This is a genomic window from Micromonospora sp. NPDC005553 (genome assembly GCF_042871765.1).
GTDB lineage: Bacteria > Actinomycetota > Actinomycetes > Mycobacteriales > Micromonosporaceae > Micromonospora.
Map to the genome: position 1 here is coordinate 532,721 of NZ_JBIAJD010000004.1, position 111,106 is coordinate 643,826.

General features: G+C 72.0%; 108 protein-coding genes (2 of these 108 cut by a window edge). 56 read left to right on the forward strand and 52 right to left on the reverse strand.

Going from position 1 to position 111,106, the window contains the following annotated elements; all coding sequences use genetic code 11:
* From ACFYPG_RS19515 to ACFYPG_RS19525, 3 genes are all read left to right on the forward strand, one after another.
* Nucleotides 1-109 carry the 3' portion of a glycoside hydrolase family 15 protein gene (locus tag ACFYPG_RS19515; RefSeq protein ID WP_387353218.1) on the forward strand. 1,721 nt of this gene lie to the left of the window's left edge, so the window shows 109 of its 1,830 coding nt (coding positions 1,722-1,830); its start codon lies off the left edge, out of view; its stop codon occupies nt 107-109.
* Between the two features lie 152 nt (nt 110-261).
* Complete coding sequence (locus tag ACFYPG_RS19520) at nt 262-3,138, forward strand: ricin-type beta-trefoil lectin domain protein (protein ID WP_387353220.1); 2,877 nt, start codon at nt 262-264, stop codon at nt 3,136-3,138.
* 131 nt (nt 3,139-3,269) lie between these two features.
* The gene (locus ACFYPG_RS19525; protein ID WP_387353222.1) at nt 3,270-3,770 is read left to right on the forward strand and encodes a metallophosphoesterase family protein; all 501 of its coding nucleotides are present in this window, start codon (nt 3,270-3,272) and stop codon (nt 3,768-3,770) included.
* 306 nt (nt 3,771-4,076) lie between these two features.
* Here ACFYPG_RS19525 and ACFYPG_RS19530 read toward each other — a convergent pair whose 3' ends face one another.
* Nucleotides 4,077-4,295, reverse strand: a complete 219-nt coding sequence (locus ACFYPG_RS19530) for a DUF3072 domain-containing protein (protein ID WP_357840949.1) — start codon at nt 4,293-4,295, stop codon at nt 4,077-4,079.
* A gap of 104 nt (nt 4,296-4,399) precedes the next feature.
* Between ACFYPG_RS19530 and ACFYPG_RS19535 the strand changes: the two genes are divergently transcribed.
* The gene (locus tag ACFYPG_RS19535) at nt 4,400-5,338 is read left to right on the forward strand and encodes an NAD(P)/FAD-dependent oxidoreductase (RefSeq protein ID WP_387353457.1); all 939 of its coding nucleotides are present in this window, start codon (nt 4,400-4,402) and stop codon (nt 5,336-5,338) included.
* A gap of 105 nt (nt 5,339-5,443) precedes the next feature.
* On the opposite strand, the gene ACFYPG_RS19540 is transcribed toward ACFYPG_RS19535, so the two are convergent.
* From ACFYPG_RS19540 to ACFYPG_RS19550, 3 genes are all read right to left on the reverse strand, one after another.
* Nucleotides 5,444-6,739, reverse strand: coding sequence for a cation:proton antiporter (locus ACFYPG_RS19540; protein WP_387353223.1), 1,296 nt, complete (start codon nt 6,737-6,739; stop codon nt 5,444-5,446).
* A 107-nt stretch (nt 6,740-6,846) separates the two neighbouring features.
* A complete protein-coding gene (locus tag ACFYPG_RS19545) occupies nt 6,847-7,524 on the reverse strand; it encodes an HAD family hydrolase (protein ID WP_387353225.1) in 678 nt (225 codons plus the stop codon).
* A 25-nt stretch (nt 7,525-7,549) separates the two neighbouring features.
* Complete coding sequence (locus ACFYPG_RS19550; protein WP_387353227.1) at nt 7,550-9,688, reverse strand: SpoIIE family protein phosphatase; 2,139 nt, start codon at nt 9,686-9,688, stop codon at nt 7,550-7,552.
* Between the two features lie 198 nt (nt 9,689-9,886).
* Here ACFYPG_RS19550 and ACFYPG_RS19555 point away from each other — a divergent pair, with 198 nt between their 5' ends.
* Nucleotides 9,887-10,696, forward strand: coding sequence for a hypothetical protein (locus ACFYPG_RS19555; protein ID WP_387353229.1), 810 nt, complete (start codon nt 9,887-9,889; stop codon nt 10,694-10,696).
* Between the two features lie 66 nt (nt 10,697-10,762).
* Here ACFYPG_RS19555 and ACFYPG_RS19560 read toward each other — a convergent pair whose 3' ends face one another.
* Nucleotides 10,763-11,116 (reverse strand): DUF6401 family natural product biosynthesis protein, encoded by a 354-nt coding sequence (locus ACFYPG_RS19560; RefSeq protein ID WP_387353231.1) that lies wholly within the window; start codon nt 11,114-11,116, stop codon nt 10,763-10,765.
* A gap of 162 nt (nt 11,117-11,278) precedes the next feature.
* Between ACFYPG_RS19560 and ACFYPG_RS19565 the strand changes: the two genes are divergently transcribed.
* Nucleotides 11,279-11,728 (forward strand): hypothetical protein, encoded by a 450-nt coding sequence (locus tag ACFYPG_RS19565; protein ID WP_355007218.1) that lies wholly within the window; start codon nt 11,279-11,281, stop codon nt 11,726-11,728.
* Here ACFYPG_RS19565 and ACFYPG_RS19570 read toward each other — a convergent pair.
* Nucleotides 11,725-11,934, reverse strand: coding sequence for a hypothetical protein (locus tag ACFYPG_RS19570; protein WP_387353233.1), 210 nt, complete (start codon nt 11,932-11,934; stop codon nt 11,725-11,727). The two genes, ACFYPG_RS19565 and ACFYPG_RS19570, sit on opposite strands and share 4 nt — an antisense overlap.
* 158 nt (nt 11,935-12,092) lie before the next feature.
* Here ACFYPG_RS19570 and ACFYPG_RS19575 point away from each other — a divergent pair, with 158 nt between their 5' ends.
* The gene (locus ACFYPG_RS19575) at nt 12,093-13,400 is read left to right on the forward strand and encodes an MFS transporter (RefSeq protein WP_355007220.1); all 1,308 of its coding nucleotides are present in this window, start codon (nt 12,093-12,095) and stop codon (nt 13,398-13,400) included.
* Here the strand turns inward: ACFYPG_RS19575 and ACFYPG_RS19580 are convergent.
* The 4 genes from ACFYPG_RS19580 to ACFYPG_RS19595 all read right to left on the reverse strand — a co-directional run bounded on the left by ACFYPG_RS19580 (nt 13,358) and on the right by ACFYPG_RS19595 (nt 15,748).
* Complete coding sequence (locus tag ACFYPG_RS19580; protein WP_355007221.1) at nt 13,358-13,618, reverse strand: hypothetical protein; 261 nt, start codon at nt 13,616-13,618, stop codon at nt 13,358-13,360. The two genes, ACFYPG_RS19575 and ACFYPG_RS19580, sit on opposite strands and share 43 nt — an antisense overlap.
* A gap of 113 nt (nt 13,619-13,731) precedes the next feature.
* Nucleotides 13,732-14,193, reverse strand: coding sequence for an SRPBCC family protein (locus ACFYPG_RS19585; RefSeq protein ID WP_091401658.1), 462 nt, complete (start codon nt 14,191-14,193; stop codon nt 13,732-13,734).
* Nucleotides 14,194-14,245: 52 nt separating this feature from the next.
* Nucleotides 14,246-14,662 carry a DUF2795 domain-containing protein gene (locus ACFYPG_RS19590; protein WP_088947320.1) on the reverse strand — a complete coding sequence of 139 codons (417 nt, stop codon included), beginning with the start codon at nt 14,660-14,662 and terminating at the stop codon, nt 14,246-14,248.
* A gap of 99 nt (nt 14,663-14,761) precedes the next feature.
* The gene (locus tag ACFYPG_RS19595) at nt 14,762-15,748 is read right to left on the reverse strand and encodes a YihY/virulence factor BrkB family protein (RefSeq protein WP_387353236.1); all 987 of its coding nucleotides are present in this window, start codon (nt 15,746-15,748) and stop codon (nt 14,762-14,764) included.
* Between the two features lie 176 nt (nt 15,749-15,924).
* On the opposite strand from ACFYPG_RS19595, the gene ACFYPG_RS19600 reads away from it, so the two are divergent.
* Nucleotides 15,925-16,326, forward strand: a complete 402-nt coding sequence (locus ACFYPG_RS19600; RefSeq protein ID WP_210785235.1) for a ChaB family protein — start codon at nt 15,925-15,927, stop codon at nt 16,324-16,326.
* Nucleotides 16,327-16,400: 74 nt separating this feature from the next.
* Here the strand turns inward: ACFYPG_RS19600 and ACFYPG_RS19605 are convergent, their stop codons facing one another.
* Nucleotides 16,401-17,834 carry an aldehyde dehydrogenase family protein gene (locus tag ACFYPG_RS19605; protein ID WP_387353238.1) on the reverse strand — a complete coding sequence of 478 codons (1,434 nt, stop codon included), beginning with the start codon at nt 17,832-17,834 and terminating at the stop codon, nt 16,401-16,403.
* 72 nt (nt 17,835-17,906) lie between these two features.
* Here ACFYPG_RS19605 and ACFYPG_RS19610 point away from each other — a divergent pair, with 72 nt between their 5' ends.
* Nucleotides 17,907-19,514, forward strand: coding sequence for an NAD(P)/FAD-dependent oxidoreductase (locus ACFYPG_RS19610; protein WP_355007224.1), 1,608 nt, complete (start codon nt 17,907-17,909; stop codon nt 19,512-19,514).
* Nucleotides 19,515-19,687: 173 nt separating this feature from the next.
* On the opposite strand, the gene ACFYPG_RS19615 is transcribed toward ACFYPG_RS19610, so the two are convergent.
* From ACFYPG_RS19615 to ACFYPG_RS19625, 3 genes are all read right to left on the reverse strand, one after another.
* Complete coding sequence (locus ACFYPG_RS19615; RefSeq protein ID WP_355007225.1) at nt 19,688-20,455, reverse strand: polyprenol monophosphomannose synthase; 768 nt, start codon at nt 20,453-20,455, stop codon at nt 19,688-19,690.
* 149 nt (nt 20,456-20,604) lie between these two features.
* Nucleotides 20,605-21,606 carry an SDR family oxidoreductase gene (locus tag ACFYPG_RS19620; protein ID WP_387353240.1) on the reverse strand — a complete coding sequence of 334 codons (1,002 nt, stop codon included), beginning with the start codon at nt 21,604-21,606 and terminating at the stop codon, nt 20,605-20,607.
* 2 nt (nt 21,607-21,608) lie between these two features.
* Entirely contained in the window at nt 21,609-22,049 is a 441-nt protein-coding gene (locus ACFYPG_RS19625) for an SRPBCC family protein (RefSeq protein ID WP_355007227.1), read from the reverse strand.
* 155 nt (nt 22,050-22,204) lie between these two features.
* Here ACFYPG_RS19625 and ACFYPG_RS19630 point away from each other — a divergent pair, with 155 nt between their 5' ends.
* The 8 genes from ACFYPG_RS19630 to ACFYPG_RS19665 are packed head-to-tail and all read left to right on the forward strand — an operon-like array spanning nt 22,205 to nt 30,883.
* Nucleotides 22,205-23,881, forward strand: coding sequence for an HAD-IIIA family hydrolase (locus tag ACFYPG_RS19630; protein WP_387353242.1), 1,677 nt, complete (start codon nt 22,205-22,207; stop codon nt 23,879-23,881).
* Nucleotides 23,878-24,852, forward strand: coding sequence for a glycosyltransferase (locus ACFYPG_RS19635; protein WP_355007229.1), 975 nt, complete (start codon nt 23,878-23,880; stop codon nt 24,850-24,852). The genes ACFYPG_RS19630 and ACFYPG_RS19635 overlap by 4 nt, the downstream gene beginning before the upstream one ends.
* The gene (locus tag ACFYPG_RS19640; protein ID WP_355007230.1) at nt 24,837-26,054 is read left to right on the forward strand and encodes a glycosyltransferase; all 1,218 of its coding nucleotides are present in this window, start codon (nt 24,837-24,839) and stop codon (nt 26,052-26,054) included. Before ACFYPG_RS19635 ends, ACFYPG_RS19640 begins: the two co-directional genes overlap by 16 nt.
* Entirely contained in the window at nt 26,051-26,767 is a 717-nt protein-coding gene (locus ACFYPG_RS19645) for an SIS domain-containing protein (protein ID WP_387353459.1), read from the forward strand. Before ACFYPG_RS19640 ends, ACFYPG_RS19645 begins: the two co-directional genes overlap by 4 nt.
* A 40-nt stretch (nt 26,768-26,807) precedes the next feature.
* Entirely contained in the window at nt 26,808-28,268 is a 1,461-nt protein-coding gene (locus ACFYPG_RS19650; RefSeq protein WP_387353244.1) for a PfkB family carbohydrate kinase, read from the forward strand.
* Nucleotides 28,265-28,966, forward strand: a complete 702-nt coding sequence (locus ACFYPG_RS19655; RefSeq protein ID WP_387353246.1) for an SDR family oxidoreductase — start codon at nt 28,265-28,267, stop codon at nt 28,964-28,966. Before ACFYPG_RS19650 ends, ACFYPG_RS19655 begins: the two co-directional genes overlap by 4 nt.
* Nucleotides 28,963-29,916 carry a glycosyltransferase family 9 protein gene (locus ACFYPG_RS19660; RefSeq protein WP_387353248.1) on the forward strand — a complete coding sequence of 318 codons (954 nt, stop codon included), beginning with the start codon at nt 28,963-28,965 and terminating at the stop codon, nt 29,914-29,916. The genes ACFYPG_RS19655 and ACFYPG_RS19660 overlap by 4 nt, the downstream gene beginning before the upstream one ends.
* Entirely contained in the window at nt 29,900-30,883 is a 984-nt protein-coding gene (locus tag ACFYPG_RS19665) for a DNA topoisomerase IB (RefSeq protein WP_355007234.1), read from the forward strand. The genes ACFYPG_RS19660 and ACFYPG_RS19665 overlap by 17 nt, the downstream gene beginning before the upstream one ends.
* A 155-nt stretch (nt 30,884-31,038) precedes the next feature.
* Here ACFYPG_RS19665 and ACFYPG_RS19670 read toward each other — a convergent pair whose 3' ends face one another.
* Both ACFYPG_RS19670 and ACFYPG_RS19675 read right to left on the reverse strand, forming a co-directional pair.
* Nucleotides 31,039-32,073 (reverse strand): helix-turn-helix domain-containing protein, encoded by a 1,035-nt coding sequence (locus tag ACFYPG_RS19670; RefSeq protein ID WP_387353249.1) that lies wholly within the window; start codon nt 32,071-32,073, stop codon nt 31,039-31,041.
* Nucleotides 32,074-32,082: 9 nt separating this feature from the next.
* Nucleotides 32,083-32,844 carry a TetR/AcrR family transcriptional regulator gene (locus ACFYPG_RS19675; RefSeq protein WP_355007236.1) on the reverse strand — a complete coding sequence of 254 codons (762 nt, stop codon included), beginning with the start codon at nt 32,842-32,844 and terminating at the stop codon, nt 32,083-32,085.
* An 82-nt stretch (nt 32,845-32,926) separates the two neighbouring features.
* On the opposite strand from ACFYPG_RS19675, the gene ACFYPG_RS19680 reads away from it, so the two are divergent.
* Nucleotides 32,927-34,516 (forward strand): MFS transporter, encoded by a 1,590-nt coding sequence (locus ACFYPG_RS19680; RefSeq protein WP_387353250.1) that lies wholly within the window; start codon nt 32,927-32,929, stop codon nt 34,514-34,516.
* Here the strand turns inward: ACFYPG_RS19680 and ACFYPG_RS19685 are convergent.
* The 4 genes from ACFYPG_RS19685 to ACFYPG_RS19700 form a co-directional block, all read right to left on the reverse strand.
* Entirely contained in the window at nt 34,506-35,009 is a 504-nt protein-coding gene (locus ACFYPG_RS19685) for a hypothetical protein (RefSeq protein WP_355007238.1), read from the reverse strand. The genes ACFYPG_RS19680 and ACFYPG_RS19685 overlap by 11 nt on opposite strands.
* Before the next feature lie 88 nt (nt 35,010-35,097).
* Complete coding sequence (locus tag ACFYPG_RS19690) at nt 35,098-36,729, reverse strand: RecQ family ATP-dependent DNA helicase (protein WP_355007239.1); 1,632 nt, start codon at nt 36,727-36,729, stop codon at nt 35,098-35,100.
* A 73-nt stretch (nt 36,730-36,802) separates the two neighbouring features.
* A complete protein-coding gene (locus ACFYPG_RS19695; RefSeq protein ID WP_355007240.1) occupies nt 36,803-37,753 on the reverse strand; it encodes a TIGR03557 family F420-dependent LLM class oxidoreductase in 951 nt (316 codons plus the stop codon).
* 87 nt (nt 37,754-37,840) lie between these two features.
* The gene (locus tag ACFYPG_RS19700; protein WP_255750123.1) at nt 37,841-37,966 is read right to left on the reverse strand and encodes a hypothetical protein; all 126 of its coding nucleotides are present in this window, start codon (nt 37,964-37,966) and stop codon (nt 37,841-37,843) included.
* Nucleotides 37,967-38,183: 217 nt separating this feature from the next.
* On the opposite strand from ACFYPG_RS19700, the gene ACFYPG_RS19705 reads away from it, so the two are divergent.
* Nucleotides 38,184-39,674, forward strand: a complete 1,491-nt coding sequence (locus ACFYPG_RS19705; RefSeq protein WP_387353252.1) for a glycoside hydrolase family 3 protein — start codon at nt 38,184-38,186, stop codon at nt 39,672-39,674.
* Nucleotides 39,675-39,683: 9 nt separating this feature from the next.
* On the opposite strand, the gene ACFYPG_RS19710 is transcribed toward ACFYPG_RS19705, so the two are convergent.
* Complete coding sequence (locus ACFYPG_RS19710; protein ID WP_210785216.1) at nt 39,684-39,971, reverse strand: GNAT family N-acetyltransferase; 288 nt, start codon at nt 39,969-39,971, stop codon at nt 39,684-39,686.
* Nucleotides 39,968-41,194, reverse strand: a complete 1,227-nt coding sequence (locus ACFYPG_RS19715; protein ID WP_355007242.1) for a cysteine desulfurase-like protein — start codon at nt 41,192-41,194, stop codon at nt 39,968-39,970. Before ACFYPG_RS19715 ends, ACFYPG_RS19710 begins: the two co-directional genes overlap by 4 nt.
* A 96-nt stretch (nt 41,195-41,290) precedes the next feature.
* Between ACFYPG_RS19715 and ACFYPG_RS19720 the strand changes: the two genes are divergently transcribed.
* The 7 genes from ACFYPG_RS19720 to ACFYPG_RS19750 all read left to right on the forward strand — a co-directional run bounded on the left by ACFYPG_RS19720 (nt 41,291) and on the right by ACFYPG_RS19750 (nt 45,823).
* Complete coding sequence (locus ACFYPG_RS19720; protein WP_355007243.1) at nt 41,291-41,656, forward strand: hypothetical protein; 366 nt, start codon at nt 41,291-41,293, stop codon at nt 41,654-41,656.
* A gap of 59 nt (nt 41,657-41,715) precedes the next feature.
* Entirely contained in the window at nt 41,716-42,537 is an 822-nt protein-coding gene (locus tag ACFYPG_RS19725; RefSeq protein ID WP_355007244.1) for a DUF1206 domain-containing protein, read from the forward strand.
* Nucleotides 42,538-42,621: 84 nt separating this feature from the next.
* A complete protein-coding gene (locus tag ACFYPG_RS19730) occupies nt 42,622-43,809 on the forward strand; it encodes a mechanosensitive ion channel family protein (protein WP_387353254.1) in 1,188 nt (395 codons plus the stop codon).
* 448 nt (nt 43,810-44,257) lie between these two features.
* Nucleotides 44,258-44,692 carry a phage holin family protein gene (locus ACFYPG_RS19735; RefSeq protein WP_355007246.1) on the forward strand — a complete coding sequence of 145 codons (435 nt, stop codon included), beginning with the start codon at nt 44,258-44,260 and terminating at the stop codon, nt 44,690-44,692.
* A complete protein-coding gene (locus tag ACFYPG_RS19740) occupies nt 44,689-45,063 on the forward strand; it encodes a DUF3618 domain-containing protein (RefSeq protein WP_355007247.1) in 375 nt (124 codons plus the stop codon). Before ACFYPG_RS19735 ends, ACFYPG_RS19740 begins: the two co-directional genes overlap by 4 nt.
* Nucleotides 45,060-45,332: a DUF4235 domain-containing protein gene (locus tag ACFYPG_RS19745; protein ID WP_387353257.1), complete on the forward strand. Its 273-nt coding sequence runs from the start codon at nt 45,060-45,062 to the stop codon at nt 45,330-45,332. Before ACFYPG_RS19740 ends, ACFYPG_RS19745 begins: the two co-directional genes overlap by 4 nt.
* Before the next feature lie 287 nt (nt 45,333-45,619).
* Nucleotides 45,620-45,823 (forward strand): cold-shock protein, encoded by a 204-nt coding sequence (locus ACFYPG_RS19750; protein ID WP_030338233.1) that lies wholly within the window; start codon nt 45,620-45,622, stop codon nt 45,821-45,823.
* Between the two features lie 121 nt (nt 45,824-45,944).
* On the opposite strand, the gene ACFYPG_RS19755 is transcribed toward ACFYPG_RS19750, so the two are convergent.
* Nucleotides 45,945-46,136 carry a hypothetical protein gene (locus tag ACFYPG_RS19755; protein ID WP_355007249.1) on the reverse strand — a complete coding sequence of 64 codons (192 nt, stop codon included), beginning with the start codon at nt 46,134-46,136 and terminating at the stop codon, nt 45,945-45,947.
* Nucleotides 46,137-46,224: 88 nt separating this feature from the next.
* Nucleotides 46,225-47,208 carry an aldo/keto reductase gene (locus ACFYPG_RS19760; RefSeq protein ID WP_355007250.1) on the reverse strand — a complete coding sequence of 328 codons (984 nt, stop codon included), beginning with the start codon at nt 47,206-47,208 and terminating at the stop codon, nt 46,225-46,227.
* 83 nt (nt 47,209-47,291) lie between these two features.
* On the opposite strand from ACFYPG_RS19760, the gene ACFYPG_RS19765 reads away from it, so the two are divergent.
* Entirely contained in the window at nt 47,292-48,086 is a 795-nt protein-coding gene (locus tag ACFYPG_RS19765; RefSeq protein ID WP_387353260.1) for a trans-aconitate 2-methyltransferase, read from the forward strand.
* Complete coding sequence (locus tag ACFYPG_RS19770; RefSeq protein ID WP_387353261.1) at nt 48,083-49,105, forward strand: adenosine deaminase; 1,023 nt, start codon at nt 48,083-48,085, stop codon at nt 49,103-49,105. The genes ACFYPG_RS19765 and ACFYPG_RS19770 overlap by 4 nt, the downstream gene beginning before the upstream one ends.
* Before the next feature lie 251 nt (nt 49,106-49,356).
* Here ACFYPG_RS19770 and ACFYPG_RS19775 read toward each other — a convergent pair whose 3' ends face one another.
* Complete coding sequence (locus tag ACFYPG_RS19775) at nt 49,357-50,760, reverse strand: ATP-binding protein (protein ID WP_387353263.1); 1,404 nt, start codon at nt 50,758-50,760, stop codon at nt 49,357-49,359.
* A 29-nt stretch (nt 50,761-50,789) separates the two neighbouring features.
* Nucleotides 50,790-51,479 carry a response regulator transcription factor gene (locus ACFYPG_RS19780; protein WP_091401712.1) on the reverse strand — a complete coding sequence of 230 codons (690 nt, stop codon included), beginning with the start codon at nt 51,477-51,479 and terminating at the stop codon, nt 50,790-50,792.
* A 73-nt stretch (nt 51,480-51,552) separates the two neighbouring features.
* Here ACFYPG_RS19780 and ACFYPG_RS19785 point away from each other — a divergent pair, with 73 nt between their 5' ends.
* Nucleotides 51,553-52,473, forward strand: coding sequence for an ADP-ribosylglycohydrolase family protein (locus ACFYPG_RS19785; RefSeq protein WP_387353265.1), 921 nt, complete (start codon nt 51,553-51,555; stop codon nt 52,471-52,473).
* 159 nt (nt 52,474-52,632) lie between these two features.
* On the opposite strand, the gene ACFYPG_RS19790 is transcribed toward ACFYPG_RS19785, so the two are convergent.
* Complete coding sequence (locus tag ACFYPG_RS19790) at nt 52,633-53,667, reverse strand: DUF1775 domain-containing protein (RefSeq protein WP_387353267.1); 1,035 nt, start codon at nt 53,665-53,667, stop codon at nt 52,633-52,635.
* Between the two features lie 188 nt (nt 53,668-53,855).
* On the opposite strand from ACFYPG_RS19790, the gene thrS reads away from it, so the two are divergent.
* A complete protein-coding gene (gene thrS, locus ACFYPG_RS19795; protein WP_355007256.1) occupies nt 53,856-55,865 on the forward strand; it encodes a threonine--tRNA ligase in 2,010 nt (669 codons plus the stop codon).
* Nucleotides 55,866-56,197: 332 nt separating this feature from the next.
* Here the strand turns inward: thrS and ACFYPG_RS19800 are convergent, their stop codons facing one another.
* On the reverse strand, nt 56,198-56,938 hold the full coding sequence (locus ACFYPG_RS19800) for a D-Ala-D-Ala carboxypeptidase family metallohydrolase (protein WP_355007257.1): 741 nt from the start codon (nt 56,936-56,938) through the stop codon (nt 56,198-56,200).
* Between the two features lie 164 nt (nt 56,939-57,102).
* Between ACFYPG_RS19800 and ACFYPG_RS19805 the strand changes: the two genes are divergently transcribed.
* A complete protein-coding gene (locus ACFYPG_RS19805; protein ID WP_357260432.1) occupies nt 57,103-57,615 on the forward strand; it encodes an HIT domain-containing protein in 513 nt (170 codons plus the stop codon).
* Between the two features lie 329 nt (nt 57,616-57,944).
* A complete protein-coding gene (locus ACFYPG_RS19810) occupies nt 57,945-59,003 on the forward strand; it encodes an aldo/keto reductase (RefSeq protein ID WP_355007258.1) in 1,059 nt (352 codons plus the stop codon).
* Nucleotides 59,004-59,404: 401 nt separating this feature from the next.
* On the opposite strand, the gene ACFYPG_RS19815 is transcribed toward ACFYPG_RS19810, so the two are convergent.
* Complete coding sequence (locus ACFYPG_RS19815; RefSeq protein ID WP_387353270.1) at nt 59,405-61,561, reverse strand: elongation factor G-like protein EF-G2; 2,157 nt, start codon at nt 61,559-61,561, stop codon at nt 59,405-59,407.
* 249 nt (nt 61,562-61,810) lie between these two features.
* Between ACFYPG_RS19815 and pgsA the strand changes: the two genes are divergently transcribed.
* From pgsA to pdxT, 6 genes are all read left to right on the forward strand, one after another.
* A complete protein-coding gene (gene pgsA / locus ACFYPG_RS19820; protein ID WP_355007260.1) occupies nt 61,811-62,440 on the forward strand; it encodes a phosphatidylinositol phosphate synthase in 630 nt (209 codons plus the stop codon).
* Between the two features lie 46 nt (nt 62,441-62,486).
* Nucleotides 62,487-63,419, forward strand: coding sequence for a phosphatidylinositol mannoside acyltransferase (locus tag ACFYPG_RS19825; protein ID WP_355007261.1), 933 nt, complete (start codon nt 62,487-62,489; stop codon nt 63,417-63,419).
* A 16-nt stretch (nt 63,420-63,435) separates the two neighbouring features.
* Complete coding sequence (locus tag ACFYPG_RS19830) at nt 63,436-64,596, forward strand: glycosyltransferase family 4 protein (RefSeq protein ID WP_355007262.1); 1,161 nt, start codon at nt 63,436-63,438, stop codon at nt 64,594-64,596.
* 81 nt (nt 64,597-64,677) lie between these two features.
* The gene (locus tag ACFYPG_RS19835; RefSeq protein ID WP_355007263.1) at nt 64,678-65,181 is read left to right on the forward strand and encodes a hypothetical protein; all 504 of its coding nucleotides are present in this window, start codon (nt 64,678-64,680) and stop codon (nt 65,179-65,181) included.
* A gap of 126 nt (nt 65,182-65,307) precedes the next feature.
* Nucleotides 65,308-66,246: a pyridoxal 5'-phosphate synthase lyase subunit PdxS gene (gene pdxS, locus ACFYPG_RS19840; protein WP_387353273.1), complete on the forward strand. Its 939-nt coding sequence runs from the start codon at nt 65,308-65,310 to the stop codon at nt 66,244-66,246.
* A 2-nt stretch (nt 66,247-66,248) separates the two neighbouring features.
* Nucleotides 66,249-66,854 (forward strand): pyridoxal 5'-phosphate synthase glutaminase subunit PdxT, encoded by a 606-nt coding sequence (gene pdxT, locus ACFYPG_RS19845; protein WP_357204354.1) that lies wholly within the window; start codon nt 66,249-66,251, stop codon nt 66,852-66,854.
* Between the two features lie 15 nt (nt 66,855-66,869).
* Here the strand turns inward: pdxT and ACFYPG_RS19850 are convergent, their stop codons facing one another.
* Nucleotides 66,870-67,721: a helix-turn-helix transcriptional regulator gene (locus ACFYPG_RS19850; RefSeq protein WP_387353461.1), complete on the reverse strand. Its 852-nt coding sequence runs from the start codon at nt 67,719-67,721 to the stop codon at nt 66,870-66,872.
* Nucleotides 67,722-67,825: 104 nt separating this feature from the next.
* Here ACFYPG_RS19850 and ACFYPG_RS19855 point away from each other — a divergent pair, with 104 nt between their 5' ends.
* From ACFYPG_RS19855 to ACFYPG_RS19865, 3 genes are all read left to right on the forward strand, one after another.
* Nucleotides 67,826-68,485 (forward strand): NADPH-dependent FMN reductase, encoded by a 660-nt coding sequence (locus tag ACFYPG_RS19855; protein WP_387353275.1) that lies wholly within the window; start codon nt 67,826-67,828, stop codon nt 68,483-68,485.
* A gap of 250 nt (nt 68,486-68,735) precedes the next feature.
* Complete coding sequence (locus ACFYPG_RS19860) at nt 68,736-69,488, forward strand: YebC/PmpR family DNA-binding transcriptional regulator (protein ID WP_091401738.1); 753 nt, start codon at nt 68,736-68,738, stop codon at nt 69,486-69,488.
* A gap of 137 nt (nt 69,489-69,625) precedes the next feature.
* A complete protein-coding gene (locus tag ACFYPG_RS19865; RefSeq protein WP_387353277.1) occupies nt 69,626-70,243 on the forward strand; it encodes a DUF402 domain-containing protein in 618 nt (205 codons plus the stop codon).
* A gap of 12 nt (nt 70,244-70,255) precedes the next feature.
* Here ACFYPG_RS19865 and ACFYPG_RS19870 read toward each other — a convergent pair whose 3' ends face one another.
* Entirely contained in the window at nt 70,256-71,248 is a 993-nt protein-coding gene (locus tag ACFYPG_RS19870; RefSeq protein ID WP_387353279.1) for a helix-turn-helix domain-containing protein, read from the reverse strand.
* A 252-nt stretch (nt 71,249-71,500) separates the two neighbouring features.
* On the opposite strand from ACFYPG_RS19870, the gene ACFYPG_RS19875 reads away from it, so the two are divergent.
* Nucleotides 71,501-72,529 carry a peptidoglycan-binding protein gene (locus tag ACFYPG_RS19875; protein WP_355007274.1) on the forward strand — a complete coding sequence of 343 codons (1,029 nt, stop codon included), beginning with the start codon at nt 71,501-71,503 and terminating at the stop codon, nt 72,527-72,529.
* 55 nt (nt 72,530-72,584) lie between these two features.
* Here the strand turns inward: ACFYPG_RS19875 and ACFYPG_RS19880 are convergent, their stop codons facing one another.
* From ACFYPG_RS19880 to ACFYPG_RS19915, 8 genes are all read right to left on the reverse strand, one after another.
* Nucleotides 72,585-74,378, reverse strand: coding sequence for a carbohydrate binding domain-containing protein (locus tag ACFYPG_RS19880; RefSeq protein ID WP_355007275.1), 1,794 nt, complete (start codon nt 74,376-74,378; stop codon nt 72,585-72,587).
* 178 nt (nt 74,379-74,556) lie between these two features.
* Nucleotides 74,557-75,618, reverse strand: coding sequence for an ABC transporter permease (locus tag ACFYPG_RS19885; protein WP_355007276.1), 1,062 nt, complete (start codon nt 75,616-75,618; stop codon nt 74,557-74,559).
* A complete protein-coding gene (locus ACFYPG_RS19890; RefSeq protein WP_355007277.1) occupies nt 75,615-76,508 on the reverse strand; it encodes an ATP-binding cassette domain-containing protein in 894 nt (297 codons plus the stop codon). Before ACFYPG_RS19890 ends, ACFYPG_RS19885 begins: the two co-directional genes overlap by 4 nt.
* 80 nt (nt 76,509-76,588) lie before the next feature.
* Nucleotides 76,589-77,305 carry a response regulator transcription factor gene (locus ACFYPG_RS19895; RefSeq protein ID WP_355007278.1) on the reverse strand — a complete coding sequence of 239 codons (717 nt, stop codon included), beginning with the start codon at nt 77,303-77,305 and terminating at the stop codon, nt 76,589-76,591.
* On the reverse strand, nt 77,302-78,639 hold the full coding sequence (locus tag ACFYPG_RS19900; protein WP_355007279.1) for a sensor histidine kinase: 1,338 nt from the start codon (nt 78,637-78,639) through the stop codon (nt 77,302-77,304). The genes ACFYPG_RS19895 and ACFYPG_RS19900 overlap by 4 nt, the downstream gene beginning before the upstream one ends.
* A gap of 122 nt (nt 78,640-78,761) precedes the next feature.
* Nucleotides 78,762-79,712: an HAAS signaling domain-containing protein gene (locus tag ACFYPG_RS19905; RefSeq protein WP_355007280.1), complete on the reverse strand. Its 951-nt coding sequence runs from the start codon at nt 79,710-79,712 to the stop codon at nt 78,762-78,764.
* Entirely contained in the window at nt 79,709-80,050 is a 342-nt protein-coding gene (locus ACFYPG_RS19910) for a PadR family transcriptional regulator (RefSeq protein ID WP_124862757.1), read from the reverse strand. The genes ACFYPG_RS19905 and ACFYPG_RS19910 overlap by 4 nt, the downstream gene beginning before the upstream one ends.
* 131 nt (nt 80,051-80,181) lie before the next feature.
* Complete coding sequence (locus tag ACFYPG_RS19915) at nt 80,182-80,784, reverse strand: hypothetical protein (RefSeq protein WP_355007281.1); 603 nt, start codon at nt 80,782-80,784, stop codon at nt 80,182-80,184.
* A gap of 120 nt (nt 80,785-80,904) precedes the next feature.
* Here ACFYPG_RS19915 and ACFYPG_RS19920 point away from each other — a divergent pair, with 120 nt between their 5' ends.
* Both ACFYPG_RS19920 and ACFYPG_RS19925 read left to right on the forward strand, forming a co-directional pair.
* On the forward strand, nt 80,905-82,347 hold the full coding sequence (locus tag ACFYPG_RS19920) for a serine/threonine-protein kinase (protein ID WP_387353284.1): 1,443 nt from the start codon (nt 80,905-80,907) through the stop codon (nt 82,345-82,347).
* Between the two features lie 56 nt (nt 82,348-82,403).
* Nucleotides 82,404-83,579, forward strand: a complete 1,176-nt coding sequence (locus ACFYPG_RS19925; RefSeq protein ID WP_387353286.1) for a low temperature requirement protein A — start codon at nt 82,404-82,406, stop codon at nt 83,577-83,579.
* 25 nt (nt 83,580-83,604) lie between these two features.
* On the opposite strand, the gene ACFYPG_RS19930 is transcribed toward ACFYPG_RS19925, so the two are convergent.
* The 3 genes from ACFYPG_RS19930 to ACFYPG_RS19940 all read right to left on the reverse strand — a co-directional run bounded on the left by ACFYPG_RS19930 (nt 83,605) and on the right by ACFYPG_RS19940 (nt 85,470).
* A complete protein-coding gene (locus ACFYPG_RS19930; RefSeq protein WP_355007284.1) occupies nt 83,605-84,168 on the reverse strand; it encodes a hypothetical protein in 564 nt (187 codons plus the stop codon).
* A 37-nt stretch (nt 84,169-84,205) separates the two neighbouring features.
* Entirely contained in the window at nt 84,206-84,751 is a 546-nt protein-coding gene (locus ACFYPG_RS19935; protein ID WP_387353288.1) for an RNA polymerase sigma factor, read from the reverse strand.
* 98 nt (nt 84,752-84,849) lie between these two features.
* The gene (locus ACFYPG_RS19940) at nt 84,850-85,470 is read right to left on the reverse strand and encodes an L-threonylcarbamoyladenylate synthase (RefSeq protein WP_355007286.1); all 621 of its coding nucleotides are present in this window, start codon (nt 85,468-85,470) and stop codon (nt 84,850-84,852) included.
* Nucleotides 85,471-85,614: 144 nt separating this feature from the next.
* Between ACFYPG_RS19940 and dnaE the strand changes: the two genes are divergently transcribed.
* A complete protein-coding gene (dnaE, locus tag ACFYPG_RS19945; protein ID WP_355007287.1) occupies nt 85,615-89,145 on the forward strand; it encodes a DNA polymerase III subunit alpha in 3,531 nt (1,176 codons plus the stop codon).
* A 44-nt stretch (nt 89,146-89,189) separates the two neighbouring features.
* On the opposite strand, the gene abc-f is transcribed toward dnaE, so the two are convergent.
* From abc-f to ACFYPG_RS19970, 5 genes are all read right to left on the reverse strand, one after another.
* Nucleotides 89,190-90,827, reverse strand: coding sequence for a ribosomal protection-like ABC-F family protein (gene abc-f / locus ACFYPG_RS19950; RefSeq protein WP_387353290.1), 1,638 nt, complete (start codon nt 90,825-90,827; stop codon nt 89,190-89,192).
* A gap of 289 nt (nt 90,828-91,116) precedes the next feature.
* On the reverse strand, nt 91,117-91,308 hold the full coding sequence (locus ACFYPG_RS19955; RefSeq protein ID WP_387353292.1) for a hypothetical protein: 192 nt from the start codon (nt 91,306-91,308) through the stop codon (nt 91,117-91,119).
* On the reverse strand, nt 91,305-91,505 hold the full coding sequence (locus tag ACFYPG_RS19960) for a hypothetical protein (protein WP_355007290.1): 201 nt from the start codon (nt 91,503-91,505) through the stop codon (nt 91,305-91,307). The genes ACFYPG_RS19955 and ACFYPG_RS19960 overlap by 4 nt, the downstream gene beginning before the upstream one ends.
* 95 nt (nt 91,506-91,600) lie before the next feature.
* Nucleotides 91,601-92,296 carry a response regulator gene (locus ACFYPG_RS19965; RefSeq protein ID WP_387353293.1) on the reverse strand — a complete coding sequence of 232 codons (696 nt, stop codon included), beginning with the start codon at nt 92,294-92,296 and terminating at the stop codon, nt 91,601-91,603.
* Nucleotides 92,293-93,885, reverse strand: a complete 1,593-nt coding sequence (locus ACFYPG_RS19970) for an ATP-binding protein (protein WP_387353295.1) — start codon at nt 93,883-93,885, stop codon at nt 92,293-92,295. The genes ACFYPG_RS19965 and ACFYPG_RS19970 overlap by 4 nt, the downstream gene beginning before the upstream one ends.
* A gap of 93 nt (nt 93,886-93,978) precedes the next feature.
* Between ACFYPG_RS19970 and ACFYPG_RS19975 the strand changes: the two genes are divergently transcribed.
* A complete protein-coding gene (locus ACFYPG_RS19975; RefSeq protein ID WP_387353297.1) occupies nt 93,979-95,361 on the forward strand; it encodes a cation:dicarboxylate symporter family transporter in 1,383 nt (460 codons plus the stop codon).
* Nucleotides 95,362-95,514: 153 nt separating this feature from the next.
* Here the strand turns inward: ACFYPG_RS19975 and ACFYPG_RS19980 are convergent, their stop codons facing one another.
* Nucleotides 95,515-96,156: a hypothetical protein gene (locus ACFYPG_RS19980; RefSeq protein ID WP_387353298.1), complete on the reverse strand. Its 642-nt coding sequence runs from the start codon at nt 96,154-96,156 to the stop codon at nt 95,515-95,517.
* Nucleotides 96,157-96,338: 182 nt separating this feature from the next.
* Here ACFYPG_RS19980 and ACFYPG_RS19985 point away from each other — a divergent pair, with 182 nt between their 5' ends.
* The 3 genes from ACFYPG_RS19985 (at nt 96,339) to ACFYPG_RS19995 (ending at nt 101,124) form a co-directional block, all read left to right on the forward strand.
* Nucleotides 96,339-97,751, forward strand: coding sequence for an FAD-dependent oxidoreductase (locus ACFYPG_RS19985; RefSeq protein WP_387353300.1), 1,413 nt, complete (start codon nt 96,339-96,341; stop codon nt 97,749-97,751).
* Between the two features lie 87 nt (nt 97,752-97,838).
* On the forward strand, nt 97,839-100,001 hold the full coding sequence (locus tag ACFYPG_RS19990) for an FUSC family protein (RefSeq protein WP_387353301.1): 2,163 nt from the start codon (nt 97,839-97,841) through the stop codon (nt 99,999-100,001).
* Between the two features lie 85 nt (nt 100,002-100,086).
* Nucleotides 100,087-101,124: an aminotransferase class V-fold PLP-dependent enzyme gene (locus ACFYPG_RS19995; RefSeq protein WP_387353303.1), complete on the forward strand. Its 1,038-nt coding sequence runs from the start codon at nt 100,087-100,089 to the stop codon at nt 101,122-101,124.
* Nucleotides 101,125-101,173: 49 nt separating this feature from the next.
* Here ACFYPG_RS19995 and ACFYPG_RS20000 read toward each other — a convergent pair whose 3' ends face one another.
* Nucleotides 101,174-101,695 carry a peptidoglycan-binding protein gene (locus tag ACFYPG_RS20000; protein ID WP_387353305.1) on the reverse strand — a complete coding sequence of 174 codons (522 nt, stop codon included), beginning with the start codon at nt 101,693-101,695 and terminating at the stop codon, nt 101,174-101,176.
* A gap of 88 nt (nt 101,696-101,783) precedes the next feature.
* Entirely contained in the window at nt 101,784-102,956 is a 1,173-nt protein-coding gene (locus ACFYPG_RS20005) for an acyl-CoA dehydrogenase family protein (protein WP_238670770.1), read from the reverse strand.
* Nucleotides 102,957-103,152: 196 nt separating this feature from the next.
* On the opposite strand from ACFYPG_RS20005, the gene ACFYPG_RS20010 reads away from it, so the two are divergent.
* The 3 genes from ACFYPG_RS20010 to ACFYPG_RS20020 all read left to right on the forward strand — a co-directional run bounded on the left by ACFYPG_RS20010 (nt 103,153) and on the right by ACFYPG_RS20020 (nt 106,505).
* On the forward strand, nt 103,153-103,809 hold the full coding sequence (locus tag ACFYPG_RS20010; protein ID WP_355007300.1) for a TetR family transcriptional regulator: 657 nt from the start codon (nt 103,153-103,155) through the stop codon (nt 103,807-103,809).
* Nucleotides 103,810-103,878: 69 nt separating this feature from the next.
* Nucleotides 103,879-105,333: an aldehyde dehydrogenase family protein gene (locus ACFYPG_RS20015; protein WP_355007301.1), complete on the forward strand. Its 1,455-nt coding sequence runs from the start codon at nt 103,879-103,881 to the stop codon at nt 105,331-105,333.
* Nucleotides 105,330-106,505 carry an alcohol dehydrogenase catalytic domain-containing protein gene (locus ACFYPG_RS20020; protein ID WP_387353308.1) on the forward strand — a complete coding sequence of 392 codons (1,176 nt, stop codon included), beginning with the start codon at nt 105,330-105,332 and terminating at the stop codon, nt 106,503-106,505. The genes ACFYPG_RS20015 and ACFYPG_RS20020 overlap by 4 nt, the downstream gene beginning before the upstream one ends.
* A gap of 187 nt (nt 106,506-106,692) precedes the next feature.
* Here the strand turns inward: ACFYPG_RS20020 and ACFYPG_RS20025 are convergent, their stop codons facing one another.
* On the reverse strand, nt 106,693-106,980 hold the full coding sequence (locus tag ACFYPG_RS20025; protein ID WP_030488337.1) for a hypothetical protein: 288 nt from the start codon (nt 106,978-106,980) through the stop codon (nt 106,693-106,695).
* 106 nt (nt 106,981-107,086) lie between these two features.
* Nucleotides 107,087-107,944 (reverse strand): SPFH domain-containing protein, encoded by an 858-nt coding sequence (locus tag ACFYPG_RS20030; protein ID WP_355007303.1) that lies wholly within the window; start codon nt 107,942-107,944, stop codon nt 107,087-107,089.
* 223 nt (nt 107,945-108,167) lie between these two features.
* Here ACFYPG_RS20030 and ACFYPG_RS20035 point away from each other — a divergent pair, with 223 nt between their 5' ends.
* The 4 genes in view from ACFYPG_RS20035 to ACFYPG_RS20050 are tightly spaced (at most 51 nt apart) and all read left to right on the forward strand, a layout consistent with a single transcriptional unit that may run on beyond the window.
* Nucleotides 108,168-108,929, forward strand: coding sequence for an ABC transporter ATP-binding protein (locus tag ACFYPG_RS20035; RefSeq protein ID WP_355502683.1), 762 nt, complete (start codon nt 108,168-108,170; stop codon nt 108,927-108,929).
* Nucleotides 108,916-109,608, forward strand: a complete 693-nt coding sequence (locus ACFYPG_RS20040) for an ABC transporter ATP-binding protein (protein ID WP_355007304.1) — start codon at nt 108,916-108,918, stop codon at nt 109,606-109,608. Before ACFYPG_RS20035 ends, ACFYPG_RS20040 begins: the two co-directional genes overlap by 14 nt.
* A 51-nt stretch (nt 109,609-109,659) precedes the next feature.
* The gene (locus ACFYPG_RS20045) at nt 109,660-110,910 is read left to right on the forward strand and encodes an ABC transporter substrate-binding protein (protein ID WP_387353311.1); all 1,251 of its coding nucleotides are present in this window, start codon (nt 109,660-109,662) and stop codon (nt 110,908-110,910) included.
* Nucleotides 110,907-111,106, forward strand: partial view of a branched-chain amino acid ABC transporter permease gene (locus ACFYPG_RS20050; RefSeq protein WP_387353313.1) — the beginning only. It continues 682 nt past the right edge of the window; 200 of the gene's 882 nt are visible here — the first part of the coding sequence; the start codon lies at nt 110,907-110,909; its stop codon lies beyond the right edge, outside the window. Before ACFYPG_RS20045 ends, ACFYPG_RS20050 begins: the two co-directional genes overlap by 4 nt.

A 111,106-nucleotide genomic window follows, 5' to 3' on the forward strand; every position in this document is an offset into this window, starting at 1 on the left:
CCACATCGGCCTGATCAACGCCGCCGGTGTGCTGACCGACGTCGAGCGGGACCCGACGCTGCGTCAGTGCGGCATGCCCCCGGCGTACTTCTCTCCGGTGGACCGCTGAGCCGGACTTTCGCGGAGATCGTGACAACTTTCTATCTGGCGACGCGAAGTTCTATCGCTTTCCAGTGAAAGACGTTAATGTCCGGGACACCCTGCGGTGCTCCTCCAGTCGGCGGGAGCGGCACCGAGATCCCCCGGACAGCTGGAGGTCTCGTGTCCCGCACACCGCGCCGACGTCTCGTCAGCGCCACCACACTGCTCACCGTCCTGGTCACCCTCTGTCTCGTCCCGCAGGCAAGCGTTCTGCCGGCCGCCGCGTCCCCGGCCCAGGCCGCCGCCCTCGCTCCGCCCGCCACCGCCGGTTTCGAGAAGGTCGCCCTGGATGGCGGCCTGTCCATGGGCGAACCGATCGAACTGGCCGTGGCACCCGACGGCAAGGTCTTCTACATCAACCGGGGCACCAGCAGCGCCGGTGGTCAGGTCCGCCTCTACAACCCGGCGACCAGGTCCACCACAGTGGCCCTCACCCTGGCGCTGGACGCCCGCTTCGAGGACGGCCTGATCGGCATCACCCTGCACCCGAGCTTCGCGAGCAACCGCTGGGTCTACCTCTTCTACTCGCCGAAGGTCACCCCACTGGTCAACCGGATCAGCCGGTTCACCTTCAACCCGTCCACGCTGCTGCTCGATCCGAGCAGCGAGGACATGCTGATCGAGTGGCCCACCGAACGCGATCTCTGCTGCCACTCGGCCGGCTCGATGAGCTGGGACACCGCCGGCAACCTGTACTTCGCCGTCGGAGACAACACCAACTCCGGCGGCGACTCGGCCGGGATGGCCCCGATCGACGAGCGGACGAACCGCAACGCCCAGTACGACGCCCAGCGCACCTCCGGCAACACGAACGACCTGCGCGGCAAGATCAACCGGATCCACCCGGAGAACGACGGCAGCTACACCATTCCCGCCGGCAACCTCTTCGCCGCCGGCACCGCCCTGACGCGCCCCGAGATCTACGTGATGGGTGTGCGCAACCCGTACCGGATCTGGGTGGACCGCAAGGCGAACAACACCCTCTACTGGGGTGAGGTCGGCCCCGACGCCGGCACCGACCTCGCCAACCGCGGCCCGGCGGCCTACGACGAGTTCAACCGGGCCAGCGGGCCCGGCAACTACGGCTGGCCGTACTGTGGCGGCCCCAACGTCGCCTACAACGACTGGGACTTCGCCACCGCCACACCGCGTGGTTGGTTCCCCTGCGGCGGCTCGACCGGACCGGTGAACAACTCACCCCGCAACACGGGCGTCCAGCAGCTACCGCCGACGAGACCGGCACTCGTCTGGGAGCAGCACGGCGGCAGTGAGGACTGGCCGGCGCTGGACAACCCGGGCGGATGCGGATCGCCCAACCACGTCGAGGTCTACCACTACGACCCGAACCTCGTCTCGGACGTCAAGTGGCCGGCCTACTACGACAACAAGTGGCTGATCTCCGAGTACTGCCGCAACTGGATCAAGGAGGTCCAGTTCGACAACGGCAACCCGTCCACCGGGGCACCGACAGTCATCGAGCCAGTGCTCGCCGGCATGCAACTCGTCCACCCCATCGACTGGCAGTTCGGCCCGGACGGCTCGCTCTACCTGCTGGAATACGGCAGCGGCTACTTCTCCGGCGCGGTCGACGCCGGTCTCTACAAAATCAACTACGTCCAGGGTGGCCGGTCGCCGGTGGCCAAGGCCACCGTCAACCGGGACAACGGCCTGGCACCCCTCGCGGTGACCTTCTCCAGCGCCGGCAGCTCGGACCCGGACGGCGACCCGCTGAGGTACGCGTGGGACTTCACGAACAACGGCAGCACCGACTCGACCGCGGCGAACCCGTCCTTCACGTACTCCGCGAACGGCAGCTACAGCGCCCGGCTCACCGTCAACGACGGCACCGGCCGCAGCGCCACGACAGTGGTGTCGGTGGTGGTCGGCAACAACCGGCCTGTTGTCACGTTGACCGGACTGCCCGCCGGCGGACTCTTCGACTGGGAGCAGGACCTGACGGTGGGCGCCACAGCCAGTGACCCGCAGGACGGCACGCCGGCCTGCTCGGCGGTGGTCGTCCGGGCGGCGCTGGGCCACCAGGAGCACGCCCACGAGGAGGGGGAGGGGACCGGCTGCGGCGCGACCTTCAACACCGGCCCGGTGCACGCCGGCCCCGACTCCGTGCTGTTCTTCGTCCTGCGGGGCAGCTACACCGATCGCGGCGCGACCGGTTCGGTCGCACTCACCGGTGAGCAGGAGATCAGCCTCTACCCGAAACAGTGGCAGGCCGAGCACTTCGTCCAGCTCAACGGACCCAAGGTGATCGACCAGGCGGCGGCCGAGGGTGGCAAGCGGCTGGGTGACGTCCAGAGCGGCGAGAGCGTCCGGCACCACGCGGTGAGCCTCAAGGGGATCACCGGCGTCCGGGCCCGGGTCTCCTCCGGCGGCCCCGGCGGCACCCTCTCCTTCCGGTACGACTCACCGACCGGCACCGAGGTCGCCCGGATCGCGGTGCCGAACACCGGCGGCTGGGACAACTACACCGAACTGAGCGCCACCGTGACCAAACCGGACGACGGCACCCACGACCTGTACCTGGTCGTCACCGGCGGCAGCGGGGCGTTGCTGGACGTGGACAGCTACACCTTCACCGGCCCGGGCGTCGGCACCGGCGGGGCGCGCACCGGTGAGGTCAAGGCCCTCGGCAAGTGCGCGGACATCGCCTCCAGCCAGACCGCGAACGGCACCAAGGTGCAGACCTGGACCTGCAACGGCACCGCCGCCCAGCGCTGGACCCTGCCCGGCGACGGCACGGTGCGGGGCCTCGCCAAGTGCCTGGACGTGAAGGCAAGCGGCACTACCGACGGCACCCTCGTGCAGCTCTACGACTGCAACGGCACCGGGGCCCAGCAGTGGGCCACCCAGTCGGACGGCAGCCTGCGCAACCCCCAGTCCGGGCGTTGCCTGGACATCCCCAACTCGGATCTCACCGACGGACGGCAACTGCGGATCTGGACCTGCAACGGCACCGGGGCGCAACGCTGGACCCTGCCCTGACCGCCCCCTGACCGGCTCGGTACCCGTACCCGAGCGTCGATGACGCACGGGGCCGAGCGGCGGAGGCGGAGCCCGGCCGTCCACCCACGTCCCGCGGGTGGGCGGCCGGGACTCGGGGGACAATGCCGGGTATGCGGCTGGTGCTCACGGCGGACACCCACCTACCCAAGCGGGCCCGGGACCTACCCGGACCCCTCTGGGCGGCCATCGACGCGGCCGACGTGGTGGTGCACGCCGGCGACTGGGTGGACGAGGCCCTGCTCGACGCCATGACGGCGCGATCGCGCCGACTGATCGGGGTGTACGGCAACAACGACGGCCCGGCGCTGCGCGCCCGGCTGCCGGAGGTGGCCCGGGTCGAACTCGACGGCCTGCGGGTCGCGGTGGTGCACGAGACGGGCCCCCGGACCGGCCGGGAGAAGCGGTGCGCGGCTCGCTTTCCCGACGTCGACCTGCTGGTGTTCGGGCATTCGCACATCCCCTGGGACACCGAGGCGCCCGGTGGGCTACGCCTGCTCAACCCCGGCTCACCCACCGACCGCCGCTCCCAACCCCACGCCACGTACCTCACCGCCGAGGTGCGCGAGGGCAGCCTGACCGAGGTGAAGCTGCACCCCCTGCCCCGCCCCTGACCGCCACCCCACCCTCGCGCCCGTCTCCCGCGCCTGCCCCGCCCCTGCTCCCTGCTCCCTGCTCCCTGCTCCCGCGATCTTGCACTTGTCGTCGTTGTTCTGCGCCTTGCGCGCCTTTTGTCGCGACAGCAAGTGCAAGATCGCGTGGCGGGGTGCGAGCAACGCCGTTGCGGTTGGCGGGACGGGCAGTCCGGTCCGCCGATCATGGAGTTGTGGTGCCTGACTTAGGCCTTTTGCGGGCGGTTTGTCACCCACCACAACTCCATGATCGGCGAGGCAGTGCCGGCTGACGGGCGAGGTGCGGGGTTACTGGCCTCGGCCAGTTTTGGCCTGGAGTTCGTCGATTCGCTTGGACGCCTCGGCCTTGGTCAGGTCGTCCGGGAGGTCGGCGTGGGCCTCCCGGGCCAGCGTGCTCAGGTAGGACTCCTGGGCGGCGGTCGGCGGCTCGTCCCCGGTGACCCACTCGTCCGGGTCCTTGATCGCGGCGTTCTGGTCGGCCTGCTCGGTGCGGCGGTCCGTCATCATCATCACCCTTCCTTTCGAACAGGTGTGCCAGTACCCCGATCGTCGGTGGTTCATGCCCGAACGCCGCCACCTACGATCATCGGATGACGAAGGACCGGTCGAGCGTGGTGGTGGTCGGGGCGGGCATAGCCGGGGTGGCCTGTGCGGTCGAGCTGACCCGGGCCGGGGTGCCGGTGCAGGTCCGGGAGCGGGGGCACGTCTGCGGTGGCCGGATGGCCAGCAAACGCTTCCAGGGCCGCCCCGCGGACATCGGCGCCGCCTACTTCACCGCCACCGACCCGGACTTCGCCGCGCTGGTCGAGCAGTGGCGCGCCGCCGGGCTGGTCCACGAATGGACCGACACCTTCCAGGCGTACGACCGCAGTGGAAACCACGAGGTGGCCGGGCCGATGCGTTACGCCGCTCCCCGTGGGCTTCGCTCGTTGGTCGAGCACCTGGCCGGCGCGGTACCGGTGACCGTCGACCGGCTGGTGCTCACAGTGGAACCCGGCCCGGTCGTCGACGGGCAGTCGTGCGCGGCGGTCGCCCTGGCCATGCCGGGTCCGCAGGCCGCCCTGCTGCTCGACCCGGCCCTGACCGAGGCCACCCGGGTCGTACAGGAGCAACGCTGGTCGCCGTCGCTGGCCGCGGTGCTGCGCTTCCCGACCCGGCGGTGGCCGGACTTCCGGGGCGCGTTCGTCAACGAGCACCCGGTGCTCAACCTCGTCTGCGACGACGGCGACCGGCGCGGTGACGGCGCGCCGGTGCTGGTCGCGCACACCGTGCCGGAGTTCGCGGCCGGGCACCTGGCTCAACCCACCGGGGCCGGCCCGGCGATCGAACAGGCCGTCCGGGACCTGCTCGGGCTGCCTGAGCCGGCCGTCGACGTGCACGTGCACCGTTGGACGTACGCGAAGCCGACCAGCGACGCCGGCGGCGCCACCCACCACCTCGACGCCGACGGGATCGGCCTGGCCGGCGACGCGTTCGGCAAGCCCCGGGTGCAGAGCGCCTGGCGCTCCGGCCGGGACCTGGGCCGTGCGCTGGCCGCCCGCCTCGCCTGAGTCACCCCCTCAGGCGTGCCCGCTCGGCCTGAGTCACACCCTCGGGCGTGTCCGCTCGGCCTGAGTCACCCCCTCAGGCGTGCCCGCTCGGCCCGGGTCGCCCGCTCAGGCGTGCCCGGCTGCCGCGACGGGGCGAGCGTCGGCGTCCCGCTCGGCCGGGTCGGAGGTTCGCTCTCCCTCCCGGTCCAGCAGTTGCATGACCGGGGTCGCCGTGATGCCGTGCACCACGACGGAGACGAGCACCACCAGCCCGACGGTCGCCCAGAGCAGTTCGGCCTGCGGGAAGTCGGCCTTGGTGGTGGCGTACGCGAGGTAGTAGAACGAGCCGACGCCGCGGATGCCGAACAACGAGATGACCCAGTGCTCGGCCGGGCGTCCGGGAGCGTCGCGCAACGACAGCCAGCCGATCAGCGGCCGCACCAGGAACACCAGCGCCAGCCCGACGGCGGCTGCCGGCCAGGTCAGCGGGCTCAGCAGACCACCCACTATCGCGCCGCCGAGCAGCAGCAACAGCACCAGGGTGAGCAGCCGTTCGACCTGCTCGGCGAAGTCGTGCAGCACCGAGTGGAACTCGTGGGTCCGTTCGGCGGCCCGAATGGCCCGGGCGGCCACGAACACCGCCAGGAAGCCGTACCCGCCGACCACCTCCACCAGCCCGTACGCCAGGAACGTGGCGGCCAGCGCCAGGAAGCCCTCGGCGTGCCGGGCCAGCCGCAGCTCGCTGGGTGCGCGGAAGAACAGCTTGCCGAGCAACCAGCCGATGAGCAGGCCACCGCCGACGCCGACGCTGATCTTCCACAGCACGTCCACTGTGAACCACTCGGCCAACCAGTCGCTCGGGGCGAGGCTGGTCGAGGCGATGGCGATGGCCGCGTAGACGAACGGGAACGCCAGCCCGTCGTTCAGGCCGGCTTCGGAGGTCAACGCGAAGCGGACCTCGTCCTCGGAATCCTCCACGTCGGTCGGCTCGCCGACCTGCACGTCGGCGGCGAGCACCGGGTCGGTGGGCGCCAGCGCGGCGCCCAACAGCAGCGCGGCGGCCGGCACCAGCCCCGCCCACCACCAGCCGAGCAGGGCCACCGCCGCGATGCACAGGGGCATCGCGATCGCCAGCAGCCGCCAGGTGGACGACCACCGCCGCCAACTCAACGGCCGGTCGATCTTCAGCCCGGCGCCCATCAGCGCGACGATCACCCCGATCTCGGTGAGGTGGGTGGCCAGCTCCGGGTGGGCCAGGGGGTCCGGCGACGGCAGCCCGACCGGCAGCAGGAACACCAGCATGCCGAGGGCGAGGAAGGCGATCGGCATGGACAGCGGGCGGCGATCCAGCACCCTCGGCAGGATGCCCGCGAGCAGGGCTCCCAGGCCCACCAGTGCGAACGCCACATCTACCGGCTCCACGGCACCACCTTTCCGCCCGCACCCGCAAGGTGCGGGCAGGTGGTGACAGTCCTTGCCCCGCAAGGGCTCCGGCTATGCGCGTCGGTGCCGGTGGACCCGAGTGATCCTCACCGGGGTCGGGTGAGCGGCGAGTCAGCCAACTCGTGCAGCAGCGCGGCCGGGTCGTCGTACACCGCCACGGCACCCGCGCCGGCGAGCTCGCCGCGGCTGGTGCCACCGCAGGTCAGGCCCACACACGGAATGCTCAACTTGCCGGCCGCGACGACGTCCCACACCGAGTCGCCGACGAAGACCACCCGCTCGGCGGTCAACCCGGACTGCTCCAACGCGGCGACCAGGATGTCCGGTGCCGGCTTGCTCTGCTCGGCGTCCGCGGAGGAGGTGATCGTGTCGATCACGTCTTCGGCGCCCAGCGCTCGACGAAGCGCGCCCACCTCGGGTTCCGAGGCGGAGGTGGCCAGCACGACACGCAAACCCCGCTCGGCGCAGGCGCGCAACAGGTCGGCCGCCCGGGGTAGCGGCGTTAGTCGTTCCCAGTACTCGGCGTAGAGGGTGTCGTGCGCGTCGCGCAGCTTGGAGTCGGCGTCGCGGTCCCGCTCCGGGCCGAGGAGATGGTCCAGGAGTTTGTCCGATCCCATCCCGATCGAGCGGTGCACCACCGCCATCGGCACCGGCTGATCGGTCTGGCGTAACGCCTCCCACCAGCTCACCGTGTGCAGGTAGGTGGTGTCGACCAGGGTGCCGTCGACATCGAAGAGGACCCCGGCGGGCCGGTTGGTGGCCATTGGCGTCCTCCTGCCATCGGGCGGCTCAGGGCTGCGCGGCCGGCGGCGTGAGGATCTCGAACCAGACCGTGGAGCCCCGGACCGACGGGTCGGTGCCCCAGGCGTCGCTGAGCTCCTCGATCAGGCCGAGGCCGCGCCCGCGACTGCTCAACGTGTCGGTACGGGCCCGGGTCACGGTCCCCCGGGTGCCGGAATCCGCTACCGAGACGAGCAGCCGCTCGGCGCTGAGGTCGATCTCCACCCGGGCAGCCGTGCCGGCGTGCAGCAACGCGTTGGTGGTCAGCTCGCTGGTGCAGAGCACCGCCGCTCCGATCACCGACTCGGGCACCTGCCACTCGGTGAGCTGGCCGGTCAGCCAGTGTCGGACCCGGCTGGGCGCGGTCGGCTCGGCGGGCACCTCCATGCTCGCCGAACGACTCGGCCTGAGCGCGTGCTCGACCGCCAGCACGGCCACGTCGTCCTCCGTGCCGCCCGGGACCGCCGCGGTGGCCACCGCGCAGAGCGCGCGGGGGTCGCCGCTGCCGGCCTTGGCAATGGCGTCGCTCAGGGTGGCCAGCCCGGCGCTCAGGCTCTGCCGGCGACGCTCCACCACCCCGTCGCTGAACAGCAGCACTGTGTCACCGGGGCGGAACGGAACGGTCGTGGTGCCCGGCCGGCCGCCCAACCCCAGCGGCGGCCCGGCCGGGACGTCGACGTACTCGGCGTGGAACCGACCATCCGGGTCACCGCGGCGGATCAACGGCGCGGGGTGACCGGCGCTGGCCAGGGTCAGCTCCCGCCGCTCCGCGTCGATCACCCCGAACGCGACGGTGACGAACAGCTCGTGGGTGCTGGCCTCCGCGCCGAGGCTGGTCACCAGCCGATCCAGGCCGGCCAGAACAGCGTCGGGCGCCGGGTCGGCCAGGGCCAGAGCGCGCAGCGCGGCCCGGACCTGCCCCATCCGCGCGGCGGCCTGCACGTCGTGCCCGGCGACGTCGCCCAGCACCACGCCGAGCGAGCCGTCGGGCAGCAGGAACGCATCGTAGAAGTCACCGCCGGCCGCGTTGCCGTCCACGCCCGGGTCGTAGCGGGCCGCGATCCGCAACCGGGGAAGATCCGGCAGGTGCTCCGGCAACATGCTGCGCTGCAACAGTTGGGCAGTGCCGTGCTGGGTCTCGAAACGGCGGGCCCGCTCGGCGGCCTGGCCGATCAGCTCGGCGGAGGCGGCCAGCAGCGCTCGTTCGGCGGGGGACCAGGTGTGCGGAACCTGGTAGCCGACCGCCAGCCCGCCGCGGACCACCGAGGTGCCCAGCGGCAGGGCCGCCATCGCGCGGATCTTCTGGTCGTGGCGGTCCACGGCGGTGTCCCGCAGCGGCTGCCCGTCGCGCGTGAACGACGGGGCGCCGGAGCGGGCCGCCTGCACCACCGGGGCCGACCAGTCTGCCGGCGCGCGCCTCCAGAGCGGGGGGAGCCGCTCGTCGGCCTCGTCCAACAACTCGCCACGGACCCGACGCACCATGCGCCAGCCGCCGCCGCCCTCGTCGACGGCGAACGAGGCCTGGTCGGGGTCGAACGTGGTGATCGCGTACCGCAGCGCCACCCGGGCCACGTCGTCGAGGGTGAGGGTGCCGGCGAGCGCCGCGGCCACGGCGCTGAGGCTCTGCAACTGCTCGGTGACGTGGGTGGTCTCGGCCGCGACAGCCAACACGCCGACGATCTGCCCGGCGCTGTCGCGCACCGGTGAGTAGCCCCGGGTGAAGACCGCCTGCTCCACCGTCGCGGAGTGCCCACGGACCAGCGGGAGGGTGGACTCCTTCTCCAGGAAGGGTTCGCCCTGCCGGTAGCAGCGTTCGATCACCGCACCGACGCCGGGCAGCGCCCAGATCTCCGCGAACACCTCGGCGGCCGGACGACCGAGGGCGCTCGGGTGTTTGGTGCCCAGCAGTTCGGCGTAGCCGGCGTTGTAGAGCAGGACGAGGTCGTCGCCGTACGCCAGGGCCATCGGCATCGGCGAGGCGAGGACCAGCTCCACCACCGCCTGCAGGGCGACGTCCCAGTCGTCGGCCGGGCCCAGCGGGGTGTTGGCCCAGTCGTGGGCGAGCACGCCGACGGCCGGGCCGGACCCGGTGCGTCCGCCCGGACCCGGAGTTGCTGGCGTGGGGACCCGCCCGACCGTTCCTGGCATGGTCGCAGCCTAGTCGGCCGACCGGGAAAGGCGTCCGACCACGGCGGCGGGCCGTCGCCGAGTCCGTCGCGGTGGCCATTTGGGCAGTTCAGGGCCCCTGCCCGGAGGTCTGTCGGAAAAAACGCCGCGCGCTGCGCGGAGTGCCGGACCGGTTGCCGGGTATGCGCCCGGCGCAGTCCATGCGACAGGAGGGACATCATGCTGAAAACCCTCGCGGTCCGGCAGGCCGACATCGGCGATGCCATCGCCGACACCTGGAGGTCGGTGCTGCTCTTCATCCCGAAGGCAGTGGCCTTCATCGTCATCCTCGTGGTCGGCTGGCTCATCGCCAGAGCCGTCCTCAAGATCGTGGATACGGTGCTGGAACGGGTGCGCTTCGACCAGGCGGTCGAACGCGGTGGCATCAAACGGGCCCTGGAGAGAACGAAGTACGACGCCAGCGACATTCTGGCCCGACTGGCGTACTACGCCGTACTGCTGTTCACGCTGCAGTTCGCCTTCGGAGTCTGGGGGCCCAACGCGATCAGTGACCTGATCAGCGGCGTGGTGGCCTGGCTGCCGCGCGCGTTCATCGCGATCGTCATCGTGGTGGTGGCGGCCGCGATCGCCAACGCCGTCCGGGATCTGGTCACCGGGGCGTTGGGAGGGCTTTCGTACGGCAAGGTGCTGGCCGACCTGACGGCGATCTTCATCATCGCGCTGGGTGTGATCGCCGCCCTGAACCAGGTGGGTATCGCCACCACGGTGACCACTCCGGTGCTGATCGCGGTGCTCGCCACGGTGGCCGGCATCCTGATCGTCGGCGTCGGTGGTGGTCTCGTGAAGCCGATGCAGAACCGCTGGGACGGCTGGCTGGACCGGGCGGCCCGGGAGGCCCGGGCGGTGCAGCAGCAACGTCAGGCCGCGTCGGCCGGGCGTAGCGACGTGGAGCGGCAGATGGCCGACCGCGGGGGTGACCGCACCCAGGCAATGCCTCGGGTGGACGAAGCCCAGCAGTACCGCTCGTAGCGGGCGGAACGGCACGACGGGTGGGAGGGTGTTCCGCGTACGCGCGGGGTGCCCTCTCCTCGCGTGTCAGTGCTGGTCGAGTGCGCGAGCCAGCGCGCAGACCGCGACCAGCCGGGTGAGCAGCCACTCCGGCTCGCTCCAGTCCACCGCCCCGCTGGGCGGCGTCCACCCGTGCTCCAGCGCGGCGGCGCGCACCCCCTCGGCGTAGCCGGCGAGCGCCGCGGAGGTCAGCGGCGTGCGGTCGCCGTCGAGGCTGTCCCGGACGGCCGCCGCATGCTGGTCGACGAGGGCCAGCAGCCCCGGGCGCGCGGCGGCGGCGGCGAGCCCGACAGTGCCCACGGAGACGGTGAGGGCGGCCAGGGTGGACCGCGCCGAGTCGACGGCGGTACGGGAGGCGACCCGGTTGAACGGCACACGCATGGTGACCGAGGCTAACCGACCAGTGACCGCGTCGACCTCGTCCGCTCGGCGGATGTCGGCTGCACCACTGGGGCGCTCGCCGCTGACCTGGGGGATTGATCCGGCACAGACGGGGCAGCAGGAGAACGCCCAGCTTTGACCGCACCCCCCACGGAGGCACGGATGGGACAGCAGGCGGACGGACCCGACGAGCGGCACCGGCGGCCGGACGGCGTCAGCGACGCGACGGTGGCCGCGCTCGGCAAGCTCAGCGAGGCGCTGGAGTGTGTGGAGCGGGCCCGGGGGCATCTCTACTCGATGCACCAGTTGATCGGTCATGCCGACCTGATGCTCGACGACGCTGTGGAACAGTTCCAGGCCGCCGGGCATCCGCGCCTCGCCGACCGGATCGCCACCGAGTTGCGCGGCCGCAACGTCATCGCCGGACGGTGGACGTTTCAGATCGTCGAGGACTTCGACGACGGCTACCACGCGCTGTTCCGGGAGTTGGACCAGCAGGCCCGCGACGAGTTGGTGGGTGGGCGGCGCCATCTCTACGAGGCGGAGATGAAGGAACACCGCAGTAGCCGGGGCCGGCCAGGCCACGAGGCCCGGCCGGATGGCGGAGGCTAGTCGCTTGTCGCGTTGGCCGGGCGACGCCGTGCCGCGTCGTCGGCGATGATCACGGTGGCCACCATCAGCGCGACGCACAGGCTGAACAGCCACGACTCGTCGGCGACGACCCAGGCGGAAACGGGTGCCTGAAGCGCGGCCAGCAGGAAGCCGAGCCAGGCGAGTTTGCGCTGACGCGTGGAGAGGATTCCGGAGCCTTGATGCATTCCGAAATTCTTACGCGAACCGGCCGCCTTGCCGTCCTCCGATCGGCCGATTCTGGATGAGCTGTCCATTTTCTCGACCGTACGGGCACGACTTCTTTGCGCCGCGAGCGATCGGGTGCCGGCGGCGCTAGGGTGCCCCTGCGGCAGGATGGTTTCTCGTGTCCACCACGCCCGCGCGTCCCCGCGCCGCACTGCTCCTGCTGTCCTACCTGGCGTTCGTCAGTCTCGGCCTGCCCGACGGCCTGCTCGGCGTCGCCTGGCCCTCGATCCGAGGCGACTTCGACGTGCCGACCGAGGCCGTCGGGTGGGTGCTCACTGCCGGCACCGTCGGCTATCTCACCTCCAGCGTGCTGGCCGGCTTCACGCTGGCCCGGGTCGGCGTGGGCGCCCTGCTCGCCGGTAGCACCCTGCTGGCCAGCCTGGCGTTGACCGGCTACTCGGTGAGCCCCGGGCTGGCGGCGCTGGTGGGCTGTGCGCTGCTGCTGGGGCTGGGCTCCGGCGCTGTCGACTCGGGGCTCAACGCGTACGCCGCCGGGGCCTTCGGGCCCCGCCACATGAACTGGTTGCACGCCTTCTTCGGTCTCGGCGTGGCCATCGGTCCACTGATCATGACCGCGGTGCTGAGCGCCGGGCTCGCCTGGCGCTGGGGGTACGGCATCGTGGCCGCCGCCCAACTCGTCCTCGCCGCCGCGTTCGCGTTCACCGTGCGGGCCTGGCGGCGTGGCGGTCCAGCCAGCGCCGAGGCGGGTGACGCCATCCAGGGCGTGCCCGCCGCCGCGGATTCCGGGCCGGCGTCCACCGTCCAGGTCCCGGTGAGGGACACGCTGCGGCTGCCGGCGGTCTGGTCGGGGACGCTCGCCTTCGTGCTGTACGTGGCGATCGAGGTGTCCGCGGGGCTGTGGGCGTTCCTGCTGCTGACCGAGGGGCGTGGGCTCAGCGCGGCGGTGGCCGGCGGCTGCGTCTCCGCGTACTGGGGCAGTCTCTTCGTGGGCCGGGTCGTGCAGGGTCTGGTGGCCGAGCGCCTGGGGGCGGGGCTGGTGTTGCGCGTCAGCCTGGCCGGGATGGCCGTCGGCACGGCGCTGATCGCCGTTCCCGGGCCGGCGGTCCTTGCGGTGCTCGGCCTGGTCGTCGTCGGTTTCGCCGCCGCACCGGTGTTTCCGCTGCTCACCCTCACCACCGCCGAACGGGTCGGCGCGGCGCACGCGGACCGCGCCATCGGCCTCCAGATCGGCGCCGCTGGCATTGGTGCGGCGCTCGTCCCGGCCGGGCTGGGCGTGCTGATCGGCAAAACCTCGGTGGAGGTGCTGGGATCGGCCCTGCTGGTGCTCGCGTTGGCGCTGATCGCGCTCTACGAGTGGGGCGCGCGCCGGCCGGCTGCGGGACGTCCCGTGCCGGTGGTGCCCGCCCAGCCCGGAAGCGATCCTCAGACGTCGGGCCCGGTACGGCCGGTCGTGGACGGGCGGTAGGCGCGCTGCGGGTCGGTGGCCTCGCGGCTGTTGCCCTGGGCCTGTCCGTCGTGGTCCGACGCGGCCGGCCCGTGCCCGAACGCGGCCTCCTCGCCGGCGTCGTTTCCCGTCACGTCGTCGGCCTGCCCGTCGAGGCTGGAGCCCGACACGGCGCGCTCCAACTCCTCCAACGGAAGCCGCTCCTCGTCCCGCCACACCCTGATGTTGTCGTCGGTCATACCTTCAGCCGTACCCGGGCACGATGATCGCAAACGGTGCCCGCCGAGCAGGCTCGGACACGGCGATGGCCGCCGGGATACCGGCGGCCACCTCAGGTCACTGCTGCCCGGGGTCACGGCTGCGGACGGTCCACCTGCCCGCGCCACGCGCCGGTCTCCTGACCACGCCGCTCGATGTAGGTCTTGAACCGCTCCAGGTCGCCCTTGGCCCGTCGGTCGACGATGCCGAGCTTGTCGCCGGCCTGCTCGACCACGCCGTGCGGCTCGAACTCGAGCTGCAGGGTGACCCTGGTCTTGTCCTGGTCCAGTCGGTGGAAGGTCACCACGCCGGCCTGCTGCGTGCCGTCGGTCGAGCGCCAGGCGACCCGCTCGTCGGGGAGCTGTTCGGTGATCTCCGCGTCGAACTCGCGCTTCACCCCGGCGATGTCCACGGTCCAGTGGGTCATCGTGTCGGAGAGCTGCCGGACCTCCTGCACACCCTCCATGAACTGGGGGAACTCCTCGAACTGCGTCCACTGGTCGTACGCGGTGCGTACGGGTACGGACACGTCCACGTGTTCGGTAACGCCACTCATCGGGGAACCTCCTTCAGTCGCCGGTGGATTGCCGGATCGGGGGCGATCCTGGTCACCAGCGAGTTGTCTCGTTCTTGTTGCCCAGCGCCGCCCACACCTCGGAGACCGTCTGGTAGACGGTGCCCTCGGGCAGCCGTTCCAGGGCCGCCACGATGTCGTCCGGCGCCTCGTTCTCACGGGCGCTGGCAATGAGCACCAGACGGTCGCCCGGCAGCGCGCTCATCGAGATGAACCGGCCGAGCCGGCTGCGCTGCTCGACGTCCGTAGAGCTCATGCCCTGCGGGGTGCCGGTGCGCAGGTCGCCGGCCGGGGCGGTGGTCGTCTCCGGCTGGTCCTCGCCAGCCGGTTCCGGCACCCGCGACTCGTCGACTCGAGAGCCACCGGTCCCCGGCCCCTGTACGAGGCCGCTGACCTCCTGACTCATCTGTTCGTCGATCCTCGGTCCGTGCTTGCTGTTGCCACGCTCCATGCCTTCTGCGCTACCCGGCACCCCACCCGATAAACCGGCACCGGGCCACGAACCGGCCCTCGGCCCGACGGCGAAACGGACACCGGGCCGGACGGGGGCTCACTCGTCGGCGGGTTTGCGGGGCGGCAGCACCGGCTCGTCCGGGTTCGGGTCGCCGCCCTGCAACTGCCGCCCGCGCTGCACCTCGGAGTTGATCTGCACGCCCAGCATCAGTGCCGAGTTGGACAGGTAGAGCCAGACCAGGAACGCGATGGCCGCCCCGAGGCTGCCGTAGGTGGTGTTGTACGAGCCGAAGTTGGCCACGTAGAGGCCGAAGCCAAAGGAGGCCGCCGCCCAGGAGATCAGGGCCACCGCGCCACCCGGGGTGAGCCAGCGGAACCGGGGCTGGCGCACGTTCGGCGCGATCCAGAACAGCAGGGACAGCAGCGCCATCATGATCATGGCGAGGACCGGCCACTTCGCCACGCTCCACGTCGTGCGGGCCAGGCCGCCGGCGTTGACCAGGTCGCCGACCGCATCGGTGACCGGCCCACTGACGATCAGGGCGAGGGCGACCACAGCGAGCAGCACCAACGTGATCGCCGCCAGGCCGATCTGCAGCGGCCGGAGCTTCCAGACCGGGCGGCCCTCGGTCACCCCGTAGACGGCATTGGAGGCGCGGGTGAACGCGCCGATGAAGCCCGACGCGGACCACAGCGCGCCGAGCAGACCGAAGCTGAGCAGAAGCTTCGGGTTGCTCTGCTCCAGCACCACGGAACGGATCACCTTCAGCACGCCGCCCTCGTCGTCGCTGAGCACCGCTCCGGCACCGACCTGGTTGGCCAGGTCGACCACGGTGTCCAGGGTCCGCTCGCCGTCGGAGACCAGGCCGACCAGCGCCACCACCACGATGGCGGACGGGAAGAGCGCCAGGACGCCGTAGTAGGTCAGCGCGGCGGCCCAGTCGGAGCAGTTGTCGTTGACGAAGTTCTGCACGCTGCGGACCAGCACTCCGCGCCAGGTACGCCAGCTCAGCTGCCGCATCCGTCGGGGCACCCGGGTGTGCTGTGTGCCGTCGAGCGTCGTACCCGGCTCCGTGGTCGTCATGCCCGCTCCCTGCGCCCCGGCCGCCGGATGACCGGTCGTCCGGTCTGGCCTGGCCCGCCGGTACCCGGTTGGTGAAATCGACAAACCCGCCCGGTGCCCGACCGCCGCCGCTATGGTTTGCCGCCCGGTCACCGGGGAACGGTCACAGTGACCCTGTCGACACGGAGGAGGACGAGATGCCCGGGCGCGAAGACCTGCCCAGCACGCTGCGACGCTCCCCGGAGAAGGCGCAGCGCACCTGGGAGAAGACGCACGACTCGGCGGTGGAGACCTACGGCGAGGGGGAGCGGTCGCACCGCACCGCCTTCGCCGCGGTGAAGCATCAGTTCGAGAAGGTGGGCGACCACTGGGAGCCGAAGGGCCGCAAGGGCCCCAGCGACCAGCAGGCCGCCGGTGGCGGGCCGGAACGACGGGCCCCCACCGCCGGTGGCGTCGACGCCAACGCCACCAAGGACCACCTGATGTCGGTGGCCCGCAAACTCGACGTGCCCGGGCGGTCCAGCATGACCAAACCGGAGCTGGTCACGGCCATCGAGAAGGCCAACGACCGCGCCACCCGCAAGGCCCGCGGCGACTGATCGCCGCCGCACCCGAGCACACAACCGACGCGGTACGGGCGGACGCTCCACCCCTGCGTCCGCCCGTGCTGTTCTCACCAGTGCCCGCCCCCCGGCGCCTCGATGTGCACCGCCTTCGTCGCGGTGAACTCGTCCAGCAGTTCCGGGCCGTACCCGAAGCCCTGCCCGCTGGCGCGGCGCGGATGCGCGGCACCCCCCGGCGCACCCCCGAACACCGCGTTGACCTTGACCGTGCCCACCGGCAGCTCCCGCCACGCCCGCTGCGCGTGACTCATCGACGGGGTCAACACAGTGGCGGCCAGCCCGTACGGGGAGTCCGCGGCGCAGCGCAGCGCCTCGTCGAACGAGTCGACCACCACCACCGGTGCGACCGGCCCGAAGGTCTCCTCCCGGACCAGCGGCATGTCGTGGCGACAGTCGGTGACGACGGTGGCCGGGTAGAACGCCCCCGGTCCGTCCGGCACCTCGCCGCCCACCCGCACGCGTGCGCCGTCCGCCAGCGCGGCAGCCACCTGGCCGTGCACGTGGTCCCGGTGCCGTCGGTCGACCAGCGGCCCCAGCTCGGTGCCCGGGTCCCGGCCCGGCCCGGCCCGCAGCGCTGCGGCGAGTCGGACCAGCGCGGCCACGAAATCGTCGGCCACCTCCCGGTGCACGTAGAGCCGCTCCACCGCCACGCAGATCTGCCCGGCGTTGGCGAACGCGCCGAGCGCGGCCTGCTCCGCCGCCCACTCGGGGTCGACGCCCGCGTCCACGATCAGCGGGTCACTGCCGCCGTTCTCCAGGAGCACCTTCGCCCCGGTACGGGCCGCCGCGGCGGCGATCGCCCGCCCGGTCGCTGTGGAACCCACGTGGGCCACCACGTCGACGTCCTGCGCCGCCAGCGCCGCACCCACCTCCGGGCCGCCGGTGAGCAGCGACAACACCCCGGCCGGCAGTGCCGCGTCCAGTGCTCGGGCCAGCAACCAACCCGTCGCCGGTGTGCGTTCGCTCGGCTTGTAGAGCACCACGTTCCCGGTCACCAGGGCCGCTCCGAGCAGTCCACAGGAGACCGCCACCGGGTCGTTCCAGGGGGTGATCGCCGCGACCACCCCGCGTGGCTGCGGGGTCAGGAAGTCCAGCGCGGCCGTCTCGCCGTTCAGCGTGCGCCCCCCGCGCAGCGGCGCCAGTTCCGCATACTGTCGCAGGGTGCCGATCCCCGCCTCGACGCCGCCGCGGGCGTCCGCCAACGGCTTGCCCATCTCCGCGGTGACCGCCGCCGCCAACTCATCGATGACCGCCTCCACCGCGTCCGCGGCCCGGTGCAGCGCCGCCGCCCGTTCCGCCGGGGCGGTCGCCGCCCACTGGGCCGCCGCGTTGCGGGCCGCCTGGCTCGCCTTGCCCACCTCGTCGGCGGTGGCCACCGGCACCGTGCTCACCGGCGTGTCGTCCGCCGGATCACGCACCACCAGTTCGCCGCCGTCGCCGCCCGCACCCCACACCCCGCCCACCAGCTGCGCAACCGTGTACATGCGGCGCTGGATGCCCCGGCCTCGACGAGGCAAACGCGTTTCGCCCGGTTGCGCGCCGGGTAGGCGGATCCGATGACAACCACCACCGCGCCGAGCGCGGACGCCGTCATCGTCGGGGCCGGGCACAACGGCCTGGTGGCGGCCAACCTGCTGGCCGACGCCGGCTGGGACGTGGTGGTGCTGGAGGCGACCGCGGTGCCCGGCGGCGCGGTCCGCTCCGCCGAGGTCACCGCGCCCGGCTACCTGAGCGACCTCTACAGCTCGTTCTACCCCCTCGGGTACGCCTCGCCGGTGCTGGGCGGCCTGGACCTGGGTCGACACGGGCTGTCCTGGCGGCACTCGCCGGACGTGCTGGCGCACCTGCTGCCCGACGGTCGAGCCGCGGTGATCAATCGGGATCCGGACGTCACCGCCGCGTCGCTGGAGCAGTTCGCCCCCGGGGACGGTAAGCGCTGGCTCAACGCGTACACCGACTGGCTCGACGTGGCCGAGCCGATGCTGGAGGCGATCACCTCGCCGTTCCCGCCGGTACGCGGCGGGCTGGGCCTCCTTCGTCGGCTGCGCGTCGCCGGCGCGCTGCGACTCGCGCGCCGGCTCGTCGTACCGGTCCGCAAACTTGGCGACGAACTCTTCGACGGTCCCGGCGGGCCGGCCCTGCTGGCCGGCTGTGCCCTGCACACCGACCTGTCCCCGGAGGAGGCCGGCTCCGGGGTGTACGGCTGGCTGCTGGCCATGCTCGGCCAGCAGATCGGCTGGCCGGTGCCCGACGGCGGCGCGCAGCAGATCACCAACGCACTGGTGGATCGGCTACAGGCGCGCGGCGGGACGATCCTCTACGGCGCTCCGGTCGACCGGGTGCTCACCGCCCGAGGCCGGGCGATGGGGGTCCGCACCGTCGGCGGCGCGCTGTGGCGGGCCCGGCGGGCAGTGCTCGCCGACGTGCCGGCGCCGGCGCTCTACCTCGACCTGGTCGGCGCCGCGGCACTGCCGTCCCGGCTGGTGGAGGACCTGGCGCACTTCCGGTGGGACGGCTCCACGCTGAAGGTGGACTGGGCGCTCTCCGCGCCGGTGCCCTGGACGAACCAGCAGGTGGCCGGCGCCGGCACCGTTCACCTCGGCGCGGACCTGAACGGGCTCACCCACTACGCCAGCGAGTTGGCCCGTGGCGAGCTGCCCCGCGACCCGTTCCTGCTGGTCGGGCAGATGTCGGTGGCGGACCCGAGCCACTCCCCGCCGGGCACCGAGTCGCTGTGGTCGTACACCCACCTGCCGTTCCGGCGGAACTGGCGGGCCGAGGAGGTCGCCGGGCACGTGCAGCGGATGGAGGACGTGCTGGAGGCGGCGGCCCCGGGTTTCCGCAGCCTGATCGTGGGCCGACACGTGGCCGGGCCGGCCGATCTGGAGAAGGGCAACCCGAGCCTGGTCGGTGGCACGCTCGGCGGCGGGACCGCCGCCGCGTACCAGCAGCTCTTCCTGCGCCCGATCCCTGGCCTGGGCCGGGCGGACACCCCGGTGGACCGGCTCTTCCTGGCCAGCGCGTCGGCGCACCCCGGCGGCGGTGTGCACGGCGCGCCCGGCGCGAACGCCGCCCGGGCGGCCCTGGCCCGCGACCGAGCGCTCACCGGCCGCGCGTACGCCGCAGCCATCACCACCGCCCACCGCGCCATCTACCCCACCTAAACCACCGCCACCCGGAACCCCCGGAACCGCCCGCCGCCGTCGATCATGGAGTTGTGGTGGGTGACAAAGCACCTGCCCGGGTTCTAAACGGGCACCACAACTCCATGATCGATCGGGGCTGGGGCTGGGGCTGGGGCTGGGGCTGGGACCGCGCCGGTGGGTGGGGCGGGCTTTCAGCGGGTTATGTTGCGGTGTTTGCTGCGGAGGCGGAAGGGCATCAGGGCGCTCTCCACCTTGGTCGCGGTGGTCATCTTGGAGACGCCGTCGCGCCGCTCCTCGAAGCGGATCGGCACCTCCAGGATGGTGTGCCCCAGCTTGGTGGCGAGGTAGTGCATCTCCACCTGGAAGCTGTAGCCGTTGGACTGCACCCGCTCCAGGTCGATGTCGCGCAGGGCTTCGGCCCGCCAGATCTTGAACCCGGCCGTGAGGTCCCGGATGCGTACCCGCAGCAGGGTGTGCACGTAGAGGTTGGCCCAGCCGCTGAGCGCCCTGCGGTAGAGCGGCCAGTTCTCGTCCAGCTCGCCGCCGGGCACGTAGCGGGAACCGATCACCACGCTGGCCTGGGTGGAGAGCAGCGCGCCGAGCATCCCTGGCAGCGCCTCGGGCGGGTGCGAGAGGTCGGCGTCCATCTGCGCCACGTACTCGGCGCCGCCCTCGATCGCGCGGGTCATCCCGTCCACGTACGCCCGGCCGAGGCCCTCCTTGCCGGCGCGGTGCACGACCTCGATCCGGTCGGGGTTCTCGATGGCCAACTTGTCGGCCACCTCCCCGGTGCCGTCGGGGGAGTTGTCGTCGGCGACGAGGATGCGCAGCCCTGGCAGCGGCAGCGCGAGCAGTCGCTCGACCAGCGTCGGAAGGTTGCCCGCCTCGTTGTATGTGGGCACGACGACGGTCAGGCGTGCGTCCCGCCACGGCGACGGCAACTGCACCGGCTTGATCATGTCGGTCATCCTCGGTTTGCGGACAAGGGTCATGGAAAGGGTATCTAGTTCCCGCATTCGGTCGGAGGGAGGCACCCCTTCCGGGTGTTGCGGGCCCTCGCCACCCACTCTGCGTGGGCGTCTAACCCCTGGTCAGAGGCTTGTGGTGGTCAGCGCCGACGGCGAGCGACAGCGCTGAGTGCGAGCGCCGCGACGGCGAGCGCCACACCGGAGAGCGCCGGTTTGTGCGTGCCGACCCAGAGCGCCGCGGAGCGGTCTCGCGCCTGTTCGCGGAAAACGCCCGCCGTGCCCCGGTCCGTGTCCGCATCGCCCGGGTGATCCAGATTGTCCGGCCAGGTCGTCGGATCGACCTTCTCACCGGTCTGCTGGCTGTCGTAGCCGTCGCGGGCCAGCTTCCGGTCCAGCAGGCCGGGGAACAGTGCGTCGGCCACCCGCGCCTGCCAGGTCGGGCCACCCACGTTCAGCTCCCTGGTGCCGCGGTCGGCGGCCCAGACGATGGCCCGGGCGGCCAGCTCCGGAGTGAAGATCGGCGGCACCGGCTGCGGATGGCGGGGCAGCCGGGTGCGGACCCAGGAGAACTGCGGGGTGTTGACAGCGGGCAGCTGCACCATCGACAACTTCACCCCCGGGCAGTCGTGCAGCAGCTCGGCGCGCAGCGAGTCGTTGAACCCCTGGACGGCGTGCTTGCTGGCGCAGTACGCCGACTGCAGCGGGATCCCCCGGTAGGCCAACGCCGATCCCACCTGGACGATGGTGCCCCGCCCGTGCGCCCGCATGTGCCGCAGCGCGGCGAGGGTGCCGTGCACGGTGCCCAGGTAGGTGACCTCGGTGACCCGACGGAACTCGCGCGCCGGAATCTCCCAGGCCGGCGCGAACACCGACGCCATCGCGTTGTTGATCCACACGTCGATTCCGCCCCAGTGGTGCACCACGTCGTCGGCGGCCTGCTGCACCGCGCCCGCGTCGGCCACGTCGACCCGGTACACGCGCACGTCTGTCGCGCCGCGCAGTCGGCACTCCCGCTCGGCGGCGACCAGACCCGCCTCGCCCCGAGCCAGCAGCGCCAGCCGGGCGCCGCGTGCCGCGTACGCGTGGGCCACGGCCCGGCCGACGCCGGCGCTCGCGCCGGTCACCACCACGGTCCGTGTCACTGTCACCCCTTCTGTCGGGTGGCGATGTCGGAGAGTCGGGCCAGGGTCTCCCGGTTACGCCGGTGCAGGACGAGATCGTTGATCTTGTTGTGGACCCAGCGGAGCGGTCCGGCCGCGAAATCCTCCCCGAGACGCACCCGGGTGGCGCCGTCGCCGACCGGTTCCAGGGTGAAGGCCACGATCGCCTCGCCCGCCGGCCAGAGACCGGCCTTGAGCACGAGCCGGTGCGGCGGTTCGCAGACCAGCACCGTCGACGCGTCCTGCAACGAGACCGGCCATGGTCCGGCCCGGTGATGCAGTTGGCTGCCCACCCGAGGCCAGGCGTCGTCCACGTCCCGCATGTGTGCGGTGCCCACCACCCAGTCGCTGTACGTCCACCCGTCGGCGAGCACGTCGAACACCTGCTGCGGGGGAGCGTCGATCACTTTCTCCACAATCGCCACTGGGCTTTCATACCCACGCCACGTGCTGGCTAACGACCGGCGGGGTTAGCTTCTCGGGGGCGGCGGGTAAGGCCTTCCCGGGGCATCGCCGGCGGCGCTGGCCCACCCCCTCGACGGCGACGTTTACTCCTCGGGGCGCAGGGAACCCGCCGGCTGTGCGACAGGACCAGGGGGATCCGTATCAGCGCAGGTCAGCACAGGTGTATGCCGCCGCTGACCGCGCCGGTTCCGGATCTGTCGCAAGCCCCCGAGCGGTGCTCTACGACGCGGTGCTGCTGGACCGCGACGGCACCCTGATCGAGGACGTGCCGTACAACGGCGACCCGGAGAAGGTACGGCCGGTGCCGGGCGCGCGGGCGGCGCTGGACCGGCTGCGCGCGTCCGGGCTGCGGCTGGCGGTCGTCACCAACCAGTCGGGCCTGGCCCGGGGCTACTTCACCGCCGAGCAGATGCGGGCGGTGCACGCCCGCGTCGAGGAGCTGCTGGGCCGGTTCGACGCGTGGTTGGTCTGCCCACACGACGACGCCGACGGCTGTGACTGCCGCAAGCCGGCGCCGGGCCTGGTGTACGCCGCCGCCCGCGAGCTGGGCACGACGCCGTCCCGCTGCGTACTCGTGGGCGACATCGGCCGGGACGTCGGCGCCGCCATGGCCGCCGGGGCGGCTGGGGTGCTGGTGCCGACCCCGGTGACCCGGCCGGAGGAGGTCGCCGCCGCCGGGTGGGTGGCCAACGACCTGCCTGCTGCGGTGGCGGAGATCCTGCGCCGCCAACAGGCCGTGCAGCCCGCGACTCCGCCCACCGAACCGGTACGGACGGCGCTGGTGGTCCGCTCGGACTCGGCTGGTGACGTGCTGGTCACCGGCCCGGCGATCCGCGCCGTCGCGGCCGGAGCGCAGCGGGTGGTGCTGCTGTGCGGTCCGCGCGGTCGGGCCGCCGCCAACCTTCTGCCCGGCGTCGACGAGATCATCGAACATCCGCTGCCGTGGATCGACCCCACGCCGGGGCATGTCGACCCGGAGGCCATGCGGAGCCTGACCGCGCGGCTGGGCGCGGTCGGCGCGGACCAGGCGGTGGTGTTCACCTCGTTCCACCAGTCCGCCCTGCCGCTGGCGCTGCTGTTGCGGATGGCGGGGATCAACCGGATCGCGGCGATCAGCGACGACTATCCGGGCTCGCTGCTGGACATCCGGCACCGGGTGCCGGTGGGCGTCCCCGAACCCGAACGTGCCCTTTCCCTGGCGGCCGCCGCCGGCCATCGGCTGCCTGACGGCGACGAACCGGTCCTGCGGCTGCGCCGGGACGCCGTTCCACCACGCCCGGCCGACCTGGGCGATCCGGGGTACGTGGTGCTGCACCCCGGATCGGCCGCGTCGAGCCGGGCCTGCCCGCCCGACGTGGCCACCAGGATCGCCGGGGCGCTGGTCGACGCCGGGCACCGGGTGCTGGTCACCGGCGGCCCGGACGAGCGGGCGGTCACCGCCCAGGTCGCCGCGGCCGGCGGGACCGACCTGGGCGGCCGCACCGACCTGGCCGGGTTGGCAGCGATCGTCGCGGACGCCAGCGCGGTCGTGGTCGGAAACACCGGGCCCGCGCACCTGGCGGCGGCCGCCGGTGTGCCGGTGGTGAGTCTCTTCGCGCCGACCGTCCCGTTCGGTCAGTGGGGGCCCTACCGGGTGCCCACCGTCCGGCTCGGCGACGCCGCCGCGCCCTGCCGGGACACCCGGGCGGCCAGTTGCCCGGTCCCCGGGCACCCCTGCCTCAGCGGCGTCGACCCGGGCGACGTGGTCGACGCGCTCCGGACCCTCACCGCCAGCGGTGGTGGCGGCCGATGAACATCCTGCTCTGGCACGTGCACGGCTCCTGGACCACGTCGTTCGTGCACGGCAGCCACCGCTACCTGATTCCCACCACACCCGACCGCGGCCCGTACGGCCTCGGCCGGGCCCGCACCTACCCGTGGCCGGACAGCGCGGTCGAGGTCAGCCCGGAGGAGCTGCCGAGCGCTGACGTCGACCTGGTCATCCTGCAACGCCCCGAGGAGATCGACCGGGCCGAGCAGTGGCTCCGTCGCCGCCCCGGCCGCGACCTTCCGGCGATCTACGTCGAGCACAACACCCCCAAGGGCGACGTGCCGAACACCCGTCACCCGATGGCCGACCGCGACGACCTGCTCATCGCCCACGTCACCGGGTTCAACCAGATCTTCTGGGACACCGGCGCCACCCGCACCACAGTGGTCGACCACGGCATCGTCGCCCCCTCCGCGTCCTACACCGGGGAGCTGGACCGGCTCGCCGTGGTGATCAACGAGCCGGTGCGGCGAGGTCGGGTCACCGGCACCGACCTGCTGCCCCAGTTCGCGGAGATCGCGCCGTTGGACGTGTTCGGCATGGGCGTCGCCGGCCTGGCCGACCACCTCGGGCTGCCCGCGGACCGGCTGACCAGCCACGACGACGTGCCCCAGGAGCGGATGCACACCGAACTGGCCCGGCGGCGGGCGTACCTGCACCTGTGCCGGTGGACCTCCCTCGGGCTCAGCCTCATCGAGGCGATGTCGATCGGCATGCCGGTCGTCGCGCTCGCCACCACCGAGGCGGTGATGGCGGTGCCCCCGGAGGCGGGGGCGCTCGCCACCCGGACCGACGCCCTGCTCGACGCCGCCCGCCGGTTCATCGCCGAACCGGACACCGCGCGGCAGGCCGGAGCGGCGGCGCGAACCGCCGCGCGCGACAGATACGGCCTCGACCGTTTCCTCGCTGACTGGGACCGGCTGCTGGAGGAGGAAGTATGCGGATCGCGATGATCTCGGAGCACGCCAGCCCGCTCGCCGTCCTCGGAGGGGAGGATGCCGGCGGCCAGAACACGCACGTCGCGGAGCTGTCCGCCGCGCTCGCCGCCGCCGGGCACGAGGTGCGGGTCTACACCCGCCGCGACGCACCTGACCTGCCGGTGACCGTCCGCAGCCCGGACGGGTACGACGTGGTGCACGTGCCGGCCGGCCCGGCCGAGCCGGTGGCCAAGGACGCGCTGCTGCCGCACATGCGGGAGTTCAGCCGCTGGCTGATCGAGCGGTGGCGCGGAGGCGACTGGGTGCCCGAGGTGATCCACGCGCACTTCTGGATGAGTGGCCTGGCGGCGCTGACCGCCGGCCGGCAGACCGGGGTGCCGGTGGTGCAGACGTACCACGCGTTGGGCACCGTGAAGCGCCGCTACCAGGGAGTGCAGGACACCAGCCCGGCCCGCCGGATCTCCTACGAGCGGGAGCTGGGCCGCTCGGTGGACCGGATCGTCGCGCAGTGCCGCGACGAGGTGGGTGAGCTGGTCCGGATGGGTGTGCCCCGGTCCCGGATGACGGTGGTGCCCTCCGGGGTCAACCTCGCCACCTTCGCCCCACTCGGGCCGGCCGCCGACCGGGAACCGGGACGGGCCCGCATCCTCACAGTGGGTCGGTTGGTCGAGCGCAAGGGCTTCCAGACCGTGGTCCGCGCGATGGAGCTGGTGCCGGACGCCGAGTGCGTGGTCGTCGGCGGCCCACCCGAGGGGCTGTTGGAGACCGACCCGTACGCCCGCCGGCTGCGGGCACTCGCGGAGTCGTGCGGGGTGGCCGACCGGGTGCACCTGGTCGGCGCGGTGCCCCGCGAGGAGATGGGCCGCTGGTACCGCTCGGCGGACCTGCTGGTCGCTGCGCCCTGGTACGAGCCGTTCGGGTTGACCCCGCTGGAGGCGATGGCCTGTGGGGTGCCGGTCGTCGGCACGGCAGTGGGCGGCATCCGGGACACCGTTGTCGACGGGACGACGGGTGACCTCGTGCCGGCCCGGGACCCGCACGCGCTGGCTGCCGCGATACAGGGATTGCTCGACGACCGGATCAGGCGCTTCGCGTACGCGACGGCGGCGCGTGAGCGGGCCCGGGAACGGTACTCGTGGGCGGCCACCGCCGAGCGGCTGGTCGAGGTCTACAGCGAGGTGGCCGCCGTTCGTCGGCCGACCCGGGTGGTGGCCTGATGCCGACGGGCAGCCTGCTCGACACGCATCTGACGAACCTCGCCGCGGCACTGGTGCCGTACCGACGGTGTGAGCGACAGTTGGCGCGCTGGGGCGCGGACCTGGCCCACCGGCTGGTCGCCGGAGGTCGTCTGCTGGTGGCCGGCAACGGCGGCAGTGCCGCCGAAGCCCAGCACCTCACCGCCGAGTTGGTCGGCAAGCTGCACGACGACCGTCAGCCGCTGTCCGCGATCGCGCTGCACGCCGAGACGAGCGCGCTCACCGCCATCGCCAACGACTACGGCTACACCGAGGTGTACGCCCGCCAGGTGCGCGCCCACGGCCGCCCGGGGGACATCCTGCTGTTGCTGAGCACCAGCGGGACCAGCCCCAACCTGGTCGCCGCAGCGCGGGCGGCCCGCGAGGTCGGGGTGACCACCTGGGCGCTCACCGGCGCCGCCCCCAATCCGCTCGCCGAGGCCTGCGACGACGTGCTGGCCGTCGCGTCCCCGGACACCCAGATCGTCCAGGAGCTGCACCTGGTGACCAGTCATCTGCTCTGCGAGTACCTCGAACAGGAGTTGCCCGCCGCGCTGGCGGCAGCCGCCGATCCGGCGTTCGTCCACCCCGTGCCCGGGGAGCCCGCACCGGCCGGTCGGCTGCCTGCCGCGCCGGTAAGCACCGGGGTCGAGGTGGTGCTCGACGGCGGGCCCGGACGGCAGGTCGACGCGTGAGCCGGACAGCGGGTCGACGCGCGAGGATGAGGAGGCAAGCGTGAGGGGACCGGTGGTGGTGCTCGGGGACACCCTGCTCGACCGGGACGTGGAAGGTGTGGTGAACCGGCTCTGCCCGGACTCCCCGGTGCCGGTGCTCGACGAGACGGTGGCCACCGACCGACCGGGGGGCGCCGGGTTGGCGGCGGTGTTCGCCGCCGCGCAGGGCGCCGAGGTGGTGCTGGTGACGGCGCTCGCCGACGACGCCGGCGGGGCCCGACTGAGCGCGCTGCTCGCCGCCGCCGGCGTGCAGGTGTACCCACTGGCCCTCTCCGGCGCGACGCCGGAGAAGATCCGGCTGCGGGCCCGGGGGCGGGTGCTGCTGCGCCACGACCGGGGCGGCGTGTCCGGGGAGCCGGGTCAGCCCTCCGACGAGGTGCTCCGGGTGATCGCCGAGGCGTCTGCGGTGCTGGTCAGCGACTACGGCCGGGGGGTGGCGCGGGGGCCCGCGCTGCGTGCCGCGTTGGCCGCCACCCGCGCGCCGGTGGTGTGGGACCCGCATCCACGCGGCCCGGCAGCCGTGCCCGGCGTACACCTGGCCACGCCGAACGAGTCCGAGGTGCGTGAGCTGGTCCCCGCGCTGCCCGGCGCGTCCCGACTGGCCACCGCGTCGCGGGGTGCCCAGGGACTACGGCGGCGGTGGCGGGCCGGCGCGGTAGCGGTGACGCTGGGCGGCGACGGCGCGCTGCTCTGCCACGCCGGGTCGACGCCGCTGGTGGTGCCGACGCCCGGTAGCGCGGAGGGGGACACCTGCGGTGCCGGCGACCGGTTCGCGGCGGCGGCCAGCGTCGCACTGGCCCAGGGCGCGCTGGTCTCCGAGGCGGTGCAGGTGGCGGTCGCCGAGGCGTCCGCGTACGTGGCCGGTGGGGGAGTGGCCACGGCGCTGCCTCCGTCGACGCCCGCGGTGCGGGGCCGGAGCGCGCCGGAGCCGCGCGCCTTCCAGCCGGGACCACGGGGTGGTGCGATGGCCGACCGGGTGGGAGTGGCCGCTGTCGCCAGGCTCCTGGGTGAGGTACGCGCCGCGGGTGGCACTGTGGTGGCGACCGGCGGTTGCTTCGACCTGCTGCACGCCGGGCACGTGGCCACCCTGGAGGCGGCCCGGCAGCTCGGCGACTGTCTGATCGTCTGCCTGAACTCCGACGCCAGCGTGGCCGGGTTGAAGGGGCCGGACCGGCCGGTGCAGTCCGAAGACGACCGCAGCCGACTGCTGGCCGCGTTGAGCTGCGTCGACGCGGTCCTCGTCTTCGACGAGCCGACCCCGCAGGCGGCGCTGTCCTGGGTACGCCCCGACGTCTGGGTCAAGGGCGGCGACTACGCCACCGGCGGTGGGGACTCCAGCGCCGCACTGCCGGAGGCGGAGGTCCTGCGCCGCTGGGGTGGGAACACAGTGGTGGTGCCCTATCTGGACGGTCGTTCCACCACCGACCTGATCGTCCGCACGCTCGCGGAGCGGACCCGATGACCGCCACGCGGGCCGGTGCCGGGCCCACCGTCCTGATCACCGGGGGCGCCAGCGGCCTCGGCGCCGCTGTGGTCGCCGCCGTGGCCGCCTCCGGTGGCCGTCCGGTCGTGCTGGACCGGCAGCCGCCGGCAGACGGGGTGTCCTGGACCGAGTGCGACCTGGCCGACACGCGAGCCGCCGAGGTGGCCACCCGGCACCTCGCCGAGCAGGCCGGTGGCCTGGACGCCGTGGTGACCGCCGCCGGCACCGACGTGCCGGGCCGACTCGCCGACCTGCCGGGGGAGACGTGGGACCGGATCGTCGCGGTCGACCTGCTGGCCACCGCGGCGGTGATCCGGGCCGCGCTGCCGTTCCTGCTGACCTCCCGGGGCCGCATCGTCACCGTCGCCTCGACCCTGGGCGTCAAGGCGGTCAGCGACGCCACCGCGTACTGCGCGGCGAAGTTCGGCGTGGTGGGGTTCACCCGAGCCCTCGCCGCCGAGCTGGCCGGTCAGGTCGGCGTCACCCTGCTCATCCCGGGTGGGATGCGCACCGCGTTCTTCGACGAACGTGACCCGCAGTACAAGCCGGGGCCGGACGCGAACCTCAACGAGCCCGCCGACACCGCCGCCGCGATCATGTTCGCGCTCAATCAGCCGCCCGGTTGCGCGGTGCGCGAGATGGTGATCTGCGCCGAGCAGGAGACGTCGTACCCGTGATCCTCGTGCTGCGCGCCCTCGGCGTCGGCGACCTGGTGACCGCGGTGCCCGCGCTGCGGGCGCTGCGGGCCGCGTACCCGTCGCGGGAGCTGGCGCTCGCCGCGCCCGGCTGGCTTGCCCCGCTGGTCGACCTGGTCGGTGGCGTCGACCGGCTGGTGGACACCGCGGGGCTGGATCGCCCTCTCCGGGCGGGGTCGGCCCCGTGGATCGCTGTCAATCTGCACGGGCGCGGCCCGCAGTCGCACCGGCTGCTCGCGGCGACCCGACCTGGTCGGATGTTCGCCTACGCCAGCCCGGACGCCGGCTTCGCCGACGGCCCGCGCTGGGCCGCCGACGAGCACGAGGTGGACCGGTGGTGCCGGCTGCTCTCCTGGTACGACATTCCGGCCGACCGCGCCGACCTGACCCTGCGTCGGCCCGCTGCGGCGGGGATGCCCAGCGGTGTCACGGTGCTGCACCCGGGCAGCAAGATCCCGGCCAAGCGGTGGCCCGCCGAGCGGTTCGCCGGTCTGGCCCGGGCACTGACCGACCAGGGGCACCGGGTGCTGCTCACCGGCTCGGCCGACGAACGGGCGCTGGCGGCCCGGGTGGCCGAGGCGGCGGGCCTGAGCTCGGACGCCGTGCTGGCCGGCCGGACCGACCTCGGCGTGCTCGCCGCGCTGGTGGCCGACGCCCGGCTGGTCGTCAGCGGGGACACCGGCGTCGCTCACCTGGCCACCGGGTACGGCACCCCGTCGGTCGTCCTCTTCGGGCCGGTGCCACCGGCGCACTGGGGGCCTCCACCGGACCGGCCACGGCACCGGGTGCTCTGGGCCGGCGAAGGAGACTGGCCCAGGTGGGATGGGGTAGGAAGCCACCCGACGATGGCGGCTCTGCGCCTCGACGAGGTGCTGGCCGCCGTGGCCGAGGTGGAGAGGGTGGTGCGGGTCTCCGGTGCGGTTGCGGCGTAGCGACCCGGGTCGACCGGGGTACGGACGGCGTCGGCGCGGTCGGGGCTGGCTCTTCGTCGACCCGTCCGGTGCGCCGGTGCGGGATCCGGACGTCCTGGCCCGGCTGCGGGAGTTGGTCATCCCGCCGGCCTGGCAGGACGTGTGGATCGCGCCGCACCCGAACGGGCACATCCAGGCGATCGGGATCGACGCAGCCGGACGCAAGCAGTACATCTACCACCCGCGGTGGCGGGAGAAGCAGGACGAGGCGAAGTTCGACCGCGTGCTGGAGGTGGCCCGGCGGCTGCCGGCGCTGCGTGAGCGGGTGGGGCGCGACCTGGACGGGCCCGGACTGGGCCGGGACCGGGTGCTGGCCACCGTGGCCCGACTGTTGGACATGGGGATGTTCCGGGTCGGCAGCGATCAGTACGCCGCCGGCGACGACCCGACCTACGGGGTCGCCACCCTGCGTCCCGAGCATGCCCGGTCCCGAGGCGGCTGCGTGGTGCTCGTGTTTCCCGCGAAGGGGGGAATCGAGCAGGTACGCCGGATCGAGGACCCGGAGCTGTGCCAGGTGCTGTCCAATCTGCGCCGTCGTCGACGACGGGCGGAGCGGCTGTTCGGCTACTGGGACGGCAGGGAGTGGCGCGACGTGCGCAGCGACGAGGTCAACGGCTACCTGCGCGACGCCAGCGGTGGGGAGATGACCGCGAAGGACTTCCGCACCTGGCACGCCACTGTGCTCGCGGCCACCGAGTTGGCCACCGCCGGTCCGGCCCGCTCGGTGACCGCCCGGCGCAAGGCGGTGGTCGCTGTGATGCGTGCGGTGGCGGAGCTGCTGGGCAACACGCCGACGGTGGCTCGTGCGTCCTACGTGGATCCCCGGGTGGTCGACCTCTACCACGACGGAGTGGTGGCGTCGGTGGATCCGCAGGCGCCTCGCGAAGAGGCTGAACAGGTGGTCCTGAAGCTGCTGGACGAGGCCTGACCGGCCCCGTCGGCGATTCTGGGGGGAAGCGCGACGGAGCCGGAGCCTCGGGCCTCAGCGGGGTGCCACCGGGCGGCCGCCCGCCGCTCGCGCGGCGGGCGCCTCGCCACGGCCCCCGTTGGCGGCCCACCAGGTGATGGCCGGCCGCGTTGGTGTCAGTCTGCCGGCAGCGAGTTGACCGTGGATGCCCGACGGTTGACGATCCGCGCCAGATCCGAGCCGCTGTCGCGGTGTTCCTGCGGGGTGGTGCCGTACGCGGCGCGGAAGGCCCGGCTGAAGTGGGCCTTGTCGGAAAAGCCCCACCGGGCCGCGACGGTCTGCACCGGCTGGTTGCGCAGCGCCGGGTCGGCCAGGTCGCGCCGGCACCGGGCCAGCCGCAGTTCCCGGATGTACGACGCCACTGTGGTGTCCTCGGCCTCGAACAACCGGTGCAGGGACCGCACCGAGATGTGGTGGGCGTCGGCGACCACCTGCGGGCCGAGGGTCGCGTCGCCGAGGTGGCGGTGGATGTACGACTGCACCTGGGTGAGCAGCGCCCGGCGGCGGACCTCGGTCGGCACGGCGTCCTCGGCGACGAGGTGCCGGCCGAGCATGGTGGTGGCCAGGTCGAGCCCCACCGCGCCGAGCCGGCTGGCGTCGGCGGCATGGTACTGCTCGGGACGCCCGGTCACCTGGATCAGGAACTGCGCCAGCAACGCCCCGATCCCCTCGCTGCCGGACATCCGGCCGCCGTAGAGCGCTGCCATCCGCTGCGGCGGTAGGGGTAGCGCGGCGTGCGGGATCAGCGTGATGATCGAGGTGGCCTGGTCCCGTTCGGGCTCGATGGCGTGATGGCAGACGTCGTGTGGCCGGGACCCGTCGTAGAAGGTGAACTCGCCGGCCAGGATCTCGCTGCGGCGACCGTCCTGGCTGGACGTGCCGACGCCGCCGGTGGTGAGGGCGAGGATGTACAGCTCCGGGTCGGACTGACGGACCAGTTTCCGGCTCCGGGTGGCGTCCAGGGACGGGTATGCGTACTGCACCAGCTGGATCGGGCCGAGCTCGACGAAGTCGGCGCGGGCGGCGAAGTCGTCGCTGTGCGCGGACCGGATGCGCAGCGGCGCCGAGGTGCGCGCCACCAGGTCCAGCCACATACCGAACCGTTCGCTCGGCGGCAGGACCGTGGTGTCGATGGTGTTTCTCGGCAGCATGGGGCTCCCTCAGCCCGCTCGGCGCTGGATCAGGGCCTCGACGCCGTCGAGGATCCGGTCCAGGCCGAAGACGAACTCGTCGTCGGGGTCGTCGTCCTGGTTGAGCACACCGGCGCTGAGCACCCGGTGCAGCGCGGGGAAACGGGCCGGGTCGATGAGTCGGGCCACCAGTCGACCGTACGCCGGCATCATCTCGCTGGGCTCGACGCCTGCCGCCCGGCTGCCCTCGGCGATTTGCGAGGCGAGGGTGGCCTCGTTGCGGACGTACCCGGTGATCAGCAGGAGCACCGACATCTTCTCGGCCTCGCCGAGCGTGGTGCCGTCGAGGCAGCGCAGCCCGTCCTCCAGCCAGCCGAGCTGCTGGGGGGTGATGGGTGGGCCACTGATCGGCACGTGCAGCAGCCAGGACCGTTGCCGCAGCACCTCGTGCTCGGCCCAGGCCCACCGGGTGAGGCCGGCGCGCCAGTCGTCTTCCGGTGCGGGTGGGCCGGGGGACGGGCCGTACCCGGTGTCCACCATGAGCATGAGCAGCTCGTCCTTCGAGCCGACGTACCGGTAGAGGGCCATGGTCGCGGCGCCCAACTCCTTGGCCACCCGGCTCATCGAGACGGCCGCCAGGCCGTCGGCGTCGGCCACGCGTACGGCGGCGTCCACGATGGTGGGCACGCTCATTCCCGGCCGGGGGCCCTTGGGTGGCCGCTCCCGTAGCCCCCACGCGCTCTCGATGGCCGGCGGGAGTACGGGCCCGCCGTCGTCTGTCTTCGCCGCCACATTTCCTCCTTGCCCCGCCATCCTAGTTCTGCGTATGGTCTACGCATAATAGCGTACGTCATACGCAGAAGGAGAACTGATCATGGCGATCACCACCACACCGGCACCGCGAGCGGGCCGACGGGAGTGGATCGGGCTCACCGTGCTGATGCTGCCGCTGCTCCTGGTCTCGATGGACGTGTCGGTGCTCTACTTCGCCGTCCCGTTCATCAGCGCGGAGTTGCGTCCCACCGCCACCGAGCAGCTCTGGATCTTCGACATCTACGGCTTCGTGCTGGCCGGGCTGCTCATCACCATGGGCGCTCTGGGGGACCGGATCGGCCGACGCCGGCTCCTGTTGATCGGCGCGGCCGCGTTTGGCGCGGCGTCGCTGCTGGCCGCGTACGCCGACAGCACCGCGACGCTCATCGCCGCGCGTGCCGTGCTCGGCGTCGGTGGGGCCACCCTGATGCCCTCGACGCTCGCGCTGGTGCGCAACATGTTTGACGACGCCAAGCAGCGCGGCACCGCCATCGCCGTCTGGACCGCCACTCTCACCGGCGGCATCGCGATCGGGCCGGTGCTCAGCGGCATCCTGCTGGAGCACTTCTGGTGGGGCTCGATCTTTTTGATCAACATCCCGGCGATGCTGATGTTGCTACTGCTCGTGCCGCTCCTGGTGCCCGAGTCTCGCAACCCGGCGACCGGGCGGTTCGACCTGGTCAGCGCGGCACTGTCGCTCGGGGCGCTGCTGCCGGTGATCTACGGCATCAAGGAGATGGCCCGGGACGGCCTCAGCCCGGCGCGCGTCCTCGCCATCGTCGGCGGTCTGCTGGTGGGGGCGCTCTTCCTGCACCGGCAGCGGACCCAGGCGTACCCGATGGTCGACCTCGCCCTGTTCCGCCGCCGCGGCTTCGCCGGATCGCTCGCTGTCAACCTGCTGGCGATGTTCGCCATCGTCGGCTTCGCCATCTTCACCACCCAGCACCTTCAGCTGGTGCTCGGCCTGAGCCCGCTGCGGGCGGCACTGTGGAGCCTCGTGCCGTCCCTCGCCGTGGGCGGAGTCGCGCCGGCCGCCGCCGCCCTCGCCCAGCGCGTCGAACGGGCGTACCTGATCGGTACGGGGTTCGGAATCGCCGTGGTCGGTTTCGTGGTGTTGACCCGGGTCACCCCGGAGACGCCGCTGTGGCTGCTGCTCGCCGGCGCCAGTGTCTACGCCGCCGGCCTGGTGATGGTGATGTCTCTCGTCACCGAGCTGGTCATCGGCGCGGCGCCGCCCGAGCAGGCAGGTGTCGCCTCGGCGCTGACCGAGTCCAGCAGCGAGCTGGGCGGTGCGCTGGGGATGGCGATCCTGGGCAGCGTGGGCGCGGCGGTCTACCGCCGCGAGATCGTCGACGGCCTTCCGGCCGGGCTGCCCGCCGACGCCGGAGCGGCGGCCCAGGAGACCCTGGGTGGTGCGCTCGCGGTCGCCCAGGGGTTGCCCGCGGAGCTGGCCGACGCGGTGCGGCACGCCGCCGGTGTGGCGTTCACCGACGGGCTGCACCTGGCCGCGTACGCCGCCATGGCGGTGATGCTGCTGGGCGCGCTCACCGCGCTCGTCGCGCTGCGTGGCGTCCGGCCGGCCGACCCTGCGGCGCTGGCCGCCGAGCCGACCGGTCCGGCCGACACGTCGTTGTCGTCGGTCAGTCGATGAGCACGTGCGCGAGCCGGTCGCGGAAACGCCGCTCGGAGTCGCTGACCGACTCGCCGCCGATGCCCAGCAGCCCACCGCTGGAAGCGGCGCCCACCACCTGCTCGGCGATCTTCACGAGCCAGTGCTTGTACGCGCCGGCCTCACCCTCGTCGACCCGCGCGGCCAGCAACGTGCCGGCCTCGCCGGCCCGCAGCAGCACGTCGTCGATGTACGCCCCCGGGTCGGCGGGCGCGATGACCGGCAGCTCCTCGCCGGCCTCCGGGTCACCGACCCGGGTGACGATCTCGCCGGCCACGGCGACCACCAGCGGGCTGGCGGACTCCCGGCCGGCGGCGATGGTCTCCAGTCCGGCCGCGTTCTCCGCCATGGTCCGGCGGGTGCCGTCGGACTCGGCGGCGCTCGCCGCGGTCAACACCGACTGTGGCAGGCCGACCAGCAGCCCCCACTCCTCGTCGGAGAAACCGAACCCGGTGTACGCCGGCTGCTCGATCACGACAACGCCCCTTCCGCCCTGCTCTTCTTGGTCAATCGGTGCTCTGCTTTGTCGATCCACCGGGGCCGCAACCGGCGCCCGGGTCAGGCTAGTCCAGTGTCAGCAGGCCCTGTTCGGACACCACGCGCACCGACAACGTCTTGTACCCGACCTCCTCGAAGAGGACGGTCATCTTGTCCTCCTCGTACGAGAGCACCATGCCCGGCCCCCACTCCGGGTGACGCACCTGACTGTGCACCGGGAACGGCCCGACCGCACCCTGGTCGGCCACGCTGGTGCCGTTGTGGCAGTTGTCGCAGTGCCCGCAGACGTCGCTCATCTGCTCGCCGAAGTAGGCCAGCAGGGTCTGCCCCCGGCAGGCCCTGGTCTCGGCGAAGGCCCGCATCATGTCGGTCCGGGACCGGGTCACCGTCTGCTGACGTTCCGCCTCGGCGAGGGCCGCCGCGGCGGCGTCCACCGCGGCGGGGGAGTAGCGCGGGGCGCCGATGCGCTGCCGGGCGCGCGGCTCGGCCGCGCCGACCTGCTCCAGCAGGGACAGGTACTGGCCCAGCTTGCGTGGCCCCAGGCCGGTGGTCTCGCGCAGTTCGGTCTTGGTGGCTGCCTTCTTGCGCAGCAGAGCGGCCAGGTCGCGCAGCTCGTTCTCGTCGGGCAGGCCGCCGCTGAAGAACCGCTGCAGGCCCACGTCCTCAGCCCGCCACAGCAGCAGGACCCGGGCGGGTTGCCCGTCGCGCCCGGCCCGGCCGATCTCCTGGAAGTAGCTGTCCGGCGAGTCGGGCAGCGCCATGTGCACCACCCAGGCGATGTTCGGCTTGTCGATGCCCATGCCGAACGCCGAGGTCGCCACCATGATCGGGACCTGGTCGGCGAGGAACGCCTCGTGCAGCTCCGCGCGGGCACCCATCGGCATCCCACCGTGGTAGAACTGCGCCGGGAAGTCGGCGTCGGTCAACCGGGTGGCCAGCTCCTCGGCGGCGCGGCGGGTCGGCACGTAGATGATCCCCGGCCGGCCCTCGTCGCGCAGCAGCGTCATCAGCCGTCGCCAGCGGTAGTCCTCGTCCGGGCAGTGGGCCACCTCGAGGAAGAGGTTGGGCCGGTCCAGCCCGGAGACCACCACGTCCGGATCGCGCAGCCGCAGCCGGGCGATGATGTCGTCGCGTACCGGCGGGGAGGCGGTGGCGGTGAGCGCCACCACCGGCGGCCTTCCGATGCCCTCGATGAGGTGCCCGAGCGCCAGGTAGTCGGGGCGGAAGTCGTGCCCCCAGGCCGAGATGCAGTGCGCCTCGTCGATCGCCACCAGCGCCGGCTTCAGCGCGGCGACCTCGGCCATCCGGTCCGGGTTGCTGAGCTGCTCCGGGGTGATGAAGAGGAACTCCGCCCGGCCCTCGCGGACGTCGGCGAGGGCCTCGGCCTGCTGGCTGGCGGACTCGTTCGAGCTGATCCGCACCGCCCGCAGCTCCGGGCGTTGCCGCTCGTTGAGGGAGGCGATCTGGTCCTGCTGAAGGGCGAGGAGCGGAGAGATCACCACGGTGGGACCGGGGATCAGACTGGCCGGGATCTGGTAGATCGCCGACTTGCCGGCACCGGTGGGCAGCACCACCAGGGCGTCGCGTCGCTTCATGACCGCGCGCATGGCGGCCAACTGGTTGGGCCGCAGCGCGTTCCAGCCGAACAGGCTGCGGGCGGCGCGGCGCAACGTCATCGAATGCGTGGACAGTTTCATCGAGGGCCGGAGGTACCCGAGCCCGGGACAACCGAAACGCATTCGGAAGATCATGGGCTCGGGTGCCAGGGGCTCAGCGCAGGCCGGGCAGGACCTCGCGCTGGTACAGGTCGAACAGACCCTGGTGGTGCGGGCCGGTGTTGGCCACGTAGACCTCGTCGAAGCCGGCCTTGGCGTACTTGTCGATCATCTCCAGGTGCGCGTCGGCGCTGTTGCCACAGACGAACGCCTTCTTGAGCATCTCCGGCTCGACCAGCTCGGAGGCCTGCTCGAAGTGCCGTGGCGAGGGGAGCACCTGGGACAGCTCACCCGGCACCCCCGCGTTGGGCCAGCGCTCGTACGCGATCCGCAACCCCTCGTCCTCGCTGTCCGCGTACGCCGCCTTGAATCCGGCCTGGCACGGCTTGTCGCCGCCGCCGTTCTCGCGGAAGCGGCGGACCATCTCGCCGTCGGGCATGGTGCTCACGTAGCCGTCGCCGATCCGGGCGGCCAGGTCGATGGCCTTCGGTCCGAAGCCGGAGACGTAGATCGGCGGGGGAGTGTCGGGCAGCGTGTAGATCCGGGCGTGCTCCACCGTGTAGTGCTTTCCGTGGTGGTTGACGAAACCGCCCTTCCACAGCTCCCGCAGCACCTCGACGGCCTCCTCCAGCATCTCCAGCCGGACGTCCGCCTGCGGCCACGCGTCGCCGAAGATGTGCTCGTTGAGGGCCTCGCCGGTGCCGACGCCGAGCACGAACCGTCCACCGTGCAGCACCGCGCTGGTCGCCGCCGCCTGGGCGATGACGGCCGGGTGGATCCGTACTGTCGGGCAGGTCACCGCCGTGGTGACAGGCAGCGAGCAGACCTGGCTGAGCGCGCCGATCATCGACCAGACGAACGGGCTCTGGCCCTGGGCGTCCACCCACGGGTGGTAGTGGTCGGAGATCCACAGAGCTTCGAAGCCGGCCTCTTCGGCACCGCGCGCCTGCGCCAGCAACTCGGCGGGCGTGTACTCCTCACTGGACAGAAAATATCCGATCTTCATGGCTTACCCCTTCGGCACGCGGACCTGCTGATGGGGAGAGCCCTACCCCGGCGGCGCCCGGTCACACCGGTTCTCGCCGCGGGCGGGTCAGCGTCGCCCGAACATCGCCCGGATCGCGGCGAGGAGCAGCAGGGCACCGACCACCAGGCCGAGCAGGCGTACGCCGGGGATGTCGGCCGGGCTCGTCGCGTCGGCCAGCAGGACGGGATCCATCCCCGCACTCTCCCCGGGGAACGGGCCGCCAGGCAACTGTAAGGTTTATTGACTATTGAATCGCTCAGTGTGACCATGGCAGAACCGCCTGCCGGTGGCGGTGCGCCGAGGGCGCGCGAGAGATGGGGTACGGGGGCCGCATGAGCGAGCGCAACCAGCGGATCGACGGGGGCGCACCGTCGCCGGTGATCGATCTCGATCACTGCGAGGGAGTGGCGTGACCACTTCCAACGGGCACCTCGCGGCGCTCGCCGCCTCCGTCCTGCAACCCGGCTTCGTCGGCACCACCCCACCGCACTGGGTGTGCCGCTGGCTCGGCGAGGGTCTCGGCTCGGTGGTGCTCTTCGCCCGCAACGTCGTCGACACCGAGCAGGTGACCGCCCTCACCGCGACGCTGCGCGCGGAACGGCCGGACGTCATCGTGGCGATCGACGAGGAGGCCGGCGACGTCACCCGGCTGGAGTCGGTGCACGGCAGCTCCCGGCCCGGCAACTTCGCCCTCGGGGCGGTCGACGACCCGGGGCTGACCGAGGCCGTCGCCCGGGACCTCGGCGCCGAGCTGGCCGCGGCGGGGATCACCCTCAACTACGCCCCGGACGCCGACGTCAACTCCAACCCGGCGAACCCGGTGATCGGCGTCCGTTCCTTCGGCGCCGACCCGGTGCTCGTCGCGCGGCACACCGCCGCCTGGGTCCGCGGGCTCCAGGCCGGCGGCGTCGCGGCCTGCGCCAAACACTTCCCCGGCCACGGCGACACCCGGGTCGACTCACACCACGACCTGCCCCGGATCACCGCCGACCGGGACCGGCTGGACGCCTGCGAACTGGCCCCGTTCCGCGCCGCTGTGGCCGCCGGGGTGCAGGCGGTGATGACCGGTCACCTGCTGGTGCCCGCCCTCGACCCGCACCTGCCGGCGACGTTGAGTCAGCGCATCCTGGGTGGGTTGCTCCGCGACGAACTGGGCTTCTCCGGTGTGGTGGTCACCGACGCGATGGAGATGCGCGCGGTCGCCGACCGGTACGGCTTCGCCGGGGCCACGGTCCGCGCCCTCGCCGCCGGGGCCGACGCCATCTGCATCGGCGGTGAACGGGCTGACGAGCAGGCCGCCCGCGAGCTGCGCGACGCCATCGTGGCCGCCGTCGTCTCCGGTGAGCTGCCCGAGGAGCGTCTTGCCGAGGCCGCCAAGCGCGTCGGTCAACTCGCCGCCTGGACGGTGGCCGCCCGCAACTCCGGCTTGGCCGGAGCGCGCGCCGCCGCCGACGTCGGGCTGGTCGCCGCCCGCCGGGCCGTCCGGGTCACCACCGCCCCGGGTACGACGGTCGCGCTGCCCCTCACCCGCGCGGCACACGTCGTCGAGTTCGAGCCGCCGCGCAACATCGCCATCGGCGCCGAAACCCCGTGGGGCATCGGCGGACCACTGACCGAGCTGCTGCCCGGCACCAGCACGGTCCGTTACGCCGAACCCGACGTGCCGGCGGACCCGGGCGCCGGGGCAGGCAGCCGCCCCCTGGTCCTGGTCGTCCGTGACCAGCACCGGCACGACTGGATGCGCGCCGCCGTGCACCGCGCGTTGGCCGCCCGCCCGGACGCCGTCGTGGTCGAGTTGGGCGTGCCCGAGCTGGTCACCGGGGCGGTGCACCTGGCCACCCACGGCGCCACCCGGGCCAGTGGACGGGCCGCCGCCGAGGTGCTCACCGGCGCCCTCTGACCGCCCGCGCTACGGGAGGTCGGCGACCAGGTCGGCGTACTCGGGGTGCTTGTCGATGAACGCGGCCATGAAGGGGCACTGCGGCACCACTGTCGTGCCGCGTGCCCGGAGCTGGTCCAGGGTGCCGCGGATCAGCGTGCCGCCCACCCCCTTGCCCTGAAAGCCCCGGTCCACCTCGGTGTGGGTGAAGACCAGCACCTCCCCGCGCGGCAGGTACGCGGTGAAGCCGGCCAGCGCGTCGTCGACAAGGATCTCGAAGCGGTGCTTCGCCGGGTTGTCCTCGACCAGGGTGCTCATCCGGCCATTCTCCCCGCCTGGTCGGCCAGCGCGTCGAGTTCGCCGAGCAAACGGTCCACCTCCTCGGCGGTGTTGTAGTGGTAGATGCTGGCCCGCACCGCGCCGCCGCTGTCGCGCAGACCCATCAGCTGGAAGTACTCGTAGGCGTAGTAGTCGCCGACGGAGAGGCAGAACCCGGCGGCACCCAACGCCTCCTGGGTGGCGGCCGGGGACATCCCGGCGACCCGGAACGAGATCGTCGGGCAGCGCCGCGCCGGCGAGCCGTAGACGGTGATCGCCGGCCGCTGCGCCAGCCCGGCGAGCAGCCGGTCCAGTAGCGCCTCCTCGTGCGCCTGGGCGGCAGCCAGCCCGGCCCGCAGCCGGTCCCGCCGGTCCCCGACCGCGTCCGGGTCCAGCCCCGCCAGGTGATCCACCGCCGCGGCCACGCCGGCCAGCAGCGGGAAGCTCGGCGTGCCGTACTCGAACCGGTCCGGCACCGCGTCGGAGGACGGCACCAGCTTCGCCGGGCGCAACGCCTCCCACCGGGCCGGGTCCGCCACCATCGCCGCCAGGTGCGGGCCGGACCACTTGTACGCGCTGGTGACCAGCACGTCGGCGCCGAGCGAGGCCAGGTCGGTCGGCCCGTGCGGCACCGAGTGCACCCCGTCGACGTGGACCAGCGCGCCGACCGCGTGCGCGGTCTTGGCGATCGCCGACACGTCCGGCATGGTGCCGATGGCGTTGCTGCCGGCGGTCACCGCGACCAACCGGGTCCGCTCACCCACCAGGTCCGCGTACTGGGCCGCGGGCAGCTCACCGGTGTGCCGGTCGACCTCGGCCCAGCGCACCGTCGCGCCGGCCGCCTCGGCGGCCTGCACCCACGGCCGCACGTTCGCGTCGTGGTCGAGCCGGGACACCACCACCTCGTCGCCCGGGCGCCAGGTCGCTCCGAGCGTGCGGGCCAGGGTGTACGTCAGCGCGGTCGCGCTCGGGCCGAGCACCACCCCGGCCGGGTCGGCGCCGAGCAGATCGGCCACCGCCGAGCGGGCTTCGGCCACCAGCTCCAACGACCGGCGGCCCGGGACGAAGGCGGCGCTGCGGTTGCCGACCGCCGACCTCATGGCATCGGTGACCGCGTCGATCACACCGGCTGCGGTCTGGGTGCCGCCGGCACCATCGAAGTGGACGAAGCCCTCGGTCAGGGCGGGGTACGCGGCCCGGGTGCGGGCGATGTCGAACGGCATGTCCCGGACCCTAGCCGGTGCTCCTCGTACGCTGGTCGGCCGCCAGGTGATCACCGTTGGGCGGTGTCGTCGCGGATGTCTCGTACTCTTGGCGGGGTGACGAACCGACCCGCCACCATGCCCATTCCCGCCGTCCGCCGCGCCGCCGGTCTCTTCGCCGGTCTGGCGCTCGGCCTCGCCGTGCTCGCCGGGTGCAGCTCCCAGGGCGCCTCCACCGACTGTGCGCTGGACGCCTGCACGGTCACCTTCGAGCGGGGTGTCGACGCGAGGACCACCATCCTGGGCGTCGAGGCCAAGCTGGTCGGCGCCGAGGGTGACCAGGTGACCGTCGAGGTCGCTGGTGAGCAGCTCACCCTCACCACCGGCCAGCAGGCCGCCGAGGCCGGGGGCTTCGCTGTCACCCTGGACAGCGTGACCGACCAGCAGGTCAAGATCCGCGTAGCGCGCAACCCGGGCAGCTGATCCGGGCGGGCGGCGGTGGCCGACGTTTGGGAATCTTCAGAATCGGAGATTGTGACGCCATGTCACTCACCCGTAGCGCCGAAGCCACCGCCTCCCGAACGGCGGACAGCCGGTGGCTGGAACTCCTCGCCCGGGCCGGCTTCATCGGCTACGGCATCGTCCATCTCCTCTTCGCCTGGTTGGCGTTGCAGATCGCGTTCGGTACGTCGTCCGACGACGGCGACCAGTCCGGCGCGCTGCGTACCCTCTCCGCTCAGCCCCTCGGCAAGTTCCTGGTCATCGCCGTCGCGGTCGGCCTGCTCGCGATGGCGATCTGGCAGGCGCTGGAGGCGGCGGTCGGGCACCGCGCCGAGCGCGGCAAGGAGCGGGTCATGGAGCGGGTCGCCTCGGCCGGCCGGACCATCGTCTACCTCTACTTCGCCTGGACCGCCTTCAAGGTCTTCTCCGACGCCTCGTCGAACAGCGCCGACCAGCAGGAGGCGTTGACCGGCAAGCTGATGACCTCCAGCGGTGGCCGCTGGCTTGTCGGCCTGGCCGGGCTGGTCGTCGCCGCGATCGGCATCGGCCTGGCGATCTACGGCGCCCGGAAGAAGTTCGAGAAGCACCTCAAGACCGGCGAGATGAGCCCGAAGACCCGCCAGCTCGCCCGCCGGCTGGGCATGGCCGGATACATCGCCAAGGGCGTCGCCTACGGCATCGCCGGTCTGCTGGTCATCGTGGCGGCGGTGAACTACGACCCGGAGAAGGCCCGTGGTCTGGACGCCGCGCTGCACACCCTGCAAGAGCAGTCGTACGGCACGTTCCTGCTGGCCCTGGTCGCCCTCGGCATCGCCGCCTTCGGCGTCTACTGCTTCCTCCAGTCCCGGTACCGCAAGGTCTGAGCTGGTCGATTCTGAGGATGACGGGCACTCTTGGGCTTTTGCCCGGAGTGCCCGTCGTTTGATCGAAGGGAAGCAACCGAAGCCGTGCAGAACTATCTCGAAACGGCCGTCGCCGCGCTCGTCGCGGCGGCGGTCGCCCTGTTCCTGGTCGAGGTCGTCCACCGGTTGACCCGGCGGTTCGGCCGCCGGTCACTGCTGTTGACCGAGTTGACCGACCACGCGCACCGCCCGTTCCAGGTCGCCGCGACGGTCCTGGCCGTGCAGTTCGCCGTCCGCTTCAGCACCGGGTACGCGGTCGGCGAGAGCTGGCGACGGCTCCTGCTGCACCTGCTCATCCTCGGCGTCATCGCCACAGTGGCCTGGCTGGTCGCCTGCCTGCTGGTCGTCGTGGAGGACACCGCGCTGGCCCGGTTCCGGGTCGACGTACCGGACAACCGGCACGCCCGACGGGTACGGACCCAGGTGGTGATGCTGCGCCGACTGACCATCGCGGTGATCGTCATCCTGGCCGTCGGCGTGATGCTGATGACGTTCCCCAGCGTGCGGGGCATCGGCGCCGGTGTGCTGACCTCGGCCGGTGTGGTCGGTGTGGTGGCCGCGCTCGCCGCACAGAGCCTGCTCGGCAACGTCTTCGCCGGCGTCCAGCTCGCCTTCAGCGATGCCGTCCGGCTCGACGACGTCGTCGTTGTCGAGGGGGAGTGGGGCCGCATCGAGGAGTTGACCCTCAGCTACGTCGTCGTGCAGATCTGGGACGACCGTCGGTTGATCCTGCCCACCTCGTACTTCACCAGCAAGCCGTTCCAGAACTGGACCCGGACGGAGGCGGCAGTGCTCGGCACCGCCGAGTTCGACGTCGACTGGGCGGTGCCCGTGCAGACCATGCGCGAGGAGCTGCGCCGCCTCGTCGAGGGCACCGAACTGTGGGACGGACGGGTCTGCGTCCTGCAGGTCACCGACGCCACCGGCGGGACGGTCCGGCTGCGCGCGCTGGTCAGCGCCGCCGACGCCGGCAGCCTGTGGGACCTGCGCTGTCTCGTCCGGGAACACCTGGTCGCCTGGATCCGGGACAACCGCCCGACGGCGATGCCGCGGCTCCGCACCGAGCTGGGCGACTCCAACAGCAACCTGTCCTGGCAGTGGGTGCAGCCGAGGCGGCCGGCCCGCCGCCTGTCCGACACCGAGGCGCCCGACGACGCCCGTGTCTTCGGTGGCAGCGACGACGGCGACGCCCGAAGCGAAGCCTTCGTAGGCCCCGAAGAAACCCGCCCCTGACACCTCGCCCACCCCGCCCTGCTCTGCCCTGCCCCGCCCTGCCCCGCCCTGCCCTGCCCCGCAAGATCGTGCAACTTCCTGGTTGTAGTGGCCTCCATCCCCGTCGAGGCCACTACAACCAGGATCGAGCGCGATCTTGCGCGACAGACCTCGACGATCATGGAGTTGACGGGTGGGTACGCCTGGTTTGTCCCCGCCAACCTCATGATCACCGCTGCGAGAGGGGTGGGGTGGGGCGGGGAGCGGGGGTGGGTGGTTGGTTTCGGAGGTTTGGTTGGGCTTGGGTGGGGGATGTGCTGCCTGACGTCTCTGGTGTGATCGTGGCGACTGGCGGCGGATCAGCGGCGCGGCGTCCGGACAAGCGGGACGGTGAGCTGGCTGGCGCGCTTTAGGATTGACGAGCGACGACTTCGGGCATACAGCGCGGTGATGAGGAAAGGAGGACAGCATGGCTGACGTGGCGAAAGCCCGCACATCCCAGAATGGGAGCGAGCCCTCCACCGCCGAGTTGGTGCAGCGGGCCACCGAGCAGATTTCCCGCCTCGTACGGGACGAACTGACGCTGGCCCGAGCGGAGTTGACCCAGAAGGGTAAGCACGCGGGCATCGGGATCGGCCTGTTCGGCGGCGGTGGCGCGCTCGCCTTCTTCGGTCTGGGTGCGCTGGTCGCCACGGCGATCCTGTTGCTCGACCTGGTGTTGCCCGCCTGGGCGGCGGCGCTGATCGTGGCGGTGGCGTGTTTCCTGGTGGCCGGCGTCCTCGCCCTGGTGGGCAAGAAGCAGGTCAGCCGTGCTGTCCCGCCGGTGCCGGCGGCCACGGTCCGTAGCCTCCGGGCAGACATGGACACCGTCACTGCCGCGGTGAAGGACAGGGGGCGGCAATGACCGGTAACGGGACCGGCGACACGGAGGCCCTCCGCGAGGAGATCCGTCGCACCCGGGTCGAGTTGGGCGAGACGATGGAGGCGTTGGCCGCCAAGGCCGACGTCAAGGCGCGTCTCAAGGAGTCCGCCGAGCAGGCCAAGGAGCGGATGCGGGAGCAGGCGGCGCAGACCGTCGCTCGGGTCCGCGGACAGGCCGCGCGTGGCGCCGGAATGGCGCGGGCGCAGGCATACGAAAAGGGCGAGTTGGTACGCGCACAGGCGTACGACAAGAGCGAGTTGGTGCGCCGCAACCCGGTGCCGTGGGCGGCCATCGCGGCCGGCGCGGTGGCCACCGTGGTGGTGCTGATGATCGTGCGGGGGAGGCGTAGGTGAGCAGGAGCATCGGCAAGGTCGCGTACCGGCCGGTCGGCGTGTTGTTGGGTATCGCCGCGGGCACGGTGGCCGGGGCGATCTTCCGGCAGGTCTGGAAGGCCACCGCGGGCGACGGTGAGGCGCCCAACGCGACCGACGAGGATCGCGGCTGGGGCGAGATCCTGGCCGCCGCGGCGTTGCAGGGGGCCATCTTCGCTGTCGTCCGGGCCGCCGTGGACCGGGGTGGCGCGGTCGGCGTACGCCGGATGACCGGCAGTTGGCCGGACTGACCAGCAGCGACTTCAGCCCCCTTCCCGCATCGATGGGAAGGGGGCTTTCGCATGGCATCGCACGCCGCCCAGCGCGCCTGAGGCATCCGTCAGGTCACATGTCGGAGAAATTCGTCGGAGAGGTCGTGACAGACTTTTTACCTCCGTGATTTGCTGGTCCCCGCTGTTGCGAGATGGCGTGGGTTGAGAGAAGTCTCCGTCGTGGGGCTGCCTCAGGCACCGCTGCTCAAAAACGGCCAATCGGCCGGACGGCGTGCACGGCCGCCAGTTTTTCGAGGGAGATACACATGGCTCAGGGAACCGTGAAGTGGTTCAACGCTGACAAGGGCTTCGGCTTCATCACCGTCGATGGTGGGGGTGCTGACGTGTTCGTCCACTTCTCGGCCATCCAGACCAGCGGCTACCGCTCGCTGGAGGAGAACCAGCGGGTGGAGTTCGAGATTGCTCAGGGTCAGAAGGGCCCGCAGGCTGAGCAGGTCCGTCCCATCTGAGTAGGACGGCCGGCCCCCGCCGGCCAGTGGGACGATCCGGCTCACGGGTCACGGTAAAGCCCCGCATCCCGGTTGGGATGCGGGGCTTTCGCCTGTTCAGGCTCGCCGCTGCGGCGAGCGGTCAGCGTCGACGCGAGCGCAGGCCGAGCCAGAGCACGATCAGCCCGACCACCGTCACGATCGGGCCGATCACGGCCCAGATCTTCTCGTCGGTCATCACGCTGCCACTGACGTAGCCGAGGCCCTGGACCGTCCACACCGCACCGATCACCACGGCCAGCAGGCCGAGGGTGAGCGGAAGCCAACCTCTCATCGCGTCCCCTCTCTGCCACCCGGGGCGGCGCGCCGCCGTCCAGCATCGCCGGCCGGGTGGCGTGACGCGAGCACCCCGGGCGCGCGGGTCACCACCGGTCGTGCACCTGCGGGCGGATCAGCTCGTCGTAGGTGTCGCGGACGGCTGCCAACTGCTCGTCGGTGAGCGGGGACAGGTCCGCCGCGGCGGCGTTGCGTCGGGCCTGGTCGGCGTCGCGGGCACCGGGGATGACCACTGTGACGCCCGCCTGGTCCAGCACCCAGCGCAGGGCGAACTGCGCCATCGTGCGGTCCGCGTCGACGAGCGGGGCCAGCCGGCGTACGGCGGCCAGACCTCGATCGAAGTCGACCCCGGAGAACGTCTCGCCGACGTCGAAGGCGGCGCCCTGCCGGTTGAAGTTGCGGTGGTCGTCGGCGGGGAACTCGGTGTGCTCGTCGTAGCGGCCGGAGAGCAGGCCACTGGCGAGCGGCACGCGGGCGATGATGCCGACGCCGGCTGCCGCCGCGGCCGGCAGCACCTGCTCCAGGGGCTTGTGGCGGACCGCGTTGAGGATGATCTGGACGCTCGCCACCCCCGGTCGGGCGATCGCGGTGAGGGCCTGGTCGCAGGTCTCGACGCTGACTCCGTACCCGGCGACGGCCTTCTCGGCGACGAGGGTGTCCAGACCGTCGAAGACCTCGTCTGAGGCGAAGACCTCGGTGGGCGGGCAGTGCAACTGGACCAGGTCCAGGGTGTCCATGCCCAGGTTGGCCCGGGAGCGGTCGGTCCACTGCCGGAAGTTGGCCAGGGTGTACGCCTCCGGCCGCTGCTCGACGCGGCGGCCCATCTTGGTGGCGACGGTCAGCCCGGCGTCGGGTCGGGTGCGCAGGAAGCGGCCGATCAGCTGCTCGCTGCGGCCGTCGCCGTACACGTCGGCGGTGTCGAGGAAGGTGACCCCGGCGTCCACGGCGGCGGCGAGCACCGCCATCGCGTCGTCCTCGCTGACGGTGCCCCAGTCGGCGCCGAGTTGCCACGCGCCCAGGCCGACCGCGCCAACGGTCCGGCCGAGCCGGTTGAAGCTGCGCTGTTCCATGCCCCGAGCCTAGTGACCGGGTTGCGACCCTGCCACGCGAGCCGTACGGTCAGCAGTACGGACGTACGGTTTGGGAGGCGATCATGTGGAACCCGACGACCTACCTGCGCTTCGGCGACGAGCGATCCCGGCCGTTTCACGACCTTCTCGCCCGGATCCCGGCCGAGCGCCCCCGGGCGGTGGTCGACCTCGGCTGCGGCCCCGGCCAGCTCACCGCCATCCTCGCCGAGCGCTGGCCGACCAGCCGGGTGCGCGGCCTCGACTCCTCAGCCGAGATGATCGAGCGGGCCGAGACCCTCGGCGCGCCTGTCGACTTCGCGGTCGCCGACCTGCGCGACTGGCGTCCGACCGGCGACGACGACGTGGTGGTCAGCAACGCAGCCCTGCAGTGGGTTCCCGGCCACCAGGAGCTGCTGCGCCGCTGGGCCACCGATCTGCCCGCCGGCGCCTGGCTCGCCATGCAGGTCCCCGGCAACTTCGCCGCCGACTCACACCGCGCCCTGCGCGAGGTGGCCGACCGGCCGACCTGGCGCGCCGAGGTCGCCCCGCTGCTGCGCGCGGACCCGGTCGACGACCCGGCCGACTACGCGGCGCTACTGACCGCCGTCGGCTGCGCGGTGGACGCCTGGGAGACTACCTACGTGCACCTGCTGCCGGCTCGACCCGCCGCCGAGCACCCGGTGCTGGCCTGGATGGAGGGCACCGCGCTGCGCCCGGTCCGGGCCGCACTGGACGCAGCCGGCTGGTCCGCCTTCCGGGCCGAGCTGGGGGTACGGCTCACCGCGGCGTACCCGGTGCGGCAGGGTCAGGTGTACTTCCCGTTCCGCCGCGTCTTCGTCGTCGCCCGCACCGGCGACCATGCCCAGGAGAATCCGTGACCGACCTGTCCACCTTCATCGCCGGCCTGCCCAAGGTGGAGCTGCACGTGCACCACGTCGGCTCCGCCCTGCCCCGGACCGTCGCCGAGTTGGCGGCGCGCCACGAGGGGCGCACTCCCGTGCCGGCCGACCCGGACGCGCTCGCCAGCTACTTCGAGTTCCGCGACTTCGCGCACTTCGTCGAGGTCTACCTGAGCGTCGTGGATCTCATCCGCGACCCGGAGGACGTCTGGATCCTCACCCACGAGGTGGCCCGCGAACTGGCCCGCCAACAGGTCCGGTATGCGGAGCTGACCATCACCCCGTACTCGCACGTCCGACGGGGCATTCCCGCGCCAGCGTTCTGCGAGGCCATCGAGGACGCCCGCAGGCGCGCCCTGACCGACTTCGGCATCGAGCTGCGCTGGTGCTTCGACATCCCCGGCGAGGCCGGGCTGCCGGCAGCCGAGGAGACGCTGCGCATCGCGCTGGACGAGCGTCCGGACGGGCTGGTCAGTTTCGGTCTGGGCGGCCCGGAGATCGGCGTGCCCCGACCGCAGTTCCGGCCCTACTTCGACCAGGCCCGCGCCGCCGGGCTGCGCTCGGTGCCGCACGCCGGGGAGACCACCGGGCCGCAGACCGTCTGGGACGCGCTGAACGAGTTGGGTGCCGAGCGGATCGGGCACGGCATCTCCGCCGCGCAGGACCCGCAGCTGCTCGCGTACCTGGCCGAGCGGCAGATCGGGATGGAGGTCTGCCCGACGTCCAACGTGCGGACCCGGGCGGTCGCCACCCTCGACGAGCACCCGCTGCGTCAGCTCGTCGACGCCGGGCTGCTGGTCACCATCAACTCCGACGACCCGCCGATGTTCGGCACCACCCTCAACGACGAGTACGCGGTGGCCGCCCGCCTGCTCGGTGTCGGTGCCGAGGGACTGGCCGGGCTGGCCCGCAACGCGGTGACCGCGTCCTTCCTGGACGCCGCCGGCCAGCAGCGGATCCTCGCCGAGATCGACGCGTACCTCGCCACCGCCGGCTGAGCTGGACTGCCGCTCGGGTGCCGGCCGGGCCGGTTGGTTGAGCAGGGCGCGCGGCGGGAGCGTGGGTGTGGGGGGACCTGTGACTCCCGCCGCGCGCGCGGCTCCACCGGCCGTGGGTGCGTGGTGCGCTCGGCCGGTGGAACTGGTGGGTTCGTGCCCTGAATCCTGTCAGCCCACGGCCGATCCGACGCGGTCGTTAACCGCGATCTAAGGAAGACTTGCGCCGGCGCACAGCCCCGGGCCTGGCCGGGTCAGTCGTCGGTGGGGCGCTGGCGGGGCCAGCGACGTGCGGTGGCCTTCGTGTCCCGGGCGTCGCGGGCCATCCGACCGACCAGACCGAAGCGGCTGACCTGCCGGGGTGTTGCCTCCGGGTCGGCGAGCAGCATCACCACACTGGCCCCGCCCAGCCGGGCGCGGTCGATGCTCACCGAGCCGTTGGCCTGCAACGCGACCCGCTTGGCGATGTCCAGCCCGAGCCCGGTCGAGCCCTGGTCACTGGCGCCGCGGCGCAGCGCGCGGTCCGGGTTGGCGATGCCGGGGCCGGCGTCGTCGATCCGGATCGCCACGTAACCGTCGCGCCGGGACACCGCCACCTCGAACGCGGTGCCCTGCGGCGTGTAGCGGAAGACGTTGCCGATGACCGCGTCCAGCGCGGCGGCCAGTTCGGCCCGCGGCACCGGCGCCGGGATGCGCAGCTGGGCGCCGTTGACCCGGTGCGGCCGGTTCTGGTCGCCGGCCAACGCCGCCCAGAACACCATCCGGTCCCGGACCACCTCGCTGACGTCGCACATCGCCGGCCCGGCCTCGAGCGCCACCGTCTTGCGGGTGGTCTTGATCAGCACGTCGATCTCACCCTCCAGGGTGACGATCGCCTGCCGGATCCGCCGGATCCCCCGCAGCCGGTCCAACTCAGCCGGGCTGAACGAACCCACGCTGGTGTCGTCGGACTCCAACGCCTCCGCGTCCAACCGCAGCACCGTCAACGGGGTACGCAGACGATGCGACAGGTCGGCCACCAACTCCCGCTCGTCGGTGCGGGCGGCGTCCAGGCGGTCCGCCATCCGGTTGAAGGCGTACCCGGCCTCGGCCAGCTCGCGCGGACCGGTCGGCTCGACGCGTACGCCGAGGTCGCCGTCGCCGATGGAGAGCGCGGCCTTGACCAGACCGCGGGTGGAGTCCACCGCACGGGCAGCGACCCGGTCGACCACCAGCACCGCCGCGCCGGCCATCGCCGCCCCGACAGCGAACAGCAGCAACCAGGTGCCGCCGGCGCCCTCGCCCAGCGTCGACTCCGGAAGGAACACCTCGACCACGGCCGTCCGGTCACCGAGCACCACCGGGTCGAGCCGGGCCACACCCCCGTCGACGTCGACGACGAGCGACTGGCGCTCGGAGCGGGCCCGGTCCAGGTCGCTGCCGCTGGCCCGACCAGCGGATTCGTCCAACCCCAACCCGTGCACCACGGGCCGGGTGGGTGCGCCCTCGGCGCTGGCCACCATGGCACGCTCGACGACCGCCGGGTCGGTGCTGACCGCCAGCGCGCCGGTCACCAGCGCGCTGCGCCGGGCCGCGTCGGCGATCGCCTCGTCCCGGTTCTGCTCCCGCAGGCTGAGCCCGAGCGGGATCAGGAACGCGAGCGCGACGAGACTGCACATGCCGGCCGTGAGCAGGGCCAGCGCCGTCCTCAGTCCGGTGCCACCAGCCGGAATCCGACCCCCCGCACGGTGCGCAGGTAGCGCGGCTTCGCCGCGGACTCGCCCATCTTTCTGCGGAGCCAGTACAGGTGAACGTCGATTGTCTGATCCTCGCCGACCGATGGCTGCCGCCATACCTCCTCCAAGAGTTCCCGGCGGGACACTACCCGCCCAGGTCGTGCGGCGAGATACGCCAACAGGTCGAATTCCTTGCGGGTCAGCGCCAGCGGCTCCCCGTCGAGCTGGGCGCTGCGCTCGCCCACGTCCACCCGCAGCCCGCCAACACTGTGCACGGCGGGCTGCACGGACCGACTGGCCCGGCCGGCCCGGCGCAGCACTGTGGTGATCCGGGCATCCAGGTGTGCGCCGGTGAACGGCTTGACCATGTAGTCGTCGGCGCCGGCCCGCAGCAGCTTGACCACCGACTGCTCGTCGTCGCGGGCGGTGGCGATGATGATCGGAACGTCGGTGATGCCGCGCAACATCCGCAGCGCGTCCGAGCCGTCCAGGTCGGGTAGGCCGAGGTCGAGCACCACCAGGTCGGGTGTCTCCGCGGCCACCCGACGCAGGGCGTCCAACGCCGTACCCACGGCGTGCACGGCATGCCCCCGGTCGGTGAGGGACCGCAGCATCGCGCCGCGTACGACGTGATCGTCTTCGACCAGGAGCACGGAGGCCACGACAAGACCGTACTTGGCCTGGCAAGTTGATCGCGTTGCGGCGTGCCCGGCGACCGGGCAAGCTGGTACGACGATGCCGTTCACCCTGTTCGCCGATGCCCGCCTGGCGCTCGCCCGGGACAGCCTCGCCGGTCTCTCCACCGGCGACGCGCTCGGCGCGCAGTACTTCCTACCGGTGTCGGCGCCGGTGGATCTCGCCGCCGACGCGCTGCCGCTGTCGCCCTGGGAATGGACCGACGACACCGAGATGGCCTGTTCGGTCTTCGCCCAGTTGGCCGACTCCGCCGGCATCGACCGGGACCGGCTGGCCCTCTCCTTCGCGCAGCGGTGCACCGAGCGACGGGGCTACGGTTCGGGCGCGATGCTCATCCTGGGGCTGATCCGGGCCGGCACCCCGTGGCCGCTGGCCGCCGCCTCCGCCTTCGACGGGCAGGGCTCCTGCGGCAACGGTGCGGCGATGCGGGTCGGCCCGCTGGGCGCGTACTTCGCCGACTCGACAGCGCGCGCCGCAGCGCAGGCGCGCGCGTCCGCCGAGGTGACGCACGCGCACCCGGAGGGGATCGCCGGGGCGGTCGCTGTCGCCGTCGCCGCCGCGCTGGCCGCCCGGGCCCGCCTCGACGGACACCGGCCGGCCCCGGAGCGGCTCCTCGCCGGGATCGCCGCCGCGCTCGACCCGGGCACCGAGGTGCATCGGGGCGTACACCGGGCGGCCGGGCTGCTCGGCCGGCCGTTGCCCCGGGTGGTGGCGGAGCTCGGCAACGGCTCCCGGGTGACCGCCCAGGACACCGTCGGGTTCACCCTCTGGGTGGCCGCCACCCACCTCGACGACTATCCGGCGGCCATCGAGACGTGCGTACGGGCCGGTGGTGACGTGGACACCACGGCGGCCATCGCCGGAGCGGTGGTGGCGGCGCACACCGGCGTCGGCACCCCCGGCGGGGTGCCCGCGCAGTGGCTGGCCGCCCGCGAACCGTTACCTACCTGGCTGCCCTGAGCACCCGGGGCTGCCCTGGCCGGCCGGAGGTTGCCCCTGTGCGGGCTGCCCTGCGCTGGCGCCCGCCCTGGGCCTGAGCGGCCCGCGATCAACTCGCTTTCCTGCAAATTGGCCTGTCCGGGCGGCGGGGATGCCGCGGTTTCCTGGAAGCCGAGTGGATCACCGCGATGTCGCGGAGACAGCGGGCTGCGGGTCGGCGGGCTGCGGGTCGGTCGGCGTCCGGTCGGCGGACTGTGCGGTCTCGTCCGCGTGGCCAGTTGTCTCGGTGAGCGTCGTGGCGTCGCTCGCGCGGCCACCCGCCGTGGAGGGCTGTGCGGTCTTGTCCGCGCGGCCGGTTATCTCGGCCAGGGTCGCGGCCGTGTCGGGCGTCGCGGCCTCGTCCGGGTCGCCGGTCACCTCGGCGAGCGCGGTGGCCTCTCCCGGGTCGCGTCGGCGCCACCGGCTGAGCAACCAGCCGATCGCCGCGCCGCCGCCCAGGCCGGCGAGCAGGCCGGCGGCCAGCAACCCGTCGGCACTGCCCTCGTCCGCACCGCCCGATCGGGCCGGCGGTGCCGCGTCCGCACCGTTGTCCAGAGCATCAGGCACACCGGCAGCATCGGGCACGCCGGCCGCCGGGCCGCCGTGGCCGCCGCCGTGCGCGCCCGGACCCGCCGCGCCGGGCGCCGCCGGCAGCAGGGTCAGCGCCGGGGCCCGGTGCGGACCGGTGGCGTCCGCCCACCGGACCACAGTGCCATCGGCGTACGTCTGGACGACCTCGAAGGTGAGCCGCTCGGCCTGCGGCATCGGCCCCATGGAGAGCGCCAACCGAGCCGGCCCCGGGTCGCTCGCACCGACCCGGACCCAGGTCACCGCGGTCGTCACAGTGCTCACCCCGGAGGAGTGGATGCCGGGCAGCGGCTTGTCCAGGGTGCGGGAGCTGAGCCGGGGCGCCCAGCCGTCCACCGACATGGGGTAGACCTCGGCGATCGGCGCGTCGGCCGGCAGCCGTACCTCGATCTGCTTGGTCTTCGTGCCGGCCCGCTCCTCCGGGACGCTGAACTCCAGCCGTACCGCCTCGCCCTGCCGGGCCTCGGTCGGGGTGGTCGTCACGTCTGCCGCGTACGCCGTGCCAGGCCAGAGCAGCAGCCCAGCGGCGGTCACCGCGGTCGCCGCCACGATCCGCCGCCGACGGCCACCGCCGTACGTGCTCGCCATGTCGTGCCCCCATCCGTGTCGGCGTGGCCGGTACCGGTTTCCGGCCACACCTTCTAGTTCGGCTGCGAGGCGCGAAAGGTTCAACGTCGGCGGTAAGCAGGTGCCCTTCCCGGTCGGGGGCGGGGCGACCGATAGCATCGGCAGGAGCCGAGGATCGGCACCGTTTCGTACCACTTGGAGGAGTCACCGTGTCCGCACCCCGTACCCCCGCAGTGGCCGACCCCGTCGTCGTCGCCGCCGGGACCACGGCGGCCGACGCGGTGGCCGCGGCCGGACTGCCCGCGAACGGTCCCAAGGCGATCGTCGTGGTCCGCGACCCGCAGGGCCAGCTGCGCGACCTGGACTGGGCGCCGGCCGAGGAGACCGTCGTCGAGCCGGTCACCCTGGATTCGCCCGACGGGCTCAACGTGCTGCGCCACTCCACCGCGCACGTCCTCGCCCAGGCCGTGCAGGACATCTTCCCCGAGGCCAAGCTCGGCATCGGCCCGCCCATCGAGAACGGCTTCTACTACGACTTCGACGTCGACAAGCCGTTCCAGCCCGACGACCTCAGCAAGCTCGAGAAGCGCATGCAGGAGATCATCAAGTCCGGGCAGCGGTTCCGTCGCCGCCGCTTCGGCAGCCTGGACGAGGCGCGCTCCGAGCTGGCCGACGAGCCGTTCAAGCTGGAGTTGATCGAGGTCAAGGGCGAGGGCCTGGACACCGACGAGGTGATGGAGGTGGGCGGCGGCGAGCTGACCATCTACGACAACCTCGACGCCAAGGAGGACAAGGTCTGCTGGTCGGACCTGTGCCGGGGCCCGCACCTGCCGACCACCCGACTGATCGGCGCGTTCAAGCTGATGCGCTCCGCCGCCGCGTACTGGCGGGGGTCGGAGAAGAACCCCCAACTGCAGCGGGTGTACGGCACCGCGTGGCCGACCCGCGACGAGCTGAAGGCGTACCTGAAGCTGTTGGAGGAGGCCGCCCGGCGCGACCACCGCAAGCTCGGCGCGGACCTCGACCTGTTCAGCTTCCCCGACGAGATCGGCTCCGGCCTGGCGGTCTTCCACCCCAAGGGCGGCATCATCCGTCGCGAGATGGAGCACTACTCGCGGCGGCGGCACGAGGAGGCGGGGTACGAGTTCGTCAACACCCCGCACATCACCAAGGCGCAGCTGTTCCAGACCTCCGGTCACCTGCCGTACTACGCGGACACCATGTTCCCGCCCATGCAGCTGGAGGGCGCGGACTACTACCTCAAGGCGATGAACTGCCCGATGCACAACCTGATCTTCAGGTCGCGCGGGCGGTCATACCGGGAGCTGCCGCTGCGGATGTTCGAGTTCGGCACCGTCTACCGGTACGAGAAGTCCGGTGTCGTGCACGGCCTCACCCGGGTCCGCGGCCTGACCCAGGACGACTCGCACATCTACTGCACCCGTGAGCAGATGGCCGGCGAGCTGTCCACGCTGCTCAGCTTCGTGCTCGACCTGCTACGCGACTACGGCCTGGACGACTTCTACCTGGAGCTGTCGACCCGGGACGACTCGCCCAAGTTCATCGGGGCCGACGAGGACTGGGCCGAGGCCACCGAGGCGCTGCGGACCGCCGCCGCGACCTCCGGCCTGGACCTGGTTCCCGACCCGGGCGGCGCGGCGTTCTACGGGCCGAAGATCTCCGTGCAGGCCCGTGACGCCATCGGCCGGACCTGGCAGATGTCCACCATCCAGGTCGACTTCAACCAGCCGGAGCGGTTCGCGTTGGAGTACCAGGCCGCCGACGGTAGCCGGCAGCGGCCCGTGATGATCCACCGTGCGCTGTTCGGGTCGATCGAGCGGTTCTTCGGGGTGCTCACCGAGCACTACGCTGGCGCGTTCCCGGCCTGGCTCGCGCCGGTGCAGGTGGTGGGCATTCCGATCCGCGAGGACCACACCGACTACCTGCACGGCTTTGTCGCGGCGCTGCGTGCCGAGGGCATCCGGGCCCAGGTGGACGCGGGTGACGACCGGATGCAGAAGAAGATCCGGACGGCGCAGCAGCAGAAGATCCCGTTCATGGTGATCGCCGGTGACGACGACGTGGCCGCCGGCACGGTCTCCTTCCGCTACCGCGACGGCTCCCAGCGCAACGGGGTGCCGGTCGCTGAGGCGGTGACCCACGTGCTGGACGTTGTCAGCTCACGGACCAACATCGGCCCGTCCGCCGCGGCGGAGTAACGGGACCACCGCACGGCGCGGTCCGTCCGCACGGTGCGGTCCGTTCGCGCGGTGCGGTCCGTTCGCGCGGTGCGGTCCGTCCGCGTGGTGCGGTCCGTTCGCGCGGTCTGCGTGGTGCGGTCCGTCCGCGCGGTCTGCGTGGTGCGGCCCGCCCGCCCGCCGCATGATCGTGCTCGATCCAGGAAGTAGTGGCCTCCCTGGTATGGGAGGCCACTACTTCCATGTTCGGGCGGGATCTTCGCCGGGAGGTCGGCGCGGGAGGTCGGCGCGGGTGGGACCGACGCCGGGAGGTTGGCGCGGGGGGCCCGACGCCGGGAGGCCGGCGTGGGGTGTCAGATGCCGCAGTTCGGCGCTGACCAGCCTCCGACCGCCGCCACGTGCGTGTGGTCGTTGTGATCGGGGTAGCCGGGGCCGAGGATCTGCCCGAAGCCGTGGTTGCGGGCCTGCTGCGCCAATCGGCAGAACGACGGGGAGCCGACCAGGTCCACCCCGTCGCCGTACAGGTGTCGGCTGTTCGAGGCTCCGCCGACGGCGCTGTTGCAGGCGTAGCTGCGGAAGCTGCTGCTGATCGCGATGCCCACGTCGCCGAGGGCGTGTCGCATGGCCTGGAGCTTCCACATCGAGACGAGCGCGTTGAACCGGGCGGTGCTCGCCGAGACCGCACCGCCGGACCAGTCGCTGTTGCACTTGTTCAGCTCGGCGTAGCTGAAGTTGGCCGGGGTGCAGTCGTCGTCCTGGAGGGCGTAGAGCCGGTTGAACGTCTGGGGGCCGGCGATGCCGTCGGCGGGCAGCCCGTACGCCTGCTGGAAGCGGATCACCGCCGATCGGGTGGCCGGGCCGTACGCGCCGTCGAGGGTGAGCACCGCGCCGTAGCCGGGGTAGCCGGCGACCCGGATCTGGAGTTGCCGGACATCCTCGCCGGACGCCCCCTGGGACAGGGTGCGTCCCCAGGTGTAGCAGCCGTCCGCCTGGGCCGCGCCGGCAGTGAGGGTGACGCCGGCCACTGTGGTGGCGGCGGTCATCGCCAGTGCCGCGAGGAACCTGCCGAGCCGTCGGTACATGTAGCCCTCCATTAATGCATGGAAGTACGTGGATGGATGGAAGTTTCATGCCTCTGCCTTGATCCGTCAAGAACTTGCAATGCCGGGTTTCCCGACGGCGGGTGTCGCGGCATGCCCGCGGGGCTCCGTAGGATCGGCTCGTGACAGGGGTGGAACGGCACACGGACAGTGACGGCATGGCGGACGGTCTGGAGCGGCTCTGGACGCCGCACCGCATGACCTACATCTCTGGCGAGGACCGCCCGGCCGAGGGCTACGAGAAGCCCACCGGCTGTCCCTTCTGTCGGGGGCCGAAGCTGCCTCCGGAGGAGAGCCTGGTCGTGGCCCGGGGTGAGCACGTGTTCGTGGTGCTCAACCTCTACCCGTACAACCCGGGGCACCTGCTGGTCTGCCCCTACCGTCACGTCGCCGACTACACGGACCTGGACGTTCCGGAGACCACGGAGCTGGCGTCGTACACCCAGACCGCGATGCGGGTGATCCGCAAAGTCAGCAACGCCCACGGCTTCAACCTGGGCATGAACCAGGGCGGGGTGGCCGGCGCCGGCATCGCCGCTCACCTCCACCAGCACGTGGTGCCGCGCTGGGGCGGCGACGCGAACTTCATGCCGGTGATCGGCCGCACCAAGGTCCTGCCGCAGCTGCTCGGCGACACCCGGGACCTGTTCGCCCGCGCCTGGCCGTCCTGACCGCCGCCGGCCACGCCGCGCCGGCCGCGCGACCTCTGCGCCGGTCCGGCTAGTCGGCGCGCAGCAGCGGGGTCGGCTCCGACCAGCTCTCCACCCGGTGTCGAACGCCGGGCCGAACGCTCCGACGACGGCCGGGGTACGCAGGCGGTGCGCGCCGAAGAACGAGGTGTCCGCATCGTCGGCGGCCGGCTCGATGACCGTTCCGCCGATGTCGACCCCGAGCCGTCGTACAGCGTTGATCATGCCGCACCGTGACCGTCCCCGTGCGCCCGCGTGTCCGCCCGCCGGTCTGCTACGCCGCGGCCCGCCGAAGGTGGCACGATCGGCCGATGGCAGTCACGACACGGGTGTTGGGGCGCAGCGGCATCGAGGTCAGCGCCCTCGGCATGGGGTGCTGGGCGATCGGCGGGCCCTGGGCGGAGGGCACCCAGCCACTGGGCTGGGGCGCTGTCGACGACGACGAGTCGGTGCGGGCGGTACGCCGGGCACTCGATCTGGGCATCACCCTCTTCGACACCGCCGACACGTACGGGGCCGGGCACGGTGAGCGGGTGCTCGGCCGTGCGCTCGCCGGTCGCCGCGACGACGCCGTGATCGCCACCAAGTGGGGTTACACCTTCGACGAGGCCGGTCGGCAGGCCACCGGCGAGGACGCGTCGCCCGGATACCTGCGCAGTGCCGTGACCGCCTCACTGCGCCGGTTGGGCACCGACCGGATCGACCTCTATCAGCTGCACCTGGCCGATCTGTCGGTGCCGAGGGCGCAGGCGCTGATCGGGACCTGCGAGGACCTGGTGGCCGAGGGCCTGATCCGCGCGTACGGGTGGAGCACCGACCGCACCGACCGGGCTGCCGCGTTCGGGCACGCCGCCGCCGGTGCCACCGCGGTGCAACACGCCCTGTCGGTGCTGCGCGACGCTCCCGAGCTGCTCGCCGTCTGCGACAAGTACGACCTGGCCAGCGTCAACCGGGGCCCGCTCGGGATGGGGCTGCTCACCGGCAAGTACACGGCCGCGTCGACGCTGCCCCGCGACGACGTACGCGGACTGGCTCCGAGCTGGTTGGAGTGGTTCCGGGGTGGCCGGCCGGCACCGGAGTGGCTGCGGCGGGTCGGCGCGGTCCGTGCCGCGCTCACCGCCGACGGACGCACCCTCGCCCAGGGCGCGTTGGGCTGGATCTGGGCGCGCAGCGGCCGCACCATCCCGATCCCGGGCTGCCGTACGGTCGCCCAGGTCGAGGAGAACGCCGCCGCGCTGCACCGGGGCCCACTGCCGGCGGACCAGTTCGTCGAGGTGGAGCGTCAGCTTGCCGCCGTCCGCACCGCAGCCCTGCGCGACGCCGACCGCCCCCACTGGCCCCGCCCGACCCACCCCACAGTCCACCCGTAACCAGGTCACCAAAAGCCCACCCACGGCGCAGGGCGTACTGCCTAGCGCCGTGCCGCCTAGCGCCGTGCCGCCTAGCGCCGTGCGGCCCCGCCCCGCCGCGCCTCCGCTCAGTCCCGCCCCGCGCCGCCTGCCCGCGTCGATCAAGGAGTTGTGGTGCCTCACAAAACGTGCACCAAGCAACCTTTCGCCCACCACAACTGCATGATCGACCCGGTAGCCGTTGCACCTTCCGCCGATCTTGCACTTACTGCGGGTACTTATGCCGCAGTAGCGACATATCGGCAACCGGAAGTGCAAGATCGCTGGGGCAGGGCAGGGCAGGGCAGGGCAGGGCAGGGCAGGGCGGGGCAGGGCGGGGCAGGGCAGGGCAGGGCAGGGCAGGGCAGGGCAGGGCGGCGGGGTTAGGGGAGTTGTTCCTTGCGGGTCTGGTCGGCCAGGTGGGCGGGCATGGGGTCGTGGCGGACGAAGTGGCGGCGGAAGGTGCCGGTGCCGGCCGTCATGGAGCGCAGCTCGACGGCGTACCGAAGCAGCTCGGTGGCTGGCACTTCGGCGCGGACGAGGGTGCGGCCCTCGGTGTCCGGGTCCGGTTCGGTGCCGAGCACACGGCCGCGTCGGCCGGACAGGTCGCCCATCACACTGCCCACCGAGCCGTCCGGAACCCGGATGGTGACCTCGTCGATCGGCTCCAGCAGGGCCGGCTGGCCACGCTCGGCGGCGTCGCGCAGCGCGAGCGCGCCGGCGGTCTGGAAGGCCGCGTCGGAGGAGTCGACGCTGTGCGACTTGCCGTCGACCAGTGTCACCCGCAGGTCCACCACGGGGTGGCCGGCGACCAGCCCGCGCTCCAGTTGGGCGCGGACGCCCTTCTCCACGGATGGGATGTAGTTGTGCGGCACCGCCCCGCCGACCACCCGGTCGACGAACTCGAAGCCACTGCCGCGGGGCAGCGGCTCGACCTCGATGTCGCAGACCGCGTACTGGCCGTGGCCGCCGGACTGCTTGACGTGGCGACCGTGCCCCGTCGTGGGCACTGTCAGCGTCTCGCGCAGCGACACCTTGACCGGCTCGGTGTCCAGCTCGACGCCACCGGCGCGCAGCCGGTCGAGCACCACGTCCGCGTGTGCCTCGCCCATGCACCAGAGCACCAGTTGGTGGGTCTCCGGGTTGCGCTCCAGCCGCAGCGTGGGGTCGCCGGCGACCAGGCGGGCGAGGTTGCGGGCCAGGGCGTCCTCGTCGGCACGGCTGCGGGCGGCGATCGCCACTGGCAGCAGCGGCTCTGGCATCTCCCACGGGGCGATCAGTAGCGGGTTGTCCCTGGTCGAGATGGTGTCGCCGGTCTCGGCGCTGCCCGACTTGGTGATCGCGCAGATGTCACCGGCCACGCAGAGCGACACCTCCCGCACTGTGGCGCCCAGCGGGGTGTAGATGTGCCCGACCCGCTCGTCGGCGTCGTGGTCGGGGTGCCCGCGTTCGGCCATGCCGTGCCCGGAGACGTGCACGGTCTGGTCGGGGCGCAGGGTGCCGGAGAAGACCCGGACCAGCGAGACCCGACCGACGTGGCGGTCGATGGTGGTCTTGACGACCTCGGCGACCAGCGGCCCGGCCGGGTCGCAGCTCAGCGGCGGACGCGGCGAGCCGTCCACGCCGGTCACCGCTGGCAGTTCGTGCTCCAGCGGCGACGGGAACGCGGCGGTCAGCACCTCCAGCAGCACGTCGAGCCCGACGCCGGTGTGGGCGCAGACCGGCACCACCGGGTAGAAGTGACCCCGGGCGACGGCCTTCTCCAGGTCGGCGATGAGCACCTCGTCGCCGATCTCCTCGCCGTCGAGGTAGCGGTCCATCAGGGTCTCGTCCTCGCTCTCGGCGATGATCCCCTCGATCAGCTCGTCACGGGACTCGTCGATGGCCCGCTGGTGCTCCGGGTCCGGGTCGCGGACGTCGGCGGGCAGCCCGGCGCTGTAGTCGAAGACCCGACGGGTGATCAGGCCGAGCAGGCCTTCGGTGGACACCCCGTCGTCGCCGAGCATCGGCAGGTAGAGCGGCATCACGTTGTCACCGAAGAGGCGCTGGCAGAGCGCCACCGTCTCGTCGACGTCGGCTCGGGGTTGGTCCAGTCGGGCCACCGCGACAGCGCGGGGCATGTCGACGGCGGCGCACTCCTCCCACAGGGCGACGGTGGCCGCGTCCATGCCGCCCGCGGCGGAGACCACGAAGAGCGCGGCGTCGGCGGCCCGCAGCCCGGCGCGCAGCTCACCGACGAAGTCGGCGTACCCGGGGGTGTCCAGCAGGTTGACCTTGATGCCGTTGTGCAGCAGCGGCGCGCAGGACAGGCTGACCGAGCGCTGCTGGCGTACGGCGGCGGGGTCGTGGTCGCCGACGGTGGTGCCGTCGACCACGGTGCCGGCGCGGCCGATCGTGCCGGTCGCCGCGAGCAGGGCCTCGACCAGTGTGGTCTTGCCCGCCCCGGAGTGCCCGACGAGCACCACGTTGCGAACCCGCTCGGGCTCGGTAACCACCGGCGTGCCGCCGGTGGGACCTTTGTCGTGACTCTTCTGCGCCATGGGGCGCACCTCCCTCAGCCGGTGGTGGTGGCGACCGCCGCGCGACGGGTAGCGGCCCGGGGCGAGTGCGCGGCGTCATCCTCCGGTGGTCTGCTGCACAGCGGGAACGGGACGGGCGGACGGGTGAGCTGGCTCACCTCCCGGCTCGATCTCACACCCGTTGCCGGATAGGCACAAGCCTCCCCCGGGCGGGTCGGCGGTACCGTCCGTATCGCCGGAGCTGGGCGGACCGTTATCGTGGGGACCGCCATGGCGAAGATCTTCCAAGTGTCGGCCCGCGCGGGGATGACCCGCGTCGTAGAGCCGATTGCCCGCGCCCTGCTGCGCGCGGGCGTCACCCCCAATGCCGTCACCGTCGCGGGCACCGTTGGTGTGCTCGTCGGCGCGCTCGGCTTCGGTGCTCGCGGCCACCTGGTCGCGGGCGCGTTGATCGTCACCCTGTTCGCGCTCACCGACCTGCTCGACGGGACGATGGCCCGGATGAGCGGCGGCTCCACCAGGTTCGGCGCCTTCCTCGACTCAAGCATGGACCGGGTCGCCGACAGCGCCGTCTTCGGCGCTGTCGCGTACTGGCTGGCCACGCAGGGCAACTACTCCGGGGTCGCCGCCGCGCTGGTCTGCCTGGCCGCCGGCAGCCTCGTCTCCTACGTGAAGGCTCGCGCCGAAGGGCTCGGCATGACCTGCAACGTGGGCATCGCCGAGCGCACCGAGCGGCTGCTGATCGTCGGGGTCGGCGGGATCCTCACCGGTGTCGGTGTCGATCCGGCCCTGGAGATCGCGCTCTGGCTGCTCGCCGCCGTGTCGATCTTCACGGTGGGGCAGCGGATGACGCACGTCTACCGCCAGGCCCAGCAGCTCCAGCCGGACGGCCAGGCGTGAGTGGCGTGCCGACGACCGGGCGTCGGACGACCGGCGGCAGAGCCGCGTGAACCTCACCGAGCTGGGCTACATCGCCGGGTGGCGGGTGGTTCGCGCGCTACCCCGGCCGTTGGTGGCGGCGGCGTTCCAGGCGGGCGCGGACCGCGCCCACCGCGCCGGCGGCGGGGGTACGGCCCGACTGCGCGCGAACCTGCGCCGGGTGGTCGGCCCGGAGCTGCCCGACGCCGAGTTGGACGATCTCGTCAAGCGCGGTTTGCGCTCGTACGCCAGGTACTGGATGGAGGCGTTCCGGCTGCCCGGGTTGAGCCGGTCGCAGATCCTGTCCAATTTCCGGCTCGACGGCGCCGAGCTGCTCGCCGCTGACGTGGCCGCCGGCCGGGGCGCGGTGGTGGCCCTGCCGCACGCCGGCAACTGGGACGCCGCGGGCGCCTGGGTGGCGGCCACCGGTTGGCCGATCACCACTGTCATGGAACGGCTCAAGCCGGAGGGCGTGTACCGGCGTTTCATGGCCTTCCGCGCTGAGCTGGGCATGGAGATCCTGCCGACCCACGGTGGGCCGCGTCCGGCGTTCGACGTGCTGCTGGACCGGCTCCGGGCCGGCGCGGTGGTGCCGTTGCTGGCCGACCGTGATCTCTCCGCCCGGGGGGTGGAGGTGGACTTCTTCGGCGCGAAGACCCGGATGCCCGCCGGGCCGGCGCTGCTCGCGTTGCACACCGGCGCGCCGCTCTACGTGGCCTCGATGTGGTACGAACCGGACGCCGCCTGTGCGTCGCTGGCTGGCCCGCTGCCGGTGCCCGGCCCCGAGGCGGGGCCACTGGACCAGCGGGTCCGGTCGCTGACCCAGCTGATCGCCGACGGTCTGGCGGCGGGTATCGCCCGGCATCCGGAAGACTGGCACATGTTGCAGCGGATGTGGCTGGACCAGTCGAGGTCGGGGGAGGGCGCGGCGCTGCCCTCGTCGGCCTCCGGCCCGGCCTGAGGAGGTGGGCTGACGGATGCGGATCGGCATCGTGTGCCCGTACTCCTTCGATGTGCCCGGTGGGGTGCAGAACCACGTCATGGACCTGGCCGAGGCGCTGATCGCGCTGGGCCACGAGGTCAGCGTGCTCGCACCGGCCGACGAGGATTCGCCGCTGCCGGAGTACGTGGTGTCGGCCGGGCGGGCCGTTCCGCTGCCGTACAACGGTTCGGTGGCTCGGATCGCGTTCGGCCCGGTGTCGACCGCCCGGGTGCGGCGGTGGATCACCAACGGTGACTTCGACGTGCTGCACGTGCACGAGCCGCTCACGCTGAGTTTGTCGCTGCTGGCCGTGCTCTCCGCCCGTGGCCCGGTGGTGGCCACGTTCCACACCGCGATGACCCGTTCGCGGGTCCTCGCCGCCGCGCAGGGTGTGCTCCAGATCGTGTTGGAGCGGATCACGGCCCGCATCGCGGTGAGCGCGCTGGCCCGCAAGGTGCAGGTCGAGCACATGGACGGCGGGGCGGTGGAGATCCCCAACGGGGTGGCGGTGGCCAAGTTCGCCGACGCCGAGCCGTTGCCGGGTTGGCCGGGGGAGTGCGCGGCCGGCACCGGCGGCACGCTCGGCTTCCTGGGCCGGTTCACCGAGGCGCGCAAGGGCTTCCCGGTGCTGCGCGACGCGTTCGTGGCGCTGGCCGCCACCCGGCCCGGTCTGCGGTTGCTGGTCGCCGGCCCGGGTGACCCCGACGACCTGTACGACCAGTTCCCGGCCGAACTGCACGAGCAGATCACGTTCCTCGGCCTGGTCAGCGAAGCGGACAAGGCGCGCATGTTGCGCAGTGTGCACCTCTACGTCGCACCGAACACCGGCGGTGAGTCGTTCGGCATGATCCTCACCGAGGCGCTGGCGGCGGGTACGACGGTCATCGCCAGCGATCTGGACGCGTTCCGGCGGGTGCTCGACGGTGGGCGGGCCGGCCGGCTCTTCCCCACCGGAGACTCGGTGGGGCTGCGTGGCGTGCTGACCGAGCTGCTGGACGACCCGGGCGCGCGGGCCACGCTGACTGCCTGTGGCGATCAGGTGGTCGCGAATTTCGACTGGCCGGTGGTTGCTCGCCGCGTTCTGGAGGTATACGCAGCGGCGATCGAGGCAACCGACGGGCGGGTCATCGACCAGGAGTGGGTGGGGCTGAGCTGAGCCGGTGTGACGGATGGTGCGGTGGTGACCGGCGGGACCGGTCCGGACGCGCCCAATCGGACGAAACGGAGCAGCACTACGATGCCGCACATGTGGTGGGTGGTGGCCGCGAGCGTGGTCGTGGGGCTGGTCGCGGCGTACCTCATCTGGACCGCCGGCCGGGTGGAGCGGCTACAGGGCCGCGCGGAGCTGGCGGCCCGGGCTCTCGACGCCCACCTGCTGCGCCGCGCGGCGGCAGCCGCGGTCCTGGCTGAGCGGCGTTTCGGCGTCGAGCTGTACGCGGCGGCCCGCATCGCCCTGGACGCCGGTCCGGACGAGCGGGAGGCGGCGGAGAACGACCTGACCCGGCAGTTGCGCGGCGTCCAGTTGGACCCGGGCGACCCGGACTGCGCTGCGGTCGTCGCCGCTAGTCGTCGGCTCGCGTTGTCCCGGCAGGTGCACACCGACCTGGTCCGGGACGCCCGTTCGGCGCGCAGCCGGCCGCTGGTGCGCCTGTTGCGGATGGGGCGGGGCCGGGAGTGGCCGCGTTACTTCGACATCGACGACCCGACCCTCGTCGTGCCGGCGGACGTCCCCGCCGCCTGACCCCCTGCTCCCAGATGGGCGCGGGCGGGCCGGTGACCACTGCCACAGTGCAGGCCACCGGGGGTCTGATTGGCTGTCGGTGCGGCGTTGCACCGCGCGTAGCATTTCCGGCGCCACCCCCGGAGCATGTCCAAGGAGCGATCACCCGTGCCCGAAAACACCGCCTCGAACACCGGTAACGCCCCCGTCGTCGGCACCGCCCGCGTGAAGCGTGGCATGGCCGAGATGCTCAAGGGCGGCGTGATCATGGATGTCGTCAACGCCGAACAGGCCAAGATCGCCGAGGACGCCGGCGCCGTCGCGGTGATGGCCCTGGAGCGGGTGCCCGCCGACATCCGCGCGCAGGGTGGGGTGTCCCGGATGAGCGACCCCGACATGATCGACGGAATCATCGAGGCGGTCTCCATCCCGGTGATGGCCAAGGCCCGCATCGGCCACTTCGTGGAGGCGCAGATCCTCCAGTCGCTCGGCGTGGACTACGTCGACGAGTCCGAGGTGCTGACCCCGGCCGACTACGCCAACCACATCGACAAGTGGGCGTTCACGGTGCCCTTCGTCTGTGGCGCCACCAACCTGGGCGAGGCGTTGCGCCGGATCACCGAGGGCGCGGCGATGATCCGCTCCAAGGGCGAGGCCGGCACCGGTGACGTCTCCAACGCCACCACCCACATGCGGAAGATCCGCCAGGAGATCGCCCGGCTGGCCTCGCTGCCGACCGACGAGCTGTACGTCGCGGCCAAGGAGTTGCAGGCCCCGTACGAGCTGGTCAAGGAGGTCGCCGAGAGCGGCAAGCTGCCGGTGGTGCTGTTCACCGCCGGTGGGATCGCCACCCCGGCCGACGCGGCGATGATGATGCAGCTCGGCGCGGAGGGCGTCTTCGTCGGCTCCGGCATCTTCAAGGCGGGCAACCCGGCTCAGCGGGCCGCCGCGATCGTCAAGGCGACCACCTTCCATGACGACCCCGACGTGCTGGCCAAGGTCTCCCGGGGCCTCGGCGAGGCCATGGTCGGCATCAACGTCGACGAGATCCCGCAGCCGCACCGTCTGGCCGAGCGGGGTTGGTAGGCATGGGCGCGCCCACCATCGGTGTGCTCGCGCTCCAGGGTGATGTCCGCGAGCACGTGGCGGCGCTGGCCGCGGCGGGCGCGGACGCCCGCCCGGTCCGCCGTCCGGCGGAGCTGGACGCGGTCGACGGCCTGGTCATCCCGGGCGGCGAGTCCACCACAATGAGCAAGCTCGCCGACATCTTCGAGATGCGCGAGCCGATCGACAAGCGGATCGCCGACGGCATGCCGGTCTACGGCTCCTGCGCCGGGATGATCATGTTGGCGACCGAGGTGCTCGACGGTCGACCCGATCAGCGGGGCTTCGCCGGCATCGACATGACCGTCCGGCGCAACGCTTTCGGCCGGCAGGTCGACTCGTTCGAGGCGCCGGTGACCGTCGCCGGGGTGCCGGGCGAGCCGTTCCACGCGGTGTTCATCCGCGCGCCGTGGGTCGAGCGGGTCGGTGCCGGCGTCGAGGTCATCGGGGTGGTGTCCGACGGCCCGGCCGCCGACCGGATCGTCGCGGTGCGACAGGGCAACCTGTTGGCCACCTCGTTCCACCCGGAGCTCACCGGTGACCTGCGCGTGCACGCGTACTTCGTGGACCTGGTCCGCGCTGCCGGGTGACGGGGTGCCCGTCGCTCAGCCGGCGACCGCACGCAGGCGCCCCGGGCGGCGGCCCGCCAACTCGTCGAGCGCGGTCGCTGTGGCGGCGTCGGCGGGCAACTGCACCACCAGCCGCTGCGGGTCTGCCTCGGCCAGTTCCAGCGTCTCGACGTTGAGGCGGAGCAGCCCTGCCTCGGGATGCCGCACCGTCAGCAGGCCGGCCCGTGCGGCGGTCACCGGTCGCCGCCGCCAACGGTCGGTGAACGGCGCTCCCGCCGTCCGGGCCAGCCGCTCGGCGAAGGCGTCGCTGGCCGGGTCGCCTCGCCGCAGCAGGTGCAGCTCCGCAACCTGCTGGTCGGCCACCGCCGACCACTGCGGGTAGTGCCCGCGGGCCCGCTCGTCGGTCAGCACGAACCAGACCAGGTTCGGTCGCGACCCGTCCAGCAGGCCGAGCGGGCGGGCCAGCCGCTCGAACGGGTCGTTCCAGGCCAGCACGTCACCGAGCCGGTTGAGCACGTACGCCGGGGTGTCGCGCAGCGCGTCGAGCATGGCGCGGACCGTTGGCCGGACGGTACGGGAAACCGTAGGCCGGTCGCCCGAGCAGAGCTGTCGGGCGTGCTGGGCCGAGGCGAGCTGCCGCAGGTGTTCCCGGTCGGGGCTGTCCAGGCGCAGCGCGTCGGCGAGCGCGGCGAGGATCTCCGGCGACGGCCGGGTGTCGCGGCCCTGCTCCAGCCGGGTCAGGTATTCGACGCTGACCTGCGCCAACGTCGCCAGTTCGGCTCGGCGCAGCCCGGGGGTGCGGCGGCGCGGCCCCTCGGCGAGGCCGACCTCGGCCGGTTGCCGCGCCTCGCGACGACTGCGGAGGAACGCGCCCAGCTCTCCGTCCATCACCGGCCCAGTCTGGCAGCCGGCATCGGTTGGTGGGTGGCCCTGACAGGGCCATCCTCGCGGCGGTCTCCCCGGCCCGTGCCGTCGCGCACAGGATCGTGGTCATGACAAACGCACAGAGCATGGGCCCGCTGCGGATCGGCCTGATCGTGGGCAGCACCCGTCCCGGTCGACGTGGCACGGCGATCGCCCGTTGGGCCATGGAGGTGGCCGAGCGGCACGAGGCGGTACGTGTCGGGGACGCCGTCTGCACGCTCGTGGACCTGGCGGAGCAGGAATTGCCACTGCTCGACGAGCCGGTGCCGGCACTGTTCGGCGATTACCGACGCCCGCACACCCTGCGGTGGGCGGCCGTGGTGGACGCCTGCGACGCCTTCGTGTTCGTCACCCCGGACTACAACCGCTCGATCCCGGCCGCGCTCAAGAACGGCATCGACTACCTGTATGCGGAGTGGACCGACAAGGTGGCCGGGGTGCTGAGCTACGGCGTACGGGGTGGCACTCGGGCAGCCGACCACCTGCGGGCGATCCTGACCGAGGTGCGGACCGTGGTGGTGCCGACGGAGGTGGCACTGTCGATCTTCACCGATTTCGACTTCACCGGGGCCGACAGTGGTGACCCGACCGCCGGCCGCTTCGTGCCGGCCGACGGCCGGGAGGCGGAGTTGTCGGCGATGCTCACCGAGATCGTGACCTGGTCGCGAGCAGGCCGTCCGGTCGACCAGGCACGGGTGGCGGCCGACCAGGCGGAGCTGGTGAGCTGAGACGGAGACCATCCTGATGAGGTGAATCCGCTTTCCCGGCGTCTGCCCGATTTGGGCAGGCGCGGGGAGGCAGCCACGCGCGGTGCGTGACAGCGACCCGAGGGACGTCGGTAGGATTGCGGAGATTCGGCAGGGCCATCTGCCCGCCACGGCTTCCACCAGAGCTGACCGGCACCTCCGCGTGCGCCGGTGGGAGCGGGGCGTGAGCGGTGCGGTCGATGCAGACGGCGGGTAGCAACGGAGGTAGCAGATGTCCGGCCACTCAAAGTGGGCGACGACCAAGCACAAGAAGGCCGTCATCGACGCCAAGCGCGGCAAGATGTTCGCCAAGCTGATCAAGAACGTCGAGGTGGCCGCGCGGATCGGCGGCGGCGACCCCACCGGCAACCCGACGCTCTTCGACGCCATTCAGAAGGCGAAGAAGAGCTCGGTGCCGAACGACAACATCGACCGCGCCGTCAAGCGCGGCTCCGGCCTGGAAGCGGGCGGCGCCGACTGGCAGACGATCATGTATGAGGGGTACGGCCCGAGCGGCGTCGCCATGCTCATCGAGTGCCTCACCGACAACCGCAACCGGGCGGCGACCGAGGTACGGACCGCGCTGACCCGCAACGGCGGCTCGCTCGCCGACGCCGGCTCGGTGTCGTACATGTTCTCCCGCAAGGGCGTGGTGATCGTCCCCAAGGAGGGCACCAGCGAGGACGACGTGATGCTGGCCGTCCTCGACGCCGGCGCCGAAGAGGTCAACGACATCGGTGAGGCGTACGAGGTGGTCTCCGAGCCGACCGACCTGATCCCGGTGCGCACGGCGCTGCAGGACGCCGGCATCGAGTACGAGTCGGCCGAGTCCTCCCTGATCCCCAGCGTCAACGTGCCGCTGGACGAAGAGGGCGCGCGCAAGATCTTCAAGCTGATCGACGTCCTGGAGGACTGCGACGACGTCCAGAACGTCTACGCCAACTTCGACGTGAGCGACGACGTGATGGCAGCGGTCGACGCCTGACCTGACCTCGTCGCGCCGCCGCCCCATCCCGCCGCGATCTTGCACTTTCTGACCCGACACACCGGGCAACACCTGGCATATCGCCAACAGAAAGTGCAAGATCGCGGCGGGATGTGGGTTGAGGGGGTGTTGCGGTGGTGGTAGCGCGGTTTGCGGCTGGTGACACCGTGGTACGGCGTGAGGTGCTGCGGGGTGAGGTCTGGTTCGGCTGCCCGACGATCTGCGTCGAGGATTCGCCTGACCTGCTCGCCCTCTTCCTTCCACCAGGGGCCGAGTTCGGCTACCCGGACACCGGCGTCTTCCCCTGCGGGCGGCACCCGTGGGAGGCCGCCGGGCACCGCTCCTGGTCCGGGCACGGCAAGCTGATGCTGCAACGCCCCGGTGAGGCGCACTCGATCGACGTGTTCTGGGCCGGGCCGGCGCGCGACTTCGCCGGCTGGTACTTCAACCTCCAGGACCCGGTGCGGCGTACCCCGATCGGGGTGGACACCCTGGACCACGAGCTGGACCTGTGGTGGGCCGCGGACGCCGACCGGTACGTCTGGAAGGACGTGGAGCTGTTCGCCCAGCGCCTCGTCGAGGGGCGCTACCCGGGCATGGCGGACACCATCCAGGCCGAGGGTGACCGGATCGCTGCCCTGCTCGACGCCGGTGAGCGCTGGTGGGACCGGTCGTGGGCCACCTGGCAGCCGGACCCGGCCTGGACGGCGCCCCCGCTGCCCGCCGGCTGGGATCAGGTGCCACCCGCGCGGTGAGCGGCGGCGACGTCAGTTCCCGGGCAGCGCTTTGACCAGGAACACCTGATCCGGGCCGCCGGTGCACGGCTCGACCAGCGCCGCGTTTGCCACGTCGTTGTCGTCGTCGCGCAGGCCGACGCACAACTCGCTCCGGTCGGGCCGGATCCGGTACGCGTCGGGGTTCGCTCCGGTCGGTTCGAAGTGGAACACCTGCGTCGGCCTGTTCGCGTTGCAGTCCTCCACGTTCCAGGGTTCGAGGAAGTTCCGGCCGGGATCTTCCTCGCGGATGGTGAGGCAGCCCTTCCCCAGCACCGGGTGGACCCAGTGGATGAAGAACATTCCGTCGGCCACCGGTACCAGCGAGGTGTCCGGTGGGGTGGCCTCCGTGCAGGGCCGCTGGACCGCTATCTCCTTCGTGTACTGGCCGGTGCGGTCGCGGCCCTCGGTGAGGCAGAGGTGCGGGCTGCGGGCAGGGCTGATCTGGCTGAGCCCCGCGCCCGGCGAACGGGCACCGTCAGCCGCCGACGCGGTCGGATCGGTGGCGTGGGCGGTCTTCCCCTGTTCGTCGTCGCGTCGTTCGATCCAGAAGCCCACGCCGAGCGTGGCCAGCAGGGCGACGACGAGCAGCGCCACCGGCGCGGGCCGCGCGAACCAGCGTGGGCGGGCCGGGCCGGAGTGCTCCGGGGCCACCGTCGTGACCGGGTCGACCGGAGGCGGGTCCGCCGCCGGGGACGGCGGGGCCAACTGACCCGCCGCGAGGCGGTGCCGGGCCCGTAGCCACGTCTCGACCTGTTCTCCCGCGCCGCACGCCCGCACGAACGCGGCCACCACCTCGGGGCGTGGCAGTGTGGACCGCCGCAGGATGTCCGCCGCGGTGCTGCGCGCCAGGACGTCGCCTGTCGACGCGGCACGCTGTTCCAGTTGTCGGTAGGTGAGGCCCGACCGGTCCTTGAGCTGGCGCAGCATCTCGACGAATTCGGCCGGGTCGGACGCGTCGTCCGGGCGTAGCTCCCCCGTGGTCATCGCCCGATTCTCCAGACACCGCGGACGCGAGGGCAAATCAGGTCGCGGTGACTGTCCGACATGGTCGGACAGGATCCGGACAAGCCGCTGTGAGCTGCCCGGACATCCCAGCGCGGTGACCAGGGCATTGTCCTGGCCGGCCGGGTTACCTAGCGTCGTTGTCGATGGCCGCGCCGCTGACCGGTGTACGGCCGAGCGGCTCGCGCCGGCACGGGTTCGGGCTGGACCACACCAACCACACGGGGAGATCCGATGGATGACGCTGTCCGGGATCCGGTGCCGCAGGCGGCCACGGCGGGGGAGTACGTGGCGTTGCTCAGGGAGGTTCGGCGGCGTTCCGGTCTGACCTATCGGGAACTGGCCCGGCAGGCCTCGGCGGCCGGGCACTGGCTGCCGCCGAGCACCCTCGCGACGATGCTGGGGCGGACGACGCTGCCCCGGGAACGCACCGTCGTCGCGTTGCTGGCCGCCTGCGGCACCCCTGCGGTCGAGGTCGACAGGTGGCTGGAGGCACGGCGGGACCTCGAAGCTCGCCTCAGCGAGCACTGTCGAGGAGAGGGCGACGCGCAACGGACCCCTGCCGGCCCGTCCACCGCCGTCGCGGCGGACCTCCGCCCGAGCGTCGGCTCGGTTCCGCCGCGACCCCAAGCGCCCTGGCCGGCCCGTCGCTGGCTTCGGCTGGCGCTGCTGGCGGTGCTCGGCGTCCTGACGGTCGGGGCGACCGGGGCGCTGCGACCTCTCACCCCTTCCACAGTCGACAGTTCGTCGACGGTCGGCTGCCCGGAGGTGCTGCGCCAGGGCATGTACGGCCCCTGCGTGCTGAGCCTCCAGGAACATCTGGTGGCCGACGGACTCACTGTCCCGGTCGACGGCTGGTTCGGCCCGGACACCACCAGCCGGGTGATGGTGTTCCAGGCGTTTGGCGGCCTGCCGGTCAGTGGCACGGCGGACGAGCGGTTGTTCGACGAGTTGGCGGGCGATCGCACGGTGCCCGCCACCTGGTCGGAGGACCGGATCGGCAAACACCTGCGGCGGACGTTCCCGGAGGACCCGGCCGGGGCGGTGCGGGTGGCGCGCTGCCTGTCCGGCCTGGACCCCTACCGGGTGGAGGTCGTCGAGGACGGGTCGCGCCGCTGGGGGTTGTTCCAGTTCAGCGACATGGAGGTGTCCCGGTTCGGCGTCGACCGCCAGACGGCGCTGGACGCGGCGTGGAACATCAGGGCGGCACGGGAGCTCTGGTCCCGTACCGGCGACTTCGGCCACTGGAACTGCGCTTCCTAGCTGTCACGCGTGCCGCTCCCCGTCCGGTCCTCATGAACCGGACGGGGAGCCCCCGTTACGGCCGCAGGCGGTTGGCGAAGACGTACGCGCCCACCGAGCGGCCGGTGGCGAGGCCGGCGTCCGCGTCGAAGCGATAGTGCACGCCGAGGTAGATCCGGCTCAGCGCGTTCTCCTCGGCGGCGTGGTCGAAGCCGGTCATGTGCCGCACCACGCCCACGGCGTGCGGGTCGTCCGTCGTGGCGTCGAAGGCGATCGCATCGGTGCCGAAGAACCTCTTCATCACCGCCGACCAGGCCCCCGCGAAGGTGGCGTGCCCGGAGATGTAGGCCGGGAACGCCGGGGTGTACGGCACCCCCTCGCGGGTCTTCGACAGCGGCTGCCAACCGGGGCCCTCCATCGCCTCGATCGCCGTCACCGGCCGCCACAGGTCGATGGGCGTCTGGTACTTGGCGTCCCAGGCGGCGATGGCGGCGTCGGCGAGGGCGAGGGCCACCAGCCCGAAGAGCCGGGCGTTGGCGAGGATGCCGAGCTGACGCTGCTCCGACACGATCCGGGTGTGCGAGAAGAGTTGACCCGGTGGCTTGTAGGTGCCTCCCAGGTCGTTGGCCCAGAAGAACGCGATCTGCGTCTGCTCGGGTGTCCGCACCGACGACGTCCGACCGCCGTAGTCACGGATCTCCTGCACCTGGGTGCGGTACTCCTGCTTGCCGAGCAGGTCGGCGTACCCGGTGGCGCCGGCCGGTAGGCCGGGCCGGAACTGCCGGCCCGAGGTGAGCGCGAACGGGGTCACCAGTCCCCAGTTCGGGCTGACCGCCGCCTTGCCGTTTGTCGGCCGCCACGCGCCGGGCACGTTCTCCTGCACCGGGTAGGCGGTGGAGTTGTCGAATCCGTCGTTGGCGCGGGCCTGGAGGTTGGCGGCGGCCGCCGCCGCACCGACGGTGTCACCACGGGCGACCTCGGCGGCGTTCACCCCGGACGGTCGGCGCGCGACAGCGGCGGCGAGGGCCGCGGAGTAGGACTGGCCCTGACCGCCGTACAGGGCGGTCAGCACGTCGTACGCGGCCCGGTCGATGGCGGCGTGCACTGATGGCGCAACGACGTTGTCCATGGTGCCGGGGTAGCTGACCGGCACTCGTACCCGGTAGGGGTTGCCGACCCCGGTGACCGAGACGGCGGCGTCGTGCATCGCCGCGTGCAGGATGGCGGCCTCGCGCGACGAGGAGGTGGGTGGCAGGTCCAGCGCCTTGTAGGTGGCCAGCAGGACACCGTTCCAGTACAGGATCGGGTCGGTGGCCGGGTTCGCGGCCAGCGGGGTGAGCGAGATGTTGTCCAACCGGACCGTCGAGGCGCTCTGGCCGCCGAAGTGGAACAGCAGCACCGCCTTCGGGTCGCCGAACGGGGACACGAAGTCGAAGGTGAAGCGGCTCATCGAGGACGTCAGCGTGACGTTCTGGTCGACGGCGGAGGTGAAGGGCGTGTCCGCCCGGGAGACCGAGACGCGCAGGGAGCGGCTGACGTCGGCCGAGGCGTCGAACTGCAACCGGTACGCCTGCGCGGCCGTCACCCCGAACTCGAAGTGACCGACCAGGTCCTCCCAGACGGGTTTGCCCACTGTGGCGCTGGTGCGGACGCGTAGTTGCCCGGCGTTGACAGTGGTGCTGGTCGAGGCGAGCCGGGTCCACCAGGGCTGAGTGCTGCCGGTGTCGAACGTGCCGTTGAGGATGAGGTCGCCCGCAGCGGCGGCGGCCGGCGCGGGGCGGACGAGGGCGGTGAGGGTGCTGGCGAGCGCGACAGCGAGCACGACGCTGAGCAGACGACGGAGTTGCCGTGCGGTGATCGGTGGGGACATCGGGAGCCTTTCCGGTCCGGAAACCGGCGACGACCAGGTCGTTGCCGTGAGGATCGGCTCAACGTAGGAGTGTTCACGCTGTTCACGGCCTCCGAACAGCGCTCGGCACGGTGCCGTACGGCAGCGGGCGCCGGCATCCGATCAGGACACCGACGCCCGGGCGGGGCGGACCGCTGGCTCAGCCGATCGTCTCCCGCTCCCGCCAGGCGGTGCGCAGCGAGGTCCGGCCGTTGGTGCGCAGGAGTGACCCCTCGTACACCCGGGCCCCGGCGAGGAGGAACGCACCGGCGGCGAGCACCAGGAGGAGCAGCGAGACGATCGGCTCCCAGCCGGCCGCGTCGCCGGTGAAGAGCCGCAACGGCATGGCCGTGGGCGACGAGAACGGCAGGTAGGACAGCACGCGCATCGCTGTGGCGTTGTCGTTCAGGAAGATCACCGCGAAGAACGGCAGCATGACGGCGAGCTGCACCGGCGTCGAGACGGCGGCGATGTCCTCCTGCCGGTTGGCCAGTGCGCCGGCCGCGGCCCACATGGCGGCGAGCAGCACGAAACCGATCAGGAAGAACGGTACGAACCAGCCGATCGCCGGGGCGAGCAGGCTGAGCAGACCTCCGCTGTCGCCGATCTGCAGCCCGAGCACCGCCACCAGCGCGATCAGGGCGATCTGCGCGAACGCAAGGATGGCCCCGGCCACCACCTTTCCGGCGAGCAGGGCCCGGACCGGCACGGCGGCGACCAGGATCTCCACGATCCGGGTCTGCTTCTCCTCGATGACGCTCTGCGCGATCTGCACACCGAACGTCTGCGAGGTGATGAAGAAGACGAACGCGAAGACGAACGGCACCAGGAACGCCACCACCGGATCGACAGCGTCCGGGTCGAGCAGGCGGACGGTCGGCTGGGTGCTCAGGGCCCTCACCACGTCGTCGGGGGCTTCGTCCATGGCCAGGACGGCCGGTCCGGTGACCACCGCGGCGTCCACGTCGTCGTCGCGGACGGCCTGCTCGGCGGCCCGGTCATCGGAGACGACCCGGACTTCCAGCCCGGCGGCGCGCAGCGGCGCGGCCAGGCTCTCGGTCACCGCCACTGTGGACGGCCCGCCGGAGAACAGCGGCGGCAGGATGGTGCCGGCCGCGGCGATCAACAGGAAGAACAGCGTGCCGAACAGGAAGGTGCGGTCGCGCAGCTTGACCCGGATCTCGCGTTCGGCGACCAACCGGGTGGCCTGGGTGACGTTCACTGGGTGACCTCTCGGAAGATCTCGGTGAGCGAGGGGCTGACCGGGCGGAAGGCGCGGACCGGGCCGCGCGCGAGGGCGGCCCGCAGCACGGGCTGTTCGTCGGTACCGGCCGGCAGGTCGAAGACCACCCGCGCCCCGTCCAACTCGACCACTGTCACACCGGGGTGGTCGCGTACCCAGCCGGCGTCGTGTTCCACGACCAGCTCGAAGCGGGGCACCGTGTACGAGTCGCGCAGCTGCTGCCGGCTGCCGGCGGCCCGGATCACCCCGTCCCCGATGATCACCAGGTCGTCGCAGAGGCGCTCCACCACGTCGAGCTGGTGACTGGAGAAGAGCACCGGCGCGCCGGCCGAAGCCCGTTCCCGCAGCACGGCCACGACGGTCTCCACGGCCAGCGGGTCGAGGCCGGAGAACGGCTCGTCGAGCACCAGCACCTCGGGGTCGTGGACCAGCGCGGCGGCGATCTGGGCCCGCTGCTGGTTGCCCAGCGACAGCGTCTCCAGCAGGTCGTCACCGCGCTCGCCGAGCCCGACCCGGTCCAGCAGCGCGTCGGTGGAACGTCGTGCTGCGGCGGCGTCCAGCCCGTGCAGCCGGCCCAGGTAGGTCACCTGCTCGCGGGTGGTCATCTTCGGGTAGAGGCCCCGCTCCTCCGGCATGTAGCCGAAGCGCCGGCGGTCCTGCGGGGTCAGCGTGGTGCCGCCCCAGCTCACCTCGCCCGCGTCGGGGGCGAGCACACCCAGGATGATCCGCATGGTGGTGGTCTTGCCGGCGCCGTTGGCGCCCACGAAACCGGTCATCCGGCCGGCGGACACCTCGAAGGACACGTTCCTGAGCACCTGACGGTCGCCGAAGCTGCGGTCGACGCCGTCGAGGCGAAGCGTTCTGGTCACGCACACACGCTAGATCGATCACGCCGCCGTGCCGTCCGCCCGGCGGGTGAGCGGGCGGGTCCACCTCGCGGCGGACGCCGTCACCCGCCCGGGCGGACCACCCCGTTCTCGTACGCGAACACCACTGCCTGCACCCGGTCGCGCAGGCCGAGCTTGGCCAGTACCCGACTCACGTGCGTCTTCACCGTCGCCTCGCCCAGGTGGATGGCCGCGGCGATCTCCGCGTTGCTCGACCCGGCGGCGAGCAGCATCAGCACCTCCCGTTCGCGCGGGGTCAGCCCGGCCAGCGCGGCATCGGCCTCGGGACCCCGGTGGGCGGTGCCCGCCGGGTCGCCGGGTCGGGCGAAGGTGGAGATCACCCGGCGGGTGATCTCCGGGGCGAGCAGACCGTCGCCCCTGGCCAGCACCCGGATGGCCTCGATCAGCTCCTCCGGCGTGCCGTTCTTGAGCAGGAAGCCGCTGGCCCCGGCCCGCAGCGCCGCGAACAGGTAGTCGTCGCGGTCGAAGGTGGTGAGGATCAGCACCGCTGGCGCCCCGGGGCCGTCGGCGACGATCTGCCGGGTGGCCTCCAGGCCGTCCATCCCGGGCATCTCCACATCCATGAGTACGACGTCGGGGCGGGTGGCTCGGGTCATGGTGACGGCCCGCTCGCCGTCGGCGGCCTCACCGACCACCTCGATGTCGTCCTCCACCTCCAGGATGACCCGGAAGCCGGTACGGACGAGGTGCTGGTCGTCGGCGAGCAGCACCCGCACCGTCGGCCCGGCGTCAAGCGCCTGCTGGGCTGCCGCGCTCATGCCGACGGCTCCGCGCCGGCTGCCGCCTGCTGCCTGTCGCTCGGCTCCCGCTGTAGGCCCACCGGTCGGTCCGGCGACGCCGCCAGGGGGAAGCGGGCGCGTACCCGCCAGCCGCCGCCGGCCCGTGGCCCGGCCTCCAGGTCGCCGTCGTGGGCGGTGACCCGTTCGCGCATGCCGATCAGGCCCAATCCGTCGGTGTCGGCCCGCCCGCCGCCCCGCCCGTCGTCGGTCACGTCGACCTCCACCTCCCGGGCCAGGTACCGGACCCGCACGTCGAGCAGGGCCGCCTCGGCGTGCTTCAAAGTGTTGGTCACCGCCTCCTGCGTCACCCGGTAAGCCGTCTGGGAGACCGATTCGGGCAACGCGACCGGGTCGCCGTACACCCCGAGGGTGGCCGTCAGCCCGGCGGCCCGAGCCCGCTCGACCAGCTCGTCGATCCGTTCGACGCCGCCGGCCGGCGGCGTCGCGGCGTCGGTGCCGGCGGAGGTCCGCAGCACGCCGAGCATCCGACGCAGCTCGTCGACGGCGGTGCGGGCGCTCTGCTCGATGGCGGTCAGCGCGGTGCGGGCCTTGCCCGGGTCGCGGTCGAACACCCGGCGGCAGGCGGATGCCTGCACGCCCATCACCGACACGTGGTGGGCGACCACGTCGTGCAGCTCGCGGGCGATCCGGACCCGTTCGCCGAGCACCGCCCGCTCCCGGGCCTCGGCCTGCGACCGGCGCAGGTCCTCGGCCTGGGCGCGCAGCTCGTGCTCGCGGCGCGCGGCCACCCACGCGGTCTCGCCGAAGAAGTACCCGAAACCGAAGACCAGCACGTTGAGCAGCACGCCGGTGACCATCGCGGCGAGCACCGGTGGCACCGGTCCGACCGCGTCGGCGAAGGCATCCGCCGGGATGTGGTCGATCATCACCGCGTAGTAGACACCGAGCCAGGCGAACATCGTGGCGATCACGCCGATCCGCAGCCGGCGGGACAGTTGGCGGTCCTGCCCCCACGCGCCGACGGTGTAGAGGGCGCAGAACAGGGCCCACGAGGAGAACTGGGTCTCCGGGGCCGAGCGGGCCTGGGCGGCGATGAACGCCACCGCGACGACCAGCAGGGTCGCGGTCGGCCAGCGTCGTCGCCAGATCAGCGGGAGAGTCACCGCGACGGTCCAGAACAGCTGCTCCGGCCCGGACGGCGGTGGGCCCAGGAGGAACGCGCCGGTGCTGCGGGCCAGGGTCAGACTGACCAACGCCAGCCCGGTCATCCCCAGGCCGATCCAGAGGTCGTTGCGGCGCTGCTCCGCCGTCGGGCCCGGGCGACGCCATTCCTCTCGCGGTGCCACGCTCATCCGGGAACGATGCCACGCCGCCCACCAGGCCCGTCGACCGGGAGGGCTCGTGCCGGTCCGGTCGCGTCGACGGGCGGCGGCCCGGCGCGGGGTACGCGCCGGGCCGCCGTCTCCGGTGTCGCTCACGCGGTCGTCTGAGCGCGGGTCTTCCGGGCCGTGTCGATCAGGTCCCAGACCACGATCGCGGCCGCGCCCACGGCGATGGCCAGGCCGATGCCGTCCCGGTTGTCGGCCTCCGCCACCCAGGTCAGGCGCTCGGCCAGGGCCGGGTTGAGCAGGCGGTCGGAGAGCGCGAGCCAGGCCAGCGGCACCGCGAACGCCAGGTCGAGCAGCACCTTCGTGCCGAACAGCGCCCAGGTCCAGCGGCCGATCCGGTACTTCACGACCTCGAAGACCACACTGAGTGCCAGCACGCCGATCAGCGCCGGCAGCCAGAACGACCACAGGGCCGGGTCGAGGATCGCGATGTTCTCGCCGTCGGTGTCGCTCACCCAGGAGTGGTAGTGCTGGAGCGGCAGGTACGCGATGGTCAGCACCAACATGATCACCGATGCGATGGTGTCGGCGAGGGGGATGCCTCGTCGTACCGGCGCGTCGGGCAACTGGTCGACAGTCCACTCCGGCAGGTCCACGGCCGTCTGGTTGCGCTCGATGATGGCGAAGGTCACTGTGAGCCAGAAGGCGATCTGCACAGCCACCTGTATTGCTGCGACGATGCCGGGCCCGACGGCGCCGAAACCCTTCCCTTCCGCCGCCTCGACCACCGTGACGATCGTGCCGACGAGCGCCGGGATGAAGCTGAGCAGCAGCTTCAGCAGCCGCAGCCAGAGCAGGTAGTAGGTCGGACCGATGAGCTGCAATCGACGGTCGGCGTACCGGGCGGCCAGCACGTCGGGGTTGCCCAGCTCGGTGAGCACCTCCCGCTCGGCGGTGGTGGCGTCCTGCCCGCCATCGGTCCGGCCCTCGATCATGTCGTCGATGGAGGCCCGCAGCTCGTTGGCGATCTCGTCGCGGCGCTGGGCGGGCACCGATCGCAGGGTGGCGGCGAGGTAGCGGTCGGTCAGGGTGTTCATCGTTCCACTCCTTGGATCAGCCCGGTGATGGAGGTCTGCACGGCGGCGAGGTCGTCGAGGAGCCGGTTCAGCATCGACTCGCCCTCGTCGCTGGTCCGGTAGAACTTGCGCGGTCGGCTCTCTTCGGTGTTCCACTCGCTGGTCAGCAGCCCCTGGTCCTCCAGGCGGCGCAGCAGCGGGTAGAGGGTGTTGGCGTCGACCGGGAAGCCGTGGTCGCTGAGCCGTTGCAGCAGTGCGTAGCCGTAGTCCGGTCGGCGCAGCGCGACCAGGCTGGCCACCACGACGGTGCCTCGACGCAACTCCTGTAGGTGCGTCCGTAGAACGTCCTCGCTAACCATGTGTCACACCATACTGTGTGCCACACAGTGTTGTCTAGGCCAATAACATCGTGTCCGCCTCACCTTCCCTTCGGGTCCATACGACGTACGGGGCGCCCGGTCGACACCGGACGCCCCGTACCTGGGAAAAGTCAGCAAGTCGCGCCCTGCCGGAAGTTCCGCTCGACGAAGCTGGCCGGGCCGACCTGGAAGTAACCCACGCCCGGCCGGATCGGGTGCCCGGTGAACAGCTCCACCCGCGACCCCACCCGCACCAGGTACGCCTCGGCGTCTCCCGCGTCGTTGCGGATCAGCGAGCCCCGCCGCCCGTAGATGTCCTCCAGCTCGGCGAAGGTCATGCCGACCGCCGCTCCGGCGGGGGAGTAGGGCGGTGCGGTGGCCGTACCGACCTCCACGAGCCGCCCGTCACGGAAGGCCAGCAGGATCACGCCCGCCCAGGAACCGGTCGCGCCGGCGTGCACCACAGTGCCGCAGGACGGCGCGGTCCAGTCGATGTGCCCGTTCGCGGTGAGCGCGGCCAGGCTGGCGCCGATGCGGTACACGCCGACGCCGTCGACGCTGAGCACCTGCGGGTGGCTGTGCCCGACGGCGACGGCGAGCGGACCACGGGCCGAGGCGGGCGCGGCGTCGCCGGCCAGAGGCGCCGCTGCCGCCGCCGGGCCAGCGACGGCCGCCGCAACGAGCGTGCCGAGCGCCAGCACGGCGGTGGTGACGAGGATCGGGGGACGTTTCATGGTGGCTCCTTCGGTGATGGGACTCCTGCCCTGTTAGTCACCGCGCGGGGGCCAACGGTTCGTCACCTTCCGGCTCGGCCCGGTCTACCGTGCAGAGAGACGCCCGCCGGAGGTGACACGGTGACGGCTCCACTGCGGATCGGGCCCTACGCCATCGAGCGACTGCTCGGCGTCGGTTCGTTCGCGACGGTGTGGTTGGGCTACGACCGGGCGCTCGACGCGCACGTGGCGATCAAGGTGCTGGCCGAGAACTGGAGCCATGACCTGCGGGTGCGGGAGCGCTTCCTCGACGAGGCCCGGTTGCTACGGCGGTTGGAGCACGAGCGGCTGATCCGGGTGCACGCCGTCGGTGAGCTGCCCGACGGCCGCCCGTACGCGGTCCTGGCCTGGGCGGACGGAGGCAGCCTGCGGGACCGGCTGGCTGCCGGCGAGATCCCCGCGCCAGCGGCGCTGCGCCTGCTCGGCGAGGTCTGCGCCGGGGTCTCCGTGCTGCACCGGCACGGCGTCGTGCACCGCGATCTCACCCCGGGCAACATCCTGTTCCGTGCCGCCGGCCCCGGCGGCACGGAACAGGTGCTGATCGCCGACCTCGGCCTCGCCAAGGCGCTCGCCGCCGCCTCGGGCCTGACCGCCCGCGCCGGTACCCCGGGTTACATGGCCCCCGAGCAGGACGATCCGGGCGCTGTGGTCGACACCCGTGCCGACGTGTACGGGCTCGGGCGGCTCGGCGTCCGACTGCTCGCCGCCGGCCCGTCGCACGCGAACCCGTCCGGACCCGAATCGGCTGGCCGCGCCCCGGAGATCCGACTACGGGAGGACGTGCCTCCGGCTGTCGCGGCGGTGCTTGCCCGGGCCACCGCCCACCACCCGGCCGACCGCTACCCCGACGCCGCGACCCTGCACGCCGCGCTGATCCGCGCGACTGGCCCTGCCGCGTCGGCCGGCCCGTCGGGCCGGGCTGCGCCGACCGACGCGCGGCGACCACCGGGCCTCCGGGCAGAGGCGCGCCGCCGTCACCGGTGGCGGCGGGCCACCGCGGCGGTGGTGGCCCTCGCCGTGGTGGGGGCGGTGGGCGTCGAGCCGGGCGGCACCGGGTCCGCCCGGTCGGTCGGCGGCACGTACACGACCGGGCCGCTGACCGTGGCGCTGCCGCCCGGCTGGTCGGCGGCGGGTGCCACCTGGGCCGGTCAGTACGGCACCGACGGCGAACCCGAACCGGCCCTGGTGCTGTCGCCGCAACCGCGCCGGTGGGCCGCCGACCCTCGCCTGCCCGGCGCGTTCGTCGGCCTCTCCACCGCCACGGCGGCCCGCACCACCCCGGCCGGATTCCTGGCCGAGCGCACGCACGGCGACTGCACGCCCGCGCCGCCCCGCGCCACCCGGCAGGCCGGCGTCGAGTGGATCGTGGTGGCGTACCGCTGCGACCAGGGCCGGCCGCGCATCGTCGAGTCGGCCGCCCTGCACCCCGGCGGCGCTGCACTGGTGTACGTGCAGATCACGCCACCGCTGGACACCGACACCGCGTTCGTGGACACCCTGCTGGCCGGAGTGCGAGTGCGCTGACCGCCCGCTGCGAGAAAAGGCCCCGACGAGGTGTCCTGCGGTGTGAGGCTGTCAGCGTGACGGAGGACCCGCGTCGGCCGCTGACCCGGGTGAAGGGCGGGCCGCAGCGTGCCGACCTGCTGGAGCTCTTCTTCGACCTCGCCTTCGTCGCGAGCCTGACCCTGGTCTCGCGGAAGATGGCCGCCGAGCAGAGCTGGACCGGCCTCGGTCAGGCGCTGCTCCTCCTGTCGACGCTCTGGGCGGTGTGGGTGACCACGACGCTGATCACCGACACCTACAGCCCGCGCAGGCGGCCGATTCCGTACCTGATCCTCGGCATCATGTTCGGCGTCATGCTGATGTCCGCCGCACTGCCGACGGCCTTCAGCGACCACGGTCTGGTCTTCGGTGGGGCCTGGGCCGCGATAAACCTGGGCCGAGGGCTGGTGCTCGTCCGGTCACAGCACGGTGGGCAGGGGCGGGAGCGCTCCCTCCGTGCCCTGGTCTGGTCCCTCAGCGCGGGGGCCCTCTGGGTGGTGGGCGGTGTGCTGGCCGACCCCGGCTGGCGCCTCGGTGTGTGGCTCGCCGCACTGACCGTCGACTACGTCGGGTTCGGGTTCCGCTTCCCCGTCCCCGGACGGCCGGCCCTGCCGCAGTACGAGGTGTCGCCGGAGCACCTCGCCGAGCGGTACCAGCAGATTTACACCCTCACCCTGGGCGAACTCGTCCTGGTCACCGTCCTCAGCCTGAGCCATGCGCCCTTCACGCCGGACCGGATAGCCGCCTTCGGCACCGCGTTCCTGACGGCCGTGGTGCTGTGGTGGAGCTACGCGGGAGGAGCGGGGGCGACCCTGCGTACCGCCATCGAGGCCTCACCGCACCGGGCCCGGCTGGTGCAGACCAACCCGTACGCCCACTGGTTGATGGTGGCCGGTGTGGTCAGCACGGCGGCCAGCGTCGAGCGGGTCGTCGCGGAGCCCGGTGAACCCCCTGGCAGTGTGATGACGGCGCTCATGCTGGGCGGCACCGGCCTGTTCCTCTGCGGTCGGGCGTTCCTGGAGCACGAGGTCTACGGGCGGGCGGCGCTGTCCCACGTCCTCGGCGTGGCCGCCACCGTCGTCCTCGCGCCGCTCGCCGCGCACCTGCCCGGGCTGGTACTGGGGGTGGCGGCCGCTTTGGTGCTCTCCGGTGTGGCGCTCGGCGAACTGCTCCGCAGGCGACGCCGACCCACCCCGGCGTCGGTGACCCCCTGACGCCAGCCTGCACCAGAGCCTGCGCTCAGCGGACCACCACGGTGATGGTGTGCGCGCGGTCGTCCTGGGGGATCGTGACGGCGACGGTGCCGGGTCGGACGAACCGGATGTCCACCACCCCGGCCTCGTAGTGCTGCGAGACCAGATCCGGCCGGTCGACGGTGACCAGACCGGGCCCGATGCCCTGGATCCGCAGCACCGCGCCGGTGGCGAAACAGAGCGAACGCAGTAGCTCCAGCTCGGTCTCTGCCAGCGGTAGGTCGTAGCGGACCGCGCCCTGACAACTGCTGGTCGGCGTCGTCGGTGGCGAGGTCGGCCGCTGGGGCGTACCCCGGGTTCTCACCGGCGGGGGCGGCACCGGTAGGGGCGGCCCGATGGTCGACGGTGCCCGCGAGGGCGACCGGCTGGTACCGGGCGTCACCGATGGCGTGGGCGTCGACGCCACCACCGGCGACGCCACCACCGACGGCGACGGCGACGGCGGCTGTACGGGCAGCGGCGAGACCGCGTCGCTGCCGCAGGCGGCGACCGACACGGTGGCCGCGAACGCGGTGACCGCGCGGCCGACGGCCCGGCGGAGCGCAACCACCCGACCTCCCCTCCGATGCCACAGCCGTCTCGCTGACTCAGCCCGCGTCGGCGCCGAGCTGTTGCCGGACCTGGTGGCGGGCCAGGTGCAACCGGGACTTCACAGTGCCCACGGGCACGTCGAGTAGTTCGGCGATCTCGGGATAGCTCAGCCCGAGAACGTCGCGCAGGGCCACCACCTCGGCGAGGTCGGGGCGGACGGCGTCGAAGGCGTCGAGCAGGTCGAGGCGGGTGCCGGCGACCACGCTCGTCCGTCGGGGGTCGGCCCGGTCGGGCAGCGGTACGCCGCCGGCCTCCAACCGCCAGCGGCGGCGCAGTGTGCGGTACGTCGAGCGAGCCCGGTTGGCGGCGAGCCGGTGCAGCCAGGTACGGAACGAGGAGCGTCCCTCGAAACGGGTGATGCCGTTGGCCAGGGCCAGGAGGGTGTCCTGGCAGGCTTCCTCGGCGTCCTCCCGGTTGGGCAGGAACCGGGCGCACAGCCGCAGCGCCTCGGGGCGTACCGCGAGCAGCAGGGCGTCCAGGGCGGCCGGGTCGCCGTGCGCGGCGGACCGGGCCAGGGCGTCGATGTCGTCCGCGTCGGGCATGCCGGGTGTCCAATGCTCGCCGGTGCCGATCCCCGAGCGTACGACCGGTGACGCTGCGGTGGCCCCGTAGCGTCCGGCACCCGACGCGAACCGGCGCCCTACTCGAAGCGGGACACGTCCCCGGCTCCCCGGCGCAGGACTTCCGGCTCGGGCCCGGACAGGTCGATCACGCTCGTCGGCTCGCTGCCGCAGTCGCCCGCGTCGAGCACCGCGTCGAGCTGGTGGTCGAGCCGTTCCTTGATTTCCCAGCCCTGGGTCATCGGCTCGTCGTCGCCGGGCAGGACCAGGGTGCTGGACACCAGCGGTTCGGCCAACTCGGCCAGCAGCGCCTGGGTGACTGTGTGCCGGGGGACCCGCACGCCAACGGTCCGCTTCTTCGGGTGCAGCATCCGGCGGGGCACCTCCCGTGTGGCCGGCAGGATGAAGGTGTAGCTGCCCGGGGTGGACGCCTTCACGAGGCGGAAGACCGCGTTGCTGATCTGGACGAACTGACCGAGCTGCGCGAAGTCGTGGCAGACCAGCGTGAAGTGGTGCCGGTCGTCGAGGTGCCGGATCTGCCGGATCCGGTCCAGCCCGTCCTGGTTGCCCAGTTGGGTGCCGAGCGCGTAGCACGAGTCCGTCGGATAGGCCACCAGCCCACCACCGCGGATCAGGTCGGCGACCTGGCCGATGACCCGGGGCTGCGGGTTCTCCGGGTGCACGTCGTAGTACCTCGCCATCCTCCGAGACTAGGCGCACGCGGGTTGGATCAGGAGACGAGGGCCACCCTCGGCGCGGACGGTGGAGCCGCCGAGATCACCTCGGTAGGGTAGGTCCCGGTCGGCTCCGACCAACAAGATCCACACCGCCGGGGGGCGCCACGCATGGCTGATTCGTTCGCGCATCTGCACGTGCACACCGAGTACTCGATGCTCGACGGAGCGGCCCGACTGAAGGACCTGTTCGCCGAGGCCAAGCGGCTGGGCATGTCCGCCGTGGCGATCACCGACCACGGCAACATGCACGGCGCGAACGACTTCTACAACCAGGCGATGGCCGCCGGGATCACCCCGATCCTGGGCGTCGAGGCGTACGTGGCGCCGGAGTCGCGCTACCACAAGGCGCGGGTCAAGTGGGGTCGCCCGGAGCAGAAGAGCGACGACATCTCCGGTAACGGCGCGATCACCCACAAGACCATGTGGGCGAAGGACGCGAAGGGCCTGAAGAATCTCTTCACCCTCAACTCGCGCGCCTCCATGGAGGGGCACTACGTCAAGTGGCCCCGGATGGACATGGAGCTGATCGCCGAGCACGCCGAGGGAATCATGGCCACCACCGGCTGCCCGTCCGGCGCGGTGCAGACCCGGCTGCGGCTGGGCCAGTTCGACGAGGCCCTCAAGGTCGCCGCCAGCTACCAGGACATCTTCGGCAAGGACAACTACTTCCTGGAGATCATGGATCACGGCCTCTCCATCGAGAGCCGGGTCCGCGAGGGGCTCACCGAGATCGCCCGCAAGCTGGACATCCCGCCGGTGGTCACCAACGACTCCCACTACACCCACGAGGCGCAGGCCACCGCCCACGACGTGCTGCTCTGCGTGCAGACCGGCAGCAACATCGACGACCCCAACCGGTTCCGGTTCGAGGGTGGCGGCTACTTCATCAAGAGCGCCGACCAGATGCGCGCTGTGGACTCGTCCGAGCTGTGGCAGGAGGGCTGCCGCAACACCCTGCTGGTCGCCGAGAAGGTCGACCCGAAGGGCATGTTCGAGTTCCACAACCTGATGCCGCGCTTCCCGGTGCCCGAGGGGGAGACCGAGGAGTCCTGGTTCCGCAAGGAGACCTTCGCCGGCCTGGGTCGCCGCTACCCGAACGGGATCCCCGAGGGGCACGTCGTCCAGGCGGAGTACGAGCTGGGTGTCATCAACCAGATGGGCTTTCCGTCCTACTTCCTGGTGGTCGCCGACTTCATCCAGTGGGCGAAGAACCAGGGCATCGCCGTGGGGCCGGGCCGTGGCTCGGCCGCCGGGTCGCTCGTCGCGTACGCGCTGGGCATCACCGACCTGGACCCGATCCAGCACGGCCTGATCTTCGAGCGGTTCCTCAACCCCGAGCGGGTCTCGATGCCGGATGTCGACATCGACTTCGACGAGCGTCGGCGCGGTGAGGTCATCAAGTACGTCACCGACAAGTGGGGCGAGGACAAGGTCGCCCAGATCGCCACCTTCGGCACGATCAAGGCGAAGGCCGCGATCAAGGACTCGGCTCGGGTCCTCGGTTTCCCGTACGCGGTCGGCGACCGGATCACCAAGGCGATGCCACCCGCGGTGATGGGCAAGGACATCCCGCTCACCGGCATCTTCGACAACAAGCACCCCCGCTACGCCGAGGCGGGCGAGATCCGCGGCCTGTACGACTCGGACCCGGACGTCCGCAAGGTGATCGACACCGCCAAGGGCATCGAGGGGCTGATCCGGCAGACCGGCGTGCACGCCGCCGGCGTCATCATGTCCGCCGAGCCGATCATCGAGCACATCCCGTTGACGCGCCGCGACGCTGACGGGGCGATCATCACGCAGTTCGACTACCCGACCTGCGAGTCGCTCGGGCTGCTGAAGATGGACTTCCTCGGCCTGCGCAACCTGACGATCATCGACGACGCGGTCAAGAACATCGAGCTGAACCACGGCCGCAAGCTCGACCTGCTGGGCCTGCCCCTGGACGACAAGGCCGCGTACGAGCTGCTGGCCCGCGGCGACACCCTGGGCGTGTTCCAGCTCGACGGCGGGCCGATGCGGTCACTGCTGCGGTTGATGAAGCCGGACAACTTCGAAGACATCTCCGCCGTCCTGGCCCTGTACCGACCCGGCCCGATGGGCGTCGACTCGCACACCAACTACGCGCTGCGCAAGAACGGCCTCCAGGAGATCACGCCGATCCACAGGGAGCTGGAGGAGCCGCTGCGGGAGATCCTGGCGCCCACCCACGGCCTGATCGTCTACCAGGAGCAGGTGCAGCGCGCCGCGCAGATCCTCGCCGGCTACACCCTCGGTCAGGCGGACCTGCTGCGCCGGGCCATGGGTAAGAAGAAGAAGGAGATCCTCGACAAGGAGTTCATCCCGTTCCGGGACGGCTGCCGCGAGCGCGGCTACTCCGACGAGGCGATCCAGGCGGTGTGGGACGTCCTGGTGCCGTTCGCCGGGTACGCCTTCAACAAGGCGCACTCCGCCGCGTACGGCCTGGTCTCCTACTGGACCGCGTACCTGAAGGCGCACTACCCGGCCGAGTACATGGCCGGGTTGCTGACCAGCGTCGGCGACGACAAGGACAAGATGGCGCTCTACCTGGCCGAGTGTCGCCGGATGCGCATCCAGGTGCTGCCGCCGGACGTGAACACCTCGGCCGGGCCGTTCACCCCGGTCGGCAAGGACATCCGCTTCGGCCTGGCCGCCGTCCGCAACGTCGGGGCGAACGTGGTCGCCTCGATCATGCGCTGCCGGGAGGAAAAGGGCGAGTACGCCGACTTCTACGACTTCCTGTCCAAGGTGGACGCGGTGGTCTGCAACAAGAAGACGATCGAATCGCTGATCAAGGCGGGTGCGTTCGACTCCCTCGACCATCCCCGCAAGGGCCTGCTCGCGGTGCACGCCGACGCGATCGACGCGTACGCCGACGTCAAGCGCAAGGAGGCCGTCGGCCAGTACGACCTGTTCGGCGCCGGGTTCGGTGACGCCGACACCGGCAGCACCACTGTGATGCCGACCATCGGTGACAGCGAGTGGGACAAGCGCGACAAGCTGGCCTTCGAGCGGGAGATGCTCGGCCTGTACGTCTCCGACCACCCGCTGTTCGGTCTGGAGCACATCCTCAACGCGGCAGCCGACACCACCATCGCCTCCCTGGCCGAGGAGGGCGGGGTGCCCGACGGGGCGGTCGTCACCCTCGCCGGCATCCTCTCCGGGGTGCAGCGCCGGGTCACCAAGCAGGGCCGTGCCTGGGCATCGGCCACCCTGGAGGACCTGGCCGGTGGGGTGGAGGCGCTGTTCTTCCCCAACACCTACGAGGTGATCGGGCAGTACATCGCCGAGGACGCCATCGTGGTGGTCAAGGGTCGGGTGGACCGCCGCGACGACACGCCACGGATCATGGCGATGGACATGTCCATGCCGGACGTCAGCACCAGCGCCACGAACAAGCCGGTCACCCTCACCATCCCGGTGCACCGCTGCACGCCACCGCTGGTGGAGAAACTCAAGGAGACCCTGGTGCTGCACCCCGGCGACACCGAGGTGCACGTCAAACTCCAGAACGGCGGGCGCACCACCACCCTGCGGCTGGGCCCGTTCCGGGTGGCGGCGACGACCGCGCTGATGGGTGACCTGAAGAGCGTCCTCGGCCCGGCCAACGTGAGCTGAGCCCGCATCGGTCCGGCCGGCCTGCGCCGGCCGGACCGCAGGGCTCAGACCCGCTCGGGGGCGCTGATCTCGCGCAGTTGACCGTCGGCCAACCGCAACCAACGCTGCACGCCGATCTCGGCGAGGAACCGTTCGTCGTGGCTGACCACCACGAACGCCCCCTGGTACGCCGACAGCGCGCTCTCCAACTGACCCACGCTGACCAGGTCCAGGTTGTTTGTCGGCTCGTCGAGCAGCAGCAGTTGCGGCGCCGGCTCGGCGCAGAGCACACAGGCGAGGGTGGCGCGCAGCCGTTCACCGCCGGACAGGACCCCGACCGGCAGGTTCACCCGGGCGCCCCGGAACAGGAACCGGGCGAGCAGGTTCATCCGCTTGGCGTCCGGCAGGCTCGGCGCGTACGCGGCGAAGTTCTCCGCCACCGTGCGGTCGAGGTCCAGCAGGTCCAGCCGCTGCGATAGGTACGCGATCCGTCCCTCGCCGCGCCTCAGCTCACCGCCGGACGGTTGCAGGTCACCGTTGACCAGGCGCAGCAGGGTCGACTTGCCGACGCCGTTCGCCCCGGTCAGCGCGATCCGTTCCGGCCCCCGGATCACCAGGTCGGCGCCGTCGCCGCCGAACAACTCCCGGTCGTCGAAGTGGGCCCGCATCCCCTGGCCGGAGAAGACGGTGCGCCCGCCCGGGACTGTGGTGTCCGGCAGGTCCACGACGATCCGGTCCTCGTCGCGTACCGCCCGGCCCGCCTCGTCGAGTCGGGCCTTGGCCTGACCGAGCCGGGACGAGTGCGTCTCCTGCGCCTTGCCCGCCGACTCCTGTGCGCTGCGCTTGAGCCCACCAGCGACGATCCGGGCCAGGCCGGCGTTCTTCAGGTTCTTCGAGGCGTTGCTGGCCCGCCGGTCGGCCCGTTCGCGGGCCTGCTGCATCTCCCGCTTCTCCCGCTTCACCTCCTGCTCGGCGTTGCGCAGGTTGCTCTCGGCCACCTCCCGCGCCGCCTGCACCGCCTCGGTGTACGCGGTGAAGTTGCCCCCGTACCAGCGGATCTCGCCCTGGTCCAGTTCGGCGATGCGGTCCATCCGGTCCAGCAGTTCCCGGTCGTGGCTGACCAGCAGCAGGCACCCGGACCACTCGGTGAGGACGTCGTAGAGCTTGTGCCGGGCCTCCAGGTCCAGGTTGTTCGTCGGCTCGTCGAGCAGCAGCACGTCCGGGCGGCGCAGCAGTTGCGCCGCCAGACCGAGGGAGACCACCTGGCCGCCGCTGAGGGTGTGCAGCCGGCGGTCGAGCGACAGCTCACCCAGGCCGAGGCGGTCCAGCTCCGAGCGGGTGCGCTCCTCGATGTCCCAGTCGTCGCCGATGGTGGCGAAGTGCTCCTCGGCGGCGTCGCCGGCCTCGATAGCGTGCAGCGCGGCGATCCGCTCGGCGACGCCCAGCACCTGCGCCACGCTCAGGTCGCCGACCAGCGGCAACGTCTGCGGGAGGTAGCCGAGCACACCGTCGACGGTGACGCTGCCGCCGCTGGGCCGCAGATCCCCGGCGATCAGCCGCAGCAGGGTGCTCTTTCCGGCGCCGTTGGGCGCGACCAGGCCGGTGCGACCGCCCGGGACGGTGAAGGACAGCTCCGAGAAGACCGGGGTGTCATCCGGCCAGGAGAAGGAAAGGTTCGAGCAGACAATGAACGCATCAGACATGCGAGTGACCTCAGAGGGTGGGGTGGGCGCGCCTCAGCCGCCCGACGACAACGGGAACCGGTGGAACGACGACATGGCCCCGGCGGCTGCGCCGAACGCGCGCCGAACCGATGGCCGAACACATCCGGTCTCACCCGGAGATGTCGTCGTCACCCGCCATGTCTGGTCTCCCTGGTCGTGTCACTAGCCCAACTCCGCCGAGTCTAACAACGGATCTCCGCCCCGCCACCGGGTTCCCGGCCTGCCACCGCCTTGCAGTACCGGGCAGCCACACTCGGAGCTGTCAAAGCTAGGAGACGTCGAAGAGACGTAGCCCGTCGTACTCGGCGAAGTCGGCGAAATCCTTGCCGTTGAAGGTGGCCAGCGGCAGCCGGTCGACCAGGCAGCAAGCCGCGATCCAGGAGTCGTTTGTCGGTCGGGGGCGTCCCCGGCCTCGGAGGATTGCCGATGCCACGTCGGTGTCCAGAACGACAAGGCTCATGCGGCGCCGGCCCGCCGAGAGGTGTACAGGTCGGCGAGAAACTCGTCCAATTCCTCGTCCGACTCGAACAGGCCCGGCCGGGCCAGGTCGTCCACGGAAGCGATCGGTCGAATGCCCTGACGGCGGGCCAACTCCTCGGCTGGCACGTGCTCGGCTGCCGGCCACTCGGGCATCCGCTCGGCGTTGCTCGACGTCACAGCTCACCTCCGGGAGTCGGTCCGTCGTCGATTCTCCCACTTCCAGGTCAATGCGTGGCACCTCGCCGCCGATGTCGGGCGGAGTTGTTCCATGCTCAACGGGGTCGATACTCGACCTCGGGGCGGCCGGGGGTGCCGTAGCGGGGGGTGCGGGCGGCCCGGTCGACGGTCACCAGGTACTCCAGGTAGCGGCGGGCGGTCACCCGGGAGATGCCGGTCAGCGCGCTCACCTCGGTCGCGGACAGCCCGACCTCCGTGCGGGTGCCGTCGGTGAGCGCGGCGCGTACCCGATCGAGGGTCTGCGCGTCGAGCCCCTTGGGCAGGCTGTGCCCGGCGGTGCCGCGCAGGGTGGCGAACATCTGGTCCACCTCGTGCTGGGCGGCGACCTCGCCGTCGGCGAGCGCCTGGGCGCGGTAGTCGGCGTACCGCTCCAGCTTGTCGCGGAACGCGGCGAACGTGAACGGCTTGAGCAGGTAGTGGGTCACCCCGAGGGACACCGCGGTGCGCACCACCGCCAGGTCCCGCGCGGACGTCACCGCGAGCACGTCGACGCTGCTGCCGGCCGCGCGCAGCGCCCGGCAGACGTCCAGGCCGTGCAGGTCGGGCAGCCGAAAATCCAGGAGTACGAGGTCCACGTCGCCGCCGCCGCCCGCGCGCAGGGCCGCCATCGCCGCCCGCGCGGTGTGCGCCACCCCGACCACCACGAAACCGGGAACCCGTTCGGTGTACGCGCTGTGCGCCTCCGCCAGCAGCGGCTCGTCCTCGACGACGAGTACCCGGATGGCGCTCATGACCGCCCTGTTCTGCCCGGCAGCCGAACGGTGAACAGGCTGCCGCCGTCGTCGGAGCGACAGACCTCGGCGCTACCGCCGTGCCGGCGTACCACCTGGCCGACCAGCGCCAGGCCGAGACCCCGACCGGTGCTCTTGGTGGACCAGCCGCGCCGGAACGCGTCGGCGACCCGTTCAGGTGCCAGACCGGGGCCGCTGTCGGCTACCCGAACCACCAGCTCGTCACCGGTAGCGCCGACGAAGACCCGCACGCGGCGCGGCGCCGGCGTACCGGCCACCGCCTCCAGGGCGTTGTCGACGAGGTTGCCGACAACGGTGAGGAGATCTCCGGTCGGCAGTGGGCTGTCGTCGAGGCGGCAGTCCGGCTCGATGACCAGATCCACTCCGCGCTCGCCGGCCTGTGCGGACTTGCCGAGCAACAGCGCCGCCAACGCCGGCTCGGTGACCGCGCCGACCACCCGGTCGGTCAACTGTTGGGCGAGGGCCAGGTCCCGGGTGCCGAGCCGGACGGCCTCGTCGGCGCGACCCAGCTCCACCAGCGTCAGCACGGTGTGCAGCCGGTTGGCCGACTCGTGGGTCTGCGCCTGCAACGCCTCGGTCAACGCGCGCACCGAATCCAGCTCGCTGGCCAGGGTGCGCAGCTCGGTCTGGTCGCGCAGGGTCAGTACGGTGCCGAGCACCGCGCCCTCGAAGCGGGTGGTCCGCTGGTTGGCGACGAGCACCCGGTCACCGGCGACGATCGGCTCGTCGCGGGCGTCGCGGCCGGAGCCGAGCAGCTCGGCCGCCGCGGGCGGCAGGTCGATCCCGGCCACCGGCTGGTCGATGACTGGCGCGTCCGCGTCGAGCCCCAGCAGCCGGCGGCCCTCGTCGTTGACGAGCGCCACCCGACGATCGGTGGTGAGCACGACGAGACCTTCCCGCACCGAGTGCAGAACGGCGTCGTAGTACTCGTACATCCGGGTCATCTGGGCCGGCCCCAGACCGTGTGTCTGGCGGCGGAGCCGGCGGCTGAGCAGCCAGGAGCCCGTCGCGGCGAGGGCCAGAGCCGGCGTGACCACACCGAACAGCACCGGCAACTGGCCGAGCAGCTTCTTGTCGATCGCGCGGGTGGTGATGCCCACCGAGACCAGACCGACGAGGCGTCGCTGCTCGTCGTACACCGGAACGACCGCGCGCACCGACTCGCCGAGCGTCCCGACGTTGGTGGTGGTGAACGGGCGGCCCGCCAGAGCGGGCCCGATCTCGCCGACGAACGGCTCGCCGATCCGGTCCTTGGTCGGGTGCGAGAAACGGGTGCGGTCGGGGGCCATCACCACCACGAAGTCGGTGCCCGTGGCCTTCCTTGTCGATTCGGCGTACGGCTGGAGGACCTTCGCGGGGTCGACGGTCGTGAGGGCCTCGCGGACGTCGGGGGAGTTGGCCACGGTCTGCGCCACCGCGAGCACCTCCTCCTGCGCGGCCTGGCGGGAGTCGCTGCGGGCCAGCCAGACGGCGCCCGCCGCGCCGGCCAGCACGAGCAGCGTCACCACCATCGCCTGGAGGGCGAAGAGTTGCCCCGCGATGCTCCACTGGCGTCGGGCCACCTTCACCACCCTCCTCAGTCGCGCCACCGTTTCCGCCAACGCGGTGAACAGAATGACCGCAAGGCTGTCAACGGGTGAGACGCGCTTCACATTGTCGACATGGACACCACCGCATCCGCCACCACCCCGGCACCGGCGGTCCGCCGGGACCGTACCCGTTACCTGTATCTGGCCGTCATCGTGGCCGTGGTCGCCGGCATCGTGGTCGGCCTGGTCGCCCCCGGTTTCGGCAAGGAACTCAAGCCGATCGGCACCGGCTTCGTCAACCTGATCAAGATGATGATCAGCCCGGTCATCTTCTGCACCATCGTGCTCGGCGTCGGCTCCGTACGGCAGGCCGCGAAGGTCGGCAAGGTCGGCGGCCTGGCCCTCGGCTACTTCCTGACCATGTCGACGGTCGCGCTCGCCATCGGCCTGGTCGTCGGCAACCTCATCCACCCCGGTTCGGGCCTGAACCTCGGCCCGGACCTGGTCGGCTCCGGTAAGGCCGCCGCCGGTGACGAGGCCGCCGGTACGGCCGACTTCCTGCTCGGGATCATCCCGACGACGCTGCTCTCCTCGCTCACCGAGGGCAAGGTGCTCCAGACGCTGCTGGTCGCCCTGCTGGTCGGCTTCGCCGTACAGGCCATGGGCCGGCGGGGTGAGCCGGTGCTCAGCGCCATCACCGTCATCCAGCGGGTCGTCTTCAAGGTCCTTGCCATGATCATGTGGCTGGCGCCGATCGGCGCGTTCGGCGCGATGGCCGCCGTGGTCGGCGCGACCGGCGTGGACGCCCTCAAGAGCCTCGCCCAGATCATGGTGGGCTTCTACGCCACCTGTCTGATCTTCGTGCTGGTGTTCCTGGGCGCGCTGCTGTGGTTCGTGGCCCGGATCTCGATCTTCTCGCTGCTGCGTTACCTGGGCCGGGAGTTCCTGCTGATTTTGTCGACCTCGTCGTCGGAGTCGGCGCTGCCGCGGCTGATCGCGAAGATGGAGCACTTCGGTGTGAGCAAGCCGGTCGTCGGCATCACGGTGCCGACCGGCTACTCGTTCAACCTGGACGGTACGGCGATCTACCTGACCATGGCGTCGCTGTTCATCGCCGACGCGCTGGGCAAGCCGCTGGCCATCGGCGAGCAGATCTCGCTGCTGCTGTTCATGATCATCGCGTCGAAGGGCGCTGCCGGGGTCACCGGCGCCGGGCTGGCCACGCTGGCCGGCGGCCTCCAGTCGCACCGGCCGGACCTCGTCGACGGGGTCGGGCTGATCGTCGGCATCGACCGGTTCATGTCGGAGGCTCGGGCGCTGACCAACTTCGCCGGCAACGCGGTGGCGACGGTGCTGGTAGGAACCTGGACCGGCGAGTTCGACCGGGAGCGGGCGACCGCGGTGCTGAGCGGCAACGACCCGTTCGACGAGGCCACCATGGTCGACGAGCACGACGACGAGGCGGCGTCCCGCCCCGACGAGAAGGAGACCACGCCGGCCGGAGTCCCGGCCTGAGTCGAGGCGTGGACCCGGGGTCGCGGCGGCGCAGTGCCGCAGCGACGCCGTCCCCCCGTTGATCAAGAGGTTTGCGTCACGACACCCCGGGATAGGTGACGCAAACCTCTTGATCAACCAGGGCTGAGGTGGGGTGGGCGTGCGCGTGCAGGGCTAGGGGGCGGTGGTCTTGTCGCAGGGGACGCCGATGCCGACGTCGACGCGGTCGGTTTGGCCATTCGACGTCACGATGAGTGGTACGCAGGCGACCTGCGCGACCCAGGTGCCGCCGACGAAGGCCAACCACTGAGCCTGCCCACCCTCCGGCAGGCAGGCGTGCACCGTGACGGTCGCCGCGGGCGTGCCGGTGCCGCCCCAGCCGAGCCGGGCCTTGTCCTGCCAGCCCGGTGCCACCCGCAGGTCGGCGACCGTCCCGGCGCGGACGACGAGCCCCCACTTGGCGAACAGCCGTGCCGCCGGATCGGCCTCCCCGGAATCCTCCGCCGACATCACGGGGGCGGTGGGCACCGCCACGTCTTCGCCCACCAACCGGTAGCCCGCCGGCGGTGCTGGCAGCGTGTCAACCGATGTCGTGCAGGGTGGCCCACCACCACTGGCGTCCGTCGACGGCGCCGCACCGGTGGCCGGCGGGGTGGCGTGCCGGCGCGAGTCACCCGCCGGCGTGCAGGCGGCCAGGGCGGCCACCACCAGGCTCAGGAAGCCCCACCAGGCGACCGGCCTGGTTCGGCTGCCCGGCCCGGGGTCCGGAAGGGCCGGGGCACGCGGGGGCCGGGTCGCACCGGCATGGGCACTCATCAGACATTTATAGCTGGTCGCCGGATCCGGCGCGGTCCTGGCCGGCAGGGCTCGCCGCCCATCTGACCACCGCATCCGGGGCGCCAACTCGAAATGGCGGGCCAACTCAGCGCTGACGGCTGGCGTCGCGATGGTTACGGTCGTGAATGCCGAGGTTTCCCGACCGTTCGAGGAGTGATCGCATGCCCGCCTCTCCGTCCCGGCTCTTCGCCGAGATAGCGACGGCCGAACCACCCGCCGAGACCAGAGTGGTCATGCGACGGGCGGTGGTGCTCGGTGGCAGCATGGCCGGGTTGCTGGCGGCCCGGGTGTTGAGCGACCACGCCGAGGAAGTGCTGATCATCGAACGGGATCCGTCCGATGTCGACGCCGGTCCACGGCCGGGCGTGCCCCAGGGCAGTCAGGTGCACGCGCTGCTGCCCGCCGGTCAGGTCCAGTTGGAGCGCTGGTTCCCCGGCATCGCCGACGAGGCGCTCGCGCTCGGCGCCCCGCCACCACCGAACGACCCGGGCACCGCGAAGGTCTACGTGAACGGCATGTTGGGTCTGCCGCCCGCGGCGACCGGCACCGGTCCGGCGCTGATCACCACGCGTCCGTTCCTGGAGGCGCTGGTCCGCCGACGCACCCTCGCCATCGACAACATCCGCATGGTGTACGGCCGGGCCGAGGGTCTGCTCTTCGACGAGCGGCGGGTCAATGGCACCCGGTACGTGCCCGAGGGCGGCACCGCGCCCGTCGTCGAAGCGGCGGACCTGGTGGTCGACGCGATGGGGCGGTCCAGCCGGTTGAGCGACTGGCTGGCCGAGCACGGGTGGCCGCGCCCGCCGCTGCACCGCATGCCGATCAAGCTGAACTACGCCACGGCGCTCTTCAAGCGCGACGAGGCGGTCAGCGACGCCTGGGTGGCGGTCTTCCACACCATGGCGGGCAAGGGGCGTACCGCCCGGATCGGTGGGATCAACTCGGTCGAGGGGGACCGCTGGATCATGCTGGTGGCCGGCTACGACGGGGACCGGCCCAGCCGTGACGTCGCCGACTTCACCGCCCGTTGCCGGGAGCACTACCCGCAGATGTTCGGCGACATCGCCGAAAACGGGGAGATGCTCGGCGGGGTGGTCACGTACCACCAGGCGGACAGCCGACGCCGAGACTTCCACAAGCTCGACCGTCTGCCCGCCGGGTTGGTCGCGACCGGCGACGCGGTCGCCTCCTTCAACCCGGTGTACGGCCAGGGAATGACCTCCGCGACACTGCACGCCTCCTGCCTGTCGAAGTACCTGCGCTCCGGTCCGAAGCCGCACGACGAGCCCGCGCACGCGTACTTCGACCAGGTCCGCGTGGTGGTCGACGCCGCCTGGCAGATCTCCACCACCGCCGACATCGAGCTGCCGCACGTCGACGGGCCGTACCCGCCTGGCTACAAGGTCACCAAGTGGTTCGGGGATCTGCTCTTCCGGGCGTCGCTGACCGACCCGGTGCTCAACGCCCGGCTGGGTCGGGTCACCACCATGCTCGACCACCCGGCCGCCCTGAGTCGCCCCGGCACCCTGTTCCGGGCCCTCCGGCTCGGCCTGCTCGGCGGCTCCCGGCGGTGATTCGTCGCCAAACGCTCCGCCGGTCGCGAGGCGCGGTGAAGAATGGTGGGCCGGGGAGGGTTGCCGCGACGAACCGGGGGAGCGGTAGTGCTCGCAACCAGCCTCCTTGGCCGGCTTCGCCGCCGTGACCCGGGTGACGCCGTCCTGCGGCGCGCGGTCCGGCTGACGCTCGTCGCGTCCGTCGTCTTCTACGGCTGCCGGTACGGGGCGGGCAGCTCGACGCTCGCCACGTACGGATTGTTCGGCACGATCGCCGCCGGGTCGTTCGCGCAGCTACCTGGTCCGGCGCCGCAACGGGCGCGGATCCTCGTGCTGTCGCTGCCGGTGATGTGGGCGCTGATCGCGGTGGGCTCGCTGTTGGCGTGGAGCACCTGGGCGGCCGCCGGTGGCATGCTGGTCGTCGGGTTCGTGGTGGCGTTCGCCGGGGTCGGCAACCCGCGCCTGGTGGGGTTGGCCAGCGCGTTCCAGCTCTTCTACATCCTGGCGTCGTTCCCGCCGTACCAACCGGACACCCTGCCGGAGCGACTCGGTGGGGTGACCCTCGCCGTCGTGCTGCTCGCCGCGGCCGAGGTGTTCCTCTGGCCCGACCCGGTGCCGGTCTCCTACCGGCAGCGCCTGGCCGAGGCGGCCGACGGCATCGCCGCCTTCCTCGACGCCACCGCCGAGCGGCTGACCGACCCGCACGCCGCCGTGGGTGATCGGGACGCGCGACGCGAGCGGGCGCACGACGTGGTGGCGGCGATCGCGCTGAACCGCAGCCCTCCGGCGTGGGCGCCCACCGCGGCGGGCGCCCAGGATCGGGCGTTGCGGATCTGCGGGGCAGCGTTACGGGAGGTGCTCGCCGACGCGGACCGGTTGGCGGCGGCCGCCCCGCCGGAGCCGATCCCGGACCTGGCAGCGGCGCGTCTGCTGCGCTCGTGCGCGGACACCACCCGCGCGGCCGGCCGGAGCCTGTCGCCGGGTGCCCCGGCGGTGGCCCCGGCCGACCTGGACGTGGCGGTCGGACGAGCCGAGGCGGCGTACCCGGTGGGTTCCGGCCAGGTCCGCGACGCGCCGGACGTACCCCGGTTGTGCCGGGACGCGACGGCGCTGGCCCTCGCGGACCAGGTGCGGGTCTTCGTCGTCGGTTCCCGGGTGGCGACCGGGGCGCGGATCGGCGGCGACGACTCCTCGGAGCTGTTCGCGTACGCCCGGCGCAGCCCGTGGACGCTGTACTGGTGGCAGTTCCGCTCACACCTGGCACCGCGCTCGGCCCACCTGCACAGCTCGCTGCGGCTGGCCGTGGCGCTCGCCATCGCCCGGGTGGCCGCCGGGGTCTTGGAGCTGACCCACGGGTTCTGGGTGCTGCTGGCCACCCTCACGGTCCTGCGCACGTCCGCCGCCGACACCCGCACGGCGCTGCGCCCGGCCGTGCTGGGGACCATCGTCGGTGCGGCCGTCAGCGGCGGGGTGATGCTCGTCGTCGACGAGCCGATCGTGTACGCCGTCGTCCTGCCGGTCACCCTGCTGCTGGCCTTCGGCGTCGGCCAGCTACTCGGCCCGGTGTGGCAGCAGGCGCTGTTCACAGTGCTGCTGACAGTCGTCTTCGCCCAGCTCAGCCCGGAGGGGTGGCGGCTCGCCGAGGCGCGCCTCGTCGACGTGCTTCTCGGCGCGGTGATCGGCGTGCTCGCCGGGGTCGCGATGTGGCCGCGCGGCGCGGGCCACGACCTGCGGCGCAACGCCACTCGCTACCTGGCGGCCAGCGCGGACACTGTCGAACAGACGGTCCAGGCGATCCTCGGTGACGCTCCGCCGCCCTCGGGCGCCCTCGACCGGGTCCGTCGCCGGATGGTCCTCATCGACTCGTCGTACTGCCAGTACCACTCGGAGCGGCACGATCCGCACCGGCAACAGGTGAACTGGGACGCCGTGCTGAGCGCCGGGCACCACGTCGCGCCCGGAGCGGAGTCACTGCTGCGGCGCAACCCGCCCGGCTGCCTGGCCGGTTGGCCCGGGGCGGCGACGCTCCTGCGGGACTCCGCCGGACGCCTGCGATCGGCGTACGACGCCCTCGCCGATGACGTCGCCAACGGCCGGGCATCGGACCGGGAGCCCGTCTCGACCACCTGCGTCGACCAGTTGGACCGGATCCGTCCGCTCCTCGGCGAGGCCGACCATCAGTCGGTCCGGCACCTGGTGGAGGTCGACAGGTGGCTCGCCAGCCTCGCCGACAGTCTCGCCCGGATCCACCCGCCCGCCCGCCGCCGATGAGCCGGCTCCCGGCCCGCCACCGGACGGGCCGCCGATCGCCGATTGGTAGTGCCCGTCGCGCGTCGTTCGGCCTAGCGTCGAGGGCATGGAGATCGAGCAGGCGCAGAAGCTGTGGGAGCCGGAGCCTGGCTGGTTGAACACCGCCAGCTACGGGTTGCCGCCGGAGCCGGCGTGGGCGGCGTTGCAGGAGGCTCTCGCGGTCTGGCGGGTCGGCCGTACGTCGTGGGAGGGCTGGGGCGAGTCGACGAGCCGGGCTCGGGTCACCTTCGCCGGCCTCATCGGGGTGCCGGTCGCTGACGTGGCCGTCGGCGCGGCGGTGTCCCAGCTCCTCGCGCCGGTCGCGGCGGCGCTGCCGGCCGGTGCCACTGTGGTGGTCCCCGAGGTTGAGTTCACCTCGAATCTCTTCCCCTGGCTGGTGCAGGAGGAGCGTGGCGTCAAGGTCCGCGTGGTGCCGCTGGGGTCTCTGGTCGACGCCATCGACGCCGATACCGACCTGGTGGCGTTCAGCCTGGTGCAGTCGGCCGACGGGGCGGTCGCGCCGTACGACGAGATCGTGGCCGCGGCCCGCGCGCACGACGCGCTGGTGGCGGTGGACGCGACCCAGGCGTGCGGCTGGCTGCCGTTCGACGGCAGCCGGGCCGATGTGGTGGCGGTGGGCGGCTACAAGTGGCTGATGAATCCGCGCGGGACCGCGTACGCCTATCTGGCCCCCGGGTTGCGCGAGCGGCTGCGTCCCGACGCGGCCGGCTGGTACGCGGGCCGCGACCCGCACGCCTCCTACTACGGCCCGCCGCTGCGGCTGGCCGACGACGCCCGCCGGTTCGACATCTCACCGGCCTGGTTCAGCTGGGTCGGTGCGGCGCCCGCCTTGGAGGTGGTCGCCGAGATCGGCGTGCCGGCGATCGGGGCGCACAACGTGGCGCTGGCCAACCGGTTCCTGACCGGGCTGGGCCGGGAGCCGGGGGAGAGCGCCATCGTCACCGTGGACGTGCCGGACGCGGAGCAGCGTCTGGCGGCGGCCGGTATCCGGGCGGCGGTGCGGGCCGGACGGGTGCGGGCCTCGTTCCACATCTACTCCACCGAGGCCGACGTGGACGCCTCGTTGACGGCGTTGACCGGCTGAACCTGGCGCCGAGGACGGCCGGGCGCGCGACCGGCCGTCCTCAGCCGCGTCAGGAGCAGACGCTGAAGGTCGCCGCGGTGTACGAGAGGGCTCGCCACTCCAGATCGATCCCGAGGCTCATGTCCCACGTGCCGTCGGCGAGGCGACCGAAGTGAAGGATGTTGCTGCCGGCTCCGTCGTAGTAGAACCACCCCTCGCCCTCGTACACGGCGAGTCGGGTCGCTGCCCTGGCGAGCGTCCGGGGGCCGACGACGCCGTCACCGACGAGGCCCCGAGCGGTCTGCCACTTCCTGGTGGCGGCGGTCGTCGCCGGTCCGAACCGGCAGTCGACGCCCGAGCGGGCGAGGTAACCGTCCGCCCAGAGGATCAACTGCCACATCGCGACGACGTTGTTGTACGAGCGGGTCGACGCGGAGATGGGCCCCTCGTCGTTCCAGTCGTCGGTCCAGGTGCCCGAGCCCGCGACGTACCCCTGGCTGACGTTGGCCGACGCCGGCGCGGCCGGGATGGCGATGGCGCCGACCGTGGCGACGACGATCGCCGTCGCCACGGCCCTGATTCGTAGGTGCATGGAACATCCCCCTCTGGCTGAATGGCAGCTGTCATGGGGGTAGATGACCGGCGGACCCACTTTGTTCACGACGGGCGGACATTCGACGTCAGGCCAGGTGGCCACCGATCTTCGTGTAGCCGCGCAGCAGGTCCCGCGAGATGATCAGCCGCTGCATCTCGTCGGTGCCCTCGAAGATCCGGTAGAGCCGGACCTGCCGGTACCAGCGTTCGATCGGCAGCTCCCGGGTGTAGCCCATGCCGCCGTGGATCTGGAGCACCCGGTCGACCACCCGGTTGACCATGCCGGCGCCGTAGAGCTTGCCCATCGACGAGGCGTGCCGGGGGTCGAGGCCCGCGTCGACCGTCCACGCCGAGCGCAGCACCAGCCAGCGGGCCGCCTCCAGCTCCGTCTCGGAGTCGGCGATCATCCACTGGATGGCCTGGTTGGTGCCGATCTTCGTGCCGAAGGTCTCCCGGGTGTTGGCGTACTCGATGGCCATCTGCAACACCCGCTCGGCGATGCCGATGGCGTGCGACGGGATGGTGTAGCGCCCCTTGCCGATCCACTCCATGCCGAGCGTGAAGCCCTGCCCGATCTCACCGAGGATGTTGCGGTGCGGCACGCGTACGCCGTCGAAGATGAGTGACGCGGGCCCACCCTCACCCATCGTCTGGATGAACTCCGAGCGCCAGCCCATCGACCGGTCCACCAGGAACGCGGTGGCGCCGCCGTTGCGGGCGCCCTTCTCCCGGTCGGTCACGGCGACCACGATGGCGAAGTCGGCGTCGTGACCGCCGGTGATGAAGGTCTTCTCGCCGTCGAGGATCCAGTCGTCGCCGTCCCGGCGGGCGGACAGCCGGATGTTGGCCGCGTCGGACCCGGCGCCCGGCTCGGTGATCGCGAAGCAGGAGCGTCGTTCGCCCTCGATGGTCGGGATGAGGAACTCCCGCTTCTGCTCCTCGGTGGCGTGGAACAGGATGTTGTCCGCCTCGCCGCCGAAGCGGAACGGCACGAACGTGCGGCCCAGCTCGGTCCAGATCAACGACTGGAGTACGGCTGGCAGGTTCATTCCGCCGTACTCCTCCGGGGTGGCCAGGCCCCAGAAGCCGAACTTGCGCGCCTTGAGTTGCAGTTCGCGCACCTCGGAGTGGTCGAGGCCCGGCTGGTGCGCCCGTTCCCGGCGGAGCACCTCCGCTTCCAGGGGCATCACCTCACGGGTGATGAACGCGCGCACGGTGTCCCGGACGGCGCGTTCCTCGTCGGACAGTGCGAAGTCCACGGTTCCCCCTCGGTCGGCGTGGTGGTGCGCCGCCACGGGCCGTAGCGGTCCCTCATAAACTAGCGGTGTAAGTTTTCATTCGTCCAGACCCCTTCTCCGGCCGACGTGGTGACGCCCGCCCGCAGGCGGTCCCCGATAGGGTGCGTGAACAGGTGGTTCCCACGGGGAGGGACACCGCAGACCGAGGAGTTCTGACGTGCCCCGACCTCGACGGCCTCTGCTCACCCGCGACCGGATCGTCGAGACGGCGCTCGCGCTGATCGACGCCGACGGGCTGGACGCGCTCTCCACCCGCCGACTCGCCGCCGCGCTCGGCGTGCAGGGTCCCTCGCTCTACAACCACTTCGCCACCAAGGACGAGATCCTCGACGCGGTCGCCGACACGGTCACCGGTGCCGTCGACACCAGCGGCTTCGCCAGCCGGGAATGGCTGGCCGCGCTACGGGACTGGGCGTGGTCGTACCGGCGGGCGCTCACCGCGCATCCGAACGTCGTGCCGTACCTGGCGCAGGGCCCGGGTCGTCGACCGGCGGCCCTCGCCATGGCGGACGCGGTCTACGGAGGGCTGGTCCGGGCCGGTTGGCCGCCGGCCCGCGCCACCCACATCGGCGCGGCACTGCGGTACTTCGTGGCCGGGTCGGCGCTCGGCTCGTTCGCCCGCGGTTTCGTCGAGGACCCCGAGCTGTACGCGGCGCACTACCCGCACCTGCGCCAGGCCCACCGGCTCGCCGAGCACCAGCAGAGCGTGGACGAGGGAGCCTTCGCCCTCGGCCTGGACGCACTGCTGCACGGTCTGGCCGCCGAGTACACCCGCACCGTCGACACGGTGGAGTCCGCCCGGCCCGACGGGTAACGTCCAAACTCCCAGCGCTAGTTTCATCGCCCGTCGCACCCCATCGCCCACCCCCCTCGAAGGGACGACATGGACCTCGCCGCCCCGCCGTCGCTGTTGCCCGACTCCCTGCGCCTGCGGCGTCACCTGCACGTCGGCGGGGAGTGGACCCCTCCCGCCGACGCCGGCCTCATCGACGTGGAGAACCCGAGCACCGGGGAGCTGATCGGGCAGGTGCCGGCCGGCACCCCGGCCGACGTGGATCGCGCCGTTGCCGCGGCCCGGTCCGCCTTTCCCGGCTGGTCGGCCGCCACCCCCGCCGAGCGCTCCGCCCACCTCGACCGGCTGCACGCGGCGCTCACCGCCCGCGCCGACGACCTCGCCCGCACCATCGCCGTCGAGCTGGGATCTCCGCTCAAGCTCGCCACCCGGGTGCAGGTCGGGCTCCCACTGACCGTGCTGCGCGACCACGTCGCGCTCGCCGCCCGCGCGCCGGTCGAGGAGAGCATCGGCAACTCCCTCGTCGTCCGGGAGCCGATCGGCGTGGTCGGCGCGATCACCCCGTGGAACTACCCACTGCACCAGGTGATGGCGAAGCTCGCACCCGCCCTGGCCGCCGGCTGCACTGTGGTGCTCAAACCCAGCGAGCTGACCCCGTTGACCGCGTACCTGCTCTTCGACGCGGTCGCCGAGGCCGGCCTGCCGCCGGGCGTGCTCAACCTGGTTCCCGGCACCGGGCCGGTGGTAGGTGAGGCGCTCGCCGGGCACCCCGACGTCGACCTGGTCTCCTTTACCGGCTCCACCGCCACCGGCGCGCGAATCATGCGGCTCGCCGCCGACCGGATCGCCCGGGTCGCGCTGGAGCTGGGCGGCAAGTCCGCCAACGTGATCCTCCCCGACGCCGACCTGGCCACCGCCGTCAAGGTGGGCGTCGGCAACGCCCTGCTCAACTCCGGGCAGACCTGTACCGCCTGGACCAGGATGCTGGTGCACCGCGACCGGTACGACGAAGCCCTCGACCTGATCGCCGCGGCGGTGGCCGGCTACCGTCTCGGCGAACCGTTCGACCCGGCGACCCGGCTCGGCCCGCTGGTCTCCGCCGCCCAGGCCGAGCGGGTGCGAGGCCACATCGACCGGGCCCTCGCCGACGGCGCCCGGCTGGTCGCCGGCGGGCCCGACGCCCCCGTGCCGACCCGGGGGCACTTCGTCGCCCCGACCGTCTTCGCCGACGTGCACCCCGACAGCGCGCTCGCCCAGGAGGAGGTCTTCGGCCCGGTGCTCGCCGTCATCCCGTTCGCCGACACCGACGAGGCGGTCGCCATCGCCAACAACTCGAAGTACGGGCTGGCCGGCGCGGTCTGGTCCGCCGACACCGACGCGGCGCTCGCGGTGGCCCGGCGGCTGCGTACCGGCGCTGTCGACATCAACGGCGCCCCGTTCAACCCGCTCGCCCCGTTCGGTGGCTACAAGCAGTCCGGCCTGGGCCGGGAGTTGGGCGTGCACGGGCTGGCCGAGTTCTGCGAGCTGAAGGCGATCCAGCGATGACCGATTCCGGGCTGTCCCCGGCCGTGCCCGCAGGCCGGCCCGAGCTGTCCCCGGCCGTGCCGGGTGGCGGCACCGGGCCGGCGTCCGCGCCGGTCATCGTTCGCGCGCTGGTCGCGCGCGGCTCCGGCGCCGAGCTGAGGGTCGAGCGGGTACGCCTGCCCGCGCCCGGCCCCGGCGAGGTGCGGGTGACGATCAGGGCGGCCGGTGTCTGCCACTCCGACCTGTCCATGGTCAACGGCACCCTCGCCGCGAGGTTCCCGCTGGTGCTCGGGCACGAGGCGACCGGTGTGGTGGCCGAGGTCGGGCCGGGCAGTCAGCTGACCGTCGGCACACCGGTGGTGCTCAACTGGGCGCCAGCGTGCCGGGCCTGCTGGTGGTGTCGGCGTGGCGAGCCGTGGCTCTGCGCCGACACCACGGCCCCGACCGTGTCGCGCGGCGAGACCGACGACGGGGTCCCGTTGCACCTGACCCTCGGCCTCGGCGCGCTCGCCGAGGCGGTGGTGGTACCCGAGCGTGCCGTCATTCCGATCCCCGCCGGGCTGCCGCCCGAGCAGGCCGCACTGCTCGGCTGTGCGGTGCTCACCGGCGTCGGTGCGGTCCGGAACACCGCCCGGGTGACACCCGGCGAGTCGGTCGCGGTCGTCGGGCTCGGTGGGGTCGGGCTCGCCGTGCTCAGCGCGGCCCGCCGGGCCGGTGCCACGACGATCCTGGCCATCGACGTCGCCGAGGCGAAACGGGACCTGGCGCTCGCCGCCGGGGCGACCGACTTCCTGCTCTCCGACGACCGGCTCTCCAAGGAGGTGCGGGCGCGCACCGAGAGCCGGGGCGTCGACCACGCCTTCGAGTGCGTCGGTCGGGCCGCCACCATCCGCGCCGCCTGGCGGCTGACCCGGCGCGGGGGAGCGGTGACAGTGGTCGGCATGGGCGCCAAGGACGACATGGTCAGCCTGGGCGCGCTGGACATCTTCCACTCCGCGCGCACCCTGCGCTCCTCGGTGTACGGCTCGTCCGATCCGGACCGGGAGGTGCCGGTGCTGGCCGCCGAGCTCGCCGACCGCGCACTGGATCTGGGCGTGCTGGTCAGTGGGACGATTCCGTTGGACGAGGCGCCCGCCGCGTTCGACCGGTTGGCCCGGGGTGAGGGCGCCCGCTGGGTGGTCACGCTGGACTGACGCTGGTCACCGCCGGGATCTCAGCACGTCGAGGATCTCAGCACGTCGACCTCGCAGCCTGGTGCCCACGGGTCGAAGCCGTGCTCGCCCAGCCAACGGACCGCCAGCAGGCTTCTGGCCAGGGACCCTGGGTCGGCCCGGGAAGGGCCAACCCTGGGCACCCTGGCGACGAGAGCCGGGCGACCGGTCAGAAGGGTGGGGCGTCCTCGCCCATCAGCGCCAGCACGACGCCACCCTTGCCGCTCTTGAGGCCCTGGACCACGACCTTGCCGGTGCTGCCGTCGGGCAGCTCCAGGGTGAAGGTCTTTCCGACCGCGTTCTTGGGGCCGTTTCCGGCGCTGTTGGCGGGTCGGAAGTCGCCCGCCCAGGGCGGAATCCCGCCCCTACGGGCCGGCTCGGCGAAGAGCGCGGCGGTGCCGGGGGTCCTGGTGCCGTCTGAGGAAAGGAGCACTGAGGCGCTGCGAAAGGTAGCCATATGAACAAAGGCTAACCCGGACAACGCCGTTCGCGGTACCACAGTTGCCGGTGGCGGCGATTCGGTCGACCTCTGGCCCACCCGCCAGTGGTGGGCCGGCCTCGGGTCACTTGCCGGTGACGATGCCCGGGTTGATGCAGAGCCCGGGGTTCGCACCGTTCTTCTCCGCGATCTCCAGACAACGGGTCACCTTGTCGACCTTCGCGTTGGTCTCGGTGATCTGCTTGGAGATCTCGGCGTTCTTGCGGTCCTGCTCCAGGTTGCGGGTCTGCGCCAGCTTGTCCTGGAACGCCTTGATGTTGCCCTCGGTCTTGTCGTCGTGGTTCACCCGGGTGATGGTCACCGAGAGGATGTCGACGTCGGTGGCGAGGCGCGCCTCCGCGCTGGTCTTGATGTTCGCGGCGAACGGCTTCAGGTCGACGTTGAGGTCGCCGGTCTGGGCGTCGATCTTCTCGAGCGGGTTGTACGCGGCGAAGGCGTCGTTGACCGCACTGTCGAGCTGCACACCCACCCGCTGACCCCGGAAGCTGCCGAAGTCGCCCTTGTAGTCCATGAACTGCTTTGGCGCGTTCTCCGGCTTGACCTGCCATTCGACAAGCACCTCGACGCAGGCGTCGGCGAGGGTGCCGGTGCGCACGCGTACGCAGTTGTTGCCACCGATGTGGTCGTACTTCTGGCGGCCCGCGTCCCACTCGCCGACCTTCTGCCAGGGCGCCACCCACTTCAGGCCCGAACCGGTGACCTTCCCGGTGGGCTTGCCGAAGCTGGTGACGATGCCGACCGAGCGGATGGGCACGGAATGGGCGCTGGAGGCGACGCCGACCACCAGCGTGAGGGCGAGGAAGCCGAGCGTCGCGAGGGCGGCCATCCGCTTGAGCGGCCGTGTGGGAGCGACGAGAGCGACGACGGCGCTGACCGCCAGGGCGACGGCGAAGACGATCGCCATGGTGAAGCCGACGGGCATGGGGTGGGAACCTTCCGGTGGGCTGTGTGGATCATCAACCTAGGGGGTCCGGTCAAGTCGACGGCGCGGGGGAGTGGAGTTCAGGCACGTCAACTGCGGGGCGAATATGGATCCCATCGACATGGTTCGACTCCGGAGGCCCGCCGTAGGTTTCGTCCACGCGACGGGCCTGTGACCGCGGTCACCGAACCGACCGTCGCCGCGACGTGCGGAGGATGAGGCGATGGCCGGGCAAGCGCTCCTGTCGGCCCGTGGGCTGACCCGCGACTTCCGGGGCTTCCGGGCGGTCGACGACGTCGACCTCGACGTGGCGTCGGACAGCGTGCACGCGCTGGTCGGCCCGAACGGCGCGGGCAAGACCACCCTGTTCAACCTGCTCACCGGCTTCCTGCGCCCCAGTGGCGGCCGGATCGAGCTGGCCGGGCGGGACGTCACCGGGCTGCCCCCCGAGCAGGTGGCACGGCTCGGCGTGGCCCGTTCGTTCCAGATCACCAGTCTCTTTCCCCAACTGTCCGCGCGCGAACACGTCGCGCTGGCGTTGCAGTCGTCCAGCGGGCTGGGCTGGCGGTTCTGGCGGTCGGCGAAGCTGATGGGCCGCTACACCGAACGGGCCGACGAACTGTTGGCCATGGTGGGACTGGCCGAGCTGGCGCACGCCCCCTCGGCGTCCCTGGCGTACGGCCGGAAACGAGCCCTGGAGCTGGCCATCGCCCTGGCGCTGGACCCGAAGGTGCTGCTGCTCGACGAGCCGACAGCGGGCATGGGCCTGGAGGACGTCGACCGCACCGTCGAGCTGATCGGTCGGGTCCGGCAGGGCCGGACCGTGGTGATGGTCGAGCACAACATGAGCGTGGTCGGCCGTCTCGCCGACACCGTCACCGTGCTCCAGGCCGGCAAGGTCCTCGTCGAGGGCCCGTACGAGCAGGTCCGCGCCGACGAGCGCGTGATCACCGCCTACCTGGGAGCCGCCGATGCTGCGCATTGAGAACCTGTCCGCCTTCTACGGCGAGGCGCAGGTGCTGCGCGACGTCAGCCTCGAGGTCTCCGCCGGCGAGGTGGTCACCCTGGTCGGCCGCAACGGTGCCGGCAAGTCCACTCTGCTGCGCTGCGTGATGGGGCTGCACCCCGGTCAGCGCGGCGCGGTGGAGCTGGACGGGCGGGACATCACCAGGTTGGCGGCGCACAAGCGGGCCCGCCTGGGGCTGGGCTGGGTGCCCGACGACCGGGGCAGCTACGCCACGTTGACCGTCACCGAGAACCTCACGCTGCCACCCACTGTCGGCCCCGACCCGTGGTCGCTGGAGCGGGTGTACGAGGCGTTCCCGGCCCTGTACACCCGACGGGACTCGGCGGCCACCATGCTCTCCGGTGGCGAGCAGCAGATGCTCGCGCTGGCCCGGGTGCTGCGGATGGGCGCCCGGCTGCTGCTCTGCGACGAGCCCACCGAAGGGCTGTCGCCACTGCTGGTGCAGCAGGTCGGCGACCTGCTGCGCGAGGCCAAACGGCACGGGGTGACAGTGCTGCTGGTCGAGCAGAACCTGCACTTCGCCACCGGTGTCGCCGACCGGCACTACCTGCTGGCCGAGGGCCGGGTCGCCGAGGCGATGGACAACTCCGAGGTGCGTTCGCGCGAACGCGAACTGCTCGCGTACCTCGGGATCTGAATTTTCTCAACGACGACCCGCGCGACGCCGCGCGGAATGGATGGAGTGGGCATGCGCAGGACGATGGGTGTGGCCGCGGCGTCGGCCGTGGTGGTGCTGGCCGCCGGGTGCGGTGGCGGTGGCCCCCAGTCGAGTGGCGACCAGAAGCTGACCGGCGACAAGATTGTGCTGGGCGTGCTCAACGACCAGTCCGGGGCGTACTCGGAGTTGTCCGGAAAGAACTCGGTGGCGGCGGTGGAGATGGCCATCGCCGACTTCACCGCGAAGTACGGCGACAAGGCGGTGACCAAGGACATCACCGTGGAGACCGCGGACCACCAGAACAAGCCGGACGTGGCCAACTCCAAGGCCCAGGAGATGTACGACCGCAAGGGCGTCGACCTGATCCTGGACGTGCCTACCTCGTCGGCCGCGCTGAAGGTCGCCGACGTGGCGAAGGAGAAGAAGAAGCTCTACTTCAACATCGGGGCGGCGACCACCGACCTGACCGGCAAGAGCTGCAACAAGTACACCTTCCACTACGCGTACGACACGTACATGCTGGCCAACGGCACCGGAAAGACCACCACCGAGCAGATCGGCAAGAACTGGTACATCCTCTACCCGAACTACGCCTTCGGTCAGGACATGGAGAAGAGCTTCTCCACCGCGATCACGGCGGCCGGCGGCACTGTCGTCGGCAAGGACGGGGCGCCGTTCCCGAACACCAGCGGTGACTTCTCCACCTTCCTGCTCAAGGCGCCGAACCTGAACCCGAAGCCGGACGTGCTGGGCACCATGCAGGCCGGCGCGGAGCTGGTCAACGTGGTGAAGCAGTACAACGAGTTCAAGCTGCGGGACAAGGGCGTCGGCCTGGCGGTGGGGCTGATGTTCCTCACCGACATCCACTCGCTCACCCCGGCCGCGCTGGCCGGCACCACGTACACCGACGCCTGGTACTGGAACTTCGACGCGAAGAACCGGGAGTTCGCCGACCGCTTCCAGCAGAAGGCCGGCACCCGGCCGACCTTCGCGCACGCCGCCAACTACTCCGCTGCCCTGCAGTACCTGGAGGCGGTGCAGGCCGCTGGCACCGACGACGCGGACGCCGTGGTCAAGGGCCTGGAGGGCAAGACGGTCGAGGACGTCTTCCTGCGCAACGGGAAGATCCGCGCCGAGGACCACCGGGTGGTGCACGACGCGTACCTGGCCCAGGTGAAGTCGCAGTCCGAGGTCGCCGAGCCGTGGGACTACGTGAAGGTGCTCAAGACGATCCCCGCCGCGGAGGCGTTCCGCGCGCCCTCGGCGGACTGCAAGCTGTGAGCGGATTCGCGCAGAACACGTTCAACGGGCTGGTGAGTGGGGCGTTCTACGCCCTGCTCGCCCTCGGGCTCGCGGTCATCTTCGGAATGCTGCGAGTCGTCAACTTCGCCCACGGCGCGTTCTACATGCTCGGCGCGTTCGGGGCGTACGTGCTGCTCAGCGAGGCGGGCGTGCCGTTCTGGGCCGCCCTGGTGAT

What these genes read in the sequence shown, in the direction of transcription:
- ACFYPG_RS19525 (WP_387353222.1), top strand. Translation starts at nt 3,270, where the DNA reads ATGCGGCTGGTGCTCACGGCGGACACCCACCTACCCAAGCGGGCCCGG.
- ACFYPG_RS19530 (WP_357840949.1), bottom strand. Translation starts at nt 4,295, where the DNA reads ATGATGACGGACCGCCGCACCGAGCAGGCCGACCAGAACGCCGCGATC.
- ACFYPG_RS19545 (WP_387353225.1), bottom strand. Translation starts at nt 7,524, where the DNA reads ATGGCCACCAACCGGCCCGCCGGGGTCCTCTTCGATGTCGACGGCACC.
- ACFYPG_RS19550 (WP_387353227.1), bottom strand. Translation starts at nt 9,688, where the DNA reads ATGCCAGGAACGGTCGGGCGGGTCCCCACGCCAGCAACTCCGGGTCCG.
- ACFYPG_RS19555 (WP_387353229.1), top strand. Translation starts at nt 9,887, where the DNA reads ATGCTGAAAACCCTCGCGGTCCGGCAGGCCGACATCGGCGATGCCATC.
- ACFYPG_RS19560 (WP_387353231.1), bottom strand. Translation starts at nt 11,116, where the DNA reads ATGCGTGTGCCGTTCAACCGGGTCGCCTCCCGTACCGCCGTCGACTCG.
- ACFYPG_RS19565 (WP_355007218.1), top strand. Translation starts at nt 11,279, where the DNA reads ATGGGACAGCAGGCGGACGGACCCGACGAGCGGCACCGGCGGCCGGAC.
- ACFYPG_RS19570 (WP_387353233.1), bottom strand. Translation starts at nt 11,934, where the DNA reads ATGCATCAAGGCTCCGGAATCCTCTCCACGCGTCAGCGCAAACTCGCC.
- ACFYPG_RS19580 (WP_355007221.1), bottom strand. Translation starts at nt 13,618, where the DNA reads ATGACCGACGACAACATCAGGGTGTGGCGGGACGAGGAGCGGCTTCCG.
- ACFYPG_RS19585 (WP_091401658.1), bottom strand. Translation starts at nt 14,193, where the DNA reads ATGAGTGGCGTTACCGAACACGTGGACGTGTCCGTACCCGTACGCACC.
- ACFYPG_RS19590 (WP_088947320.1), bottom strand. Translation starts at nt 14,662, where the DNA reads ATGGAGCGTGGCAACAGCAAGCACGGACCGAGGATCGACGAACAGATG.
- ACFYPG_RS19595 (WP_387353236.1), bottom strand. Translation starts at nt 15,748, where the DNA reads ATGACGACCACGGAGCCGGGTACGACGCTCGACGGCACACAGCACACC.
- ACFYPG_RS19600 (WP_210785235.1), top strand. Translation starts at nt 15,925, where the DNA reads ATGCCCGGGCGCGAAGACCTGCCCAGCACGCTGCGACGCTCCCCGGAG.
- ACFYPG_RS19605 (WP_387353238.1), bottom strand. Translation starts at nt 17,834, where the DNA reads ATGTACACGGTTGCGCAGCTGGTGGGCGGGGTGTGGGGTGCGGGCGGC.
- ACFYPG_RS19610 (WP_355007224.1), top strand. Translation starts at nt 17,907, where the DNA reads ATGACAACCACCACCGCGCCGAGCGCGGACGCCGTCATCGTCGGGGCC.
- ACFYPG_RS19615 (WP_355007225.1), bottom strand. Translation starts at nt 20,455, where the DNA reads ATGATCAAGCCGGTGCAGTTGCCGTCGCCGTGGCGGGACGCACGCCTG.
- ACFYPG_RS19635 (WP_355007229.1), top strand. Translation starts at nt 23,878, where the DNA reads ATGAACATCCTGCTCTGGCACGTGCACGGCTCCTGGACCACGTCGTTC.
- ACFYPG_RS19640 (WP_355007230.1), top strand. Translation starts at nt 24,837, where the DNA reads ATGCGGATCGCGATGATCTCGGAGCACGCCAGCCCGCTCGCCGTCCTC.
- ACFYPG_RS19655 (WP_387353246.1), top strand. Translation starts at nt 28,265, where the DNA reads ATGACCGCCACGCGGGCCGGTGCCGGGCCCACCGTCCTGATCACCGGG.
- ACFYPG_RS19670 (WP_387353249.1), bottom strand. Translation starts at nt 32,073, where the DNA reads ATGCTGCCGAGAAACACCATCGACACCACGGTCCTGCCGCCGAGCGAA.
- ACFYPG_RS19680 (WP_387353250.1), top strand. Translation starts at nt 32,927, where the DNA reads ATGGCGATCACCACCACACCGGCACCGCGAGCGGGCCGACGGGAGTGG.
- ACFYPG_RS19690 (WP_355007239.1), bottom strand. Translation starts at nt 36,729, where the DNA reads ATGAAACTGTCCACGCATTCGATGACGTTGCGCCGCGCCGCCCGCAGC.
- ACFYPG_RS19695 (WP_355007240.1), bottom strand. Translation starts at nt 37,753, where the DNA reads ATGAAGATCGGATATTTTCTGTCCAGTGAGGAGTACACGCCCGCCGAG.
- ACFYPG_RS19700 (WP_255750123.1), bottom strand. Translation starts at nt 37,966, where the DNA reads ATGGATCCCGTCCTGCTGGCCGACGCGACGAGCCCGGCCGACATCCCC.
- ACFYPG_RS19710 (WP_210785216.1), bottom strand. Translation starts at nt 39,971, where the DNA reads ATGAGCACCCTGGTCGAGGACAACCCGGCGAAGCACCGCTTCGAGATC.
- ACFYPG_RS19715 (WP_355007242.1), bottom strand. Translation starts at nt 41,194, where the DNA reads ATGCCGTTCGACATCGCCCGCACCCGGGCCGCGTACCCCGCCCTGACC.
- ACFYPG_RS19725 (WP_355007244.1), top strand. Translation starts at nt 41,716, where the DNA reads ATGTCACTCACCCGTAGCGCCGAAGCCACCGCCTCCCGAACGGCGGAC.
- ACFYPG_RS19735 (WP_355007246.1), top strand. Translation starts at nt 44,258, where the DNA reads ATGGCTGACGTGGCGAAAGCCCGCACATCCCAGAATGGGAGCGAGCCC.
- ACFYPG_RS19740 (WP_355007247.1), top strand. Translation starts at nt 44,689, where the DNA reads ATGACCGGTAACGGGACCGGCGACACGGAGGCCCTCCGCGAGGAGATC.
- ACFYPG_RS19750 (WP_030338233.1), top strand. Translation starts at nt 45,620, where the DNA reads ATGGCTCAGGGAACCGTGAAGTGGTTCAACGCTGACAAGGGCTTCGGC.
- ACFYPG_RS19755 (WP_355007249.1), bottom strand. Translation starts at nt 46,136, where the DNA reads ATGAGAGGTTGGCTTCCGCTCACCCTCGGCCTGCTGGCCGTGGTGATC.
- ACFYPG_RS19760 (WP_355007250.1), bottom strand. Translation starts at nt 47,208, where the DNA reads ATGGAACAGCGCAGCTTCAACCGGCTCGGCCGGACCGTTGGCGCGGTC.
- ACFYPG_RS19765 (WP_387353260.1), top strand. Translation starts at nt 47,292, where the DNA reads ATGTGGAACCCGACGACCTACCTGCGCTTCGGCGACGAGCGATCCCGG.
- ACFYPG_RS19775 (WP_387353263.1), bottom strand. Translation starts at nt 50,760, where the DNA reads ATGTGCAGTCTCGTCGCGCTCGCGTTCCTGATCCCGCTCGGGCTCAGC.
- ACFYPG_RS19785 (WP_387353265.1), top strand. Translation starts at nt 51,553, where the DNA reads ATGCCGTTCACCCTGTTCGCCGATGCCCGCCTGGCGCTCGCCCGGGAC.
- ACFYPG_RS19790 (WP_387353267.1), bottom strand. Translation starts at nt 53,667, where the DNA reads ATGGCGAGCACGTACGGCGGTGGCCGTCGGCGGCGGATCGTGGCGGCG.
- ACFYPG_RS19800 (WP_355007257.1), bottom strand. Translation starts at nt 56,938, where the DNA reads ATGGAGGGCTACATGTACCGACGGCTCGGCAGGTTCCTCGCGGCACTG.
- ACFYPG_RS19805 (WP_357260432.1), top strand. Translation starts at nt 57,103, where the DNA reads ATGGCGGACGGTCTGGAGCGGCTCTGGACGCCGCACCGCATGACCTAC.
- ACFYPG_RS19810 (WP_355007258.1), top strand. Translation starts at nt 57,945, where the DNA reads ATGGCAGTCACGACACGGGTGTTGGGGCGCAGCGGCATCGAGGTCAGC.
- ACFYPG_RS19815 (WP_387353270.1), bottom strand. Translation starts at nt 61,561, where the DNA reads ATGGCGCAGAAGAGTCACGACAAAGGTCCCACCGGCGGCACGCCGGTG.
- pgsA (WP_355007260.1), top strand. Translation starts at nt 61,811, where the DNA reads ATGGCGAAGATCTTCCAAGTGTCGGCCCGCGCGGGGATGACCCGCGTC.
- ACFYPG_RS19830 (WP_355007262.1), top strand. Translation starts at nt 63,436, where the DNA reads ATGCGGATCGGCATCGTGTGCCCGTACTCCTTCGATGTGCCCGGTGGG.
- ACFYPG_RS19835 (WP_355007263.1), top strand. Translation starts at nt 64,678, where the DNA reads ATGCCGCACATGTGGTGGGTGGTGGCCGCGAGCGTGGTCGTGGGGCTG.
- pdxS (WP_387353273.1), top strand. Translation starts at nt 65,308, where the DNA reads ATGTCCAAGGAGCGATCACCCGTGCCCGAAAACACCGCCTCGAACACC.
- pdxT (WP_357204354.1), top strand. Translation starts at nt 66,249, where the DNA reads ATGGGCGCGCCCACCATCGGTGTGCTCGCGCTCCAGGGTGATGTCCGC.
- ACFYPG_RS19850 (WP_387353461.1), bottom strand. Translation starts at nt 67,721, where the DNA reads ATGGACGGAGAGCTGGGCGCGTTCCTCCGCAGTCGTCGCGAGGCGCGG.
- ACFYPG_RS19855 (WP_387353275.1), top strand. Translation starts at nt 67,826, where the DNA reads ATGACAAACGCACAGAGCATGGGCCCGCTGCGGATCGGCCTGATCGTG.
- ACFYPG_RS19860 (WP_091401738.1), top strand. Translation starts at nt 68,736, where the DNA reads ATGTCCGGCCACTCAAAGTGGGCGACGACCAAGCACAAGAAGGCCGTC.
- ACFYPG_RS19870 (WP_387353279.1), bottom strand. Translation starts at nt 71,248, where the DNA reads ATGACCACGGGGGAGCTACGCCCGGACGACGCGTCCGACCCGGCCGAA.
- ACFYPG_RS19875 (WP_355007274.1), top strand. Translation starts at nt 71,501, where the DNA reads ATGGATGACGCTGTCCGGGATCCGGTGCCGCAGGCGGCCACGGCGGGG.
- ACFYPG_RS19880 (WP_355007275.1), bottom strand. Translation starts at nt 74,378, where the DNA reads ATGTCCCCACCGATCACCGCACGGCAACTCCGTCGTCTGCTCAGCGTC.
- ACFYPG_RS19895 (WP_355007278.1), bottom strand. Translation starts at nt 77,305, where the DNA reads ATGAGCGCGGCAGCCCAGCAGGCGCTTGACGCCGGGCCGACGGTGCGG.
- ACFYPG_RS19900 (WP_355007279.1), bottom strand. Translation starts at nt 78,639, where the DNA reads ATGAGCGTGGCACCGCGAGAGGAATGGCGTCGCCCGGGCCCGACGGCG.
- ACFYPG_RS19905 (WP_355007280.1), bottom strand. Translation starts at nt 79,712, where the DNA reads ATGAACACCCTGACCGACCGCTACCTCGCCGCCACCCTGCGATCGGTG.
- ACFYPG_RS19910 (WP_124862757.1), bottom strand. Translation starts at nt 80,050, where the DNA reads ATGGTTAGCGAGGACGTTCTACGGACGCACCTACAGGAGTTGCGTCGA.
- ACFYPG_RS19915 (WP_355007281.1), bottom strand. Translation starts at nt 80,784, where the DNA reads ATGAAACGTCCCCCGATCCTCGTCACCACCGCCGTGCTGGCGCTCGGC.
- ACFYPG_RS19935 (WP_387353288.1), bottom strand. Translation starts at nt 84,751, where the DNA reads ATGCCCGACGCGGACGACATCGACGCCCTGGCCCGGTCCGCCGCGCAC.
- ACFYPG_RS19940 (WP_355007286.1), bottom strand. Translation starts at nt 85,470, where the DNA reads ATGGCGAGGTACTACGACGTGCACCCGGAGAACCCGCAGCCCCGGGTC.
- dnaE (WP_355007287.1), top strand. Translation starts at nt 85,615, where the DNA reads ATGGCTGATTCGTTCGCGCATCTGCACGTGCACACCGAGTACTCGATG.
- abc-f (WP_387353290.1), bottom strand. Translation starts at nt 90,827, where the DNA reads ATGTCTGATGCGTTCATTGTCTGCTCGAACCTTTCCTTCTCCTGGCCG.
- ACFYPG_RS19955 (WP_387353292.1), bottom strand. Translation starts at nt 91,308, where the DNA reads ATGAGCCTTGTCGTTCTGGACACCGACGTGGCATCGGCAATCCTCCGA.
- ACFYPG_RS19965 (WP_387353293.1), bottom strand. Translation starts at nt 92,296, where the DNA reads ATGAGCGCCATCCGGGTACTCGTCGTCGAGGACGAGCCGCTGCTGGCG.
- ACFYPG_RS19975 (WP_387353297.1), top strand. Translation starts at nt 93,979, where the DNA reads ATGGACACCACCGCATCCGCCACCACCCCGGCACCGGCGGTCCGCCGG.
- ACFYPG_RS19980 (WP_387353298.1), bottom strand. Translation starts at nt 96,156, where the DNA reads ATGAGTGCCCATGCCGGTGCGACCCGGCCCCCGCGTGCCCCGGCCCTT.
- ACFYPG_RS19985 (WP_387353300.1), top strand. Translation starts at nt 96,339, where the DNA reads ATGCCCGCCTCTCCGTCCCGGCTCTTCGCCGAGATAGCGACGGCCGAA.
- ACFYPG_RS19995 (WP_387353303.1), top strand. Translation starts at nt 100,087, where the DNA reads ATGGAGATCGAGCAGGCGCAGAAGCTGTGGGAGCCGGAGCCTGGCTGG.
- ACFYPG_RS20000 (WP_387353305.1), bottom strand. Translation starts at nt 101,695, where the DNA reads ATGCACCTACGAATCAGGGCCGTGGCGACGGCGATCGTCGTCGCCACG.
- ACFYPG_RS20015 (WP_355007301.1), top strand. Translation starts at nt 103,879, where the DNA reads ATGGACCTCGCCGCCCCGCCGTCGCTGTTGCCCGACTCCCTGCGCCTG.
- ACFYPG_RS20020 (WP_387353308.1), top strand. Translation starts at nt 105,330, where the DNA reads ATGACCGATTCCGGGCTGTCCCCGGCCGTGCCCGCAGGCCGGCCCGAG.
- ACFYPG_RS20025 (WP_030488337.1), bottom strand. Translation starts at nt 106,980, where the DNA reads ATGGCTACCTTTCGCAGCGCCTCAGTGCTCCTTTCCTCAGACGGCACC.
- ACFYPG_RS20030 (WP_355007303.1), bottom strand. Translation starts at nt 107,944, where the DNA reads ATGCCCGTCGGCTTCACCATGGCGATCGTCTTCGCCGTCGCCCTGGCG.
- ACFYPG_RS20035 (WP_355502683.1), top strand. Translation starts at nt 108,168, where the DNA reads ATGGCCGGGCAAGCGCTCCTGTCGGCCCGTGGGCTGACCCGCGACTTC.
- ACFYPG_RS20040 (WP_355007304.1), top strand. Translation starts at nt 108,916, where the DNA reads ATGCTGCGCATTGAGAACCTGTCCGCCTTCTACGGCGAGGCGCAGGTG.
- ACFYPG_RS20045 (WP_387353311.1), top strand. Translation starts at nt 109,660, where the DNA reads ATGCGCAGGACGATGGGTGTGGCCGCGGCGTCGGCCGTGGTGGTGCTG.